Here is a 113735-nt window from a genome sequence, read left to right on the forward strand (position 1 = left end):
AATGTCGCTGCAATTTCGGCATCGGTCATGGCAAGTCGAATGTCATGCATGGTGTCTCCTTCAAAGGACAATAAGCGTTGGCGCCGCGCGGTTCATCGCGAATTCAGCGGCGCAAGCAGATCGCCGACCGTGCGCAGATTTCCGACCGTTTCCATATTGAACGCCGATCGTCCCAGCGCCTGCTCGATATCGAGCACCAGCATGATGAACGCAAGTGAATCGATGCCGAGATCGGTCAGGAGGTCATCTGGTTTCAGGGTGCCGGCAGGACGCTGCGCGGCACGCGCGACGATGTCAAGAACGCTCTGCTGCTCGGTGTCGATGTCGATGGTGATGGTCATGTTGAATCTCCTTTTCCATTTGCTGTTGTGATTTGCTGCTGTCGTTTGTGCAAGCGCCGGCGGCCAGGCTGACGCGGGACGGCTCTCCCAGGATCTGGGCGGCGTTATCGTAAAAAATCCATCCGAGTTCTTCATCGGTCAGAATGCCGCGCGCGGCGCAATCGATGAAGGCGTCCACCCATTGCTTCTGGCCGCCTTGAATGCGATGGATAGGCCAGTCGGTGCCGAAGAGGAGCTTGCGGAGCAAGCCGTTGCGCTTGTGCTCCAGCAGGATCGAGTCCAGGCCGCCGCGCCGCCAGTCGGGCTGAAAACCCGACAGATCCATGTACACATTGGGCCGGAACGCAGCCAGCATGCCCGCTTCCTGGCGCCAGACCACGCCCGCATGTCCGAGGATGAAATTCACCTTCGGGAAACGGAATGCGGCATCCTCGATATCGCCCGGACGGGTGTAACGGAAGGAAAGGGAGGGCGAAGTCGGGCCGATGTGCGACAGCACCGGAACGCGGTACTTTTCGCATAGCCCGTAGTAGGGATACAGCTCCTCGGCATCGGGCGAATAGCCGCAGGGCGGATAGATTTTCAGGCCGCGGAAACCCCAGTCGCGCAGCGCCTGTTCCACCAGTTCCTGCCCGGCCGGGCCCCGGCGCGGATCGATGCCGGCGAACACAATGAAGCGCCCCGGATGCCTTTGCATCAGCTCGCGATGGATCGCATAGACCTTGTGCAGCAGATCGGGCTGATCCAGGTAGGCGAATGCGAAGTCGACGATCAGCAGCACAGTCCTGGCGATGCCGGCGCGATCCATTTCCGCGATCAGCTTGTCGCAGTGCGGGTCCTGGTTCAGTCGCCGGAACATCGCAGTGAGCGCATCCCGCTGCGATGGCGGCGCACCTGGCGGAAGCAGGCGTTCCAGGTTATCCACCCAGCCATCGAAGAAGCGCACCGGCAGGACTTCCTCCATCGCCGCATGCGCATGGCTGTCGATGATCAGCATGCCGTGGCCTCCCGGACACTTGTGTTTGCGGCGTTGACGGCCCCGGCAGCACCGGCAGCATCGGCATTCGCGGCAAGCGCGAGCAGGTCGCGGTGCGATGCCTTGCCGGACGGCGTGCGCGGCACGCGGTCAACGAAGAAAATGCGGTCGGGCATGTGGCGCGGCGTCAGCTGCGCGAGCACGGCGGCCTCGATCCGCGAGCGCTCCATCGGCCGCTGGTCGGCGGTGACGATGAAGGTGCAGGCGATATCCGGCTGGCCCGGCCGGCACTGCACGATGCTGGCGCAGTCGACCACGCCGGGGGCATCGAACAGGCAGCGGTCGAGATCGTCCAGGTAGATTTTTTCGCCGCCGCGTATCACCATGTTCTTCTTGCGTCCCGTCACGTAGATGTAGCCGTCGGCGTCGAGATGGCCGATATCGCCGCTGAGAAACCAGCCATCGCCGTGAAAGCTGCCGGCGAAGCGGCCTTCATGGTCACGGAAATAGCTGTTGCGGATGACGGACGGACCGCGCATTGCCAGCTCGCCGGTTACGCCGGGCGCAAGCTGCCCGCCATGCTCATCCAGCACGCACACCTCGATCCCGGCGGGGAAACCGACCGCGCCGGCGCGCACCGCCGCGCGCGGCGAAATCGCTGCGAAACAGGTGGTCTCGGTCAAGCCATAGCAGGGCACGATGGGGTGGCCGAACAGTTCGGCATAGGCAACGCGCGTGCTTTCCTTGAGCGGTGCCGCTCCAGCCACCGCGAACCGCAGGCTGGGCACATCGCGCCAGGCGCGCAGCGCGCAGCAGGCTTCGAGCACGACGGGCGCCGCGCTGTAGGACTGGACGCCGTGGCGCTGGAATGCCTCCACGATGGGCTTGAGCCTTTGCAGGTCGAAGGAATCGACCAGCACGGCGCGCCCGCCAAGCAGCAAGGCGGGAAGCAGGTCGCTGATCAGGGTGAAGGTATGGAAGCGTGGCAGCAGGCTGCCGGCCACCCATCCCGGCTCATAGCCGATCGCATTGATCGCATGGCGGACGTTGGCCGCGATTGCCTGCCAGCCTAGCCGTACTCCTTTCGGCTCGCCCGTCGTCCCCGAGGTGTAGATCAGCAGGCCGGCCTGTTCGTCCGCGCCGCCGCCGACCTCGGCGAGCGCCGCCGCCACGGTGCCGGCGTCGGCCATGCCGGATTGGTTGAATACCGCGCTCCAGCGCAAGCAGGCCGTTTCCTTGATGGCATCCGGCTCCAGGCCGTCGGGCAGGGCGGCATCATCATCGATGATCAGCAAGGCCGGGCGCGCATGGCGCAGCTGGCCTTCCAGCATGCTTGCCGACAAGGCCGGATTCACTGGATGTATGGTCACGCCGTTGGACAGCCCGGCAAGGATGGCAACCGCCTGGTGCAGCGGACGCTGCGACCACAGGGTGACGCAGGCATCGGGCGCAAGATGATGGCGCGCCAGCGCCGCGCGCAGGTCGAGCGCTCTCGATATCAGTTCACGGTAGGAGAGCTGCCGTTCCGGCAGGCCGTGCCGCGCTTCGATGAGGGCCATCTTTTCCGCCTGGGCGTGGCGGCACAGGATGCGGAACAGTTCGGACAGCGGCCTGTTTGCTTCGCCCTGTGCTGCGGTTGCATCAGATGCACCTGAAGTACCGGATGTACCTGACGCCCCTGACGCCGCCGGAGCGGGCGCCGAACACAACGCCGTAAAGTATTCTCGGAACCACTCCTTGCCGAAGGCCGTGACGGGTACCGCGCGCCCGGTCCGCAACTGATGGTCCGCGAATGCCTGGCAGGCGGCCCGCACGTATTCCGAGTAGCGCAATGCCAGGAACAGCTCTTCGTCGGTGTACGCATGTCCGTTCTGGCGGAACAGGCGCAGGTCGACCAGGCCCGGATAGACCCGGCCGTTCATCAGAATGGGTTCCGGACAGCGTATGGTGTTGCGCACTTGCGCATGCACATGTCCGGCGTGATGCTGGTCGGACCAGATTGCCGTATCCGGCATGCGCGGCGGCAGGTAGAAATGCCTGTCCGGCGGCACGCTGGCACGCGGGCAATGCCCCGGGGTGTAGTGCCAGCTGTTGAACTGCATCCGTCCCGAACACGCGTACAGCATCTTGATCAGCATGTCCGGCTTGTGGCGCAGGCGCGCCAGCAGCGCCTTGCTCGGGAACACCGCGCAGTAGTGCTCGGCGGGCGACCAGTTGCAGATCTCCTCATAGGACTGCGCGGCGAATGCCTGCTGCCAGCGAAGCGTGTCGCGGAAACCGCGTGTCAGTCCGACATCGCTGCCGGTAGCATCGATCGCGCAGTCAACGATCACCTGCAGCAGCTTTTCAAACGCATGCATGCCCGGCTCGTCGCAGGCGAAATCCTTTTCCGCCATGCGCGCGACGCAGGCGGCGAACAACCGCTCCGGATTGGCATGGATGTCCGCATCGATACCCCAGGCCGCGGAAAGGTGCCTCCTCAGGTTTTCGGGCATCAGTCTGACATCGGCGCGCAATGCCTTGCGTTCTATCAGCCGTTCCTCTTTGTAGAAAGTGAGGCCATTGACCCATCGGTAGGTCAGCAGTTCGCCGGCGGTATCGCCGCGGTAGCGGGCCAGCAGTCGTGCCTTGCCGGCGATGGACAGCGTCTCTTCGACGGCGAGCCAGGGCGCCCGTTCGCGGTAGTCGCGCAGACGCTGTTCGAAATACGCGTCGAGGGTAGCCGGGCTCAGCTGGCGTGCGTTGAATTCCTCGCCTCGGCAGCCGGCGGCGCGCAGCCAGTAGAGACAGAACACGAGAATGCGTTCCTCCTCGGTCCAGTCTGCCAGGCGCATGCGCGCGGCGCGATGGAAGAAACTCTCCGGCAGGCTAGCGCCATTGCGTGCCTGCAGGTTGTTGTACTTGCCGAAGTTGGTGATGGTCTTGTCGCCGATGTAGAGCAGCACCGGATCGGTGTGGTCCACGGCTTCATGCACTTCATGCAGGCAGGCGCGCAAGGCCTCGTCATCGCATTGCGCGAAGAAGGACTCCATTTCCGCGTCCTTGCCATGCAGGACATGCCGCAGTTCAGCCGCGCGCGCGGCAACAGCCGCGTCCAATGCGGGCGCGACGTATACGAACCCGATCAGGCGGCATTCCGGATCGTCGGGTGCGGCATCGCTCAGCCAGAGGCGTCCATGGCTCCATATACCGAGTGCGTACGCTTTACCCTTCTCGTTCCCGCCGGGCTCTCCAACCGTATGCAGGGGCAGATCGGGTGCGATTTCCAGCAGCGCGGCCTGATGCGGCATGAGCGATTCCAGTCCGTGCTGAAGATCCACGCGGCCGCCAAGCGTCACGATGTCGCCGATAGCTTCCTGCAGGCTGGTGCCATGCCGGAGCCGATCGACGATGTCGTCGAGAATGAACTGAAATCCCGCTTTGGGCAGGTCTTGCCCTAGTGTGGAATGCATGGCTCTTCCTTTCGAGTCTACTCGTTGATTGCTTTAACACCAGGCTGTTCGGCGCCGTGGACGCGATCCCGCTTCCGGCAAATCGTCGCGGAGTAATAGGTGCTGCCATGGCCTATTAACAGGAAGTGCGTGCCCGCTGCCGGCGCTTTCTTCTCGCAATAATCATGCAGATTGATGAAGCCGTCGGCACTCCATACATGCCCGTAGCGCAAGATGTTATCGATGTAGAAATCCGTCTTCGTGAAGCCGTACAGGCGTAGCAGGCCGGCCATCATCACGACGTTCAAGTTGTTGAGCAGGACGCAGTTGATCTGCTCCCACGCCAAGCCGGCATGCGCGATGGCGCGCTTGATGACGCGTAGGCTTGCGGCCGTGCTCGTTGCGATTTCCTGCTGCATCGTGATATTGTCGCCCTCGGGAAAGGAGACAATCTGGTCCATCGCCAGCAGATCGAAATCGGCAGTGTCGATGTCGCTGGTGACGACGAAGCTCACGGCGCCGTCTCCGAAGACATTGTCCGGCGTTTGCCCGGGCGCCGCCCCCGACAGTCTTCGGCTGTCGTTGCGCAGTAGATTGGTTTCAACCACGAGAACATTGCGGTAACCGTCGACGATCACCATGTTGCGCGCGATCCTGAGAGCGCTTGTCACATTGGCGCATCCGGCCAAGGTCACGCCGACGACGGGAATATTGTTCATGCCCAGTCCCTCGAGGATGACGGAAGTCAGCTGTTCGGGGTATGCGGTCCATTCGCGCAGTTCGGAGAATCCAATGACGACGGCGTCGATATCGCCGGCCTGCATGCCGCATTTGCGAAGCGTCGCCTGCGCGGACAGCACGGCTTGCTCCGGCAATGAAATATTGGACCGGGAAAAATTACAGAAGTACGCAGCTTTGAAGCGTTCAAGCAAAGCGGCGTCGTTTGCCATGCAGGATAGTTCCTCGATCGGCACACTGTCCCCCACGTAATAGGCGATGCCCCGCAGGCCGATTGCAGGGCCGGTCAGGGAAATTGTGCTGCTCTCTTTGTCCTGCATTGTTTCTCCGTCTCTTATTGAAAAGCATGAAGGGCGCTGAAGTGCGGCTTTCATGCGGAGGGAATATCGGATCCGGCATTCCCTCCTCCAATCAGTTAATGATTGTTATATCGGATCGGGCTTTCCCAATCGCGCGACAGCCTTTTGTCAGGCGAATATGCATTCGCCCAACTTACTGTTTAAAGATCCGTCGCGTGGCGGAAAAGCTGAATGCCGCTTCCTGATCTCAGTAAATCAGGCGTTGCTTAAATAGGGACATTCTGATTCTGGCTCGACTGAATCTGGTTCAACAGTTCCATGAATTGTTGAAGCAAATCGGGCGGCATATTCTTCATCTGTTCCGGATCCGGCATACCTTTTTCTCCACCTTTCTCGCCACCGGCCTTCTTGCTGCAACCGCCTTTTTCTCCCTCGGGCGGCGGGGTGTAGTTGCTGCCCGATTTGTTGTTGACTGATGGTGTACCCATAATTTGCTCCTCTAATTAAATATTCAGTTGAATGTTGCACAACAATGTGCTTCTATGGGTGGAGCAAGAGGGAGAGGGAGTTCCCGCTTACTGTTAATTCGACAAAACTATTTCAATGCCTTCTTATAGGCCGGCCAGCATGCACTGCCTTCGTGCTCGCTTTATTGAGAGTGGGTTCCGACAAGGGCGAAACCGCGCCGGACGTATGTTAAAGCGACCGATCGCATAATCGAGGAGCTCTGGTCGATCGTTGGGGAATTAATGGACGGTTCGCTCCAGGTGAGCCTGAGCGATATATCTGCCATAGCGGCTATGGCCGGTCAGTTCGGCAAATCGCAGCATCCGTTGAGTTTCTAGCCCTCAGGTATACGGGCTGGAGCATCAATAATGCCAATGGCGTATCTGAAAACACCTGGGCCGGGAGCTTCGTGATTAACCATGAAAGGTCGCGCGTTTGCGGGAATTCACCGATGCCGCTACCAGCCTATCGGCCTGACCCGAGGTCGCAGATCGGAAGGATGCCTGTTGTGCGGGACGTCGGTTGTTGCATTCCCGCCGGCTTATTAAGGGCGCGCTAAATCTTTGAGAAGTAGCGGCTGGCTACGATGACTCAATGCTTTATTTTCAGACAAAGACCATCGAGGTTCATCATGACGAATGCAAGCACCGGAAATACCGGCAGCACGCCGCAGGAATCGAAGAAGCCGGTGACCGAGGCCGACGTCAAATCTGTCGACGGCCAGTCGGGACGCAGCAATCAGAGCAGCCAGAGCAGCCAGAGCAGCCATGATGCCAAGAGCCATACCAAGGTCGGCAGCGATCAGGGCACGGGCGGCGGCAAGAAGCAAGAGCGCCATCATTAACTGCTACCAATGATGGCATGCCGGAACAGGCAGGCATGCATCGAGAGTCGTTTAGACTCCTCCAGCACTATTCCTAAGGAAAATAAGTTCATTTCTCAATGGACCATCGGGAAGCTTTTTTATCTCCTCGTCGAACGGATCATTAACGCCGCCTTTGCTATCCGGCGGGGCCGCCGACTTGCCGCAGCCTCCGTTTTCGTCGTCGTTGTTTACCTTGCGATAGGCGTCAGCTCCTGAAGCGGCAACTGGTGGGATACCCATAACATGCTCCTTTAAATTAATGGCTAGTTAAATGCTGCACAACGATGTGCTTATATGTGTAGCGCAGCGGGCAAGCCGGTTCCTGCTTATTTTCATTGCGATGAAAGTTTTTGAATGTCGTTCCGAACGCAGATCGGGATGCCGAAGGATGTGGATCCGTACGGCAGCGACTGCCGCTCTCCATCGCATGTTTGATTTGTCGGCCTATGCTACATCCGGGTGCCAACGCGATCCGGACGACAGGAGGCCATCATGCGCGAGAGGGACAATACCGAACTGGCCAAGCAGGCTTATGAAAGATTTCGCAGCGGCGACATTCCAGACCTGATTGTTTCGCTGCAAGATCAGAGGGGCGCCGGTTCGGGCATTTGCCTGCAGCTTTTTTGCATGCACGCTGAATCTTTGACAAGAAGCGGCTGTCTACGATGACTCGAAGCTTTATTTTCAGACACAAACCATCGAGGTTCATCATGACGAATGCAAGCACCGGAAATACCAGCAACACGCCGCAGGAATCGAAGAAGTCGGTGACCGAGGCCGACGTCAAGTCCGTCGACGGCCAGTCGGGACGCAGCAATCAGAGCAACCAGACCAGCCATGATGCCAAGAGCCATACCAAGGCCGGCAGCGATGAGGGCGCGGGCGGCGGCAAGAAGCAGGAACGCCATCACTGATAGCATCGAGTGAGCCGATTGCGGCCTGCGATTCGTGCAATTTGGCTTGCACGAATTTCAAGCATGAAAAAAAGGCACCGCGCGTCGGTGCCTTTTTAATGGTCTTTCCTATTTGTCGAGCTGGCGCAGCAGCGCTTCCGTGACATCGACTATCGACTTTGATCCGAAGTCCGGGTCATCGCCGGATTTCGGCAACTCCGCTGCCGGCTTGCCAGTCAGCTTCTCCATCAGCCGCGTGAAAGCACTCGCTGCAGTGCCGGTGCCGCCGGAATTCATTCTGCGATCTTGCATGACATCACCTTGCCCAGTCCCAAAGAATTCTTAGTTTCCGCTTTCCAGAAATGGTTCTCAGATGCAATAAATTATTTTGTATCGGCAGAGGCTGCAAGACTGGCCTGCGTTGCAAAATTATTCAGCATGCTCCGGACCGCGACCTTATGGATTGGATGGCAATTGCGTTAAAAGTTGCATGCCCCGTCGGTTTTCTGTCGGCCACCTTGCGATGCAACGTGGCGATTTCGATCATGAGGAACGAGGTCAGGACTGACGGGCGGCAAGCAAGGTTTTCATCGTCGATTTACGCTATGATCGACAATCTTGTTCAATTGATAGGAAGCGATAGGAAATGCCCATGGCAAGATTCAGATCGAAGACGGGGCGGCAGTGGCTGCTGTCTGCATTGTTTGCCGGCGCGGCGGCCTTGAGCGGGGTCCTGCCCGCCGATGCGCTTGCTGCGCCTCCTGCCAAGCAGACGACGCAAGTGCCTGGCTATTACCGGATCAATATCGGCGACATCGAAGTCACCGCCCTCTACGACGGCTATGTCGCACTCGATACCAAGCTGCTCAAAGGCGCCAGCGCCAATGATATCCAGAGCCTGCTTGCCCGCATGTTCGTCGCCTCGGGCAATGGCGTGCAGACGGCGGTCAATGCTTTCCTGATCAACACCGGCAAGAATCTCATCCTGGTCGATACCGGTGCGGCTCGATGCTTCGGCCCGACGCTCGGCGTCATTCCAGACAATCTGCGCGCGGCCGGTTACGACAAGGCGCAAGTCGACACCGTTCTGCTCACCCATCTGCACGGCGACCATGCCTGTGGCCTGCTGGCCGCCGAAGGCAGGCCAGCCTTTCCCAATGCCACGATCTATGCGGCCGAGGATGAAGCCGCGTTCTGGCTGGGCAAGGACAACGCAGCCAAGGCGCCGAAGGAAGTGCAGCCTTTCTTCAAGATGGCGCAGGATGCGATAGAACCCTATGTCGCCGCCGGCAAGTTCAAGCAATTCAATCCTGGCGACACCATCCTGCCGGGCGTGGTCTCGGTCCCGGCGCAGGGACACACTCCCGGGCACGCCGGCTACATGTTCGGCCCCGGAGAAGGCGAAGACCAGTTGCTGGTCTGGGGCGACATCGTGCACAGCCATGCGGTGCAGTTCGTCCGGCCGGAAGTCGCGATCGAATTCGACGTCGACAGCAAGAAGGCGATTGCGACCCGCAAGTCTCTGCTCGCCCAGGCCGCGAAGAAGAAGCTCTGGGTCGCAGGCGCGCACCTGCCTTTCCCCGGCATCGGCCATGTGCGTTCCGAAAGGAAGGGCTACTCGTGGGTGCCGGTCGAATATTCGCCTTTGCAGCAGAAGTGATGCAAAAGCAGTAATTCCTTAACTTCAACCGTGCGGGTGGCTGCCCCCGCACGTTTTTATTGCCTCCATTCCTCCTCATCTTTATTCCCCCCGGCTTTCCCATGAACTTGGGAGATACAAGCTTCGACCGCTCGCGTAAGCTATCGCGCTTTTGACGGCAGCCAGCTTGCTGCATATCATCATGCAGCGACGCGCAGGCATGCCGCGCGCCGTAAAGCAATTTCAATTCAAATACCAAGCACCAGGGAGAACACATGTCCGCATCCATCCGTACCGTCCTTGCCGCCTGCATCGCCGCGGGCGCGTTCACCGCGCACGCGCAGAACCGCGCGCCGGCCGCGCAATACTGGGTCGACCTGTCCACCACCAGCATGTCGATTCCCGGCATGCCCGAGGAAGCAAGCGTGGGCGGCACGGGCGTCGGCCTGCTCGGCGGCCTGATGGGCGGCAATCCGGGTGCCGCGGCCATGGGCGCCATGGGTGGCATGGGTGGCCGCGGCAAGTCCCTCGATGCCGAACTCCACGTGCGTGCCAAGCCGGCGGGCGTCGAAGGCACGCATGCCATTCCTGCCGCCATGAACATGGGGCCGTCGCTGCTGCTGACGCCTTACCGTCCGCAGCCGGCAAGCCACGGCGGCACCCACGCCGAGCGCAACGACACGCCGGAAAGGCCGAAAGGCCGCATCCTGATGTACTGGGGGTGCGGCGACAGCATCGCTGCGGGACAGCCGCGCATTCTCGATTTCGCCAAGCAGAACGCCAGCGAGTATGCTCAATTCTTCTCAAGCCATGCCGGCGCCAGCAAGGGCGTGCAGAATCGTGCCGGCAATGCGCTGTGGCCGAACGAGCGAGACAGCAAGCGCGTACCCGACAATGCCTCGCTGCAGGGCGAGCATGCGGTGAGCGGAGAGGGAGTGCCGCCCAGCCTGAAATTCAGCGTGAGCCCGGAATACGATTTCCTGCCGCGCGCCAGCATGACGGCCAAGGGACAGCCCAGGGATGGCGTGCAGCTCGGCTGGCCGGCCATGCAGCATGCCAAAGCCTACTTCCTGCACGCCCAGGGCGCAGCTCGCGGGCCCGACGGGGCGCAGGACATGATCATCTGGAGTTCCAGCGCGAAGCCGGAAAACGGCTGGGCATTGATGAGCTACCAGTCGCCGGCGCAGGTGGCGAAGCTGCTGCAGCAAAAGATCGTACTGCAGCCGAATGTCACGAACTGCACCATACCCAAGGGCATCTTCGACAAGGCCGAAGGCGCGATGGTCAACATGATCGCTTACGGCCCGGAACTGAATGTGTCGCATCCGCCGCGGCCGGCCAAGGCGCCCGCCGACTGGCAGCCGGAATGGACAGCGCGCGTACGCATCAAGTCCACCGGCATGACCATGCTCGGCATGGCTGAAGGTGCCAACAATGCCGACAGTGCCAACAATGCCGCCGGTGCTCATGGTACTGATGGCGCCGGCGGAGCCGTCACCGAAGCGCAGGATTCCCCGCTGTCCCTGCCGCTGCCCGGCGTCCCCAACCCGGTGAAGGTGCTCAAGGGCCTGTTCGGCGGTTGATTCCTAATTGCTTGGGCCGGTCTTGATCTGGTGCGGGCATGCGCCAGCTCAAGCCGGCGCGATGATCTGCCGCGTCCGTGGTCCAACGCGGAACTTCCTCTCTTTCCATTACGCATGCCCGCACCATATCCTGCCCGCTCCGTTCCGCTTTCGCGCGCCGCGCTCGTCGCACCGCTGCTGATGCTTCTCCATCTGCTTGCCGCCGATGCGCGCGCGCAGGCGCAACTCCAGGCACAACCCAAATGGGAAGTCGGCCTGGGCCTCGGCGTATTGAGCGTGCCGGATTATCGGGGCGCAGATACCCGCTCCAGCTACCTGCTGCCCGCGCCGTACTTCATCTATCGCGGCGATATCTTGCAGGCCGACCGCAACGGCATGCGGGCGGCGCTGTTCGAGAGCGACCGGGTGGAAGTCAATCTGAGCCTGAATGCCAGCCTGCCGGGACGCAGCGACAACAGCCCCTTGCGCGAAGGTATGGAAAAGCTGCGGCCCATCGTCGAAGCCGGACCGACGGTCGATCTGCGCCTGTGGAGCAGCGGGCGCCGGCAGGCCCGTCTCGACCTGCGCCTGCCGGTGCGCGCCGCATTCACCGTGGAGTCGTCGCCGCGCCAAGCCGGCTGGCTGTTCTCTCCCAACCTGTTGCTGCGGGTCGGCGATCCGGCCGGCCTGCGGGGATGGAAGCTTGGCCTGCAGACCGGCCCGGTCTACGGCTCGCGCGAATACAACGGGTATTTCTACGGCGTCGGAGCGGCGGACGCGAGGCCGGATCGTCCGGCCTACGCTGCACCCGGCGGCTATGCCGGGATGCAGGCCTCGGCCACGCTGTCGAAGCGCTTTTCCCGTTACTGGGTGGGGGCGTTCCTGCGCTACGACCATCTGGGCGGCGCGGCCTTCGCCAGCAGTCCGCTGGTGCGGCAGCGCAGCGCCGTCACCGGCGGCGTGGCGGTGTCTTGGATATTCGGCCAGTCAGCCACGATGGTGCGGAGCGACGAGTAGCCCGAATTCGCGTGGACAGGTTTCACTCCTCGGGCGAATCGCCGCCGATGTAGCGCGGATCGGGCGCCACATAGGCCATGACGCTGCGTTCCAGCATGCCGGGCGGCGCCACGCGCTTGAGGTCGAACGCGGAAATACTGGTGGCGCCGGTGAAGCTCCAGGCGAAGGATTTGCCGCCGACGTCGAACCTGACGATTTCTCCGCCGATCACATTGACCCAGCGCGTCGCGGGAGTGATGGCGATCGCATACTGCGCGGCCTCGGGCGGCGCCGGATCGCCGAGCAGCTTGACGGGGGTTTCGAGCGCCGACGCGACAGGCGATGCAAGAGAGAGTGCCAGGCCGCCGATGGCTGCCAGCAGGGAAGGTTTTTTCATGTCTAACTCCGGTGGGCGGTAGACGCAGTAAAGCAGCGGATCGTCATGTGCGGGCATGCTCGTGCGGTTGGTCGACCTGGCCGCGCCATGCGCCGGTTTCCTGGCCGCGCGCTTCGATGAATTGCTTGAAGCGCCCAAGATTGTCATCCAGCCTGCGCGACAGCAGGCCGAGCGTGCTGGCGACGCTTTCGGCAATGCCTTGCGGCGCATAGTCCATCTGCACGGTGACCTGGCTGCGGCCGCCGCCGAGGTCCTGGAAGAGCACGATGCCGGCATTCGGTGCGCCCGATGTGCTGCGCCAGGCGATGCGCTGGTCGGGCAGCTGCTCGGTAATCTCTGCATCCCACTCCTTGGTTCTGCCGCCGATGTCGGCGCGCCAGTGCAGGCGGGTCGCGTCCAGCTGCCTCACCTCCGTGATGCCGTCCATGAATTCCGGAAACTGCTCGAACTGCGTCCACTGGTTGTAAGCGGTGCTGACGGGTACGTTGACCTGCACCGATTTTTCCACGATCGACATGTTTGCCTCCTGGCGATGCCTGCCGGATGCGGGCCTGCTCCGGCATGGTGCTCTGTATCCTGACCGTATTTGGACACCGCCCGCGGCGGCAAAGATTCCGCGCTGTTCAGCGTTCATGCGCCCGCTTGAGTTCCTGCAAGGGATAGCGGGTGCCACGCCAGTCGATGCCGTTGCGCGCCAGTGCCAGCAGGCTGCCGCGCCACCAGATCAGCAGTTCCACCAGGCTGACGATCGGGGCGTACAGCAGGCAGCGATAGGACCAGCGGCGGGCATGGAGCAGATCGACATACAGCAGCATGCCGGCCACCACGGTGGCAATGTTGAGCCAGCGCGCAGCTCCTTCGGTAACGAACATGCCTATCCAGGGCCATACGCGCAAGATGAGAATCAGCAGGCTGACGGCGCAGAGTTGGACCAGCTGGTAATCGAACGCCGAGAAAATGTTCTTTTCCATGCCGCGCATCATGTCGCGCGTCGTCGGATACCACTCGATGGATACCATGTCGCTGCCGAACAGCGCATGCTGTCGATGGCCGTGTGCCTTGATGCGCTTGCCCAGCATCATGTCGTCGAGCACCGCCAGCGGCATCGCCGCATGGCCGCCGATGTCGAAATAGGCATGGCGCCGCACCAGGTTGAAGCCGCCGACGCCGACGTAGCGGCCGGGCGAGTCAGCCACTTTCCAGGGCTTGAAGCGCGACATGAAGGCGGTGGCGAAACTCAGGATCATCACCTGCAGCAAGGGCGGATGCGCGACGACGTCGAAGAACAGCGTGAGGTGATCGACCCGCCTGTCCTCGCAGTAGGCGACCGCGCGCCGCAGGGCGCTCGGCGTGAACACCGCGTCGGCATCGGTGAACAGCAGATAGTCGCCGCCGGCCGTCTGGGCGCCGCGCTGCAGCGCATGGTTCTTGCCGAGCCAGCCGGCCGGCAGCGACTCCAGGTGCAGCACCTTCAGCCGCCCGTCTTCGGCTGCGATGCGGTCGAGCACGGCGCCGGTCGCATCGGTGGAGCGGTCATCGATGGCAATGATTTCAAGCCGGGGATAGTCGATGCCGAGCAGTGAGCGCATCGCCGGCTCTATGGTGCCGGCTTCATTGAGCGCCGACACGATCACCGATACGGCCGGCAGTGCATCGCCGGCCGCCGGCGGCATGTCCCGGAGCTGGGCGATCCTGCGCCAGCCGAGCGCCACTTCCAGGCAGATGCCGCCGACAATGATGAAGCTGGCCAGTGCTAGCCAGAAAGCGGCGTCGTTGCTCAGGACCAAGGACGACCCCGGTTGGCGCTGGACAGTTGCATTGCCGGCACTGTCTGCATTGCCCGCATTGCCCGGTAAATGCTCAGCGCGCGCTGCCGCCGGACGGCGTGCCGGAAGCGGGGGCGGCGCCCGAACTCGAGCCCGCCGACGAGCCCGCATTGGCGCCAGCCGAACCGCCGGCGCCGCCGCTGCTGGAGCTGCCTCCCGTTGCATTGCCGGGGCCGCCGCTGGCGGGGCCGCTCGGCTGGGTGCCGGGAATATTGCCCGAGGCCGCTGTTTCACGGCCGGTCTGGGTCTCGCCGGGGTTGGACTTGACCGATGCCTGCATGCTTGCCAGTTCCTGCCGTACTTGCTGCTGAGCGGCGGTGGAACTCAGGTTGGGCCACTCGTTGTCGGTGAATCCCTTCGCATTCTCGACCACCTTGCGGTCGATATTGAGCAGCAGGTCCAGGTCGGGCCGGCTGGGATAAGTGAAGGCGGCAAAAGGCACGGCCACCAGCTTGTCGCCGGGGCTCCAGGACTTGTCCACTTCCATTACCAGGTAGGATCCGGCATTGCCGAGATTAAGCACCAGGTCCTCGATCTCCCCGGCGTCATGTGCAGCGCGGTCGTTGATATCCTTGCCGATCAGGTACTTGGCCGACATCAGCCTGGCGCCCGCCGCGGTGTGGCGCACCGTTTCTTCCTTGAAGAAATAGCTGTCCACCTCGCTGCGATAGCTGTCGCGGCTGAAGTTGGCCTCCTTCTTTTCATCGTAGCTCGGCGCCTTCTTCAACTGGTCGGCGGTGGCATTGAGGATCACGCCATCCTTGTCGCCGCCGACCTTGAAATTGGCGGCCGGCACCGCGACCATCCTTTCGCCGACACCAAGCGTGCCGCCGGCGGACAATACGACGTAGGCGGCGCGTTCATTATCGATGTCCACCATCACATCGTCGATCTTGCCGAGCTTGTCGCCCTGTGCATTTTTTACATCCATGCCGATCAGCTTGCTGGCGCGCATGTCGTACGATGTGCTCTGGCCGGTCGACGAGCGGGCCGCCGGCGCGTTGGCCTTGTCCTGCGCCAGCGCCGGCGCGGACAGGGCCATGCCGAACGATGCCATCACCGCAACCGCGATCAGTTTTCTTCCGCTTTTGATGTTCGTGATTTTCATTATTCAGACTCCTCAAGAAACTCGGACATGAACGCCTGGGCGTCCCTTTTCCTTTCTCGAGCAAAATCCGAGCCCAGAGCGGATAAATCCTTGTGGAAGAGCGTTGAATAAGGCGGAGGAAAATTTTTCAGGAAGCTTGCGTGCCATCGGTTTCGGCGTCGCGTTCAGCCAGTTCCTGCCAGCATGACAGGCAGCCGGAACCGCTTTCGGCGGCCAGACATTCCGCTTCATCCAGGGCAATGCCGCCACCATGGGCAAGGACGCGCACCTTGCCGAGCAGATCCGCCTGGCTGACCGCTTGCGCCAGGGGAGACGCCGGTGCAGCGTCCGCGCCTGCGGCCGGTGCCAGCGCGCCTACCACTTGCGGCGGAAATGCCCACTCCTTGCCGACACGCACGGCCAGGCGCCGTGCATTGTCTGCAAACACCGCGCAAAATTTTCCCGACTGGAGGTTTTCCTGGCCGTCGGACACCTGATCCATCGCCCGCAATGCAGCCATCATTCCGACATTCTGCAGCAGCCCGGCCAGGAACACCTCGAAGGCATCGGCGCCGAGCCGGCCGGCCACGCAGCGGCAGGCCAGCGCGGAATGGGAAGACAGTTCCGCCAGCCGCGGGGCGACGGTGCGGGTGAAATGACCCGATTGCAGTCCCAGCACGGGTTTGAAGGCGACGCTGGCCACCAGCAGGCGCAAGCCGTTCTGGCCGAGCAGCGCAAGCGCCTGCTCGATGCTGGTGATCGCCGTGCGGCGGCGGTAATGGGAAGTGTTGGCCTGGCGCAGTACCGCCGCCAGCAATACCGGGTCCTGCGCGATCTGCCCGGACAGCCGGGCGTTCGAAACATCCTTGTCGCGCAGGCTTTGCAGCAGCATCGGGATCACCGCCGGCATGCGCGGCACCAGGTCGGATACCGCCTGTTCGGTCGTGCCCGCAATGCGTTCCAGCGCCCGCGCCAGGCGCACCTCGGCGTCGTTGGGCCGCAGGCCGGCGCCGGCATCGACGCCGAGCAGCCAGGGATGAAACAGGCCGTCGATATCGGAGGCGGAGCGCGCCAGCATGGTGGTGGCGGTGTCCAGCGTCGCCGGCGGCGAGACATCTTCCGGTCCCGGGACGGGCGTGGATTCGCGGCCCAGCAAGCGATTCAACCAGTTTTTCATCGGGACGGCATCGGTAACGGAAATCGCCCCCGAAGGAAGGGGCCTGCGCAATAAGCTTGGAAAAGCTCGGGAAAGTATACCCTGCATCATCTTGAATTGGCCTCGACGGCAGGCGCATGGCATGTTTAAATCGGAGAAGTATTGCTGAAAAACAATCCAGAACAACAATTCATCAACCGAGCCCTCCTGATTCCATGTACGCCTGGCTTCGCCGCTTATTCGCCGATTCCGGCACGTCCGCGCATACTGTCCGCCCGGCGGGTGCGCCTGCGAACTCGCCGCAACCCGAAGTGCTGCGCCAGTCCAGCTTCGCCGCCGACAGCGTCACGGCGCTGCAGCGCGACCAGGTGGATTTCATCTTTGCAAGCTGGCTGTTCGAGGCGGAACACCATCCCGACATCTTCACCAACGGCAACGAGGACGCGATCCTCGCGGCCCTGGACGGCGTGGTCAAGTCCGAGCAGGCCGGGGCCCATCTTGTCAGGCGCATGCCGGGGGTGATTCCCCAGCTGCTGCAAAGCCTGCGCAACGGCGATTTCGCCGGACCGGAGCTGGCCCGCAAGATTTCCCAGGACCTTGTGCTGGTGGCGGAAGTCCTGCGTCTTGCCAACAGCGCCGCCTTCAGCCCCGGCAAGCCGATCACCAGCATCGACCACGCGATTCTCATCCTGGGTCAGAACGGCCTGCGCCAGCTGATCACGGGGGTCGCCTTCAAGCCCATCATCAACCTCAATTCCGGCAGTTTCACCAGGATGGTGGCGCCTCGCCTGTGGATGCAGTCGGAACGCTGTGCGATGGCCAACCGCCTGCTGGCGGACGGCGAGAAGGCCGATCCGCTGGAAGTGTTTCTGGCCGGACTGGTGCAGAACGTCGGGCTGACCGTGTCGCTGCGGGTCATCGACCAGATGTCCGACGGCCGCCAGCCGGTGGGCTCGCCTACCTTCTGCAACGCGCTCGCGGGTTTCGGCCGCACGCTGGCCGTCAATATCGGCAGCGAGTGGCATTTTCCCGATACCGTGATGACGGCCATCCGCGAGCAGGGCGAAGCCTTGCGTCCGGCAGCCATGTCGCCCGTGGGCAGGGTGCTGTGGATGGGCGATTACCTGAGCAAGATCGATATTCTCCTGCGCCATGACAGGCTTGATGCCTCCGACCCGCATGTCGCCGACGGCTTGTCCGACCAGGAAAAGGAGTGCCTGCAGCAATTGATGGAAATCGAGGATCGCGACTGGCCTGGCCTGTCAGGCTCAAGCAAGTAAAAAATCGCGATTTGTCCACGCCTTGAGCGTCTGCAAGGGCTTGCAAACGACAAATTGTGACTTACATCTATTTCACCGGTGAACTACTGCCGGTGCAACCGCACTAAGTTTGTTATAACAACATCATTGCCGAGCAAACAAGTGAAAGAAGCCGCCATGCCCGAACAGGAATCCGCCAAGCCAGATGTCAGCCAGGCAACCGAAACCGCCGGCGCCCAACCCGACAACACGCCCCCGCAGCCAGAACCGCGGCATACCTTGACCGATGAAGCGGCCGAGGCCGATACGCCGCTTGCCATGAAAGCCGCCGCCATGATCGGCAATAACAAGGGCAAGCTCGCCATCGGCGCCGCCGCCATGCTGGGCATGGCGGTGTTTTACAAATGGCGAGACAGCAAGCTGGCAAAGGAAGATCCGGAGGAATACGCCCGCCTGCGCCGGATCAAGGCCGGCCTGGAAAGTGGCGTCGATGCCGGCGGGGACACGGAAGCGGAGCCGGAAAAGAAGGATTAACATTCGGGTTTCCGCATTCCGAGGCCAATGCCATGACCACCCAATTGAAGATCGATTTCGTTTCCGATGTGTCCTGTCCCTGGTGCGCGATCGGCTTGAAGTCGCTTGAGCAGGCGCTCGAGCGCCTTGCCGCCGACAGCAATAGTGGCAGTGACGGCGACGGAGAAATCCGGGCCGAACTGCATTTCCAGCCGTTCGAACTCAATCCGCAGATGGCCCCGGAAGGCCAGGACATCGGCGAGCACCTTGCCGAGAAGTACGGCGCCACGCCCGAACAAACCGAGCGCACCCGCGAAGCCATCCGGGCGCGCGGCGAAGCGGTGGGTTTCGAGTTCCGCATGGACAAGCGCGACCGCATCTACAATACCTTCGACGCGCACCGGCTGCTGCACTGGGCCGAACTCGAAGGACCGGCGCAGCAGGCGGCGCTCAAGCATGCGCTGTTCCGCGCGTATTTCACCGATGGCGAAAATCCGGGTTCGCATGACGTGCTGCTGCGCGCGGCAGGGGAAGCCGGCCTCGATACGGCGCGAGCACGGGAAATCCTGTCCTCCGACGAATTCGCGGAAGACACGCGCCGCCGGGAACGCTTCTACCTCGACCAGGGCATCCATTCGGTGCCGGCGGTGATCATCAACGACCGCTACCTGGTGCAGGGAGGGCAGCCGGCGGAAGTGTTCGAGGATGCGCTGCGCAAGGTGGCGCAGGCATCGCGGGAAGCCAGGGCGCCGCAGGCCTGAGCGGCCTGCCGTTTGCTGCCGTTCGAATCCATCAAGGAGTCGCCATGAACCGTGAAGAACCGCGTCCCGACCCGATGCCGATCCAGCCGAGGACCGATGTGCCGCAGCAGGATCCGCTGGTCAATCCCGGGTATCAGCCGGTGCCGCAGGAGTTGCCGGCGGATGAAGACGGCAAGACTCCTTCGCCGCCTCCATCGCCATAAGAACTCCAGGTCTTCAGGTCTTGAGCCGGTAACCGGTCCTGAATATCCACCAGATGCCTGCCAGGCACAGCAGCATGAACACCAGCGTCATGCCGAGGCTGATGCCCACGCTGACGTCCGACACGCCGTAGAAGCTCCAGCGGAAGCCGCTGACCAGGTAGACCACCGGGTTGAACAGCGTGACCTTCTGCCAGAAGGGCGGCAGCATGCTGATCGAGTAGAAGCTGCCGCCGAGGAAGGTCAGCGGCGTGACGATCATGATCGGCACGATCTGAAGCTTTTCCCAGCCGTCGGCCCAGACGCCGATGATGAAGCCGAACAGGCAAAAGGTGATCGAGGTCAGGATCAGGAAGGCCAGCATCCACCACGGATGCACGATCGTATAGTCGACGAACAGCCATGACGTGAACATGATGATCAGCCCGAGGATCACCGACTTGCTCGCTGCCGCGCCGACATAGCCGATTACGATCTCGAAGGCCGAGATCGGCGCCGACAGCACTTCATAGATGGTGCCGGCCCACTTGGGCATGTAGATGCCGAACGAGGCATTGGAAATGCTCTCGGTCAGCACCGACAGCATGATCAGACCGGGCACGATATAGGCGCCGTAGCTGACGCCGTCGATCTGCGCCATGCGGGGGCCGATGGCCGAGCCGAACACGATGAAGTAGAGCGAGGTCGAGATCACCGGCGATGCGATGCTCTGCAGGATGGTGCGCCAGGTGCGCGCCATTTCGAAAATGTAAATTGCCTTGATTGCGTAGAAGTTCATGCGCGCCCCCTTACCAGGCTGACGAAGATTTCCTCCAGCGAGCTCTCGCTGGTCTGCAGGTCGCGGAAGTGGATGCCGTGCTCGTCGAGCCGCTTGAGCAGCTCCGGGATGCCGATGCGGTCGTCCTGGGCGTCGAAGGTATAGGTCAGCTGCGTGCCGTCCTGCGAGAGTTCGAGCTGATACTCCTGCAGGCCGTCGGGCACGCCCGCCAGCGGATGCTGCAGGTGCAGCGTCAGCTGCTTCTTGCCGAGCTTCTTCATCAGCACGTCCTTGTCTTCCACCAGCAGGATCTCGCCCTTGCTGATGACGCCGATGCGGTCGGCCATCTCCTCGGCTTCCTCGATGTAGTGCGTGGTCAGGATGATGGTCACGCCGTTCTCGCGCAGCCTGCGCACCATCTGCCACATGTCGCGCCGCAGTTCCACGTCGACGCCGGCGGTGGGCTCGTCGAGGAACAGGATCTTCGGCTCGTGGCTGAGCGCCTTGGCGATCATCACGCGCCGCTTCATGCCGCCGGACAGCGCCATGATCTTCGCATCGCGCTTGTCCCACAGCGACAGGTCCTTCAGGATCTTTTCGAGATAGGCCTTGTTGGGCGGCTTGCCGAACAGGCCGCGGCTGAACTTCACCGTATCCCAGACGCTTTCGAAGGCATCGGTCGACAGCTCCTGCGGCACCAGCCCGATCTTGGCACGCGCCGCCCGGTAATCGCGGGCGATATCGTGGCCGTCCGCCAGCACGCTGCCGGTGCTGGCATTGACGATGCCGCAGATGATGCTGATCAGCGTGGTCTTGCCCGCGCCGTTGGGGCCGAGCAGCGCGAAGATTTCGCCGCGCCGTATATCGAGATGGATGCCTTTGAGCGCCTGGAAGCCGGAGGCATAGGTCTTGGTAACTCCATTGACGGAAATGACTGCTTGCACGAGGTCTCCTCAGCAGTCGCAACAGGGAAGGAATGGGGATGCAATACGGGCAACTGGCGGCATGGGTGTTTTTCTCCTTATCGCAATGAATAGACGACATGGTAAGACATTGCGCGAAAACGCGAGCAAAGCCTCGCGCGCCTAGGCGGTGCCACCATTGAAGCAATGACAGCGCAACTTGAAACCATGGCATGCAGCAAGGACAAGTCTGTTGTCCTTGCTGCCACAAGACGAACGGTAAAAGTTGTTTCCATTCATTTTTTGCGTTGACTGCCGGAACCTTTTCTGCACAGCAATCTCAGAGACACGTGCCTTGCGTCAACATGATGTGAGGAAAGTTTTTCTGGGATGGGGAAGTGTTGAAGACCACAGCAACAACTTGCGGAGCGTTGACATCAATGCTGATGTCGGTGTGTGCTGCAATAGTACTAAGCGCCTGCGGCGGCGCGCCTGCCGATGAGGACCTGCTGCGCGCGGCGGGCGGAGCAGCACTGCCGAATGCGGCATCGAGCAAATTTCATGCAACGTCGAGTGAATTCAATCCGGCGGTCTGGGATCATCACACCTGGGACGAATGCGATTGCGGACGCAATGCCGCGCCGATCGGCAATGTGCCCTGGACGCAGATGAAACCTTGAGCCGGATGGTGGAAACGGCCTTACTCTTTACTGCAATGCATCCAATCCACGCGGTGCACGCGGTGCACGCGGTACATCAGCGTGCCGGCAGCAGCGCAGTGCGTTCGGTGCGCGCTCTCCTCAGCATCGCCTCGGCTTCGGCCACATCTTCCTTCAGCCGCTGCTGCCTGGCCTGATAGTCCTCATTCAGGCGCGAACCTCCCGTGGCATTGCCGGTGCGCTCGCCCGGCAGCGGTTCTATTCCCGCCTGCTGGCGCTTCCTGGCATCTTCCAGGAGCATCTCGGCCTTGAGCACGTCGGATTCCGCGTCCTGCAGTGTTCTGCGCCGGTCGGCGGCGGCGATTGAAGGCACCTTGGTTACCGGAGTGGGTTCGACGCGCGGCGGCAAGGCCGGGCGCTTGCCCGATTCGGACTTCCAGGTATTGGCCGCAGGATCGGGCGCAAGAGTCTCGTCCAGCTTCGCTCCCTTGATGAGCTTGTCGGAGTAAACGATTTTTCCGTCGGGCATGACCTGTCGGTACACCTTCTCCGCCGGCTTGCCGAGCTTGGCGGGCGCGGTTACGGTCAGTTCCTTCTCGGCATGGGCAAGCAAGGAATGCCCTGCGAGCAGCAGGGCCATCGGGAGATAACGCAGGAGAGAGGATTGTGTCATGGCGGCATGCCTCCTATGCTCGATAAGGTAGCAAAGCCTGCCGGCGGGCGCGATGAGAATCAGCAAATTGTGAGGCGATAGATGCTGCGGGGAGAAGTGCGTTGCTACCTGCGGTTTCAGCCGGGTCCACCTGCCGCAGTCGCGGCACGATGGTTCTGCTGCAGGGATCGATCGGCGGCATGGCGGGCAAACACATGCTCATGATGCCGCGCTGTTCGTCAGCCGGCGAGACAGCGCGTTCGCCGCAATCGCTGAACTTTCCCCCGGCGGGCACATCGCAGCAATAGTTTCAGAGACCGCTCCTGTGGCGCTTCCACATAGAGGCCGACGCTCCGACTTTCCAGGATCCACCGCATGAAGCCCATACCCAAGGACAAGGCGCTCGACAGCACGCTGGCGCTGCTGCGCGAAGCCTACAACTTCATTCCCAACCGCTGCGGCCGCCTGCGCACCGACATGTTCGAAACGCGACTGGTGGGGCAGAAGGTGATCTGCGTTTCCGGCGAAGAGGGCGCTGGCATGTTCTATCAGCCCGATCGCTTCACCCGCCGGCATGCGATTCCGCCGACCGCATTGCTGCTGCTGCAGGATCTCGGCAGCGTGCAGTTGCTCGACGGCGAGGCGCATCGGCTGCGCAAGCAGATGTTCATGTCCATCATGCGACCGGAGCGCATCGCGGAATTGACGCAACGGTTCGCCGGGCAATGGCACCAGCGCCTCCGGCAATGGGAAAGCGCGGAGCAGGTGGTGCTGCATCATGAAGTCGAGCGATTGCTGTGCGGCGCGGTATGCGAATGGGCCGGGCTGCCATTGACCGAAGCGGCGTTGCAACAGCGCACCCGGGAATTTTCCGCGATGATCGACGGCGCCGGCGCGGTGGGGCCGCGCAACTGGCGGGGGATGCGGCTGCGCTCGCGCACCGAAAACTGGATCCGCAGCGTCGTCACGATGATTCGGGCAGGACACATGCAGGTTCCCGACAATAGCGCTGCGCAAATCATCGCGCTGCATCGCGATGCCGATGGAAAACTTCTTGATACCGACGTGGCGGCAGTCGAACTGATCAACATCCTGCGGCCCACGGTCGCGGTCGCCCGCTATATCACCTTTGCCGCGCTGGCACTGCATCGCTATCCCGACGTACGGCAGCGCCTGCTTGCCGAAGATGCAGATGAGAACGACTACCTCGGCTGCTTCGTGCAGGAGGTACGGCGCTTCTATCCTTTCTTCCCCGCAGTAGGTGGCCGCGTACGCGAAGAATTTACATGGCGCGGTCTCAACTTTGCAAAAGGCTCCTGGGTATTGCTGGACATCTATGGCACCAATCACGATCCTCGCATCTGGAAAGACCCGCAAACCTTCAATCCGGAACACTTTCGCGAATGGAACGGCAGTCCGAACAACTTCATACCGCAAGGCGGCGGCGACTTCGATCTCGGCCATCGCTGCGCCGGCGAATGGCTGACGATCGAACTGGTGAAAACCGCTACCCGCCTGCTGCTGTCTTCCATGACCTACGAAGTGCCGCGCCAGGACTTGCGCATCGACATGTCGCGTATGCCCGCAATACCGGAAAGCCGCTTCGTGATCAGCAAGGTCAGGCATGTGTTCCGCACCGCGCCGCCCGTCATGGAACTCGAACATGGTGAGCGCAGCAGGTTCGACGGATAGAACCTGCGATGGCATGCTCCTTGCAGCCCTTCATCGTTTCAATACGAACCATGACGGAGCCAACATGAAGATCATTACCTCGATAAGCCTGGCGGCGCTGCTTGCGGCCGCCGGTATCGCACAGGCGCAGACGCCGACCAACAGCACATCGGGCATCAGTTCCCGCACCATGGGTTCGGGCAGTTCGGTGGAGCCAAACTCCCGCAGCGGAGACGGCAGCAGCGGTTCGACCGGCATGTCGACATCGGGCGGAAGCGGCACGACCGCATCCGGCACCACCCGTTCCGGCGCTGCATCGCCCGGCAGCAGCGCCGACTGTCCGCCGACCAGTGCGTCCGCCAGTGGCGGCAAGGCAAGCGCATCGGCCTCCACCCAGACCGGCAGCGCAGGCATCAATTGCGGCACCGCGCAAGCGTCGGGAAGCTCCGGCAGCACGTCGAGTACGTCCGGCAACAGTGTCACCGGTCCGGGCATGCCCAGTGCAAATCCGACCTCGGGCGGCGTCGGCACCATGGGGAGCGGCTCCTCCGGATCGCCGAGCGGCCCGGGCATCGCAGGTCCCACCAACGGCATCGGCCGCTGAGCCGTCCGCACGCAGTCAGGGCCGGCCTCCGCCGGCCTTTTTCATTGTTCGTACCTTTTTCGTTCCGCGTATTCGCCCCTCGTTTTCTGGTCGCGCTTCGCAACTTGTCCCGCCGTCTGCGCTCTCATATCTCCCATGCCGCTGATGCGCTCCATCCGCGGCGCGCTGCCTATCCATGCGCCATCGGCGCATGGCGAAACAGGAGATTCAAGATGGCAACGGTTCAGCAATCGATAAAGATCAGGGTTCCGGTTCACACCGCTTATCGCCAGCTAAGCAAGCACAAGCCCGAGGACCGATGAACAGGCGCTTTGCCTTAATCACGGCCCGGCTCCGGCAGTCTTGAGGAGCAGGCCGTCAACCAGGAGAAAATGATGCAGATGATTTCCGATGTCATGACGCGCGACGTGCGCTTCGTCGCACCGCATGAAAGCCTGCAGCGCGCGGCGCAGCTGATGGATGAACTCAATGTCGGAGCCTTGCCGGTGTGCGAGGGCGGGCGGCTGGTCGGCATGGTGACGGACCGCGACATCACCGTGCGCGCTACGGCGGCCGGGCGCACGCCGGCCGAAGCCCATGTCGACGAGGTCATGAGCACCGATGTGCGCTGGTGCTTCGAGGATGAGCCCATCGATAGCGTGATGCAGAAAATGGCTGATACGCAGATCCGCCGCGTGCCGGTGGTGTCCCATGATGAGCAGCACAAGCTGGTGGGCATCGTTGCCCTCGGCGACCTGATCACCAAGTCGGGCGACGCGGCGCGCAAGCAGAGCGTGGAAGACACTGCCGCCCGCATATCGACGCCGTCCGAGCCGGACCGCTCCAACCCGGCGCAGACGCATCATCATCGTCGCGCCACCGGAGGCAAGCCCTCGGCGGGGTCGAGCACCGGCACCGCCACCGGTTTCGCCGGCACCGATGCCCTGCTTGCCGAAGGGCGCGACAGGGCGGAGCCGGGCCCTCTCATTGACCCGTCCGGTCCGTGGAATTCCACGCCGTCGAGCGCCGCCGGCACGGCAGGCAGCATCGACAATACCGGCAGCACCGGCGCGCCGGGCGGCACCGATGCGGCGGGTGCGGTGGGCGCATCGGGCGGTACCGCCGGCACCGCCGGTTCGCCGGGCACGGGCATCGGCGCCAAACCATAGCCGTTGCCGAAACCAGGCAACTAAACAACCACGCAACCACACGCGAGGACGGCGCGGGAGCCGAAGCATGGTCCGCGCGCGCCAAGCTTCAGATCCTTCAGATCCTCAAGTTGTCTTCATCAAGGAGAAGCGCATGAACAAGGATGCCAATGCATTTCGCCGCGGCGAATTTCCCACCGATGCGCCGATCGAGGCGCTCAGGACCGACCATCGTTTTGTGAAGGAACTCTTCGAACGCTATTTCGCCACGCGCGACGAAGGCGAGAAGAAGGAGACCGGCCGCCATGTGCTGCTACTGCTCGAGATGCACACCTCGCTGGAAGAAGGCGTGTTCTATCCCCGCGTGCGCGATGCCGATCCGAGGCTGGTCGACCACTGCGAGGAAGAGCATGAAGAGGCACGTCAGCTGATCGACAGGCTCAAGCCGATGGATGAAAGCGATCCCCAGGCGGAGCAGCTGTTTCGCCAGCTCGCCGACATGATCATGCTGCATGTGGAAGAGGAAGAGACCACGCTGTTCCCGAAAGTGGAGCAGGCTGGGCTGGACCTAAGCGCGATCGGCATGGAAATGCAGGCGCTGCAGATGCGCATGATCGCGGACCGCATGCAGAAGCCGGTCGCACCAGGCCTGCGTCAGTAGGGTCGTTGCGGAAGGAGCGCGGCGCGGTGGCATGAGGGCGTAAAGGCGGGGCCGGGGTGATTCCTGCCGCGCCGCCCTCATTCGATGGTGACGCGTCCGCCCGTCACCATGCAGGCATTCAACCTTCCGGCCTGCGACTGCCTTCGATCTGCATTTCCGCGGTGCTGAGATAGCCCTCCACCGGATTGACGCCGCGCATTGCGGGCGCGCCTCGTCCGCTCTGGGCGAGGCGGGAATCGATCTTCTGCAGCAAGTCCTCGGGAATGGATTCCGCGCAGGCCCTGACGATGTCATACAGCGGCGAGGCGCCCGGGTCTGTTCCCAGCTGCACTTCATTGGCGAATATTTCGAACCGGTCGCGGGCAAGCTCCATCAGGCTGGCGCGCATGCGCTGCGACGATGGGTTGTTTTCGGCCGCTTCGGCCAGGCTCGCATGATCGATCACCGGGATCGGATTGCCGCCGTTGCCGCCCTGTGCCAGCTTGAATGGGTCGAAGCCGGCGCGCAGCATGTCGGCAAGAAAGCGCTCATGGAATTCGCTGTGCCGCATGCCGTCCAGCGCCAGCGACTGGAATGAAGGGCCGCCGCCTTCGTTGTAGGCTTCCGCGCCGCGCTGGGCGAGCGATTGCAGCGCGCGCCAGTCGAAAGACGCCGGATTTCCTTCCCATTGTTCCTGCAGATCGGTGAATTCGCCGACCAGGCGATTGATTTCATGCGGGTCGTGATGAGTCATGATGCGTCCTCCAAAGCGAATTGGTCGCGCTTCACGGAAAATCGTTCAGCAAAACATGGCCTGCGACCCAAGTTTCGTCGCATCGACTGTTCCCAACGGTATTTCCGACATGCCGCGGCAATGCATCGAGGAAAACCGGAACCGCCCGGTTTGCCGCGCCACTCATGAATTGACGGCAGCGCACCGGCTGGGCAGGGCCGTTTCGGATTGTTATAAGAGCGAAAAGAAAATGGGAGATCAAATGGGACTCAAGCTGTACGGAAGCTTCTACGAAGAGCGCATGCGCATGCGCAACGAAGCATCGGACCCGGCGCTTAAAGCGCATTATCAGGCGGAACTGGATGTGATCAAGGCCATGAACGCAGCTCTCGATATTCAGGATTCCCCGCAGCGCGGCGGCGGCATCATCGATCCGCCTGCCGCGAAGACGAACCTGCAGCGCCCGGCCGCCAGTCCGGCTTCTTCCCCGCCGGCGACAAGCGCGGCCGCGCCGGATTCATCGGTTTCCGGCCGGGACAACGACAGCAACAAGAAGGTGCAGACCCTGATGCCGATGTTCGAAAAGCTGTCCCGGGAAACCGGCGTGCCCGCCAACACCCTTGCCGCCGTGATGGTGCAGGAGTCGCGCGGCTATAGCATCGATGCCATGAAGAATGCCGGCGGCCTGATGCAGCTGGGCCCGAATGAATTCAAGTACCTGCAGGACAAACACCCGGATCAGCTCGGCGGCATGACCCACCTGTCCACCGAAGGTCAGGTCACCGCAGCGGCCCTGTACCTGAAGGAATTGAAGGGCGGCGGAGACTGGGACGATGCACTGTTCAAGTACAACCATGGACCGAATGCCGGCAACAACCCGCAGCTTGGAGATCCCAACTACATGAACAGCATCCACGACCTGCTCCGAAAGATCGAACGCGGCGAATCGTTGCCGTCATGATCCCGTACCGCCCGTGCCGCCCGGGAGGATCTGGTCTCTTCAGCCGTGCATTTTCCAGTTCGACACGGGGGGCGCCGCTCCTCATGCTGGAATGCAACAACCTGCAGCGCCTAGTGCTTTGCTTGAGCAAACATAAGCACAGCTGCACACCGGCTTTGAATCCCGCCGAGAAATGACGTAACGTAAAGGGGCGCCTGCGGACCTGTGTTCGTATGGCTTCCATTCGTTCGCATTGGAGAGCCGGATGAAAAAAGTAATCGGATCGCTGCTCGGCATCATCGTTCTCGGGGCCGTTGCAATCGCCTTCTACCTGTGGCTGCAAGGACCAACCTACCGGCCGGCGCCTTCGGCTCCCGCCGATGCGCCGCCGCCTCCGGCCGCCTCGGCCGAACCGGAAATCCTGTATCCCGTTCCCGAGGCTCCGCCTGCCGCGTTGCCCGCGCTTGACAAGAGCGATCCGGTCATTCTCGGTGCGCTCTCGGATCTGCTCGGCAGGGCAGCGGTCAAGCGCCTGCTGCAGCCGGAGGAAATCGTGCGGCGCATCGTCGTCACGGTGGACAACCTGCCGCGCAAGGTCGTATCGGGACAGCTGATGCCGACCACGCCGGTTTCCGGCAAGCTGCGTACCGAGGGCAAGGGCAAGGAACTGACACTGGCTTCCGCCAACTACGAACGCTATACGCCATTCGTGCGCGTGCTCGACACGGTCGATGCCAAGGACCTGTCCGCGCTCTACATGCGCTTCTATCCGCTGTTTCAGAGCGCCTACCGCGATCTCGGCTATCCCAAGGGTTATTTCAACGACCGCCTCGTGGCAGTGATAGACCACATCCTCGATGCCCCGGAAGTCGAAGGCCCGATCGAACTGGTGCAGCCGCATGTGTTCTACAAGTTCGCCGACCCGGAACTGGAATCGCTGTCGGCCGGCCACAAGCTGATGCTGCGCATGGGCGATGCCAATGCGGCGAAGGTCAAGAACAAGCTGCGGGCGATTCGCAAGGAACTGGTGAAGGGGAGTGCGGAGGCGAAGGGAAGGTGAGCAATCGGGCGCGCCGCCGAGCGCTGCGTTACCTGCGTTCGTTTCACGGATCTGAACTCACTAGCAAAGTCGTGCATTGCACCTACGTGCATCCGCGTTGACTGACTACATCAGTACGCATGCCATGTGTACCTCCGTGCACATTGGTGAAAATCTGACACGTTGGAAGTGTTAGGAAAATAATTAGTGCCGCCCGCAGAAAATGTTAATAAAATAATATTTTTTAAAGCTTCTACTGGTTTCTCAGCGTGGCGACGAAAATTGTTCAAATAACGGCGGCTGCCATCGCCATCAGCGCAATACTCCTGACTGGATGGATCTTCTATTTGTTTGGTGAAGAAGATTATTACCCTGAGCCAGGAACGCTTGCGTTCTACCTGAAGCTATCTTCAACTATTCGAAGCTTGCCGCTTTCCGATGCCATTTCCAGGCCGGTGTATCACGGTAGCATCGGGGATGGGCCTAAACCTCCACAGTCTTCAGTGTGCTATGCCGCACAAAGCAGCAAGGAGACTTGGATCGTATCGAATATCCGCACCTATCTCCAAAAGGATGGATATGCGTTGGACCCCTCGGATACGGGTTCGAACATCGCTTCACTTTCGGAGCAAAAACCTCTTCATTACATGGCCTATACAAACCGGGCAGGACACTCCGTTCATCTGGTGATTAATAATTCGCGTAAGCCCCTAGAGGTGGATGTCTGCCTGACTCATTACGAATAAAAAGGAAATTACATGTCCAGTCGTGAGGATATCCGCAACGGAAGACTGATCTATACCTGCAATTGTGGTTGGCTGGATCTTGGTCATTTGAGATCATCCTTCCGGCCGCATGCCAGTGCAAGGTATCTATGGCAAGACATTCTTCATGAACGGGGGCTAAGTATCACAGGTCATCAAGGCAAGCACTTCATCGGCTACAAGCAATCGATGGGCCGCGCCGGTCTTGACGTAGAACACTTCCGGACTTATTGGATCAAGAAAGGCTTGTCCATCAGCGAGAGGCAATCTGTTGCTCTATCCATTTTCATGGAAGTGTCATTAGGTTTTGAAAGTGTGCAGGAAAAGTACTCCATGTTCACCAACAGTGGGTATAGCGAGGAGGATCTCGTTTCCAACTTGGTCGGATTCTACGTAGAAGTGATGGGAATAAAATGGGCGACGACGTGTAAGCCTGTATCGATCGAAGCGTCGCAAAGCATTTGGGATAAAGAGGGTCCGATCGGGGCGCGCAAGAATAGAAGCTTTAAACCAAATTTCCATCGTTGCGACGAGTGCAGCAGCAAACATGGAATCGCTAATCCAATGTTCCCGGCAATACTCAACTCAATTCAACCCGCAATAAAGGGGAAGCATTTTGACGATGCCGATAAAAAAATGCCTCTGCCTCGGCATTTGCACTCTGTACTTTACCGGTAGTAGCAAGCATTAGAAACGTTGTTTGATAGGGTTCGAAACAGAAGGTTTTTCAATGGAAAGGGCACCTTGAGGAGCCCGTTCTAAGCTGCCCTGCCTACTACCTTAACTATTCCGGTAGCGCGCGATTATCCCGATTCAGCCAGGCGTCACTTCCCCCAGCTATCCTTCAGCGTCACCACCCGGTTGAACACCGGCTTGCCGGGCTGCGAATCCACGCGGTCGGCGACGAAGTAGCCGTGCCGTTCGAACTGGAACTTATCGTCCGGCAGCGCGGCGCGCATGCCGTGCTCGAGGTAGGCAGTGATCACTTCCTTGGCGTTCGGATTGAGCGCCGCCTTGAAGTCCTTGCCGCCGGCATCCGGATGCGGATCGGAGAACAGCCGGTCGTAGAGCCGCACTTCCGCTTCCAGCGCATGGGTGGCGCTGACCCAGTGGATGTTGCCCTTGACCTTGTAGTTGTTGGCGCCGTCGGTGCCGCTCTTGGAGTCAGGGAAGTAATTGCAGTGCACCGCGATCACCTTGCCGTCGGCATCCTTGTCGCAGGCCGTGCATTCGACCACGTAGCCGTAGCGCAGGCGCACCTTGTTGCCGGGGAACAGGCGGAAGTAGCCCTTGCTCGGCACTTCCATGAAATCGTCTTCCTCGATCCACAACTCCTTGGTGATCGGGAAATTGCGCTGGCCGCGTTCCGGGTGGTGCGGATGCACCGGCGCGCTGCATTCGTCGACCAGGTTGTCGGGGAAATTGTCGATGATGAGCTTGAGCGGCTTGAGCACGGCGGTGGCGCGCGGTGCCTTGGCATCGAGGTCGTCGCGCAGCGCGCCTTCGAGCGTGCTCATGTCGATCCAGCTGTCGGCCTTGGCCACGCCGACGCGTTCGCAGAACAGCTGGATGGATTCCGGCGTATAGCCGCGCCGGCGCAGGCCGACGATGGTGGGCATGCGCGGATCGTCCCAGCCGTCGACGATGTTCTCGTCGATCAGCTGGCGCAGCTTGCGCTTGCTGGTGATCGCATAGGTCAGGTTCAGGCGCGCGAACTCGGTCTGCTCCGGCAGCGGGCGCTTGAAGAAACCGCCTTCGGCCGCACGCTCCAGCACCCAGTCGTAAAACGGGCGGTGGTCCTGGAATTCCAGCGTGCAGAAGGAATGGCTGACGCTCTCGATCGCGTCTTCCAGCGGATGCGCGAAGTCGTACATCGGATAGATGCACCACTTGTCGCCGGTACGGTGATGATGCGCATGGCGGATGCGGTAGATCGCCGGGTCGCGCAGGTTCATGTTGGGCGACGCCATATCGATCCTGGCGCGCAGGATATGCTCGCCATCCTTGAACTCGCCCGCCTTCATGCGGCGGAACAGGTCTAGCGATTCCTGCGCGGGACGGTCGCGGAACGGCGAATTCTTGCCCGGTTCGCCGAAATTGCCGCGATTCTTCGCCATGTCTTCCGCGCTCTGGCTGTCCACATAGGCATGGCCGGCGCTGATCAGGTATTCGGCGATTTCATAAAACTTGTCGAAATAGTCGCTGGCGAAATACAAATGCTCGCCGGTTTCATCCTTCCAGTCGAATCCCAGCCATTTCACGCTGTCAAGAATGGTATCGACGTATTCCTGCTCTTCCTTGGTGGGATTGGTATCGTCGAAGCGCATGTGGCAGCGGCCGCCGAAATCGCGCGCCAGGCCGAAGTCGACGCAGATCGCCTTGGCATGGCCGATGTGCAGGTAGCCGTTCGGCTCGGGCGGAAAACGGGTGACGACGGCCGGCAAGGGGCGGCCGAGCGCGTCGGTGCGCTGCTGGTATTTGCCGGAAGCAAGGTCGGATTCGATCAGGCCGCGCAGGAAATTGGAGGCGCTTGCGTTGTCGGCGTTGGCATTGGCTTTGGGATCGTTGCTCATGAATTCTTGGCTTTGCTTGAATTGAAAGACTGGCAGCATTTTACCGTACGGGGGAGGGAGGCGGCCGGCGGCGCTGCGACCCCGCCACCTTCCCGTCTAGCTACCCCCTGGGCGCGAACATGATGATGCCCATGCCGGCCAGCGACACCAGCACGCCGGCGACATCCCAGGCGGAAGGGCGGATGCCGTCAACCGCCCACAGCCAGGCCAGCGCAACAGTGATGTAGACGCCGCCATAGGCGGCATACACCCGGCCCGCCGCATTCGGATGCAGGGTCAGCAGCCAGGCGAAGAGCGCCAAACTTAATGCCGCCGGCGCCAGCAGCCAGGCCGTCGCGCCTTTCTTTAGCCAGAGATAGGGCAGGTAGCAGCCGATGATTTCGGCCAGCGCGGTAAGGATGAAGAGGGCTAGGGTCTTGGCGGCAAGCATGGTCTTTTCGGGATTGCGGTGATTGCCAGGATTTCCGGTATCGCAAACCGCGACCCGCCGTAGCGGGAAGGGCCGCTCGGCGCTTTCGGATAGGCAGGCGGCGGAAACGAGGTTACATTGCGAGCGCATGATAACCCGGGAGCCTCCATGAAACTGAAACGCGAAGATTTGCAGGCGGCGGCCGACGCCGGATTGCTCGAACCGGTGCAGATCGACGGCCTGCTGGATTTCCTCGGCCGGCGCCTGGCCCTGGCGCCGCATCCTTCGGTCGCCCGTTTCTCGGGCACGCATGTGCTGTACTACTTCGGCGGCATGCTGGCCATCGGCGCCGCCACGGTATTTGCGACCCTGGCGTTGGAAGCGGCCGGCATGAAGGCTTTGCTGCTGGTCTCGTTGCTGTACGCGGCGGCGGCTGTCGCCGTGGCCGCATGGATGGAAAAGCGTGGGCATGCCATTCCCGCCGGGATCTTCGCCGTGCTCGCCGTCGCCCTGGCGCCGCTGGCTACCTTCGCCCTGCAGCATGTGCTCGGATTCTGGGCCGACGGCATTAACGCGCAGCATTACCGCGACTATCACCGCTACATCGACTGGCGCTGGCTGGTGATGGAACTGGCGACGCTGGCGGCCGGCGCGGCCATGCTGGCGCGTTTCCGCACGCCCTTCCTGATGATGCCGATCGCCGTCACCTTGTGGTACATGGGCATGGATCTGGGGCCGGCCCTGATTACGCAGGCGGGCGAGAGCGGGGGCTGGTTCAGCGGCCGCGCCTGGGAGCTGCGCAAGATGATTTCCCTGGTCTTCGGCATGGCGATGCTGCTGCTGGCCTTCCTCATCGATCTGCGCACCCGCCACGGCAGGGACTATGCCTACTGGCTGTACCTGTTCGGCCTCATGACCTTCTGGGGCGCGCTGTCGCTGATGGGTTCCGGGCAACTTGCCGGCAAGCTGGTCTACCTGGGCATCAATGTCGTCCTGGTGTTCACCGGCGCGCTGCTGGGACGCCGCATGTTCGCGGTATTCGGCGGCATCGGCATCGCACTGGTGCTGGGCGACCTGTCATGGAACATGTTCAAGAACAGCATCGCCTTCGTGCTGGCGCTGAGCCTGCTGGGCTTTGCGCTGATCGGCCTGGGACTCTGGTGGAGCAGGCATGAGGCCGCACTCGCCGCCAGGCTGCGCGCAAGATTGCCGGCGCAGGTGCGCGAACTGCTTGAAACAGGAAGGACCTGATCCGGCCGGCTCCTTCCCGGAACCCGCAGAGCTGCGGAAGGCCTTGAAACACCAGGCCAAAGCGCGGAATTAAGGCGTTTTATGCCTTCAAATCCTGCATATCAAGTTCTCGTAATTGACATTGCTTAAAGGACATGGCGTTTGGCCTGCGTGCCTTGATGTATATCTATTTCCTCGCATTTGAAAGTGGTTTTAATACACCACGTAAGCCAAGCGCCAGACGCCGGACAACTTCCGCACATCATCACGCACAGCTCCACCGCTGGACTGCAATGTCCAGCTCCGCAGAAGCACCGGCATCCATGCAATGTGCCGGCAGCGCAGGCGCTTTCTTCGTCATCGGGGTATGCATATCCCAGCGGCAGCGAGATGCCGCTGGAATGTTCGACCCTGCGTTATCCGGTGCAAGACATTCAAGGAGCGAGCATGAATATTCGACGCGAGGACCTGGAAGCCGCCGCCGCGGTGGGCATTTTGCAGTATCGGGAAGTGGATTCGCTGCTGGTGTTTCTGCTGCAGCGCGATGTCAGGCTCAGGCGCATGGAACTGAACGGCCAGGCCCGGCCCCGCAGCGGACGCATCCGCAGCGCGTTCGGCTGGCTGGTCATGCTGGCGGGACTGGCGGCGGCGGTCTTGCTGGCATTCCAGATCACCGGGCAGGCGGTGCAGTCGCTGGGCATCGGCGTGCTGTTCTTCCTGGCGCTGATCTATGGCGCCGGCACCTTCGCCCTGACCACTTTCACCAAGGGGGAGGTGCTGGGCAACCGGGCCCGCATGACCCTGGCCCTGCTGTACGGGGCGGTGCCGCTGGCGGTGTTTGCGCTGCAGCGCGCGGCATAGCCGCATAGCCGATCGCCCGGCAATCACATTTGCCGGAACAGGTGCGCATACACGCGGCTGACCGGCAGCATCGCATCCCTTCCGCGCAGCCTGAGCGACAGCTTGCCGCTTTCGTCCCGCACGGCGGCCTGGATGCATTGCACATTGACCACCGTACCGCGATGGACCTGCCAGAACTGGCTGCCGTCCAGCTGCGGCAGCAATTCCTTGAGGCTGGTCCGTATCAATGACTCGCCGTCGCCGGTCACCACGTTGACATACTTGTCGGTGGCTTCGAAATAGTGCACCTCGGCCACCGGAATCAGCCTGATCTGGTTGCCGACCGCGGCGCGGATGATGGACAGTCTTTCGCCCGGCTGCGACTGTGCCGGCACCAGCGTACGCAGCTGCCCGACGATGCGCTCGAGGGCCGCATCGCGTTCCGCATGCTGCCGCAGCCGCGCCCTGAGGCGCTCGATGGTCTTGCCTAGGCGGGCATCGCTGACCGGCTTGAGCACATAGTCCGCGGCAGCCTGCTCGAAGGCCTGCAGCGCGTATTCGTCATAGGCCGTCACGAACACGACCAGCGGAAACGGCGACTGTTCCGGCCAGTCCTCGGCCAGTTCCTGGGCCGCCTCGATGCCGGTCTTGCCGGGCATCTTGATGTCCAGGAACAGCACGTCCGGGCGCTGCGCCAGCGTTTCCTGCACCGCGCTCACGCCGTTGTCGACCACGCCGCAGACCTGCATTTCCGGCCACAGCCGCTGCAGCGTCTGCTGCAGGGTGAAGGCCAGGATGGGCTCGTCCTCGGCGATCAGTGCGCGCAATCTGTTCATGTCGGAATCCTTATTTCAGCCACCGCGCCCTCCGGCGCATTGGGTAGCAGTTGGAACGATGCCCGCTCGCCGTACAGCGCGCGCAGCCGGTCGCGGATGTTGGCCAGGCCGACGTGGGTGCTGTGCATGTCGGCCGGCTTGGTTTCCGGATCGAGCCCGAGCCCGGTGTCGGCGATGCGCAGGCACAGCATGCCGCCATCGCGCACGGCCGTCACCTCGACATGGCCGCCGCCGAGCTTGGGTTCGACGCCGTGCTTGATGGCGTTTTCCACCAGCGGCTGCATCAGCATCGGCGGCAATTCCTGCGCGCGAAGCTCTTCCGGCAGGTGCAGCCGGTAGTTCAGGCGCGCGCCCATGCGCACCTGCATCAGGCTGAGGTAGGCATCCATCAGCGAGAATTCATGCGCCAGCGTGGTCTTCTCCGAACGGGATGAGGCCAGGGTCGCGCGCAGATACTGGATCAGCTGGTCCAGCATGTGCTGCGCGCGCTGGGCATCGACGGTGATCAGGCCCTGCAGGTTGGCGAGCGTGTTGAACAGCATGTGCGGCTCGATCTGCGCCTGCAGCATCTGCAGCTGCGCCTGGATTGCCTGCTTCTCGATGGCGGCGGCACGCGCCTTCTCGGCCTCGGCTTGCGCCGTCAGGTATTCCATCTTGCCCCGGCTCCAGAAAAACCAGGTGATCGCAATACAGGTCAGCAGGAACAGGGTCATGAAGCCGACCATGTTGTTGGAGCGCACCGCGGCAATCTGTTCGCGCGGGATGCTGACAATCCAGCTCGCCAATGTGTTGCCGAAGTAGTGTGCCGAGGGCAGCGCCACCAGGAACAGCATGAAGAAGGGCACGCGCTGCGGCTTGCCGGTGCCCCACAACAGCAGGCGGCCGCCGTCGACGATGGTTACCATCAGCAGCCCGATGCACATCGACACCACGAAGCTGATGTAGAACGACGTGTTGGCGCGCATCACGTAGGTAATGGCCAGCGCAATCGCGGTATTGAAGATACAGCAAATACCGAGATCCGCGACGAAGCGCCGCAGCCGCGGATAGGATTCGGAAGGCGTGGTCTGGATCGGGTTGACTGGATTCATTCGAGGCGGCGGCGATGCTTGTTCATTTCATGTTCGATCAGGCGTTCCTTCCACGCGGCTCCCGGTGCATGCAGGAAGACGCCAAGGCCATGGAATAGTAACCCGATTCCCCAACCGAACAGCGGCCAGACCGCCCAGACCTTGTGCGGCGAGGCCATGAGATTAATCAGGGCCAGGCCGATATTGACCACCACGTAGACCGCCAGATGAATGCCGAAACCGAGCTTGCGCTCGACCTGGCGGCGGGCGTCGCGATACGAGGGTGAAGCTTCCATGATGTTCTCCTGTTTGATGGTGTTCAGACCAGGCCGACGCTGTGCCAGACCAGGTAACCCAGGCGGCGGTTGGGCAGCAGGGTGAAGACGCCGGCGATCACAAGGCCGATATAGGTGTAGCGCATGCCGCGCCGGTGGGACTGGATGCGGCCGCGGGCGACGGCGAACAGGGAGCCGCCCAGGCCGGCCAGCGTCAGCACCGACAGCAGGTGAATCATGGAAAAATGGCCGCGGGTCTGGATGGCGAAGGATCCCAGCGCGGTCACCAGCATCAGCGCGACCCAGGTGCGGCCGAGGATGCGGTGCAGGGTCGTTCCCTTTTTCAGCGCCAATGCGATGCCGCCGGCCACCACGGCGCCGCTTGCCGCAAGGACATGAATGAGGATGACCGGAGTGAATTCCATGATGCGCTCCCGAGAATGCCGTTAGATGCGGTCATTGTCGGGAAGGCGCGGCAGGCGGGAAAGCGGATTGCGACGAACTGCGGTTTTGCGGCGTAAACCGGCGTGCTCCGGGAGTGAGCTGAAGTGAAGTTGATTGAACCTTGGCGAAGCGCAGGCTCAGAAGCCGACGGCCTGGCCGTCGCGCCGGGTATCGCTGGCGGCGACATAGCCGTCGGCCGTCTTCCAGATGAACTGGCCGGCGCCGAAATCATGGATGCTGCTGGTCCGGGTATTGACCTGATGCCCGCGCGCCGCCAGCTCCGCCACGACACCGGGCGGCATGCCGCGTTCGATGTCGAGTTCCAGGCCGGTGTTGACGCGCCAGCGCGGCGCATCGCTGGCCGCCTGCGGCTGTTGCCCATGCGACAACATGCGCGTCAGGATCTGCACATGGCCCTGCGGCTGCATGTTCGCGCCCATCACGCCGAAGCTCATCTGCGGCTGGCCGTCCCGGGTGAGGAAGCCGGGGATGATGGTGTGGAAAGGGCGCTTGCCAGGCGCCACGCAGTTCGGGTGGGCCGGGTCGGTCGAGAAGCCGCAGCCGCGGTTGTGCATGCTGATGCCGGTGCCCGGCACCACCACGCCGGAACCGAAGCCGAGGAAATTGGACTGGATGAAGCTGATCATCATGCCGCTTTCATCGGCCGCGGTGAGATATACCGTGCCGCCGCGCGGCGGCGTGCCGTGCGCCGCATTGCCTGCGCGCTTCATGTCGATCAGCTTGGCGCGCTCGGCCAGGTAGCCGTCGTCCAGCAGGTGCGCGGCAGTGACCTCGGTCATGTGCTTGACGTCGGCCACCCAGCGGTAGGTATCGGCGAAGGCCAGCTTGACGGCTTCTATCATCAGGTGGTGGAAGTCGGCCGAGTCCAGCGCATAGCGGCGCGGGTCGGACTGCGTGTGCTGTTCGATGATGCCCAGCGCGAGCAGCGCGGTGATGCCTTGGCCGTTCGGCGGGATTTCGTGCACGGTATGGCCGCCGAAATTCCGTGAGATCGGCGCCACCCATTCCGGGCGGAACGAGGCCAGGTCGTCGGCGGTGAGCACCGCGCCGTTCTGCTTGGCATGCCGCGCCATCGCTTCCGCCAGTTCACCGCGATAGAACGCCTCGCCGTGGGTTTCGGCGATGCGCAGCAGCGTGCGCGCGGCATCGGCGAAAACGAAGTTCTCGCCAACGCGGGGCGCGCGACCGTGCGGCATGAAGGCCTGCGCGTAGCCGGGCTGGTCCTTGAGCCTGGGAACGGCCTTTTCCCATTTGCTTTGCACCACCGGCGCGACCATGTGGCCGCGCTCGGCGATATCGATCGCCGGGTCGAACAGTTCCGCGAAGGGCAGCTTGCCAAAGCGTTCCGACAGTTCCACCCAGCCGGCTACCATGCCCGGCACGGTCACCGTATCCCAGCCCAGCGCGGGAATCCTGCCATCGTGCTTCTGCCTGAAATAGTCGGGCGTCCAGGCCCGCGGCGCCGGACCGGAGGCATTCAGGCCGTGCAGCTGCGCGCCGTCCCACAGGATGGCGAAGGCATCGCCGCCCAGGCCGCAGCCGACCGGCTCGACCACGGTCAGCACCGCGGCGGCGGCGATCGCCGCATCGATGGCATTGCCGCCGCGCAGCAGCATGCGCAAGCCCGCCTGCGCGGCCAGCGGATGGGAGGTGGAAACGACATTGCGCGCCATCAGCGGGCTGCGCGTGGTCGGATACGGATTGTTCCAGTCGAAGTCGTCCATGGCTGCTCTTGTGTTGTTTTGGCTGCGAAAATTCAAGGATGAAACCGGGTCAGATGGTTCCCTTGCCGCGCAATTCACCGATCTGCTGCTCGCTGTAGCCCAGCATGTCGCGCAGTACCTGCTCGGTATGCTGGCCCAGCGTCGGCGGCGGCGCATCGCAGCGCGGCGGCGTGGCCGACATTTTCATCGGGCTGCCGACCAGCCTGACCGTGCCGCCGCTGGGATGCGGCAGGTCGACGCGCAGGCCGCGCGCTTGCACCTGCGGATTGTCGAAAACTTCATCGAGGTCGTTGATCGGCCCGCAAGGCACGCCGGCGGCTTCCAGCGCATCGATCCATTCCTGCTTGGTCTTGGTCTTCACCATCTCCGCCAGCAGGGGCACCAGCGTGTCGCGGTGGCGCACCCGCATGGGATTGGCGGCGAAGCGCTCGTCCTGGTGCAGGTCGGGCCGTCCGCCGGCCTCGACGAAGCGGCGGTACTGGCCGTCGTTGCCTACGGCGACGATGATGTAGCCATCCGAGGTGGCGAAGGTCTGGTAGGGCACGATGTTGGGATGCGCATTGCCCCAGCGCTTCGGCGCCTGTCCGCTGGCCAGGTAATTGGTATTCATGTTGGCCAGCATGGCGACCTGCACATCCAGCAGCGCCATGTCGATGTACTGGCCTTCGCCGGTGCGGTCGCGGTGGGTCAGCGCCGCCATGACCGCGATGGTCGCGTACATGCCGGTCATCAGGTCCGAGATCGCCACGCCCGCCTTCTGCGGCCCGCCGCCCGGCTGGTCGTCGCGTTCGCCGGTGATCGACATGAAGCCGCCCATGCCCTGGATGATGAAGTCGTAGCCGGCGCGCTGCGCATAGGGGCCGTCCTGGCCGAAGCCGGTGACCGAGCAATAGATGAGGTCCGGCTTCTCGCGCTTGAGCGATTCATAATCGAGCCCGTATTTCTTCAGCTGCCCGACCTTGTAGTTCTCCAGCACCACGTCGGACTGGCGCGCCAGTTCGCGGATGATCTGCTGCCCCTCGGCCGAGGCGATGTCCAGCGTGACCGAGCGCTTGTTGCGGTTGGCGGCGAGATAGTAGGCCGCTTCGCTGGTGTCCCGGCCTTCGGCGTCGCGCAGGTAGGGCGGTCCCCAATGGCGGGTATCGTCGCCGGCGCCCGGGCGCTCGATCTTGATGACATCGGCGCCGAGATCGGCAAGGTTCTGCGCGCACCACGGTCCGGCGAGAACGCGGGTGAGGTCGAGAACGCGGAGATGGGAAAGCGCTTGTTTGGCGGGCGTGGTTGGCGTGGCAGGCATGTTCTGATGATTGATGGTGAGCGTGGATGGAACATCGGGACTTCGCTTCGCCGTCGCGTCTCCATTGCGTACAGTGAAGCCTTGCCGATTCTAACCCCATGTCCGGGCCCATGCAGGAATCCGCGCCGAACGGCGGATTCCTGCATGGAATACGCTCAGTTGCGGCCGCTGCGCGTGACCGGCGGCAGGCCGTCATTCATCTGCGGCCTGAACATCTGGTACTGGTCGCGGCCGGACCGCTTGGCTTCCACCAGCGCGATATCGGCCTTGCGCATTAGCGTGTCGAGGTCGGTGCCGTCGAACGGATACAGCGCAATGCCGACACTGGCGGAAATCTGCACCTTGTGCCCGCCGACCGAGAATGCACCGCGCATGGTGTCCACCAGCTGCGAGGCGATGTCGTCGGCGATCTTCATGTCGCTCAGGTTGAGCGCCAGCAGCAGGAATTCATCGCCGCCCAGGCGGGCGATGATGTCGTTCTTGCGCACCACGTTGCGCAGGCGCATCGCCGCCGCCTTCAGGAGTTCGTCGCCGACATCCTTGCCCAGGTTGTCGTTGACTTCCTTGAAGCCGTCGAGATCGATGAAGAAGGCGGCCAGCGTATTGGCGCGGGCGGTCAGCTTCGGGAAGATGTCGGCGGCCTGGTCGAGCAGGGAGTCGCGGTTGGGCAGGCCGGTGAGGCGGTCGTGGCGGGCGAAGTGCTTGGCCTGCGCTTCCGCGCGGACGCGCTCGACTTCCCTGAGAATGAGGGACACCACGCCGGCGACGCTTTCGGCGAATTCGGATTCGTCGCGCCGCCACGGCCGCGCCTCGGCGAAATGCGACAGCATCAGCACGCCCACGAACTTGTCGTTGTGCTTGACCGGCATTGCGATCACCGCCTTGATCGAATTCGCGTGGAAATACTCGCAATACAGCGCGGCGCGCGGATCCTGGTCGACGTCGGCGATAACGAGCTGATGCTCGCTGCGCAGCACGTGGCGCAGCAGCGGATGCAGGCTGTCGCCGGCCTGATCGACCTTTTCCTCGATGAAGTTCTGCTTCGTTTCGTCGTAGGACAGCATGCACAGCGTGCGCGGGGCTTCGTCATGCACGTCCCAGTAGGCGCAGCGGTGCGTGCCCAGGGCCTTCGCGGCCGACTTCAGGATCACCTTGAGCGCGGACGAGAAGTTGGCATGCGGCTGCTGCGCGATCTGCAGCAGCCGCGTCAGGTAGTGCAGCTGCCGCTTCTTCTCCGCCGCGATGTCCTGCTGCCGCTGGGTTTCCTCGGTGACATCGCGCAGGTTGAGCAGCAGGCCGCCAATGTCTTCATCGGCCAGCAGATTGCGCACCTCGCCGGCGACATGACGCCAGCCGCCGGCCCCCGAACGTATCCGGAAAGCCAGGTGTTCGGTGCGGCCGCTTTCGGTGGCCTCGGCCAGCGCCTGCTGGAAATGCGGCCGGTCTTCCTCGTGCAGCAGCTCCGCCAGCGGCCTGTCCTGCGCGCCGACGAGATTGTCGTAGGCCTTGTTGGCATAACTGATGCCGCCGTCGGGGTCGCACACCATCACCAGGTCGGGCAGATGTTCGGTGATGGCGCGAAGCCGGCTGGGCGAATCAGGGGCGTCGACCTCGCGTTTCGACATTAGCGGCTGCAGCACCCAGATCACGCAGCCTGCATCGGTCAATGTGTCAACCCGGTTGGCGATCAGCAGGAAATCATGGGCCGTGCCATTTTTGTTGCGCAGCCGTATGTGGCTGCCGTCGCTCGCGGCAGGCTGCACCGCATCGCCATCTTGCCTGAGGAAAAGCGATTCCAGCGGCTGGCCCGCGAGTTCGTCCTCCTCGTATCCAAGCTGCGAAGCGAGTGTCGGATTGACATGCAGGACGATACCGTCGCGCAGGAAGAGCAGGCCGGTATCTGCACCGCCCAACAGGTCGGAGAAGGCATGCCACTCTGCCGGAATGATGAAAGTGGATGTATCGAAAGGCGTGGAGAAGGTACTGTCAGCTGACATGGCAATTCGATGTAAGGGGCTGGCCGCATGTTGACATACTGCATCGCGGTACGGCTTCGCCGGGGATTAACGATTGGCATTAGACTACGACTCGTTCGATAATATTCCGAGACATAGATCAAGCCATGTGGTTTTATCCGAAAATCATTGCCCATCGCGGCGGCGGCACTCTTGCCCCCGAGAATACTCTTGCCGCATTGCGATGCGGAATGTCCCATGGCTTCCATGCGGTCGAATTCGACGTGATGCTGTCGGCCGACGACGTTCCGGTGCTGATGCACGATCCGCATTTCGGCCGCACCGTGCGCGGGGAAGGGCAGGTTGCACAAACCAGCGCCGCTGATCTCATCAGACTCGACGCCGGCTCCTGGTTCGATGCCGGGTTCGGCGGCGAGCCGGTGCCGACGTATGAACAGGCGGTGTATTTCTGCAGGTCCAACGGCATCTGGATGAACGTTGAAATCAAGCCGGCACCCGGCAATGAGGCGAAAACCGGCTGGATTGTCGGTGAAATCACGCGGCGGCTATTCGCCAGCGAAATCGCCGCAGCCGCACAGGGCGGGACGCCGCGCCACGCCGCTGGCTTGCCGCTGTTTTCATCGTTTTCCCTCGAGGCGCTCGCCGAGGCAGCGCGTGCCGCTCCCGAAATACCGCGCGGCTTGTTGCTGGATTCGCTGAACGCCGTTGCGCCGGGCTGGCATGAGCAGGCAAAGGCGCTTGAAGCGGTGGCTATCCATACCAACCACAGGAAGTTGTCGCGCGGGCAAGCCGCCGCCGTGAAGCAGGCTGGGTACGGCCTGTTTTGCTATACCGTCAATGATCCGGCACGCGCGCGGGAACTTCTTGGCTGGGGCGTCGACGCATTTTGTACCGACCGCATCGACCTGATCGGCCCCGATTTCGCTGCGTGAAACCGAGGCGGGCGCGCTGGTTCGCGGCCCGGTTCCGCCGATGCGGCCACGCCGCTTCCCGCTGTGCTTATCACGTATAATCAAGCGTTTATAAGTACACCCGCGCTTCTCCGCTTACCCCTTTTCGTCACTGAACATGAAATCGTCTGAAATCCGCGAAAAATTCCTGAAGTATTTCGAATCCAAGGGCCACACCATCGTTGCGTCCAGCCCGGTAGTTCCCGGCGACGACCCGACGCTGCTGTTCACCAACGCCGGCATGAACCAGTTCAAGGACGTGTTCCTCGGCTTCGACAAGCGGCCCTACACGCGGGCGACGACTTCCCAGAAGTGCATTCGCGCCGGCGGCAAGCACAATGACCTCGAGAACGTCGGCTACACCGCGCGCCATCACACCTTCTTCGAGATGCTGGGCAACTTCAGCTTCGGCGACTATTTCAAGCACGACGCGATCCAGTACGCATGGGAACTGCTGACCGAAGTCTTCAAGCTGCCCAAGGAAAAGCTGTGGGTGACGGTCTATGCGGAGGACGACGAAGCCTACGACATCTGGAACAAGACGGTCGGCGTGCCGGCCGAGCGCATCGTGCGCATCGGCGACAACAAGGGCGCGCGTTATGCATCCGACAACTTCTGGATGATGGGCGACACCGGTCCCTGCGGCCCCTGCACCGAGATCTTCTACGACCACGGCCCCGATGTGGCCGGCGGCCCCCCGGGCTCGCCCGACGAGGACGGCGACCGCTACATCGAAATCTGGAACAACGTGTTCATGCAGTACAACCGCGACGAAGCGGGCGTGATGCACAAGCTGCCCAAGCCCAGCGTCGATACCGGCATGGGCCTCGAGCGCATCACCGCGGTATTGCAGCATGTGCATGGCAATTATGAAATCGACACCTTCGTCACGCTGCTCGCGGCGGCCAAGAAAGCCGTCGACGCCGCAGGCGGCGGCGACTGCGACAAGGATTCGCCTTCGCTGAAAGTGATCGCAGACCACATCCGCGCCTGCACCTTCACCGTCGTCGACGGCGTGATCCCGAGCAATGCCGGACGCGGCTACGTGCTGCGCCGCATCGCCCGCCGCGCGATCCGTCACGGCTACAAGCTGGGCGCGCGCAAGCCGTTCTTCCATACATTGGTTTCGGCGCTCGTGAAGGAAATGGGCGAAGCCTATCCGGAACTGCGCCAGAACGAACAGCGCGCCACCGAAGTGCTGAAGCAGGAAGAGGATGCCTTCTTCCGCACCATCGCCAACGGCATGGAAATCCTGGAGCGCGCGCTGGGCACCGGCGCGCAGCAGATCGACGGCGACACCGCCTTCAAGCTGCACGACACCTACGGCTTCCCGGTCGACCTGACCGCCGACGTCTGCCGCGAGCGCGGCGTGACGGTGGACGAGGCGCGCTTCAATGCCCTGCTCGACGAGCAGCGCCAGCGCGCCCGCGAGGCCGGCAAGTTCAAGATGGCGCAGGGCCTCGAATACAGCGGCAGCCCGACCACCTTCCACGGCTACGAAAAGCTGATTCATGACACCGCGACGGTCGCGGCAATCTATGTCGACGGCACCGCGGTCAACGAAGCCAACTCGGGCGATGATGCGGTGGTCGTGCTTGACCATACGCCTTTCTACGCCGAGAGCGGCGGCCAGGTCGGCGATACCGGTGAACTGCGCAACGGCGCGTCCCGCTTCCTGGTCGAGGACACCATCAAGGTGCAGGCCGACGTGTTCGGTCACCACGGCCGCATCGTCGAAGGCGTGATGCGGGTGGGCGATGTGGTCAACGCCAAGGTCGACGCCGAGAAGCGTGCCCGCACCGTGCGCAACCACAGCGCCACCCATTTGATGCACAAGGCGCTGCGCGAAGTACTCGGCGGCCACGTGCAGCAGAAGGGCTCGCTCGTCAATGCAGAGCGCACCCGCTTCGACTTCGCGCACAACGGCCCGCTGACGCAAGAGCAGATCCGCAAGGTGGAAGCCATCGTCAACGCCGAGATCCTTGCCAACCATCCGACGCAGGCGCGTGTGATGCCGATCGATGAAGCGCAGAAGTCCGGCGCGATGATGCTGTTCGGCGAAAAATACGGCGACGAGGTGCGCGTGCTCGACATCGGCTCCAGCCGCGAACTTTGCGGCGGCACGCATGTGCAGCGCACCGGCGACATCGGCTTGTTCAAGGTGGTCGCCGAAGGCGGCGTTGCCGCCGGCGTGCGCCGTATCGAGGCGGTTACCGGCGAGAATGCGCTGGCTTACCTGCAGTCGCTGGAATCGACGGTCAACCAGGTGGCCGGCACGCTGAAGGCGACGCCATCCGAGATTTCCAGCCGCATCGGCAGCGTGCTCGACCAGGTGCGCAGCCTGGAGAAGGAGCTCGCTTCGCTCAAGGGCAAGCTGGCGTCCAGCCAGGGCGACGAACTGGTCGGCAAGGCGGTCGACATCAACGGCATCAAGGTGCTCGCGGCGACGCTGAACGGCGCCGATGTGCCCGCGCTGCGCGAAACCATGGACAAGCTCAAGGACAAGCTCAAGACCGCCGCCATCGTGCTGGCCGCCGTCAATGACGGCAAGGTCAGCCTGATCGCCGGCGTCACCCAGGATGCGACCTCCAAGGTCAAGGCGGGCGAGCTGGTCAACTTCGTCGCCCAGCAGGTCGGTGGCAAGGGCGGCGGCCGTGCCGACATGGCGCAGGCCGGCGGCACCGACCCCAGCGGCCTGGCAAAGGCGCTCGACGGTGTCGGCGCCTGGGTGCGCGAACGCGCCTGACGCGGTCAGCGCGAAGGAGAACGTCTTGGATTACCGGTATTGTCCCATGTGCGCCGTCCCGCTGGTCCAGCGGGCGGATGCGGGCGAGGGCGGCAAGCTGAGGCTGGCCTGCCCGGACGGACACTGGACGCACTGGGATAATCCATTGCCGGTCGTCGCCGCTCTGGTCGAGGTCGAGGGCCGCATCCTGCTCGCGCGGAATGCAGCTTGGCCGGAAAAGACGTTCGCGCTGATTACCGGTTTCATGGAGCGGGGCGAAACGCCGGAACAGGGCGTCGCGCGCGAACTCAAGGAAGAGACCAATCTCGACGCCGACGAAATCAACCTCATCGGCGTCTATGAATTCATTCGCAAGAACGAGCTCATCATTGCCTATCATGTGAAGGCGTCCGGGGAGATCCGGCTGTCGGAGGAGCTGGTCGAGTACCGGCTGGTCGCACCTGAAAAACTGCGTCCCTGGCGGGCCGGCACCGGCTATGCGATGGCGGACTGGATGCGGGCGCGCAATATCCCCGTTGAGTTCCTGGACTGGCCCACCTCGTCATCCTCTTGACGTCTCTTGGCACTTCCTGACCCTTGGCTTTTGCGTCTTTGAACCAATATTGATACTGCATGGAGGTAAATGCGTCCTGCAAGTGCAATATCTGCTCGCCGGGGGCGCAGTTTTGCACCAATATTTCTCATCGGCTTGTTGCGTCGCACAATCCCTCCCATATTTGCGGTAGAATTTTCTGCAACTTCCCCATCTATCGTTTCTTAGGGACTCGAACATGGAATTTCACAAGGACCTCGACGCCCGGGGTTTGAATTGCCCTTTGCCGATCCTCAAGGCGAAAAAGGCATTGGCCGAAATGAGCAGCGGCGAAATACTCCGCGTCATGGCGACCGACCCGGGCTCGGTGCGCGACTTCCAGGCCTTCGCCCGGCAAACCGGCAACGATCTGGTCGGGCACAGCGAAAACAATAAGGAATTCACCTTTTTCATGAAGCGCAAATAAGAATGATCGGGCGCACAAACGCACCACGCCTCCTGCGCTAATCTTCCTTCCGCGGTGTCCGCCGCGGAACGGCTTCCAGCCAGCGTTACCTACGGCTGCCGCATCATTGTTCTACTGCATGAAACGGGCTTGTCTTGGATTTTTCATTCAATTTAGTGCATACTCTCTACCAATTAAAAGAACGGTCGTGCTAAATTTCTGCATCAGTACAGATCTCTTTATAATCACGGTTCGGTTTACGTAAACGTCAATTGTTTCTTTACAAAGGCAAAGCTATGAAAGTTTTGGTTCCAGTCAAGCGCGTGGTGGACTACAACGTCAAGGTGCGCGTGAAGTCTGACGGTTCTGGCGTCGATATCGCCAACGTCAAGATGTCGATGAATCCCTTTGACGAGATTGCCGTCGAAGAAGCCACCCGCCTCAAGGAAGGCGGCAAGGTAACCGAAATCGTGGCTGTCTCCTGCGGCGTGACGCAGTGCCAGGAAACCCTGCGCACCGCCATGGCCATCGGCGCCGACCGCGGCGTGCTGGTCGAGACCGCGGACGAGCTGCAGCCGCTGGCCGTGGCCAAGCTCCTGAAGGCGCTGGCCGACAAGGAACAGCCCCAGCTGATCATCCTCGGCAAGCAGGCCATCGACGACGATTGCAACCAGACCGGCCAGATGCTCGCAGCGCTGCTGGGCTGGCCGCAAGCCACCTTCGCCTCCAAGGTCAGCATCGAGGACGGCAAGGCGACGGTGACCCGCGAAGTCGACGGCGGCCTGGAGACCGTGGCCCTGCAGCTGCCGGCTATCGTCACCACCGACCTGCGCCTGAACGAGCCGCGCTACGTGACGCTGCCCAACATCATGAAGGCCAAGAAAAAGCCGCTGGAAACCGTCAAGCCGGCAGACCTGGGCGTTGACGTGACACCGCGACTGAAGACCCTGAAAGTGTCCGAGCCGCCCAAGCGCTCCGCTGGCATTGTCGTCAAGAGCGTCGAGGAGCTGGTCTCCAAGCTCAGGAACGAAGCCAAGGTCATCTAACCCTCTCAGATACGGAATTCCATCATGACTGCACTCGTCATTGCTGAACACGATAACGCTTCCCTCAAGGGCAGCACCCTCAATAGCGTCACCGCGGCCGCTGCCTGCGGCGGCGACGTCCATGTCCTGGTCGCCGGCGCCAACTGCGGCGCTGCCGCCGAAGCCGCATCGAAGATTGCCGGCGTCACCAAGGTGCTGGTCGCCGATGCGCCGCATTTCGCCGACGGCCTGGCCGAAAACGTGGCCGAGCAGGCGCTGGCCATTGCTTCTTCCTACTCCCACATCCTGGCGCCGGCGACCGCCTACGGCAAGAACATCCTGCCGCGCGTGGCCGCCAAGCTCGACGTCAGCCAGATTTCGGAAATCACCAAGGTAGTGTCGCCCGACACCTTCGAGCGCCCGATCTATGCCGGCAATGCGATTGCCACCGTGCAGTCGACCGATCCGGTCAAAGTCATCACCGTGCGCGGCACCGGCTTCGATGCCGCTGCCACCGGCGGCAATGCCGCTGTGGAAACGGTCAGCGCCGTGGCCGACTCGGGCAAATCGGCATTCGTGTCGCGCGAAGTGGCCAAGTCCGACCGCCCGGAACTGACCGCCGCCAAGGTGATCGTCTCCGGCGGCCGCGGCATGGGCTCCGGCGACAACTTCAAGATCCTCGAGCCCCTGGCCGACAAGCTGGGCGCGGCGATGGGCGCCTCGCGCGCTGCGGTCGATGCCGGCTTCGTGCCGAACGACTGGCAGGTCGGACAGACCGGCAAGATCGTGGCACCGCAACTGTATATCGCGGTGGGTATCTCGGGCGCGATCCAGCATCTGGCGGGCATGAAGGATTCGAAGACCATCGTGGCGATCAACAAGGATGCGGAAGCGCCGATCTTCTCGGTGGCCGATTACGGCATCGTCGGCGACCTGTTCGAACTCGTACCGCAACTGGTCAACGAGCTGGGCTGAACCGAATCATTGATTGACGGAATGGGCGCACGACGCCCATCGCAAGAAAAGTGAATGTACCGGGCAGGATTGCCGGGTTTGTCGCGAAGCCGGTCCCTCCGACGACTTCGCCATACGGCCCGCAATCCTGCTTTTTCATGGAGACTGAAAAATGAGCTATGTCGCCCCGCTGAAGGATATGCAGTTCGTCATCAAGGAACTCGCAGGGCTTGCCCAGCTGAATGCCTTGCCCGGCTGCGAGGATGCCAGTCCGGAAACCGTCGAAGCGGTACTGGAAGAAAACGCGAAATTCTGCAGCGAGGTAATCGCGCCGCTGAACGTAGCGGGCGACAAGGAGCCAAGTTTCTGGCAGGACGGCAAGGTCACCACCACCAAGGGCTTCAAGGAAGCCTTCAAGGCCTTCGGCGAAGCGGGCTGGCAGGGAGTGCAGCATCCGGTTGAATTCGGCGGACAGGGCTTGCCCAAGTTGGTGGCCACGCCCTGCATTGAAATGCTGAATTCCGCCAACCTGTCGTTTGCGCTTTGCCCCCTGCTGACCGATGGCGCCATCGAGGCGCTGATGACGGCCGGCACCGAAGAGCAGAAAAAGATCTACCTCGAAAACCTGGTGTCGGGAAAATGGACAGGCACCATGAACCTGACCGAACCGCAGGCCGGCTCGGACCTGGCGCTGGTGCGTACCCGCGCCGTGCCACAGGGCGACGGCACTTACAAGCTGTTCGGCACCAAGATATTCATCACCTTCGGCGAGCACGACATGGCCGAAAACATTGTGCACCTCGTGCTGGCGCGCACGCCGGACGCGCCGGAGGGGGTCAAGGGCATTTCGCTGTTCATCGTGCCGAAATACCTGGTCAATGCCGACGGTTCGCCGGGCGAGCGCAATGACGTGCATTGCGTCTCCATCGAGCACAAGCTCGGCATCAAGGCCAGCCCGACAGCCGTGTTGCAGTTCGGCGATCATGGCGGTGCCGTGGGTACGCTGGTCGGTGAAGAAAACCGCGGTCTCGAGTACATGTTCATCATGATGAATGCCGCTCGCTTCGCGGTCGGCATGCAGGGAATCGCGGTGGCAGAACGCGCCTATCAGAAGGCTGTTCAGTACGCCCGCGACCGTGTGCAGTCACGCGATCTCGCCGGCTCCAGCGGCCCCGTGGCGATCATTCATCATCCGGACGTGCGGCGCATGCTGATGTCGATGCGCGCGCAGACCGAAGCGGCGCGCGCGCTCGCCTATGTGACCGCCGCCGCCCATGACGTTGCGCATCACCACCCGGACGATGCGGCGCGCAAGGCGAACCAGGCGTTCTATGAGTTCATGGTGCCGATCGTCAAGGGATGGTCGACGGAAATGTCGATCGATGTCGCTTCCAGCGGCGTGCAGGTACATGGCGGCATGGGCTTCATCGAAGAGACCGGCGCGGCGCAGTACTACCGCGATGCGCGCATCCTGCCGATCTACGAAGGCACGACGGCAATCCAGGCCAACGACCTCGTCGGCCGCAAGACTGTGCGCGATGGCGGCGCGACCGCCAGGAGCATACTTGCGCTGGCGCGCCGCACGGAGGAAGAGCTGGCCGCGCATGCGGGCGGCGATCTTGCCGCGATCCGGAAGCAGCTGTCGGCCGCAGTGGGCGCGCTGGACGAAGTGGTCAGCCATGTCGTGGGCAACATGAAGACCGATATCAAGGGCGTGTTCGCCGGCAGCGTGCCGTACCTGAAAATGGCCGGCATCGTGCTCGGCGGCTGGCAGATGGCGCGCGCCGCGCTGATCGCAGCGGAAAAGCTCAAAACGGGCGAAGGCGATACCCGCTTCTATGAAGCCAAGATCGTCACCGCGCGCTTCTATGCCGACCATATCCTGCCTCAGTCGCTGGCATATCGCACCGCCATCGTTGATGGCGCGCAAGGCGTGCTGGCGCTTGCGGAAGAGCAGTTCTGATCAAGCAAGGAAAATTGATCTTTCGCTAGAAGGCAGCCGTCGGCTGCCTTTATTTTTATTGGAGCGCGAACTCCGGAAGCATTTGGAAATCTTCGCTATATCGGGTATTCAATTCCGCGAATCTGGTTTCTGGTCCGGAGGTGGTCATGAAACGGCTGCTGGCTATGGCAACCCTGCTGCTTGGATTGTCGGGTCCCTGGGGGACTCCCGCACTGGCGCTCGACGCCATCACGACAGCGGACGCGATCGCGATCCACGCGGCCGTGCAATCCCAGCTCGAAGCACTGGCCAATGACGATGCCAACGGCGCATTCAGCCAGGCCACCCTGCAGAAGCGCAAGCTGTTCGGAAGCCCCGACAATTTCCTGCGCCTCATCAAGGAAGAATACACGCCCATCTACCGCTCGCTGGGCGTCATCTATTCCGCCCCGGAAGTCATCCGTGGAGAAGCCGTGCAGATCGTGCGCGTCACCGACGGCAGCAGCAGGGTATGGGTCGCCGTATTCTGGATGCAGCAGGAAGAAGACAGCAGCTGGAAGATTGACGGCTGCCAGCTGCTCGAAACGACAAGCGTTTCCATCTGACGCCGTGCCGCCGGGTATGCGCCGCTAGCAGAAATGGCGGGTAGGCAATCGATCGGCGAGCATCAGGCGCCCGTATTTTGTGCGCCATGCGGGCGGCAACTCCATCAGCCGTAAGCCCCGCCTGTGAACAGCAGGTCGAAGGTCCGCGCAAGTGCCGCGATCACCGCGGTCGCGCCGCCGCCGAAAGTCAGTACCAGCAGGATGATGAGCAGCCAGCCCGAATTCGATTTTCTGCCCGAACCCCGGTTGTGCTGCTCATCCCATTTCTCGTCCGGGGTCAATCCGAGCATCAGCGCCTCAATGAATCCTGCAAAAACCGAAAATGGGAAAAGCACCACATGGAGCCATGCCCAGCGGTCGGTCCTGCCGTAGAGATAAAAGCGATGCGCGCCGATACCGCCCAACAGCGCGGCGAGCAAAGTGGCGAAGGTCTTGTTCTTGTGGGGCGTCATAGGGGGAACTGGATTTGCTTAGAAGTAATTTTCAGGCGCCGAACCGGCTTTAACCGCAAGCGGCGCCGTATGGGAAATCAATGCCAGCGCTTTTGCGCCGGTAGTGTGCACGAGAGAAATAAGGAAAGCAATGTTGGTCGCCACTCTTTCAACTTGCCCCACCACTTGAAAACGGGCTATAATTCTCGGCTTTTTCCGCCCTAGAATAATTTTTGGAAGCAGATTATGGTCGTTATCCGTTTGTCCCGTGCCGGCGCCAAGAAGCGCCCTTTCTTCAACATCGTCGCAACTGATTCGCGCAATCGCCGCGATGGCCGTTTCATCGAGCGCCTCGGTTTTTACAACCCGGTGGCTTCCGGCAAGGATGAGTCCTTCCGCATCACCCAGGACCGCCTGGCTTACTGGCAAGGCGTCGGCGCCCAGTTGTCCCCGACAGTGGCCCGTCTGGTCAAGGCTGCTGGCAGCAAAGCAGCCGCTTAATTGTCGGTAAAGTCTGTTTCGGGGATGGTTGTCCCTGATGACCTGGTGCTGGTTGGCCATATCACGGGCGCATACGGCATCCATGGCTGGGTAAGGATCAAGCCTTACTCGCTGGACGCGGATGCCTTGCTGCACGCGAAGACATGGTGGCTGGACAAGCCGGCTCTGCGCGATGTCGATATGCTCCAAGCCAAGATACATGGCGAGGATGTCGTTGCCATGCTGATGGGCGTGGCCGATCGCAATGCCGCCGAGGCTCTGAAGGGAGCCACCGTACAGGTCCGGCGCAGCCATTTTCCTCCATTGGAGGACGATGAGTTTTACTGGATCGATCTGATCGGGCTCGCGGTCGAGAACCTGGAAGGTGAGGTGCTCGGTACCGTGGCCGGTCTGATGGACAACGGCGCGCATCCGATACTTCAGGTCGCGGGGCCGGCGCCGGTGGCCGAAAACCAGAAGCCGAAAGAATGGCTGATTCCATTTGTCGACCAGTTCGTCAAGTCGGTGGATCAGGCAGGAAGAAAAGTTGTTGTCGATTGGGGCGTTGATTTCTAGCGGCTCCGCGACTGATTGGAAAACCGGCATGTCAAGGGTGACTCAAGATGCAGTTTGATGCCGTCACGCTCTTTCCCGACATGTTCGGCGCGATCACGCAGTCCGGCATCACGCGGCGCGCGTTCGAGCAGAAGCGATGCACACTGTCGTTATGGAATCCTCGCGATTTCACGAACGATAACTACCGTACGATCGATGACCGGCCTTACGGCGGCGGTCCGGGGATGGTCATGCTGGCCAAGCCCTTGGAAGCTGCCATCGCGGCGGCAAAGTCGCGCCAGGCGGAGCTGGGATTGCCGGTGCCGCGCGTGGTCTACATGTCGCCGCAAGGTCAGCCTCTCACGCATCGGCGCGTGATGCAGTTCACTGCCGAGAGCGGCGTCATCCTGTTGTGCGGGCGTTATGAAGCGGTTGATCAGCGTTTGCTCGACCGTTGCGTGGACGAGGAAATCAGCCTCGGCGATTTTGTCCTGTCTGGCGGAGAGTTGCCGGCCATGGCACTGATGGACGCCGTGATCCGCCAGATTCCCGGGGTGCTCAACGATGACGTGTCGGCAGTGGAAGACAGTTTCGTCAACGGCTTGCTGGATTGTCCGCATTACACTCGTCCCGAAATCTATGACGGCGTGCCGGTGCCTGCGGTGCTGATGGGCGGACATCATGCCGAGATAGTGAAGTGGCGGCGCGAGCAATCGCTGCTGGTCACGGCCAGGAAACGGCCCGATCTGATCGTCAGGGCGCGCGAAGACGGTTTGCTGTCCCGCGCCGATGAAAAGTTTTTAAGCAGTTTGCCTCACAAGGTTTGATTTGCAGTATCGAGCGGATGAAGATTGTCCGCGTGTTTAACCCCATCCTCTACCGGGCATTCAATGCAGTGCAAGCGCCGGCATGATGGCTACAGGAGCTAAAAATGGATCTGATCCAAAAACTCGAGCAGGAAGAAATCGCCCGTCTGGGCAAGAACATCCCCGAATTCGCGCCGGGCGATACAGTTGTTGTAAACGTCAACGTGGTTGAAGGCACCCGCAAGCGTGCCCAGGCTTACGAAGGCGTCGTGATTTCGCGTCGCAACCGCGGCCTCAATTCCAACTTCATCGTTCGCAAGATCTCTTCCGGCGAAGGCGTGGAGCGTACATTCCAGCTGTACTCCCCGCTGATCGCTTCGATCGAAGTCAAGCGTCGCGGTGATGTGCGCCGTGCGAAGCTGTACTATCTCCGCGATCGTTCCGGCAAGTCCGCACGTATCAAGGAAAAGTTGCCGAATCGCCGTGTAGCGGTACAGGCAGCAGAATAAGCTGCAGGTTCGCAGGCAAAAGGGCACCGCAAGGTGCCTTTTTCTTTTGTCAGGTCTTGCGCCGTATCCGTCACCGTCGTCGCCGGGAGTACCGCACCCCGGTATTCACGTTAGAATTCCCGAAGTGCTTGGCACAACTCCGTCAGGGAGCCATGCCATGCCGCGGGCTCGGCCCGCGGAGCCGATATTCGTTTCAACCCGCATGATGGCATCCGGTGCCAATGCTCATTGGTACTGGTGACACTGGTGATCTTGTTAAGCGACCCATCCAAGGATGTCAGCCTTGTCGAAACTACTCTTTGATCCGGAGGTGCTTCCGGTCGATTCCATCGCAGGCGAGCCTGCAGTGGATCCTGAGCGCCTTACCATTACGGCATTGCGCGAACGCTTTGCGCGTCCGCCCGAATGGATACGCGAAGAATTCAGCGAACGGCGCATGCGCAAGCTGACCGGAGAGCCCGTGCTGGCGTCCGTGCTGATGCCGCTTATCGCACGCGATGAAGGAATCACCATGCTGCTGACCCAGCGTACCGCGCATTTGAACGACCATGCCGGGCAGGTCAGTCTACCGGGCGGGCGCGTGGACGCCGCTGATACATCGGCAATCGAAACGGCATTGCGCGAAACCGAGGAGGAAGTCGGCTTGCATCGCAGGCACATCGAAGTCCTGGGGACACTGCCGGACTATTTTACCGGGACCGGGTTCGAGGTCACACCGGTGGTGGCCCTGGTGCAACCGCCTTTCGAGCTTCGCGCCGATCCTTTCGAGGTCGCTGAAATATTCGAAGTCCCGCTGGCCTTTCTGATGAACGGCATGAATCATCAGCTGCGCAGCTACGACTATCCCGACGGCGGAGGGCGCCGAAGCTTCTACACCATGCCCTATGACCGGTTCTTCATCTGGGGCGCCACGGCCGGCATGTTGCGCAATCTGTTCCATTTTCTGCGCGCCTGAAAAGCATAAGGATAATGCGGGTTTGATTATGATCTTGCACTGCGTTATCGTAGCGGCTGTATGAATATCAAGCCAGGCCAATGACCTTTCTTTCCATTCTCTTTGCATTGTTGCTTGAGCAGCTCAAGCCGCTGCGCGCCGATAATCCCATGTATGCGGCGGTGAAGCAGCTTGCCGCCCGTATGGAAGCCACGTTCAACGCGGGCCAGGAAGCGCATGGCCGCATGGCCTGGGTCGTCGCGATGCTGCTGATGCTGGTGCCTTGCATGGCCGTGTACTGGGTCTGCCTGAAGATCAGCCCGTTTCTGGCGCTGCTCTGGAACATCCTGATTGTCTACCTGACCCTGGGATTCCGGCATTACAGCCACTATTTCACATCGATACAAATGGCGCTCGGCAGCGGCGACGAGGCGGGCGCGCGCAGCCTGCTGGCGGAATGGACGAGACAGGACACGACGGCAATGAATGTCAGCGACATTTCGCGCATCGCCGTCGAGCAGGCATTGATCACCACGCATCGCAACGTGTTCGGCGTGTTCTTCTGGTTCGCGATGCCGATCGGTCCTGCCGGTGCCATTCTCTATCGCGTCTCGGAATACCTTGCGCGCGCGTGGAATGAGCCGGAGCACCTGAAGAACGAGGCATTCGGGCGATTCGCCACAAGAGCTTTCTATTGGATAGACTGGGTCCCGGCGCGGCTGACCGCAATTGCCTTCGCCATCGTCGGCAACTTCGAGGATGCCATTTATGCGTGGCGAAATTTCGCGCATCGCTGGAAGGACGAAGCCATCGGCATCATTCTTTCCGCCGGCGGCGGCGCGATGGGCTTGCGCCTGGGCACCGCGACGGAAAATGCGGCGAGCCTGCCCGTGGCGGATGCCGCGACGGTGGACTCGATCAGCGTCGAGCCCGAAGTGCCGCCCGGGGAAGAAGCCAATGTGCGTGCGCTGCAGAGCACCGTCGGACTCGTCTGGCGCGCATTACTGCTCTGGATGCTGTTGCTTCTACTGCTTTCCATTGCGGTCTGGCTAGGGTGAAAACGCTCTAATACGGCTTGTTCATCCATTCTGCGTCGCAGCCTGACGGCAAGCGAACCCGCACGCTTCTTTAGTGTCTATGGCGTACCTTGCCTGTTGCGGTGCGCCACTGCTCCCATGCTGTTTCAGGTCTGGATTTACATCTCGCGACATCGGCCCTCCGCCAGGCCGACATGCCGAAAGGCAGCGGATGGGCGGATTTCTCCGCTTGCACGAACTTTGCCGCAGGCCGTGCCGGTCGGCAAGAAACGCCGTTCGTGCCCAAGGAGTGCCGCGCTCAACGCTTTCAGGCCAGTGGCGCCGGACCACTCACCAATTATCTTTTCATAATGCGGGATGTTGTTTCGCTCCAACTCTTCTATAAGATATAATATGCAAGAATATTGAAAGGCTGCTGCTGCATACTGGCGGCAGAAACATCGGGCGGGCTGCACGTCTATCCTCGCGCAGCCGATACCGGAACAGCAATGTCAGGAAGGCAAGCCGCACACATGGCCGAGTTCACAAAACCCACGACTGCCGCACGCGAGTTCTTTATCCAGGGCCTGACAAGCGATGGCCGGCAGTTCCGGCCCAGTGACTGGGCAGAGCGCCTGTGCGGCGTGATGTCATGCTTTCGCCCGGAGGGAAGCGGCGGGCGCAACGCCCACATCGGGTACTCCCCCTATGTACGGCCGACGGTGCTTGGCGGCGTGAAGTCGGTGGTGGTCAATGAAGCCTTGCGCGAAATCGAACCGCTCGCCTTTCACTTTGTTGTCAATTTCGCCAAGGATAACGATCTGCAGATCCTAGACGCTTGCCTAGTGCCGGACCAGAAAGCCAAATAAGCGCCACCCTTGCAGCCGCCGGCCAAGGATGGTGTTCGCAGGTCTAGCCCGATTTCTCCCTTATCGCTGCGGCTTTTTGCCGTATCCGCCACGCAGTGTGCATCGCACCTGCCCCATGCTCAGCTAGAGCTTTCCTTCAGGAAAGGAATGGGCTAACCTTAAGGCCATCAAGGTTTCACAGCCCTCGGCGGCTCAGCAATCTCATCAATTTCAGTGGAGAAGGAATGCCCCGAAGCCGCCAGCCTTTTTCGCCTTTTGCAGCCGCAGTGCTGGCGCTGCTTGCAGGACTGATTGCCACCTTTGTCCTGTTTGCCGGTATCAGGCGGCTTGAGCATGACAAGATCGAACTCGAATTCCAGCAGCGGGCCAATATACGCATTCTGACGATACAGCAGCAGCTGGATCAGACCATTCATACGCTTAGAGTCCTCAATCAGGCATTCGTCAGTTTCCAGGACGTCAGCCGCGAGCAGTTCCGCAACTTTTCCCAGCCCTTGCTGCAACGGCATTCCTATATCCAGGCTCTCAATTTTCATCGTGTCGTCGATGCCGAAGGACGCGACGCTTACGAACTCGAGATGCGGCGTGTCTATCCCGATTATGTGATGCGCCAGATGAAAGACGGCCGGCTGGTGCCGGCGGAGGCCGCACGTCAGCATCTGATCGTCGATTATGTCGAACCGCTCAGGGGCAACGAAGCCGCGCTGGGACTGGATGTGGCGCCTAACACACACTTGGCGGAAGCGGTGCGCTGGGCGACTGACAGCGGACAGCCGACCTCCACCGCCTTGCTCACGCTTGCGCAGGGCGGCGGGCGCCAGACCGGCTTCCTTGTCGTAATGCCGCTTTACCGCCACGGGATGCCAACCGATACCGTCGATGAGCGCAGGGCCGCTTTCATCGGGGATACGGCCGCCGTGTTCAAGGCCGAGGTGCTGGTCGAGAAAATTCTTTCGGAAAGCGGGATGCTGAACGATCCGTCGCTCAGTATCAGCGTCTATGCCAGCTCCGATATCGATGACCGCAACCTGGCTTTCCGCAGCGGCTCGCGCCCTCTGTCACGCGACGAACTCGCCGCGCAGTCGAAATCGCCGATTCCGCACTGGCTGTTCCGCGATCAGCCGGAACCGGTCATGCATGATTTCGATCTTGCCGGACGGCCCTGGAAGATTGCCATTTCGCGCCAGCCTGAATCGTTCATGGCGCGCCATGCAGGCTCCGTCGCCACCCTGGCGGGAGGAGTTCTAATGAGCCTGCTGATCGTCGGCTTTTTTCACGCTATGTCCATGCGATCGCGGCGCGTGCATAGCCTGGTCGAACAGCGCACCGCGGAACTGCGCCTGGCCAATGACAGGCTGGTCGAGGATATCGCAGCGCGCAAGCGCGCTGAGGATGCCCTGCAGTTGCGCCAGAGAGCGATCGAGGCCAGCGCGAACGCCATCATCATCACCAGCGCCGCGGCGCCGAACTATCCGATCGAGTACGTCAATCCCGCCTTCGAGCGCATCACCGGATATTCCCTGGAGGACGTCATCAACCGCAGCTGCAGCCTGCTCTGGGCGGACGACCGCGCGCAGCCGGAAATCCAGGAAATCATCGCCTCGGTGCGCGAGCTCCGGGAAACGCGCGTCACCCTGCGGACCTACGGCAAGGATGGTCGCATGTTCTGGAGCGACGCTTTCCTTGCGCCGGTGCGCGATGAAACCGGCGTTGTTAATCATTACGTCGTCGCGATCAACGACATCACCGCCACCAAGCGCTACCAGGCCGAATTGGAATTCCAGGCCAACCGCGACACGCTGACCGGACTCGCCAACCGCAACCTGCTGCATGACCGGCTGCGCCAGGCAAGCGCATATGCGACTCGTTACGGGCATCCGGTATGGCTGCTGTTCATGAATCTCGATCGCTTCAAGTTCGTCAACGATACCCTGGGACATCGGGCAGGCGACGAGCTTCTCAAAGTTGTCGCCGACCGCCTGCGCGGTGCGGTGCGCGAGACCGATACGATCGCGCGCATGAGCGCCGATGAATTCGTGCTCATCCTGCCGGAACGCACGGAAGAGCATCTTTCGCCGGTCCTCGTCCAGCGCATCATGGATGCCGTGGCGCAGCCCATCGTCATCGAGGGCTATGAATTCGTCATGGGTTCCAGCATCGGCATCGCCGTCTGTCCATCCGACGGCATGGATGCGGATACGCTGATCAAGCATGCCGGTATCGCGATGTACCGCGCCAAGGAAACGGGCCGGAACAATTTCCAATTCTTTACGCCGGCCATGAACGATCATGCGATGGAGCGCCTGCGCATTGAAAACAATTTGCGCAGCGCGCTCGAACGCGAGGAGTTCTTCCTGCACTACCAGCCGCAGGTCGATCTGGCGACCGGACGGGTGCTCGGCATGGAAGTGCTGATACGCTGGCAGCATCCGGTGCTCGGCATGGTGCCGCCGGACCGCTTCATCGAGCTCGCCGAGGAAATCGGCTTGATCGTCCCGATCGGCGCATGGGTCTTGCGCACCGCCTGCCGCCAGTGCGTCGCATGGCAGCGCGCCGGCCTCGGTCAGTTGCGCGTCGCGGTCAATCTGTCGCCACTCCAGTTCTACCAGGAAGACCTGGTGCATACCGTCAAGGGGGTGCTAGCCGAATCAGGATTGGCGCCGCATCTGCTCGAGCTAGAGCTGACCGAAAGCATGATGATGAACGACATCGAGCATGCGGTCTGCATTCTGCGCGACCTCAAATCAATCGGCGTCCACTTGTCGATCGACGATTTCGGCACGGGATATTCCAGCCTGTCGTACCTGAAGCGCTTCCCCATCGATCTGCTCAAGATCGACCAGTCCTTCGTGCGGGACATCACCATCGACCCCGACGACGAAGCGATCGTGCTGTCCATCATCTCTCTCGCGCACAGCCTGCGCCTGAAGGTCATCGCCGAAGGCGTCGAGACCGAGGCGCAACTCGCCTACCTGAAGCGCCATGGCTGCGATTACATGCAGGGCTACTATTTCAGCCGTCCCCTGCCGGCGCAGGCATTCGAGCAGCTGCTGCGGCAGCGGCGTTCACTCTCGCAAGACACCTCCCATCTTCTCCCGCTGGTGTAGCATGGCTTGCCCGGCTTGCCCGGCTTGCCCGGCGTGACCGCGCCATCACGGCGTCGTCAGCGCGTGTCACTGCCCGGGAACGCACATCTGCAAGCGGAATCGAATCGCTGAATCATCGAGCCGCTACAACAACGAAGCAATACAGCAACGGAGAAAAGGCATGGCCAACACTCGGACAGAACGCGATACCTTTGGTCCCATCGATGTGCCGGCAGACCGGCTCTGGGGTGCCCAGACGCAGCGGTCGCTGCATCATTTCCATATCTCCACCGAACGCATGCCGGCCAGCCTGGTGCTCGCGCTTGCCCACGTCAAGCGAGCCTGCGCGGCCGTCAACCGCGACCTGGGACTGCTTGACGGCAAGAAGGCGGAGGCCATCATCGCCGCAGCCGATGAAGTGATCGCCGGCCGGCATGAGGGGGAATTTCCGCTGTCGGTCTGGCAGACCGGTTCCGGCACGCAAAGCAACATGAACATGAATGAAGTGCTGGCCAACCGCGCATCGGAACTGCTGGGCGGACAGCGCGGAGAAGGCCGGCTGGTGCATCCCAACGACGACGTCAACATGGGCCAGTCGTCGAACGACATCTTTCCCACAGCCATGCATGTCGCGGCGGCCACCAGCACCGCGGAATCGCTGCTGCCGGCGATCGATGCCCTGCGCGGCACGCTGGCGCGCAAGGCCGAGGCCTTCGACGGCATCGTCAAGATCGGACGCACGCACCTGCAGGATGCAACACCATTGACGCTGGGACAGGAGTTCTCCGGCTATGTGGCCCAGCTCGAGCATGCGCATGCGATCGTCTCGGCGTCACTGCCGGCACTGCTGGAACTGGCCGCCGGCGGCACCGCGGTCGGCACCGGCCTGAACACGCACCGCGAATTCGGCGCGCGGGTTGCCGCCGAACTGGAAAACGCGCTTGGCCTGCCGTTCCGGACCGCGCCGAACAAGTTCGCCGCATTGGCCAGCCATGATGCGCTGGTGGCCGCGCACGGTGCATTGAAGACGCTGGCGGCGGCACTGATGAAGATCGCCAACGACGTGCGCTGGCTGGCCTCCGGGCCGCGCTCGGGACTGGGCGAACTCACCATTCCGGAGAACGAGCCGGGCAGCTCCATCATGCCCGGCAAGGTCAATCCCACGCAGTGCGAAGCGATGACCATGCTATGCAGCCAGGTGTTCGGCAATGACGTGGCGCTCAATATCGGCGGCGCCATGGGCAACTTCGAACTGAATGTCTTCAAGCCGCTGATTGCGCATAACTTCCTGCAGAGCGTACGCCTGCTGGCGGACGGCATGCACAGCTTCGACGAGCATTGCGCGCGCGGCATCGAAGCCAATCATGCACGCATCGGCGAACTGATGGAGCGCTCGTTGATGCTGGTGACGGCATTGGCACCGCATATCGGCTATGACAAGGCTGCGCAGATTGCCAAGCGCGCGCATCATGACGGCACCACCCTCAAGCAGGCGGCGCTGGCGCTGGGGCATGTCAGCGAGGAGGACTTTGACCGTTGGGTCAGGCCGGAAGCGATGGTGGCGCCGCGCTGACGTCGGTCGGCGGCGCCCGGTCAGTCATCAGCCGTGCGCCGATTCCATGATCTGTTCGCGCAGCCAGATGTTCGCCGGATCGGCATCGACGTTCGCATGCCAGTACAGGAATACGTCAAAGGCCGGCACGTCGAGCGGGAAGGGCAGAATCTGGTTGCCGAACTGCTGATTGGCAACATGCGCATAGCGTCCCGGCATGGTCAGCAGCATATCGGTCTGGCTCACCACCCGGCAGGCGGCGAAATAATGCTGGCAGCGCAGCCTGATCCGCCTTTCCACGCCGAACCGGCTGAGTTCGAAATCCTCCAGCCCCGGCCCGCGCCGGCGTGAACTGGCCAGGATGTGGTCCTGTTTCAAGTAGGTCTCGAGATCCAGTCCGCCGTCGATGTCGGGATGGCCGCTGCGCGCCACCACGACCGTGGCATCCTGATAGATGCGGGTGTGCATGATGTCGCTCGACAGCGGCAGCAGCACGTCGATGGCTGCATCAAGCGAACCGGCGGCAAGTTCGGTCTCCAGTTCGCGCCGTTCCACATGACTGGCGGCAAGATCCACTTCCGGGGCATGTTCGCGGATGCGCAGCATCAGTGGCGGAAGGATGGTGGATTCCAGCACATCACGCAATGCGAGGTTGAAGCGCTTCTGCGTGCTGGCCGGATCGAATGCATGCACGCCATTGAGCGTCACTTCGAGATTGCGCAGCGAGCGGCGGATCGGATCGATGATGCTGCGCGCCAGCGGCGTCGACACCATCGCATGCCCCTGCCGCACGAACAGCGGATCGCCGAACATCTGCCGCAAGCGGTTGAGCGCATGACTGATCGCCGGTTGCGTCAGGTTCAGCTTCTGGCTGGCACGCGTGACGCTGCCTTCGGTATAGATGGCTTCGAATACCGTAAAGAGATTGAGGTCGACCCGTGATATATGCATGAAATTTATCCAAACAGATAATAACTATTCATTTGATCGATTCTAACCCCGGGGATATGCTTCCTACAACTCGCCGCACTGCGGCAAACCGGAAAGTCTTCAATGGGACAGATTTACCTCGTTCGCCACGGACAAGCGTCGTTCGGCAGCGCCAACTATGACCAGTTGTCGGAACTGGGCCAGGAACAGGCCCGCTTGCTCGGAGAATGGTTCGCCGGCACCCACCAGCAGTTCCACCGGGTCGTCTGCGGCGGCATGAAGCGCCACCGCCAGACCGCCGATGCCTGCATCGCGGCGCTGCCAAAGCTTTCCCGCATCGACCTGGATTGGGAAACCGATCCCGACTTCAATGAGTACGATCACCATGAAGTGTTAGTCAAGCACCGCCCGGAATTCGACGACCCGGGGGAAGTAAAACGTTTCCTTGCTTCCAGTCCAAATGCGAAATATGCATTCCAGGATATCTTCCAGGCAGCCATGTCGCGCTGGATGAGCGGTCATTACGACGGCGAATACCGTGAGCCCTGGCCAGCCTTCCAGCGCCGCTGCGTCGGCGCGCTGCGCAAAGTCATGGCCGGTGCGGAAAAGTCGCAGAGCATCCTCGTCTTCACCTCCGGCGGCACCATTTCCACCATCTGCCAGCACATCCTCAACCTGCAGAACAAGCAGGTGGCGGAACTGAACTGGTCGCTCGTCAATTGCGCGGTGACCAAGTTGCTGTTCCAGGGCGACCGCGTCACACTCAGCACGCTGAACAGCTATGCCCACCTTGAATGGCTGGGCAAGCCCCATACCGTTACTTATCGATAGGAAGAGCATGAGCAACGCAAACCTGTTTGACCTCTCCGGCAAAGTCGCGCTGGTGACCGGCGCCAGCCGCGGCATCGGCGAATCCGTCGCCACCACGCTGGCCGCCTACGGCGCGCACGTGATCGTTTCGAGCCGCAAGCAGGATGCCTGCGAGACGGTGGCAAGCAAAATCCGCGAAGCGGGCGGCTCGGCCGAGGCGATGGCTTGCCATATCGGCGAAATGGCCCAGATCGAAGCCGTGTTCGCCGCCATCGAACAGAAGCATGGGCGTCTCGACGTGCTGGTCAACAATGCCGCGACCAATCCCTATTTCGGACCGATCGTCGATACCGACCTGTCGTCATTCCAGAAGACGCTCGACGTCAACATCCGCGGCTACTTCTACAGCTCGGCGCATGGCGCCAAGCTGATGGCGAAGAATGGCGGCGGCAGCATCGTCAATGTCGCCTCTGTCAATGGCGTCATTCCCGGCGACATGCAAGGCATCTACTCCATCACCAAGGCCGCGGTAATTTCGATGACGCAGGCCTTCGCCAAGGAGTGCGCGAAATCCGGCGTGCGCGTCAACGCGCTGCTGCCCGGCGCCACCGACACCAAGTTCGCGGCGGCGCTGGTGCAGAACCAGGAAGTGCTGAACCGGCTGATGCCGCATGTGCCGATGCGCCGCGTCGCGCATCCCGATGAAATGGCGGGCGCGGTGCTGTACCTGGCATCGAACGCATCAAGCTATACCACCGGTACCGCAATCAATGTCGATGGCGGTTACCTGATCGGATAAGAGTCAGGCAACCGGCAACCGGCAACCGGCAACCGGCAAGAAGCAATGTAAACGAGAGCAGGTGGAGACAAGGCAGCACCATAAAAAACGGCGGCGGGGCGGATTGCTTCCGTCCTGCCAAGCCGATTCGCCACGGCTGCCATCAAGCGTGTAATTCCCGCAATGTCCCGCAGCGGTGCGCCCGGCCGCGCCGCGGGCCTTCGCACGTCCGGTGAAAGGAGACGGTCATGATTCAACATGCAATGCAGCCCGCCAATCCGGCCTACGCCGAGGTCCTGCAGAAGATGGTGCTCGCCATGCCAATGGCGCGCGAACTGGGCCTGCAGTTCAGGCGCATCGAAGCCGGCGAAGTGGATATTTTCATTCCCTACCGCGAGGCATGGAGCTTTCGTCCCGGGCAGATGCAGGCCACCGCGATCTTCGCCGCCGCCGACTTTGCCGCCGTCGCGGCGGCGGGCACCCTGCTGCCGGAAGGCTGGATCAATGCCAGCATCGACTGCACGCTGAAGATCGTCGGCCCCGCCAATGGCGACGCGCTGCTTGCGCGCGGTCGCGTCGTCGATGCGGGCCGGTTGCTTAGCGTCTGCGCAGCCGACGTATTCGCCTTACGTGACGGCAAGGAATCGCTGTGCGCGACGGCGCTGGCCACCGCCCGCAATATCGAAGAAAAAACCAGGTAGCACAACCTGCGCATTCAATCCGAGCATCTTTTTGATGGAGTAGAACGATGGATTTCCAGTACAGCCCCAAGGTCAAGGAATTGCAGAAGCGTCTGATTGCCTTTATGGATGAACACATCTATCCGAACGAGGACCGCTATTACGCCGAGGTCGAATCCAATCGCGCCAAGGGCAATCCCTGGGTGCCGACCGTCGTTATTGAGGAACTCAAGGACAAGGCCCGCGCGCAGGGCCTGTGGAACCTGTTCCTGCCCGAGTCGCATCGCGGCGCGGGATTGACCAACCTTGAATATGCGCCCCTGTGCGAGATCATGGGCCGCGCGTTATGGTCGGCCGAAGTCTTCAACTGCTCGGCTCCCGACACCGGCAACATGGAAACGCTGGAGCGCTATGCCAGCGAAGAACTGAAGGCGCAATGGCTGCAGCCGCTGCTCGACGGCAGCATCCGCTCCTGCTTCGCGATGACCGAGCCGGCGGTGGCGTCCTCCGACGCGACCAACATCGAATCGTCCATCGTGCGCGAAGGCGACGAGTATGTGATCAACGGCCGCAAGTGGTGGTCGTCCGGCGCCAACGATCCGCGCTGCAAGGTCTTCATCTTCATGGGCAAGACCGATCCGTCCAATCCGAACCGTCATCTGCAGCAATCGATGATCGTGGTGCCGCGCAATACGCCCGGCGTGAACGTGTTGCGCCATCTGCCGGTGTTCGGCTACGACGATGCGCCGCACGGCCATGCGGAGATTGCGTTTGAAAACGTCAGGGTTCCGGCATCGAACATCCTGCTGGGAGAGGGCAGGGGGTTCGAGATCGCGCAAGGCCGTCTCGGCCCGGGACGCATTCACCACTGCATGCGCCTGATCGGACTGGCCGAGCGCGCGCTGGAGGACATGTGCAAGCGTACGCTCAAGCGCGTCGCCTTCGGCAAGCCGGTGGCGGAGCAGACAGTGACGCTGGAACGCATCGCCAATGCGCGCATCATGATCGACCAGTCGCGCTTCCTGGTCCTCAATGCCGCTCACATGATGGACACGGTCGGCAACAAGGTCGCGGCGAAGGAGATTGCAATGATCAAGGTGGCTGCGCCCAACATGGCTTGCCAGGTGATCGACTGGGCCATCCAGGCGCACGGCGGCGGCGGCGTGACCAGCGACTTCAAGCTGGCCTACTCGTATGCGCAAGCGCGCACGCTGCGGCTGGCGGATGGGCCGGACGAGGTGCACCGCAACCAGATCGGCAAGCTGGAACTCAAGCGCTATCAATAACCATCGTAAGCATCGCAAGGAGAAGAGATGAGTGCAATCGCATTTGATGGCAAGGCAGTACTGGTTACCGGGGCGGCGAGCGGCATCGGCCGCGCGGCGGCGCTGTCGTTCGCCAGGGAAGGGGCGCGTGTTGCCGTGTCCGACGTCGATGCGGCGGGCGGCGAGGAAACGGCCGCGACGATCAGGCAGGCCGGTGGCGAGGCTGTTTTCATCAGGGCCGATGTATCGAAGTCGCTGGACGTGCAGGCACTGGTCGCCGGCGTGGTCGAACGGTACGGCAGGCTCGACTGCGCCTTCAACAATGCCGGTATCGAGATAGAACACCGGCCGCTGGCCGAGGCCGATGAAGCGACGTTCGACCGCATCATGAACGTCAACGTCAAGGGCGTCTGGCTATGCATGAAATACGAGATCACCCAGATGCTCGCGCAGGGTGGCGGCGTCATTGTGAATACGGCCTCGGTCGCCGGACTGGTGGGCGCACCGACCCAGCCCATCTATGCGGCGAGCAAGCATGCGGTAGTCGGCATGACCAGGACGGCGGCGGCGGAATATGGCCGTGCCGGCATTCGCATCAATGCGGTTTGTCCCGGCATCATTCGCACGCCGATGATGGACCGCGCAATCGAGCGCGAACCGCGCCGCGCGAAGGCGATGGAGAAGGTGCATCCGATAGGGCGCCTGGGCGAGGCGCAGGAAATCGCCAACGCCGCATTGTGGCTCTGTTCCGATAGCGCATCATTCGTCACGGGACATCAGCTTGCGGTGGATGGAGGACTGACGGCCATTTGAGGGAAGTGCCGACGGGAAGGGATGGAAAGCAGAAAAGCAGGTGTGGAAGCAAATGGTGCGGAATACCGTTTCCGATATTCCGCACCACTGGATCAGCGCCGGGGTGCAAGCCGTGTGATCCACTCACTCCTGATCCGCTCTAGCTGGATCGGGGAGCGACTTGTAGAGACTAGTGCTGCCTTGCGTTAGCGAGGCGTGCCGCGACGCAGCAGGTTGACGATGGCCAGCAGGATCACAGCACCCAGGAACGAGACAAGCAGCGAAGAGATGCTGAAGTCATTCTGGTTGATGGTTCCTGTTCCGAACAGCGGAGCGAGCAGCCAACCGCCAAGCAGTGCACCTACGATACCGACGATGACGTTCAGGAGCATGCCTTGGCTGGCATCTGTACGCATCACGATGCTGGCGAGCCAGCCGAGAATACCACCTACGATAATCCAGATAATAAAATTCATTTTTACCTCCTATGTATGTTGATAGACTGGCTACAAGAATAGACTGGCTGCATGTGAAATGGTTCATGCCGCGGAGCGGCCACTGATCTAGCTCATGCTACTGTGCGAAGACATCGAAGCATCGTGTTTTTCGCTTGATCCCGCCGAGCTGTTTCGATCATTTGCACCTTCAAGCGCATTCCGAACACAGAAAGCATCTCGCATGCAAACCACCGCCGGATGATGAATGCATTGAAGGCGTGCCGCGTGATTGTTAATGCATGCATCGTTCATTGTCATCTGCCTCCGGCAAGCTCCGACTCCGAATGCTCAATTGATACCGCGGCCGGGAGAACCTGTTCCGTTCCGCCTGTACCGCCTCTCATTCTCGGTCGGAAGCGGCGAGAATCCTTCGTCGTCTTCCACCAGGACCGTGACTCCCGGCTGAATGGTCTTCAGATAGCTGGCATATGCATAGGCATCCTCCTTTTCATCAAATGACGCGATAGGCTGTTCGCCACCTTTCTCGGATATGTCCCAGGTGTCATTCAAGCCTGGCGAGATGCAGATGACGGTCGTTTCAAGCGTGTCTGTTTCCACGTCTGTTTCTCCTTGCTGCGCGGTGATGTCGCCACATGCCGATGCAGTGTGGCCAGTGTCGCGAAAGGGGAAGGCATCGCAGGCGCTGGTTCCGCTCCGCTTGCCTTCGCTGATGAACACTGGTTGATTCATGATGATGACGTCGCCGTTCGCATTGCATATTCCGTACCGCGCGTCATGCTCATTGAGCGCGCATTCATCGAAGTCGCGTAAGGACGCTGTGCGACACAATGCATGCTTCGCATGACGTGCGAGTGAAATTCAGTAGCTCTTGATGAATAAGGCACGCGGTTCGTCGACGCGCCCTCTGCCGGTATGCCTGCAACCAGTGCCTGCGTGCCGGCATGTGTTCTGTGTGACCGTATCCCAATTCATAACAATCTCCTTGTCATTGATAGTGGGAAAGCCCATCGGGCCATTTGTGTCTGCAGTGCCTGTGCAAGTCCTGTGCCTAGAGCAAGCCAGTCGCGGGCCATCGGAACGATGGCGAAGGAAGATGCAATGCATGCCGTGCGGCGCCGGGGTGCTCGCTACGACGAAGGGCGGCATGTTTCCCTGTGTTGAAAGGGCATTGCGCCATGGGACGGGCCTCCTGTACGGTTCATCGCATGCTCGGGACTGCCGGCAGGGGCAGGGAGGGCATGAGAACATGGATGGCTTGGGAAAGACTCTAGCCCATTTGGCAATTTGCTCGTGTAAATGTTCCAAGCATTGTTGAAAACAATACAGGCAGAACTTGCTGGACTTTCCCGTTGTCCATGTTGTTGAAGCGTATGCCCCGGCAGGGACTCATGCCTGGGGAACTCGCTTGCAATACCTCTTGAATGGTTGCCTGGGCAGGCTAATCGACGCTTATTTGCGCTGCCGCAGTTCAAGAAAAAAATGGAGACAATTTCTGGTGTGGTAGGAAACTTAATCAGTGTCAAGTTGTCATTTGTTACACCCGAGTACGATCGGTTACAACGTCACCACAGGAGCACATCATCATGACTGAACACGCGTTGGCAGGACAGGAAAGCTACGATCCGAATCGCCTTCTGGATACTCTGCTTGAAAAAATGAATCTCAAGAACGATGCGGCGCTCTCGCGCATGCTTGAAGTCGCGCCGCCGGTCATCAGCAAGATTCGCCACCGCCGTCTGCCGATCGGCGCATCGCTGCTGATCCGCATGCATGAAACCACCGGCATGAGCATCCGCGAGCTGCGCGATCTGATGGGCGATCGCCGTACCAAGTATCGCCTGAGCGATGCCCAGGGCAAGCCGAAACCGGCACCGGATGCCGCGCCCGCCCAGCCCCAGCAGAACCAGGCCAGCATGCATTAACCCGGTCCAGCTTTGCATCTGCACGGTGGCGCATGTCGCAGGCTGATGCAAAGTGCGGCAGCAGCCTCATGTGGGATTCGGCTCCGCTGTGATTGTTGGTTATTGCTGGACTTATCGCCTCGCTCGCGGCGACGTGTACGCGCCGGTCCCAGGACCGGCGTCATCGTTTCATCTCCTCTAAGATTTCCATCCGATACGGTCCACATGAATCCGGGCCGAGTCTTGCACCTCCGGAAATAATTGACCCAGATCAATGTTTTTGCGAGTGCCGCTCTCTATGCTGCGATACGTCTTCCGCTTGTCCCGGAAACGCTCATCAGCCATAGAGGGACGTTCCAATGCTACCCAGCCTGACCATCAAATCGCGCCTCATCTTCGTCGTCGCTTTCTTGTCCCTCATGTGCATCGCCGGAGGCGTGATCGGCTTGGGCAGCCTGTCGCTGGCCAATGCCGGCCTGGAAGACAATTATCGGCATCGGCTGCTGCCGGTCAGCCAGCTCGACCAGCTTGTCCGGCTGATGGAAAAGAACCGGATCGAACTGGCGGATGCCCTGGATGGCGAGCCGGCCGAAACAGGACGGCGGCTCGATGCGATCGGCAAGCGCATCGGCGAAATCGATGCGGCATGGAAGACGCTGTCGCTCGGCGTGAAGGAGCGACAGACGCCCGAAGAAGCGGCGCTGATGGAAGGATTCGAAGCTGCCCGCAAGCGATTCCTGGAACAGGGCCTGAACCCGGCCATCACCGCGCTGCGCGCCAGCGATGCCGCCACCGCGTCTCGCATCGTGCATGGCGGACTGGAAGGATTTGCCGCACCGGTCGACGAGGCGGTGTCGGCGCTCATGCGGCATCACCTGGAAGCAGCGCGGCTGGATTATGAACGCAATCAGCGCATTCACTACTGGGTCAAGATCTCGTGTGCGGCCGGCATCTTGCTTGCTGTACTGCTCGGCACCGTGATTTGCATCTGGCTGGTGCATGCCATTGCAAGGCCGCTTGCTTCCGCAGTCGATGTCGCGCGGCGGGTGGCCGCGGGCGATCTCAGCAATGACATCACCGTCAACACCAGCGACGAGACCGGTCAGCTGCTGCTGGCGCTGAAAGACATGAATGCCAGCCTCGTCGGCATCGTCCGCGAAGTCCGGAGCGGCACGGAAACCATTGCCACCGCATCGGGCCAGATTGCCACCGGCAACCAGGATCTGTCGGCGCGTACCGAGAGCCAGGCCAGCTCGCTGGAAGAGACCGCGTCGTCGATGGAGGAGCTGACCGCGACGGTGAAGCAGAATGCGGACAGCGCCGAGCAGGCCAACCGCCTGGCACTGTCGGCATCCGAAGTGGCGGTGAGAGGCGGCACGGTGGTGATGCAGGTGGTCGAAACCATGGGTTCCATCAATACCTCCGCACGGCGCATCGTCGACATCATCGGCGTCATCGACAGCATCGCGTTCCAGACCAATATTCTTGCGCTCAATGCCGCCGTGGAAGCCGCGCGGGCTGGCGAACAGGGCAGGGGCTTCGCCGTGGTGGCCACCGAAGTGAGGCAGCTTGCCCAGCGTTCGGCCGCCGCCGCCAAGGAAATCAAGACGCTGATCGACGATTCGGTGGAAAAAGTGGATGCAGGCGCGCGGCTGGTCGATGAAGCCGGCGCCACCATGCAGGAAATCGTGCAGAGCGTGCGCCGCGTCACCGACATCATGGGCGAGATTTCGGTGGCGAGCAAGGAACAGACCGACGGCATCCAGCAGGTCAACCAGGCTGTCAATCAGATGGACGAAGTAACGCAGCAGAATGCCGCCCTGGTCGAGGAAGCGGCGGCAGCAGCGGCGTCGCTGCAGGATCAGGCCGTCAGCCTGACCCGGGTGGTCGGCATCTTCAAGCTGGCAGGCGACCATGAGCAGGAGCACTCCCAGGGCCGGTTCCTTGGCCTTGAATCCAGCCTGCCGCAGGCCGCCATCGTCATGCCGACATCAGCACCGGTACGCGTGTCGCTTCCAGCACCGCGCGCGTGACCGCGCCCAGCATCAGTTCGCGGAACCGCATGTGGCCGTAAGCGCCCATCAGCAGCAGGTCGGAACCGCGGGTGTCGGCAAGGCCGATCAGCGCCTCGCCTACGGCGCCCTCCGGCTGCCGCTGCAAGACTTCCGCATGTATTCCATGGCGTGCCAGGTATTGCGCGAGGTCGCGGCCCGGCGACATTGACTGGCTGCGCGCATCGAAGCTGACGACCTCTACATGCTGGGCGCGCCGCAGCAGGGGAAGCGCGGAGGCAACGGCGCGAGCCGCTTCCATGCCGGCATCCCAGGCGATCAGCACGCGCGTGCCGATATTGTCGAAGCGGCCGGTATGCGGCACCACCAATACCGGCCGGGCCGAATTCAGTACCACGAACTGGGCGAAATCCGGCATGACGACCGGTGATCGCTCCTCCGGGTCGTTTTGTCCGATCACCACCAGGTCGGCATAGCGTGATTGCAGGCAAATGCCGCCGCCGGCCTCATCGTCGACCAGCCGCTTCTCGTACGAGGACAGCCCCAGCTTCTGCACGCTGGATTCGAAATCCTCAAGACCCTGCCGAGCGCGGTGACGCAGGAAATCAAGATGGGTACGCAGGTTGGGGTCGAGTTCGGCCAGCATGCGGGCCTGCACCAGGTAACGCGATGCACCGGTGGTCGCGGTGCCGATCAGGTGTGCCTGTTCCGTCATGGCGACTGCGGCGGCAATCTTGATGCGCTCACCAGCCGAGGCGGATTCATCGACATGCACCAGGATGGTTTTGTAAGACATGGCTTCATCGTTTGCCGTGGCACGAACGGCAACGCGGCTTGCTCTCGATGCCGCCACCTTAGCGTCAAACCATCGGGGCGTAGCATGCCGAATCGGTGCGGTTTGAGACGCATCAAGGCCTCGTCGATGGCCGCGCCCGGAACGGCGCAAAAGCCGGCTTGATTTCAGGAGCACCCACCATAGAATGAGAAGTATTGCGCCGCCAATGGAGTTCCCATGCGCTTGTCCAAGCTTTGCAGCCTTCGCATTCAGCACGCCTTTCGCCATTGCCTTGCACACAGGCAATCCAAGCCTTCCCAGCCTGACGGCGCTGCCGGCCGCGGAATGAGCCGCCGGTGACCGTCGCCTATTTCCGCTTCTATGCCGAGCTGAATAATTTTCTTGCGCCCTGGCAGCGCCAGCAGTGTTTCAGCCACGTCTGTTCGCGCGATGCGAGCGTCAAGCACATGATCGAGGCGCTCGGGGTTCCCCATACCGAGGTCGAGCTCATCCTGGTGGATGGCGTGTCGGTGGATTTCTCGCACAGGCTGCAGGATGGCGAACGGGTGAGTGTCTATCCGTCGTTTCACGACATCGATGTGACGCCTTTAACAAGGCTGCGCCCGGCGCCGCAGGGCGTCGACAGGTTCATCGCGGATGCGCACCTGGGCCAACTGGCGCGCAACCTGCGCATGCTCGGTTTCGATGTGCTCTACCGCAACGATTACAGTGATGCCGAAGTGGCGCGCATAGCCGCCAGCGAAGACAGGATCGTGCTCACGCGTGACCGCGACTTGCTGATACGAAAGGAAATCGTGCGCGGCTGTTACCTGCACTCGGTGGCTTGCGATTTGCAGATGGCCGAAGTGCTGAGCCGTTTCCGGCTGGCGGCCGCGGTCAATGCCTTCAGCCGCTGCCTCAACTGCAACGGCCTGCTGCAAAGCGTACCGAAGTCCGATGTGCAGGAACGCGTTCCCGACCACAGTCGAAAGGCATATGACCGCTTCTATGAGTGCCAGGGCTGCGCGCAGGTCTACTGGGAAGGTTCGCACGTCGCCAGGATGCGCCAGCGCGTGGCCCGGATGCTCGGCGAGGAAAGCGTCGCCGGGCAGGAAGACGGATCCGTGCGCAAATAAATGCGGCACCCCCCCGCGGGCAAGAGTTGCATGAAGGAAGAGCATCCTGCATTTTTCTGCTATAACGCGGCATCGGCAATCCATATCCTCCCGCGCATGAACAAACTCTACTCCACCGCCTGCGAACGCAACCGCGATCCCATCCTCCAGATATTGCGCGGCGTGCTTGCCAATGCCGGCCGCGTGCTGGAAATCGGCAGCGGCACTGGTCAGCATGCGGTCTACTTCGGTGCCGCGTTGCCGCACCTGAGCTGGCAGACCAGCGACCTTCCGCAGAACCATCCGAGCATACAGGCGTGGATTGCCGAGGCCGGCCTGTCCAACGTACTGCCGCCGATCGCGCTCGATACCGCCGCCGGCCCCTGGCCGCAGCAATCCTTCGACGCGGTATTCACCGCCAATACCTGCCACATCATGGCGTGGGATGAGGTGGTGGCAATGTTTGCCGGCATCGCGCGCGTGCTGCGGCCCGGCGGGGCCGTCTGCATCTACGGGCCCTTCAACTACGGCGGACGCTTCACCAGCGACAGCAATGCCCGGTTCGATGCCTCGCTGAGGGAACGTGCCGCGCACATGGGCCTGCGCGACTTCGAGGCGATGGATGCACTGGCGCGCGGACATGGCCTGGAATTGGCGGCCGACCATGCGATGCCGGCCAACAACCGCCTGCTCGTCTGGATCAAAACCGCCTGATGCTTCAGTGAATGTGCAGGTTCGCCTGCACGCGCAGCAGGTCGGTGAAATGTTCGGCCGATACCGGCTCGCTGAAGAAGAAGCCCTGCACGCTGTCGCAATCGTTGTCGCGCAGGAAGTCGAACTGCTGCTGGGTTTCCGCGCCTTCCGCGATCACGCTGCATTCGAGGCTGTGCGCGAGGTTGATGATGGCCTTGGTGATTGCCGCATCGCTGCGGCTGAAAGGCACGCCCTGCACGAAAGACTGGTCTATCTTCACGGCACGGATCGGGAACTGCTTCAGATAGGCCAATGACGAATAGCCGGCGCCGAAGTCGTCGATGGCCACGCTGACGCCGATGTCGCGCAGCGCGTTGAGCACCGCGATGGCCTTGTCCGGGTCTGCCATGACGGCGCTTTCCGCTATTTCGAGTTCGAGGTAGCGGGCCTCCAGCATGGTTTCGGCAAGGATATTGGTGATGTTGTCGATCAGCTTGTCGTCGCCGAGCTGGCGTGCCGACAGATTGACCGCCACTTTCATCCGTGCCGGATTGATCCTCTGCCATTCGCGGTTCTGCCGGCATGCGTTGCGGATCGCCCAGTAGCCGATGGAATGGATCAGGCCCACTTCTTCGGCCAAGCGGATGAAGCGCTGCGGGGGCACCGCGCCGAACACCGGGTGATTCCAGCGCAGCAGCGCCTCCATGCCGCTGATGCGGTTGCTCATCACATCCATCTTCGGCTGGTAGAGGATGAAAAGCTCGTTGTTCTCGATGGCCCGGCTGAGCGCGGTTTCCATCGCGATCCTTTCTTCCGCATGCCGGTTCATCTCAGGCGAGTAATAGCGATAGTTGTTGCGTCCCACCTGCTTGGCCTGGTACATCGCGGTGTCGGCGTGCTTGAGCAGCGTCTCCACGTCGGTGCCGTCGCTGGGATAGCTGCTGATGCCGATGCTGGTGCTCATGACCAGCGTCTCGTTGCCGATAACGAGCGGAGGGCGAAAAGCGGAGAGAATCTTTTCCGCGATCACATTGCCGCGATGCGGCTCGTCGACATTCTCCACCAGCACGACGAACTCATCGCCGCCGAGCCGCGCCACGGTATCGGATTCACGCAGGATGTTCTCCAGGCGCCTGGCCGCCTCCTTGAGCACGAGGTCGCCGGCGGCGTGTCCTAGCGTATCGTTGATCAGCTTGAAGCGATCGAGGTCGAGAAACAGGACCTCGACCGATCTTCCGGGCCGTTCCGCGATCGACAGCGCATGCTCCAGGCGCTGGTACAGCAGGATGCGGTTAGGCAGGCCGGTCAGCGAATCGTAATGCGCAAGGTATGCCATCTGCTGCGCGGTGCGCTTGCGCTCGGTGATGTCGCGGGCGATGAATAGCGACGCCGGCCTTCCGCGATACATGAACACCGAGGAATTGAGCTCCAGGTCCACAGCCACGCCGTCGAGTCGCCTGATGCCGAGCTCGGCCGGCCCCACGGCCTCGCCCTCCTGGACATGCTCGATGCGCTGCCGCACGGCGTCGTGGAACTGCGGCAGCAGGAATTCATACAGCGAACGGCCGATGATCTGGCTGGCATGCGACGCGCCGAAGAGGCAAACGGCCGCCTGGTTGGCCAGTACGAAACGGCCGTCCTGCTGCGCGAGGATGGCGTCGGGCGAGAGTTCGACGACAGTGCGGTAGCGTTCCTCCGCTTCCCGAAGGGAAACCTCGGCCTCCTTGATGTGGGTGATGTCCTGCACCGTGCCGAACATCTTTACCGCCCGGCCGTTCTCGTCCTTCTGCAACTGCCCGCGCCCGGCGACATTGCGCACGCTGCCGCCGGGCGGAATGATCCGGTATTCGAGGTAAAACGGCTGGCCGGTGTCGCGGCATGCCGCGATCGCACGGCCCATGGCTTCGCGGTCATCCGGGTGAATGAGCTGCCGGACGTTGTCGAGCGTTGAGGGAAACAGGTTCTTGCTGACCTTATACAACCGGTACAGTTCGTCCGACCAGGTAAATTCATTCGTTTCGAGATTCCAGTTCCAGCTGCCGATCTGGGCCAGCGACTGCGCTTCCGACAACTCGCTTTCGCTTTGCGCCAGCTCTCTCTCCACGTGCTTGCGCGCCTCGATGTCTTCCATCAGCGCATCGGTACGCTCGCGCACCCGCTGTTCCAGGCTATCGCGCTCGGCGCGCAAGGCTTTCTCGACCGCGGCATGCCGATAGACCAGGCTGGACAGCGCCAGGCCAGTGGTGCCGATCACGCAGATATAGACCATCAGCAGCATGAGCGAAGTCGCCACATCGGGGTTGACAAAGGGACTGAGGCCATCCGCGGTATGCCAGGCGGCGGCGGCGCAGATGATGGCGGTCGTCCAGTTGACGCTGGCGAAATTGAACCGGAACGCCGCCCACAGCAAAAAGGGAATCGGCAGGTAGACGATCGGCTTGAACGGCAACAGGCCGGCGAATGCGATCTGGGTCGCGGTCAGCAGCAGGGCCAGGAACAGGCCGGCTTCCAGCAGTTTCAAGCGGGGCCAGGACTGGCCGCGGGCGAAGTTGAGCGACATCAGCAAAGGCACGCCGACGATCATGCCGGTTGCGTTCCCCATCAGCCAGGTCAGCCAGGTAAGGGCAGCCTGGTCCGGCGCGCCGGACTGCTCAGGATAAGCGATGCTCATCGCCGCCGTCCCGAATGTCGCGCCGATGACGGAACACAGCACTGCGATGCCGACAAAGCGAAAGATCGGTCCCTGATGGATGAATCCCCGGCGAGACGGATAAAAGCGATCGATCAGATACACGACCGTGCAAGCTTCCAGCGTGGCGCCGATGCCGATCGCCAGCGACGAAATCAGCGGAATGCCGGACGACAGTACGGTGCTGAGGATGGCGCCGATCAGGACGCCCGGGGCGATCCGGTAACCCAGCCGCAGAATCGCGCAGACTGCCAGCGCCGCCGGCGGCCACAGGGGGCTGACCATGCCCGGAAGCATGCCGAAGCTGAAGGAAAGAAGGCAGCTCAGGTAATACAGCAGGGTGAATGCGACAAACGCGGAGAGGCAGGGCATCCCGGCCGTCCATCGGCCCGGCGAGGGATTTTGGCTCGCATGACTTTTCAGAAATCTGAACAAGTTCATCTGAGGCCTTCGCAGTTGAAGCGATGAGGAAGTCGAGCGCGTCGTTGCACAACCAGCCTGTTCAATATGCCATTTCTTTTTACTTATTCTGTTGAATTGGCGCAAACGGCAAGAGAACCGTCCTGCAAGCTATGACGCCGTTCGAGACTATTGGTTTCTGGGCTTCGAAACCACATCGATTTCCATGTTGACCTACGCATCGACTTCCCATTCCGGCGAATGCCGGCAGCACGTGCGCAAGCGGCTTTCATGCAACATCGCGGAAGATCATGCGTCACGTTCCTTGATGCATAAAATGCAATTAATTTGAGATTTGTCAAACTCTTGAGATATAGTTTCGTAACAGAAACACAGGGCTGAAATCCGGCGAAAACCTGGCAAAAGTCCGGCGGAAGTAGGGCGATGGTCGCACGGTCGCACGATAACGACGCCGGATTCTTTCGCAGACGCTTGCCGGCTTTACATCACCAGACTTTTCCTGACAAGCGCACTATGACATCTCCCACACTTCGCCTCATCGCCGGCGCGGCATTGACCACCCTTGCGCTGGCCTGTCACTCGGCGGAGGACGATGCCATAGGACGCTTCGAAATCAATCGCTTCGAGGTGGCCGGCAATACGCTGCTGGCCAAGGTGCAGATTGATCGCGTCCTGGCGCCCTATACCGGAAAAAGCCGCAGCTTCGGCGACGTCCAGCAGGCGCTCGAGGCGCTGGAAGCGGCATATCACGGGATCGGTTATCACGTCGTTCAGGTCGCCTTGCCGGAACAGGAACTCAACCAGGGTGTGGTGAAGCTGCAGGTGATAGAAACCAGGCTGGGGAAAATTCGCGTCGAGGGCAGCTTGCACCACGATGAAGCAAATATCCGGCGCAGCGTGCCCGAGTTGCGTGAAGGCGTCCCCCCCGATCTCGGGCGGATATCGTCCAGCCTCAAGCTAGCCAATGAAAACCCCAGCAAGAAAACCACGCTGCAGCTGCAAAGCGGCGAGCGCGACGATGAAATCGATGCGCTGCTCAAGGTCAGCGATGAAAAGCCATGGCGCGTCGCCGCCATGATCGACAACAGCGGCAACAGGACCACGGGCCAGACGCAGCTGACCACGCAGCTGCAGTATGCCAACGTCGCCAACGCCGACCATGTGCTCAGCCTGCAATACACCACCACGGTACAGAAGCCGAGCCAGGTCAGCGTGTACGGCGTCGGCTACCACATTCCCTTTTACTCGCTCGGCGATTCGATGGACCTGTTCGCCAGCTATTCCGATGTCGACTCCGGGTCGGTGCTGGCCGGCATCGTCAACCTGCAGGTCAGCGGCCGGGGCACGATACTCGGCGCCCGCTACAACCAGAACCTGCGCCGCGCGGGCGATTATGAATCCCGCCTGAGCTACGGTCTCGACCACCGGGAGTACCGCAACAACGTGCTGGTTCAGGGCACGCAGCTCGGCAACGATGTGACCGTCCATCCGCTCAGCGTCACCTACGGCGGCACCTGGACGCTGGCGCAATCCGAATTCAATTTCAACGTCACCGGGATGCGCAACCTGCCCGGCGGGGAGCGCGGTACGCAGGCCGACTTCGATCGGGTGCGGGCAGGCGCGCGTGCGGCCTACACCATCCTGCGCTACAACGCCAACTATGTGCGCGCATTGCCGGGCGACTGGCAGCTGCGGCTCGGCTTCACTGGCCAGCAGACCGGCGATGCCCTGGTGCCCGGCGAGCAGTTCGGCGCGGGCGGCGCGACCACGGTGCGCGGCTTCAACGAACGCGACCTGTCCAACGACCGCGGCCAGCTGATCAATGCCGAGCTGTACACCGCTAACCTGTGCACCGGAATGACGGCGATCGCGGCGCAATGCCGGGCGCTGGCCTTCTACGATGCCGCCCAGGTCCGCCGCAACGATGCTCTGCCCGGCGAGCAGGACAATGCATCGATTGCCAGCGTCGGACTCGGCATGCGCATGGCCGTGGGCAAAAGCATGACCATGCAGCTCGACTACGGACGTGTGGTCAACGCAGGCGTGACGCAGGCCAGGGGCGATAGCCGGGTGCATGTCCGGATCGGCCTGACATACTGAAGAATGAAGGAAGCTGAGGAACACATGAGAAGCCAAGCCAGAACCAGCGGCGGGAAGGATGCGATCGCTTTCCGCGGCATGAAGCGCCGCCTCCTGCCCATGCTGATCGCGGGCTGCTGCCTGCCTTCACTCTCGACGGGCAATCCGCTAGGCGCGCAAGTCGTCAACGGACAGGCAGTCTTCAGCCAGCAGGGCAACCTGCTGTCGATCACCAATACGCCCGGCGCCATCATCAACTGGCAGAGCTTCTCGATCAATCCCGGCGAAATCACCCGCTTCATCCAGCAGAACCCGAACAGCAGCGTCCTCAACCGCATCGTCGGCCAGGACCCGTCGCAGATCCTCGGCGCCCTGCAATCGAACGGCCGGGTTTTTCTCGTCAATCCCAACGGCATCCTGTTCGGCAAGGATGCGCGCATCGACGTCAACGGCCTGATCGCCTCCACGCTGGCAATCAGCAACGAAGATTTCATCAATGGACGGATGAACTTCAAGGCTGGCGACCGTGCGGCCGGCTTGAAGAACCAGGGCGCCATCACGACACCGGCGGGCGGCAAGGTCTACCTGATTGCGCCGAACGTGGAAAACAGCGGCATCATCAACTCGCCCAATGGCGAGGTACTGCTCGCCGCCGGCCATACTGTGCAGCTGGTGGATTCGCTCGATCCGAACATGCAGGTCGTGCTGAGCGCGCCGGAACACGAGGCGCTCAACCTGGGGCAGGTGATTGCCCAGGCCGGCAGGACGGGCATGATGGGTGCGCTGGTGAAGCAGCGCGGCATCGTCAATGCGGACAGCGCAGTGATCGGCGAGAACGGCAAGGTGGTGTTCAAGGCAAGCCGGGATGCCTTGCTGGAAGCTGGAAGCCGCACCAGCGCGCGCGGCGCGGGCAAGGGCGGTGAAATCCAGGTGCTGGGCGAACGAGTCGCCATCAATGGCGACGCGCAAGTCAATGCCGATGGCAGTCAGGGCGGAGGCAGCGTGCTCGTCGGTGGTGATTACCTCGGTAAAAATCCGTCCATCATGAACTCCAGGCACAGCTTCGTCGGCGAGGATGCCGTCATCAGCGCCAGTGCCACGGATGCCGGAGACGGCGGCAAGGTCATCGTCTGGTCCGACGGCGCGACCGGCGTCTATGGCAGCATCGCGGCCGAGGGCGGTCCGCAGTCCGGCAACGGCGGCTTTGTCGAAACCTCGGGCGCAAAGCTGAGCGTAGCGGGCGCGCGCATTTCCACGTCGGCCCCGAAGGGAAATGCCGGTAGCTGGCTGCTGGATCCCACCGACTTGAACGTAGTCAGCACCCTGACCTCCGCCGGCAGCACGGACACGGCGGATTTCGATGCATCATCGAACAATGATGCCGGCGAAGTCCAGGTGTCGGCGATCAACTCGGCTACCGGAAGTGTCACGCTTACCGCCACCAACAACATTACGGTGAGCAGCGCGATTTCTCGTGCGAGCACCAATCAGGCACTGACGCTGCAAGCCGGCAACAACATTGCAATCAACAACAGCATTGATACCAACGGCGGAAGCCTTGACCTGCGGGCCGGTGGCGGTATCACGCAAAATTCTGCAAGCGTAATCACTGCGAATCAGCTCACGGCAACGGCGACGGCGGGCAGTATTGCGATGGCCGGGTCCAACGCGGTCGGCAGTTTCACCGGATCTGCGGCTACGTCGCTCGACTTCAAGAATGGCGCGACTGATCTTGCGGTGCAGGGGCTCGCCGCAGGCGCTAATGCAGCGGCGAACGTTAAGTCAGGCTCAAGACTGACAGTTAATGGCATGAGTCCATGGTCGGGAAGTGGTAGCAGGACGCTGGCGGCACAGGGAGACTTGGTATTCAACGCCAGCCTTGCCGCCGCGGGCAATACCGGAAGCACATTCAAGCTGCTTGCCGTCGGCAATGTAAACATCAATTCGGTTATTAATTCCGGGAGTGCTCACACGACGATCATCGGCGGCTGGGATGGAGTGGATGCAAGCCCGCAAATCAGCTCCAGCACTGCAAGCAGCATCAACTTCGGATCGGGCTCCGCACTGCGCAGCTCCGCCACGGCCATCTACAAGGCGGGCTCGGGCGGCATTGCGACGACCGGTGCCGGCGGGGGCGCTTTTGGGGAATTCATCGCGAGCCCCTACGTTGCCCTGTATTCGAAGGGCGGCATTTCCGTCGGCAAGCTGGATGGCTTCCTGATGGCGAAAGCCGGTGGCGATATTTCAATTGCCGACTCGGGCGCATTCACTCTCGCAAATGATACGGCCTACGATCCGCTGGTTTCGGCCGGCGTATCCACCAGCAGCGGCAATATCACGATCAAGGCAGCCGGCGGCGCGCTCAGCAGCATTGATGCCCCCGTTTCCGCAACTGGAACCGTAACGATCAACTCCGACAAGCTCAAAGTCAATGCGGCTGTAAGCGGAACGAAAGTTGTGCTGGCGCCGGTCACCTCGAACACTACGATCGAAGTCGCCACGACCAATACGGTAAAAGAAGACCCGGGCATGCGATTGACCGTAGCCGAACTGAACAGGGTCAATGCCGGCATCCTCGCTATCGGCGACACATCCAGCGGCGCCCTTGCAATCCAGGGACAATTGTTGGGCGGGACGGGTGGGGCGCTTCAACATGTCACCGCAGGCCTGAGCCTGTATTCCGGCGGAGCAGTCACGCAAACCCCCGGCAGCACGATCGATGGCGGATTCAAGGTGCAGGCGACAGGCAGCAGCGTCACGCTGACCGAAAATAACTCGACGGGTGTCATAGCCGGTGCTGCCAGCAGCGGCGACTTCAAATACCGCTCGATCAACGGGATATCTGCGCAAACCATTGACGGTGTTGCCGGCATTTCCGCGCCCAGTGGAAAAACCGTTCAACTGGTCTCCACCCATGCAACGGCTGGCATCGGACAGAGCAGCCGCATCATCGGTGGCTTGCTCGAGCTCGAAACACCCGGGCCGGTCATGCTGAGCAATTCCGCAAACAGCGTTGAAAAGGTGAGCGCCGCGCTGAATCCTAACGGTACCGGAACCGGCTCCTTTTCGTTGACAAACGGATTCTCCGACGGTTGGGAGGTATCAGGTATCACGACCAAGAACCAGGCGATTACCCTGCAGTCCTATCAAGGCAGGGCAAGCATTGCCGGAAACGTGGATGCCGGAACCGGAACGGTGAACGTGACCTCACCCAATCTGCATATCGGCGGAAGTTCCAGCATCACGGGCAGCAACGTCACGCTGACCGCCAGCGACGGCGATGGGAAGATTACCCAGCTGGCCGGCAGCACGGTGACCGGCACTACCGGCCTGCATCTTTCAGCGGATGACCTTGAGATTGCCGGCACGCTGGTCGGTGGTTCAGGTGGGTCGACGCAAGTGAGCTTCTCCACAAGGACATCGGACCGCACAATGGAAATTGCAGGTGCCGCATCGACGCCTGGCGCCTTGAGCATCACGCAATCCATTCTCGCCAAAGTCAATCCCACAGGCTTTAATGCCGGATCGATCGTATTCCGCAGCGAGGGCGGCGCCGTGAATTTCAAGGGGAACTACACCAGTCCCGGCAGCGGCGGCGCATATACCAATATCTATGCGGGTTCGATAGGACAGGATGGCGGCACCTCGATCAGCGGTGGACTGCATGCTGCCGCGAGCGTCGGGTCCATCGATTTGCAGGAGGCAAACGCAATTACCAACCTGGGCTCGCTGATTTCGTCGGGTTCGGCGGGTTACGTGAAGATCAAGACCGGTGTGCCGAACCTGAGCATTTTCGGCGCCATTTCTGCCGGCAGCAGCGGACTGGAAATTACCAATACCGCCGGCGGCATTTCAGTAGGCAGTGCTCAAATTGCCAGCGCCGGCAGCGCCTTGCTTCACTCCAAGGGTAACCTGGTCATCTCGGGTTCAAGCGCGGATGCGTTCGTAAAAGCCGTTTCGGGAGTTCATCTTAACGTAGAAGGCGACCTGGATTTCTACCAGTCGGCCAGCAACAAATCTTATGTCGCATCGCTGTCGTCCGCGCCGGTCAATCTGACATTCGGTAACGCGACCGGCAAGATCAACTACAACTCGGTCAAGGCCACCACGACCACATCGGGCAACAATGGTTTCTTCTCGAGCGGCGTGCCCGGGTCGGGTGGAAACCCGGCCGTGCTGGGTACGACATTGGTCATTACAGGCGGCAATGCAGGAACGCTAACAACCGTTCCAACGACTACCGCTCCGCCCGCGACACCAACGCCGCCTTCAGCGCCGGTACCTAGCCTTGACGCGTGCATTGCGAATCCGGCCCAGACAGGATGCGCATCCGTTCTGCCGACATTCAGCCAATGCACCAGCGCTCCTGCCACCGCGGGATGTTCCGTCGTGCTGCCGACGCTGGACCAATGTTCAAGCTCTCCGGCACTGGCAGGCTGCAGCGCGGTGCTCCCGACGCTGAGCCAATGTACCAGCACGCCATCGGCCGCAGGCTGCTCCGTTGTGTTGCCGACACTCGCCGCGTGTACAGTCGCACCGTCCACGGCAGGTTGCGGCGTGGTACTTCCGACGCTGAGCCAATGTGCGAGCACACCATCGGCTGCCGGCTGCTCCGCCGTGCTGCCTACACTTGCCGCCTGCATCACCACACCGGCGGCAGCGGGCTGCAGCGTGGTGTTGCCGACACTGAGCCAATGCATCAGCACGCCTGGCGCCACCGGTTGCTCGGTCGTGCTGCCTGCACTTGCCACCTGTACAACCACACCGACGGCAACAGGCTGCAGCGTAGTACTGCCGACCCTGAACCAATGCATCGGCACGCCGGCCGCTGCCGGTTGCTCTGCCGTCCTGCCCACGCTCACCGCCTGTACGAGCGTGCCAGCGACTGCCGGTTGCAACGTGGTACTGCCAACCCTTAGCCAATGCACCAGCACGCCGGGTGCCGCCGGCTGTAACGTGGTACTGCCCACACTTGCCGTTTGCACAACCGCGCCGACAACGGCAGGCTGCACCGCCGTGCTGCCGACGCTGGCGCAGTGCGTCGCCACGCCATCGCTTTCCGGCTGTTCGGTGGTGGTGCCGATCGCCAGCAAGTGCACGGTCGATCCGGCCGCCGTGGGTTGCTCGACAGTGCTGCCGAGCGTTACTCCTCAGGCACGTCCGATCGTGAGCGAAACGATCGCTTCCACATCGAGCACGATCCTGTCCATGATTTCGTTCACCGGGGAATCCTCGACCGTGACGCGACAGGCGCAGTCAGAGAAGACTTCCATCTCCGGCACCGGCAGCGGCGGCGGCAATACTGACGAAGCAAAGAGCAGCAGGAAAACCGCATCCGGTGCGCAAGACAATGGAGTACTGAAAAATGAACCTGCCAAGAAGCTCTACTGCAACTAAGACAGCCACAATTGCCAGGGCGCTGGTGTTCCTTGGCACGCTGTCGGGGACGGCCCTGGCGCTCGCGGCCCAGGCCGCCGGCACGGTGGTCAACCTGAGCGGACCGCTGCTCGCCAAGAAAGCCGATGGTACGGTAAAGGTGCTGTCGGTGAAATCGGCGGTGGAGGAGGGCGACACGCTGATCGCCGAGAAAGATACCTATGCGCGCATCAGGTTCGCCGACAACAGCGAGATTACGCTGCGCCCCGGCACGCAACTGAAGATAGACAGCTTCAGCTTCGATGAAGACAAGCCTGAAAAGGATAGCGCGGCCTTCAACCTCGTCAAGGGCGGATTGCGCGCGGTGACGGGCACGCTCGGCAAGCGCAGCAAGGAACGCTTCGGCATGAATACGCCGACCGCCACCATCGGCATTCGCGGCACCATCTTCATTGCCGAATATGTACCGCCGCAGCCCGGGCAGCCGGAGGTCGCGTCGTATGCATTCGCCAGCATGGCGGCCCTAGATCGGCCGTATGCCGATGGGCACACAGTGACGGATGCGCCGTGGGCCGTTGCACCGCTGGAAATGCTGCCGCCGCTGCAGCTGGCGCAGGCAGGCGGCCCGGCGCCTGGCATCGCCGGCGGAAGGCCGCCCGGTTTGTATGTGCAGGTGCTCGACGGGATGATCAACCTGAGCAACCAGGGCGGTTCGCAGAACTTCCTGAGCGGGCAATTCGGCTATTCGGCAAATCGGACGATGCCGCCGATCATCCTGCCGAACAATCCCGGCATGCAGTTCACGCCGCCGCCGGTATTCAATTCGAGCATCGCGCCGCAGGCCAGCGGCAATGCAGCTTCCGGCAACGGCGGCGAGGTCGATTGCGAAGTGCGCTGAGCGGACTGGCCGGCACAAGGCAGCAATGCCGCGGCAGGACCGCGGCATTGTTTTTCAGGGGGTAGCGCGAGGCACGCCTTGCAAGCCCCGCATGCGTTGCCCGCGGCCTATTTGATGCACACCGCCCGTACCTGCTTGATGTCGGTGATGCCCGACAGGATTTTCTCGATGCCATCCATCTTGAGCGTCAGCATGCCGTCTTCCAGCGCGGCTGCCAGCATCAGCGCGACCCGGCTGTGCTCCTGGATCAGGCGCTTCAGCTTGTCGGTGCCAAGCATCAGTTCATGCAGGCCGACCCGGCCCTTGTAACCGCCGCTGCACTGGTCGCAGCCGACCGCGCGATAAAGCCGGAACTTGCCGCTGCCATCGGCATAGTGTTTCGTCCAGTGCTGCAGCACCGCCTGCTGGCCCGCCTGCGGATCCTTGAAGGCCTCGGTATTGCGCAGCTCTTCGCAGTATTCGGCGAGCAGCAGCCGCAGTTCCTCGGCGTTCGGCTCATAGGCCTGCTTGCAGTGCGAGCACAGGCGCTTGGCCAGGCGCTGGGCCAGCACGCCGAGCAGGGCGTCGGCGAAGTTGAACGGGTCCATGCCCATGTCGAGCAGCCGCACGATGGATTCCGGCGCGCTGTTGGTGTGCAGCGTGGCGAATACCAGGTGGCCGGTGAGCGAGGCTTCGATGCCCATGGCTACGGTTTCCTTGTCGCGCATTTCACCAACCATGATCACGTCCGGGTCGGCGCGCAGGAAGGCCCGCATCGCCGTGGCGAAATCGAGGCCGCTCTTGCGGTTGACCTGTACCTGGCGCAAGCCCTTCTGGGTGATCTCGACCGGGTCTTCCGCGGTCCAGATCTTGGTTTCGGGAGTGTTGAGGTGATTGAGCACCGAATGCAGCGTGGTGGTCTTGCCCGAGCCGGTCGGGCCGCAGACGAAAAACAGCCCGTAGGGCTTGCTGATGGCGCTGCGCAGCCGGTCGAGGTTGTGCGGCAGCACGCCCAGCTTGTCGAGCGGGATGGGTTCGCCCGCCGCCAGGATGCGCATCACGATGTCCTCGACGCCCCCCGCGGAGGGAATGGTGGCGACGCGCAGCTCGATGTCGAGCGGGCTGAACTTCTTGAACTTGATCTTGCCGTCCTGCGGCTTGCGGCGCTCCGAGATGTCGAGATCGCACATGATCTTGATGCGCGCGGCGAGGGCATTGCGGTAGCTGGCGGGAATCTCGATGTAGGGCTCCAGCGTGCCATCCTTGCGGAAGCGGATAAGCGTCTTTTCCTTGCCGGGGCGCGGCTCGATGTGAATGTCGGACGCGCCCTGGCGGTAGGCGTCGACGATGACCTTGTTGACCAGCTTGACCAGCTCGTTCTCGGCCGCCGCCGAGAGTTCTGCTTCCGACAGCTCCGGGGTGTCATCGTCGTCGGCATCCAGCCCGGACAGCAGGTCCCCGACGGAGGCAAGGTCGCCTTCGCCGCCGAAGAACAGGTCGATGGTCTGCCTGAATTCGATATTGGTGGTCACGCGATAAACCAGACGCGCCTTGGGAAACACGTTGTTGACGATGCGCGCGTTGCGCACGTGTTCGGGATCGGTGGCCAGGATGACCATGCCTTCCGGTCCGTCCTCGATCGGTATCCACTGGTTCTGCTCGACGAATTCCCGCTTCAGATGTTTCAGCAGGTCCACCGGCTTGACCCGGTCGGCCCGGAACCCCTCGTAAGGGACGCCGAAGAATTTCGACAAGGACTGGCCGATGGCGGCGGGCTTCACCTGGAAATCCCTGATCAGGACGTCTTCGACATTGTCGCTCTTGCGGCGCGCCGAACGCGTCGCCAGTTCTAGCTCGCCCGCGGCGAGCACCGCTTCTGCCACCAGCGCGCCGTACTTGGACCGGATCACCGGAGCCGGCTTGAGGCGTTGGGTATAGGCGATGGCCAGCGTCTTGCACAATTCCCTGAGGCCTTCTTCGGCTACCTGGGAAAAAGCGGCGCCGCTGCGGTTGTTGATCAGCTGGACGGCGCCGAGCAGATGATTGCCCTTCTGGTCGATCAGTGGCGCCACCAGCATCTGCCGAGTGCGGTATCCGGTCTGCTGGTCGACGCCGCGCTGGAAATGCAGGTCCGGCGAGAGCGCCTTCAGTTCGGCATCGTCGTAGACGTCGCGCAGGTTGATCACGCGCCGCGACATCGCCGCATAGCCGGCGATGCTTTGCGAGGAAATCGGCAGCTGGAAATCGCGGAAGGAGTTGAGCCCGGTCTTCACCTTGGATACGATGCAGCTCTTGTCTTCGCTCAGCACGTACAGCGTGAGCCGGTCGCTGTCGAACAGGTCGCAGATGTCCTGCGACAGGTCCAGCATGATCTCATCGAGATTGTTCGTTGCGTGAATCTTGTTGGTGACGGCCTGCAGCTTCTTGAAGAAGTTGAGCCGGACATTCATCTCGTCCGGTGCGTCTGTTTTGGGTGTGCCGAGAACCGCGCTCATGTGGTCCTGCTTTTCAGTTGTATTTCAAAATTGACAAACTCCGCCACCGGACCGAAGACTTGCGTTCCTTGCAACATGTCCGGTTCGAACGGGCCGTCGTGCAAGACGTCATCATAAAGGATGACGTTGCTGAAATGTATCACCCACGCAAGCAGATTTTCCGCGCGCCGGCATATGGTGACTAAAAAGCCGCAATCAAGCTGTTTCAGTCTACAATCGTTCGAAAAAGCAAAGGGGGGCGGCAGTTCCGGGTGACGGCGGCAAGACGTCGCGCGCCGGTGCGCCGGCCGGAACCGCGGATGTGCCGCATAAAATCATTTCGCCCGGGCGTGCCGGGCATTGCGCGATGAAGCTTCAAGTACTCGGATGTGCGGGCGGCATCGGTGGTCGCGAGCGATTGACCACCAGCCTGCTCGTCGATGACACCATTCTGCTGGATGCGGGCACCGGCCTGACCAGCCTCGACGTCGAGAAGCTGGCCCGCATCGACCATGTGTTCATCACGCACAGCCATCTCGATCATGTCGCCGGGCTCGCGCTGCTGGTGGACGCGGTGCAGGGGCGCAGGTCCACGCCCGTGACCGTCCATGCGACTGAAAGAATCGTCAGCTCGCTGCAGCGCCACCTGTTCAACTGGGTGCTGTGGCCAGATTTCGCCATGATCCCCGACAAGGCCAGTCCTTCCATGCAATGGAGCGTCATCGAGCACGGCGCCACCGTGCAGATCAACGGATGCAGCCTGACCTCGCACGCGGTCAACCATACCGTCGGTTCCGCTGCCTACCTGGTCCAGAACGAACGCTCGGGTTTTCTGTTCACCGGCGACATGGCGTCCACCCCGGCATTGTGGGAAGCGATGCGGGAAGAGACGCGCCTGTCCAAGATCATCGTCGACTGTTCGTTCTCCGATGCCGACATGGAGCTGGCGGCACGTTCGATGCACTTCTGTCCTAGCTCGCTGATAGAAGACATCCATGCAGTCCCGGATGCGGTCGAGTTCCTGATCTATCATCTCAAGCCCGGCCAGGAAGACCTGATCATGCAGCAGCTGGAAACCAACGGACGCGGACGCGCATTCAGGGCGCTCAAGTGCGGGGACGTATTCGAATTCTGACCATCTGACTATCTGACCGTTCTCCGGCTGTTTCGCGCAGCACGCCTGGAACGGTCCGCGCAAACGGAAGACAGCCATGCCGCCGGCGCACGATGCCCCGCGCACCGGAAACGGCAGGCAGCTTGACAGGAAAATAGAGCGGCAGCATGCAGACCATGACCGACCAGAGCTACGCGGAAATCGCCAAGAGGCTAGAAAAGCTGACTGAACTCAGCCTTGAGCTGAGCACCAACCGCGATATCGCGTCGCTGCAGGACCGCATCCTGAAAGCCGCCAAGAGCATGACGCATTCCGACGGCGGTACGCTCTATCGCACCAGTCCGGACGGACGCAGCCTGAGCTTCCACATCTCGATCAACGATTCGCTCGGCATGTACCAGGGCGGCGTCAGCGGGCACAGGATCGATATTCCCGACATGCCTCTTTACCACGCCGATGGCAGCCGGAATCTCGGCTCCGTCGCCGCCTACGCCGCCAACACCGGCACATCGGTCAATATCGCGGATGTCTACAGTGCCGAGGGCTTCAACTTCTCCGGCATGCGCGAGTTCGACGCGCAGTACAAATACCACTCCCAGTCCTTCCTGACCGTGCCGATGCGCAATCACGAGGATGAACTGATCGGCGTGCTGCAACTGGTCAACGCCAAGGACCTCAAGACCGGCAATCCCAAGCCGTTCAGCGATACCGACCAGCGCTTCATCGAGGCCCTGGCTTCCCAGGCGGCGATTGCGATCACCAATTCGCAACTGATCGCGCGCCTGGAAGACCTGTTCGAATCCTTCGTCAAGCTGATCAACATCGGCATCGATGAAAAATCGCCGCATACCGGCCGGCACTGCGAAAACGTGCCCGAGCTGACGATGTTGCTGGCGCAGGCCGCGCACGACACCAGGACAGGCCCGCTGGCAAGCTTTGAAATGACCGAACGGGACCGGCGCCAGCTCTGGATCGCCGGCCTGCTGCATGACTGCGGCAAGATCACCACGCCGGTGCATGTGGTGGAAAAGGCGACCAAGCTGGAAACCATCTTCGATCGCATCCACCTGGTCGATGCCCGCTTCGAGGTGCTCAAGCGCGACGCCGAGATCCGTGCGCTCAAGGAAAAGCTCGCGCTCGGCGGCGATACCCGCCACCATGAGGAAATCAACCGCCGCCTGTCCACCGAACTGGCGCGCATCGATGACGACAGGGCCTTTCTGCGCCGCGCCAACATCGGCAGCGAAAGCATGTCGGCCGACGATCAGAAGCGTGTGATCGACATTGCGCGGCACTATCGATGGATCGGGCCCGACGGCATGGAATGCGATCTGCTCGACGATGAAGAAGTCGGCAATCTCAACATACGCGCCGGCACGCTCAATCCGCAGGAGCGCGAGATCATCAACAATCACATCTCGGTTACCATCCGCATGCTGGAGTCGCTGCCCTGGCCCAAGCATCTGCAGAACGTGCCCGAGTACGCCGGCGGCCACCACGAGCGCATGGATGGGCAGGGTTATCCGCGCGGCCTGCGCGGCGACCAGATGTCGGTGCAGGCACGCATGATGGCCATCGCCGATATCTTCGAGGCGCTGACCGCCAAGGACCGTCCCTACAAGAAGGGCAAGAGCCTGTCGGAGTCGCTGCGCATCCTGGGCGGCTTCCGCCAGCGCAATCACATCGATCCCGACCTGTTCGACGTCTTCATCCGCCAGAAGGTCTATCTCGAATATGCCAGGCGCTTCATGGATCCGGCCCAGATCGACCATGTCGACGAAAGCAAGATACCGGGCTATACGCCCTAGCCGGCGGGGGAACACATCATGCGGCGCCTCCTGCACAAGTATGGCCTGCGCTGGCTGGCGGGCCTGGTGTTCACCCTGGCGGCGGCGGCCACCGCGCTGCATGTCCTGCCCGCCACGCTGGTCGACCGCATCGACGTATTCGCCTACGACATGCGCATGCGGCTGGAAAAGGCCGAACTCGATCCTCGCATCGTCATCATCGACATCGACGAGCGCAGTCTCGCGGAAGTCGGACGCTGGCCCTGGAGCCGGGATACGGTCGCCAGGCTGATCGATCGTCTCGGCGAGCACTACCATGCGCGCACCATTGCCTTCGACGTGATCTTTTCGGAAGCCGATACCAGTTCCGGCTATGCGACGCTGGAAGCGCTGGCGAGGAAGGAATTGCGCGATGTCGACGGCTTTGGCGAACGCATCCGCGCGCTCAAGCCGCGCTTCGACTACGACGCGCGCATGGCCGAGTCGCTGCGGGACCGGCCGACCATTCTTGGCTACTACCTCTCCAATGAAGCGACCGCGGTGAGCAAGGGACAGCTTCCGCCGCCGGCATTCAGCATCAGCCATCTGAAGGGGCGGGATATAGAATCCCCGGTGTACCGCGCCTACAGCGGCAACCTGGATGCCCTGCAGGGCGCGGCCAGGGCAGGCGGATTCATGAATCCCACGCCGGATTCCGACGGCGCGATCCGCCGGCTGCCGCTGCTGGCCCGCGTCGGCGACAATTATTATGAATCGCTGGCGCTGGCCACCGCGCGCGTCGGCCTTGGCGCGAGCGTGGTGCGGCCGGTGTTCTTTTCCAGCGACGACATGCTGTTTTCTACCGAGCTCAGCCGCGAGTACGGCGCGCTCAAGGCCATCCGCATGAACAGCAAGCCGCAGACCACCGTGGTGCCGCTCGAGCGCAACCTGACCGCACTGGTCAATTTCCGCGGGCCCGGCGGGCCGCAGGGCGGGCGTTTTCGCTACGTGTCGGCCGTCGACGTGCTCACCGGCGCAGCGCCGATGGAGCATCTCGCCGATGCGATCATGCTGGTCGGCACCACCTCGGCAGGGCTGAAGGATCTGCGGGCGACGCCGGTCAATATCGATTATCCCGGGGTGGAACTGCATGCCAACATCATCGCCTCCATCCTCGACGCCGACTTCAAGCAGCAGCCCGACTTCAGCATCGCCATCGAACTGTTCCAGATCGCCGCCATCGGCCTCGCGCTCGGCCTGCTGCTGCCCGTGCTGACGCCGGCGTGGGCGATCCTGATGTCGCTGCTTGCCGCCGCCGTTCTCATCGGCTGGAATGTCGCGATGTACCATGTCCTGGACTGGGTCGTGCCGCTGGCGGCCGCCATGCTGCTGATCGGCGCGCTGTCGGTCTTCAATCTCGCCTGGGGCTACCTGTTCGAATACCGCAAGGGCAGGGCCATGGTGAACCTGTTCGGCGAATACGTCGCGCCGGAGCTGGTCGCGGAAATGGCGGCCAATCCGCAGAGCTACAGCATGGAAGGCGAGAGCCGCGAACTCACGGTGCTGTTCTGCGACGTGCGCGGCTTCACCACCATCTCCGAAGGGCTGGATCCAAATGCGCTGCGGGAATACATCAATCTCTACCTGACCGCCATGTCGGAAGACATTCGCGGCAACCGGGGCACGCTCGACAAGTACATCGGCGATGCGGTGATGGCTTTCTGGGGCGCGCCGGTGCATCTGCCCGACCATGCATCGCGCGCCGTGGCCACGGCCTTGAAGATGCAGCAGACCGCGCGGCAACTGAACGCCGGCTTCATCGCGCGCAACTGGCCGCCGCTGAAGATCGGCATCGGCCTCAACACCGGCGAGATGCGCGTCGGCGACATGGGTTCCAGGATTCGCCGCGCCTATACGGTCATGGGCGACGCGGTGAACCTGTCGTCCAGGCTGGAGGGCATTACCAAGGTGTACGGCGCGGGGGTGGCAGTCGGCCCGGCAACGCGCGACGCCGCACCGGAGTTTGCCTACAGGGAACTGGACCGGGTGCGGGTCAAGGGCAAGAACCAGCCCGTGCCGATCTTCGAGCCTCTCTGCCATCAGGACCAGCTCGACGAGGAGGCCGGTGAGGAACTCGCCCAATGGCATGCCGCACTGGAACTGGTGCGCGGGCAACACTGGGACGATGCCGAAGCCGCATTGCGGGCCTTGCTGAAGCGGCATCCCGATGACGGGCTCTATCGTCTGTATATCGAGCGGGTCGCCTATTACCGGGCCCATCCGCCCAGGGACGACTGGGACGGCGTGACTACCTTCGAATCGAAATAGTCCGGCAACGTGTTCATCGATACAAGTTGTTGCAATCCTTACGCACCGACACTGGCATCGGCGCACCGGCTGGCGTCTAATGGGCGCATTCCTCATCCGTTCCCGACTTCGTTGCGCGGAAAAACAGAATTCAGAAAGTGAGAAAGCCAGCCATGAAAAACAACGCATCCAGAATTCTTGCTCCTCTTCTTGCCGGCACCGCCCTTGCGCTCGCCGGCTGCGCCAGCCCCAACTATCCGCTTCCGGCTTCCTCTTCGTCCTATCCGTATCCGGCATCGCCGGCCCCGTCTCCATCCCCTTATCCCTACCCTTATCCGGCCCAGACAAGCACCCAGCCGGGCTATGGCTATCAGTACGGCATGGTTGATTCGATCCAGATGGTGCAGGGCGCCGCGCAGAACAATGGCATCGGTGTCGGAACCGTGGTCGGCGGCGTGGTCGGCGGGCTGCTCGGCAACCAGGTCGGCGGCGGCAGCGGCAGGAAAGCGGCAACGGTGGCCGGCGTGATCGGCGGCGCCGTGGTGGGCAACCAGATGGAACGCAACAACCAGGCGCGTAATGCCTACCAGGTCGGCGTGCGCCTCGACAACGGCAGCTACCGCACCGTCGTCCAGGAAAACGTCAGCGACCTGCAGGTTGGCAGCCGGGTACGTATCGACAATGACCGGGTCTACCGGCAATAGGACTTGCGCATGCGGTCATGCCCGCGGGAAGTTGCCGACGGTTGCGGTGGGGCGCCGCCCGGTGGCATGACGGCAGGCATCGACCACGCCGCCGGCCGCATTGGCATAGGTATATTCGCTCGCCATCGCAGTGCTGTTGCATGAAAGCCTTGCCCATTCATCCTGGTGCGTCAGCAGGCGTGCCGCGTTTGCGCTCCAGGATTCGACGTCGAGCGCTTGGACATAGCCGTTGTGCTCGTGCAGGACAAGCTCCCCCGCCACGCCGGCCTCCGGCGTCACCAGTACCGGCAGCCCTGCGGCACAGGCTTCGTTGGCGACCACGCCCCAAGGGTCCCAGCTGGTTGGAAACAGGAACAGCCTGGCTGCCTGGTAGATGCGCGGCAGATCGTCATGCGACATGAAGCCGTGGAAGCTGGCCGTCACCAGGTCGGCATGGCGTGCCGCAAGCTCGCGCAGTTCATCTTCCTGCGGACCTGCGCCCACGAACATGATGCTCGTTCTGCGCCCGAGCTTGCGCGCCGTGGCCAGCGCCACATCAAATGCAAATAGCGGATTCTTCACCGCCTCGATGCGCCCGCAGAACAGGAAATCCACATCGCGCCTCGTCTCCGGCGATGGCGAAAACAAGTCATTGTCCACGCACAGGCAGGAACGGAAGCAGGCATCGTCTGCAACGCCGTAGCCGTGATGCAGCCGGGTGCCGCCCTTGCTGGCGGCGATGAATGCGGAGGAGCGCGCATAGACCATGCGGCGCACGGCCTTGTGCCAGCGGCCCAGTCCTTTTTCGGAGCGGTCGGTGCCGTCGGTCATCGCGACATGCGGAATGCCGCGCGCCACCGCAAAGGCAAATGCGTACAGATGCGTGGGATTGAAGCCGCCGGTGATGATCACGTTCGGCGAGAACCTGTGCAACGCCGCGACCACGCCCGGGTTGTTATGGATGTAGCGGCCCTTGATGGTGATGATGCGCTCCCGCAGGAACTCATGGCCGAAGTTCAGCTCCGGCGTCTCCCAGTGGCGGTTCGGTTCGCGCCGTGTGCAGAACAGCGCCTGCAGCGACACGCCCGGCATCCTGTCGAGCGCCTCGAAGAATGGGATACGATAGGGCGGCAATTCATTTGAAACCAGGGAGATACGCAGCATCATTAATGACCGTTATTGGTTCAGCGTTGAGCAGATGAAGAGGCGCGATGCACTATCCGTGAAGTCTGTGATTGCATTTCAGATGGTGCGTTCATTGCAATCCGAACAGATTCGGGGAAATCGGCACGTTGGATGCGGTGCATCAAATTTGCTTCAGGCACGTCGAGCAAGCTTGATCCAGGCTGGTGCATTCGTCCGGCGCAGCGTGCGTCCGAGCCGGCATGGCGCCCGGTGTGACTCGTCAATATGACTCGCCCAATGTGACTGAGAGGAGTGTGGAGATGTCTGTCGGAAAAACCTACGTGCATGCCGGCCGCCGGCGTGCCATCGTCCGTCTGAACGCATTGGGGCTGGGAGCCGCTATCGGACCGGGACTCGGCACCGCGCTCCTGGCGGGCAAGGCGGCTGCGCAGTCGCCCGGCGCAGCTTCGTGCCGCCTGATTCCCACGGCGACCGCCGGGCCGTTTCCGCTGCTCGCCTTCCTCGGCACCAAGGCCGCCGTGCGCAGGGACATTCGCGAATCGAGGCCCGGCGTTCCGCTGACCCTCAATATGCGGCTCCAAAACATCGACGCGGGCTGCGCGCCGATCCGCAATGCCGCCGTCTATATCTGGCATTGCGACAGGGATGGCGGCTACTCAGGATACAACGGCCGCGAGAACGGAGACCACCGCGGCGGCACCTTCCTGCGCGGAATACAGATGAGCGACGAACGCGGGCAGGTCAGCTTCATCACCATCTTCCCCGGTTGGTACCCGGGCCGCATCACGCACATTCATTTCCAGGTCTATCTGCGCGACGCCAGGGGAGGGCGGGCTGCGGCCACCAGCCAGCTGGCCTTTCCCGACGAGGTCGTGCGCAGCGTGTATGCGACGTCTGCCTATCCGCGCGGGCAGAACGGCACCGTGCGCGATATCGCGGACGACGGCCTGTTCAGCGACAACGGCCGCTACCAGACGGCCTCGGTGACCGGCAGCATCACCAGCGGCCTGGTGGCCAGCCTGGATGTCGGCATCAGCGCCGGTGGCTAGGGCACCTTCCTGTCGCGGCGAGGTCATTCTGCCGTAAGGAAAGCATGCTCGAAAAAACCGAGGTGCTCGCCGCACCGGCCCGCAATTCGCCCTAATTTGCTTCCAACCGTAAATTTCGGCGCAAACCCGCAACCAGACGCCATTTCTTTTGTTAGAATCAGGGCCTTTTCTGAAAGGAACATGATGAACAAAACTGAACTGGTTGACGCAATTGCAGCGGAATGCGACCTGTCGAAAACAGCCGCTCAGCGCGCTCTGGACTCGGTCATCAACAATATCGTGAAGGCGGTTGCCGAAGGCAAGACCGTGCAACTGGTCGGCTTCGGCAGCTTCGGCAGCGGCACCCGCGCCGAGCGCACCGGCCGCAATCCCCGCACCGGCGAAGAGATCAAGATCGCTTCCGCCAAGACGGTCAAGTTCTCCGCAGGCAAAGCATTCAAGGACGCCGTCAACGGCTGATGCCGGACTGGAGTCGGCGGCGAAGATCAACTCGTCTTCGCCGTTTCATCCTTCTTCCATTTTCTTACCCGGGCGCCCGCCCTGGCGGCCTTCAACGGCTATCAACGGTCCCCGATTGCTGCGCTGCAAATCCCGCCAGCAGCGCCATCACTTCCCTTATGTCAGCAGGCTTGACCAGATGATGGTCGAAGCCGGCCGCTCGCGATTTCTCCTGGTCCTTCAACTGCCCATAGCCGGTCAGCGCCACCAGCAAGGGCCTTGGCGTTCCCGCCTGCGCGCGCAGCCGGCGCGCAAGCTCGTATCCATCCATGTCGGGCAGGCCGATATCGAGCAGGAAAACCTGCGGCGCGTCCTGGCTCATCATAGCCAGCGCATCCTCGGCCACATGGCCGACCGCGACCTGATGCCCTTCGGTTTCCAGCAGCAGCGCCAGGCTTTCCGCCGCATCGACATTGTCGTCAACCACCATCACGCGCAGCCCATGGCGCGCCGCGGCTGACACCTCGGGCTCCTCCGGTGGCCGAGCTTCCGTCATCACACCCGGCGGACACGGCAGGCGGATGATGAACTCGCTGCCCTTGGCGGGTCCTTCGCTGCGGGCGGCTACGCTGCCGCCATGCAGATCGACCAGGCTGCGCACCAGCGCCAGGCCAAGGCCCAATCCCCCCTGCGACCGGTCGGGCGAACGTTCCGCCTGCGTGAACAGGTCGAAAATATGGGGGATCAGTTTCGGTTCGATGCCGACGCCATTGTCACGCACCGAGACCATATACATGCCGTTGTCCTGCTCAAGGCGCAATGCGATGACTCCGCCTTCGGGCGTGTACTTCGCGGCATTGTTGAGCAGGTTGGCGAACACCTGCACCAGGCGGGTATGATCGCCGAGGATAGGCAGCGGATGGTCCGGAACCTCCAGCCTGAGCCTGTGGCTGCGCGCGTCGATCAGCGCGCCGACTTGTTCGACGGCGCCGGCGACGATGTCGTGCAGGTCGGCCATGCCGCTGTCGAGCTTGATCAGCCCGCGCGTCACCCTTGATACATCCAGCAGATCGTCCACCAGCCCCGTCATGTGTTCCACCTGGCGCGCGATGATGTCGCTGGCCTGCCTGACCTTGGGCTGGTCGGTGCTGATGATTCTCAGTATCTGCGCCGCATTGCTGATCGGTGCCAGCGGATTGCGCAACTCATGGGCGAGCATGGCGAGGAATTCATCCTTGCGCCGGTCCGCGGCGCGCAATGCTTCATCCGCGAGCTTGCGCTCGGTCACGTCATAGCCTTCGACGAAGATACCCGACACGTTGCCGGCAGCATCCCTGACCGGCTGGTAGATGAAATCGACATAGCGTTCGACGGCTTCCCGCCCCGGAGCCAGCGCGAGCGTGACCGGAGCCTGCTGCGCGAAGAATGGCTCGCCGGTGGCATACACGCGGTCGAGCTGGCCGAAGAAGGGCTGGGTTTCGAGGTCGGGCAGGGCTTCGCGCACCGGCTTGCCGATGATCTGCTGCCGGCCGATGAAGCGCAGGAAGGCGGCGTTGGCCAGTTCGAACACATGCTGCGGGCCGCGCAGCACGGCCATGAAGCCGGGTGCCTGCTCGAACAGCGTGCGCAGGCGGTCGCTTTCCGCCGCCAGCTGCGCGCTCAGCGCTTCCTCGGCCTGCCGCCGCCGCTCTTCCGCCCGCGCCCGTTCAATGGTGGCCCATGTGCGCTCGGCCACTTGCTCGGCCAGTGCCTCGTCTTCCCTGGTCCAGTGGCGAGTCTGCGGCTCGTGCAGATAAAGGATGGCTTTCATGCGCCCGGCCTTGATCAGCGGAATCACCAGCAGGGACACCACGCCGATGCTCGCATAGCCTTGCGCATACGGCGCCGAACGCGGATCCGAGGCCATGTCGTCGAGGCGCAGCGTGTGGCCGGCCTTCAGCTCGGCGATGATGTCCGGTCCAAAACTCTCGAGCGGGCGGCTTTTGCCAGCCAGGCTTGCCACGCTGCCGTCGGTCCAGTCGCGCGCCACCAGCACGTGCTGTCCGGCCGCATCGATTTCGCCGTAGCCGACACGTGCCACTTCGAGATGCCGTCCGAGCGCTCCAGCCGATGCCTCGATGATTTCCAGCGGATCGTCCATGCCGCGCAGCAGGTCGGCAAGGTGCAGTTCGAAGGCCTGGCGGCGCTCCGCCAGTATCTGGCCCGTAGTCTCGGTGCAGGCGCAGAACATGCCGGCCACCCGGCCGTTTTCATCGCGCGCCGGCGAATAGGAAAAGGTGAACCAGGTCTGTTCCTCGTGTCCCTTGCGCTGCATGAGCAAGGGAAGATTTTCGTGGAAGCTGGCCTCGCCCGCCAGTGCGTGATCGATCAGCGGACTGATGACCGGCCAGATTTCTTCCCAGATATCGTGAAAGCGCCCGCCGAGTGCCTGCGGGTGCTTGGCGCCGAGCACTTCGATGTAGGCGTCGTTGTACAGGAATCCGAGATCCGGCCCCCAGGCGACGAACATCGGGAACTGGGAATCGAGCATTAGGCCTGCTACCGTTCGCAGTGCAGCCGACCATTGATGCGGCGGACCGAGCGGGGAATTGCTCCAGTCATGTTCACGCATGAGCGTACGCATCATGCCTTTGCCCGCGAGGAAATCGAAATTGGCAAGGGGCTGCTTGGTCATTGACGGATCATGCTTGCTTGCAAGAAAAAGTTTGTCACCATTGGAATCGACAGGAGGCGATGGGTTTGATTCCGTCATTGTCCTTCAAATTTTCTTGCCGCACAGACTAAGGCCGTTTCATCCCGGTACTTCGCCTGAAGTCGGCTCGGCCCTTGAGTCTGTGCATTACGCCTTGTACCCTGGCATCAGGGCAGCAGGACCGATAATTCCTGCGCTCCCCGCAGCAGGACAGGCAGGAATTCCTCGTTCATCTTCCTGGCGCTCACGCGCGTGGCCTGTGCGCCGATGTTCAAGGCCGCGATTACGCTGCCCGAGGCGCCGCGCACCGGCACGGCGATCGAGCGCAGGCCGATCTCCAGCTCTTCTTCCACCAGTGCATAACCGGCGCCTTGCACCCTGGACAGGATATCGCGCAGCCGCGCTTCCGAAACCACGGTCTTGTCGGTGAAGGCTTTCAGCTCGACCTGGCCGAAGTAGGCTGCCAGCGCCTCGTCGTCCAGGTGGGCCAGCAGCACCCTTCCAAGGGAGGTGCAATAGGCGGGCAGGCGACTGCCGGTATTGAGCGCCACCGACATGATGCGAGAAGTGGCCGAGCGAGAGACATACAGCACCTCCCGTTCATCGAGCACCGCAAGCGAGCAGGATTCGTTGAGCGCGCGGCTGATGGCATTAAGCGTCGGCTGTGCCGATACCGTCAGCGGCGTCGATGACAGATAGGAATAGCCGAGCGTCAGGATCTTCGGCTTGAGGGAAAAATTGTTGGCTTCTGAATCGACGTAGCCCAGCTGCTTCAGCGTGAACAGGCAGCGCCGCACGGCCGCCCGCGGAATGCCGGTACGGTGGCTGATCTGCGCGATCGTCAGGCTGCGCCGCTGGTCGCTGAACGCGCGGATGACCGCGAGGCCCCGCGCCAGCGAAGTCATGAAACTGGGGTCGGTGAGCGCGTCGATCTCTTCCGCGATGGTTAGCGTCCTTTTTTCTTCCCCCGGTTGGCCTGCATTGTCCTTGCTGCCCTGGTTTTTCGTGCCGCTTGCGCGCGTCTTGACTTCGGTCTGCATCGCTTTTCCCATGATGTTGCCGTGTCGCTTTATCCAGCATGCCTGCCGCATTGCGTCACGGGTTGTGTTCGGCCACCGAACACATTCGAACTGCCTGCCTTGACTCGCTGGAAACGCGGTGGCTAAACTGCAAATGTGTTCTATAAACAGACATTAGTTCGTTTAACGAACATAGTCAATCGCACAAGCAACCGAACAAGCAGCCGGGCGGCTTTCCCGGCCAATCTGCGAAGGCAACCGCTTTTCAGGAATCCAACGTGATCAATAAAATCTCCGAATCCCTGCAGTCCGCGGTCAGCGACATCCATGACGGCGCGACCGTCATGATCGGCGGCTTCGGCAATGCCGGCATGCCATCTGCCCTGATCGATGCGCTGCTGGAACAAGGCGCGCGCGGCCTTACCATCGTCAACAACAATGCCGGCAACGGCGACACCGGCCTGGCCGCGCTGATCAAGGCAAAGCGGGTGCGCAAGATCATCTGCTCGTTCCCGCGCCAGGTCGATTCCCATCATTTCGACGCGCTCTACCGCGCTGGCGAGATCGAACTGGAACTGACGCCCCAAGGCAACCTCGCCGAACGCATCCGCGCCGCCGGCGCCGGCATCGGCGGCTTCTTCTCGCCGACCGGCTACGGCACGCTGCTGGCCGAAGGCAAGGAAACCCGTCTCATCGACGGCCGCAACTATGTGTTCGAAACGCCGATCCATGCCGACTTCGCCTTGATCAAGGCATTGCGCGGCGACCGCTGGGGCAACCTGGTCTATCGCAAGACGGCGCGCAACTTCGGCCCGGTGATGGCGATGGCGGCCAAGTGCACCATTGCCCAGGTGGTGGAATTAGTGGAACTTGGCGAACTCGATCCGGAAGCGATCGTGACCCCGGGCATTTTCGTTCAACGCGTGGTACTGGAAGGAAAACAGGCATGAAGCGAATGACGCGAGACCAGATCGCCGCGCGCGTGGCGAAGGACATTCCGGAAGGGGCGTATGTCAATCTCGGCATCGGCCTGCCCACCATGGTGGCCAACCACTTGCCGAAGGAGCGCGAGATCTTCCTGCACAGCGAAAACGGCCTGCTCGGCATGGGTCCGGCGCCGGCGCCCGGCGAAGAGGATGAAGACCTGATCAATGCGGGCAAGCAGCCGGTGACGCTGCTGACCGGCGGCGCCTATTTTCATCATGCCGATTCGTTCGCGATGATGCGCGGCGGCCATCTCGACATCTGCGTGCTCGGCGCGTTCCAGGTATCGGCCACCGGCGACCTTGCCAACTGGCATACCGGCGCGCCCGACGCGATTCCCGCGGTTGGCGGCGCAATGGACCTGGCGGTCGGCGCCAAGCAGGTGTTCGTGATGATGGAACACCAGACCAAGGCGGGCGAAAGCAAGATCGTCGCGCAATGCAGCTATCCGCTCACCGGCATCGGCTGCGTCAACCGCATCTACACGGATCTTGCGGTGATCGATGTCACGCCGGAAGGACTGGCGGTGCGCGAGATGATCGCCGACATCAGCTTCGACGAACTGCAGCGCATCACCGGTGTGCCGCTGAAGCACCTGCCACTGTAATTCATTCATTGACGGAGACATTCATGACCCAAGCCTTTATCTGTGACGCGATCCGCACCCCGATCGGACGCTATGCCGGCGCGCTCAAGGACGTGCGCGCCGACGACCTCGGCGCGGTACCGATGCGCGCGCTGATGGAGCGCAACAAGAATGTCGACTGGACCGCCGTCGACGACGTGATCTACGGCTGCGCCAACCAGGCCGGCGAAGACAACCGCAATGTCGCCCGCATGTCGCTGCTGCTGGCGGGCTTGCCGCAGGATGTGCCCGGCGCCACCATCAACCGCCTGTGCGGCTCCGGCATGGATGCGCTCGGCACCGCCGCGCGGTCCATCAAGGCCGGCGAAACCAGCCTGATGATCGCCGGCGGCGTCGAATCGATGACGCGCGCGCCCTTCGTGATGGGCAAGGGCGACAGCGCCTTTTCCCGCAATGCCGCGATCTACGACACCACCATCGGCTGGCGCTTCGTCAACAAGCTGATGAAGGAAATGTACGGCGTGGACTCCATGCCGGAGACCGCCGAGAACGTGGCGGTCGATTACAAGATCAGCCGAGAAGACCAGGATGCGTTCGCCGTGGCCAGCCAGAACAAGGCCGCCGCCGCGCAGAAGAACGGCACCCTGGCCCAGGAGATCACGCCGGTCACGATCGCCCAGAAGAAGGGCGATCCCATCGTGGTCGAGCATGACGAACATCCGCGCGCGACCAGCATCGAAGCGCTGGCCAAGCTCAAGGGCGTGGTGCGGCCCGACGGCAGCGTCACCGCCGGCAACGCCTCCGGCGTCAACGACGGCGCCTGCGCGCTGCTGCTGGCCAACGAAGAGTCGGCCAGGCGCTTCGGCCTGACGCCGCGCGCCCGCATCGTCGGCATGGCGACCGCCGGCGTGCCGCCGCGCATCATGGGCATCGGCCCCGCGCCAGCCTCGCAGAAGCTGCTCAAGCAGCTCGGCATGACGATAGACCAGATGGATGTGATCGAGCTCAATGAAGCCTTCGCGTCGCAGGGCCTGGCGGTATTGCGCCAGCTTGGCGTGGCCGACAACGACCCGCGCGTCAATCCCAACGGCGGCGCCATCGCCCTCGGCCATCCGCTCGGCATGAGCGGCGCGCGCCTGGCGACCACCGCGATGTACCAGCTGCACCGCACCGGCGGCCGCTATGCGCTGTGCACCATGTGCATCGGCGTCGGCCAGGGCATCGCGATGGTAATCGAGCGCGTTTGAGCAGGGTTGAGCGTATGCTGCCGTTATCGACACCACGCCATTGACCATTGCCATCATGACTTTTTTGCCGCTTGCCAGCCTCACCGGTTCGATGTTTTCCACCGCTGCCATGCAGCAGGTATTCAGCGCGCAAGCCTGCGTGCAGGGCATGCTGGATTTCGAGGCGGCGCTGGCGCGGGCCGAAGCGCTTGCCGGCGTGATTCCCGCCTCCGCAGCGGAGCCGATCCGGAAAGCCTGCGTCAGCGAGCGCATCGATCTGCAGGCGCTGTCTGCGGCTGCAGCCGCGGCGGGCAATCTTGCCATTCCGCTGGTCAAGCAGCTGACCGCCGTGGCGGCCGGGGATGACAAGGAAGCGTCCAAGTATGTGCATTGGGGCGCGACCAGCCAGGATGCGATCGACACCGGCATGGTGTTGCAGCTGCGCCGGGCGCTGGACCTGATCGACGCCGACCTGGATGCGCTGGCCGACGGATTGGCGGAACTGGTGCAGCACCATGCGGACACGGTCATGATCGGTCGCACCTGGATGCAGCATGCCTTGCCGGTTACCTTCGGCCTGAAAGCGGCCGGCTGGCTCGATGCGGTGCTGCGCCACCAGGAACGCCTGCAGGCATTGCGTCCCCGTGTGCTCGCACTGCAGTTCGGCGGTGCGGCCGGCACGCTGGCCAGCCTCGGCGACAAGGGCATGGAAGTCGCGCAGGCGCTGGCCGAAGAATTGCAGCTGCAGCTGCCCGATACGCCATGGCATGCGAGTCGCGACCGCATGGCGGAGGTCGGTGCCGTACTGGGCATGCTGACCGGTACGCTCGGCAAGATGGCGCGCGACCTGTCGCTGCAGATGCAGACCGAAGTGGCCGAGCTCAGCGAGCCGGCGGGAGAAGGGCGGGGTGGTTCCTCGACCATGCCGCACAAGCGCAATCCGGTCGGCTGCGCGGCGGTGCTGGCCTGCGCGGCGCGGGTGCCGGCGCTGGTGTCCACCATGCTTTCGGGCATGGTGCAGGAACATGAACGCGCGCTCGGCGGATGGCAGGCCGAGTGGGATACGCTGCCGGAAATCGCACAGCTGGCCGCAGCCGCACTGCAGCAGATGCGGCAGGTCGTCGCAGGATTGAATGTCGACGCCGGCCGCATGCGCGCCAACCTCGACACCACCCGGGGCCTGATCATGGCCGAGGCGGTGATGCTGGCGCTGGGCGCAAAGCTGGGCCGCCTGCAGGCACATCACCTGGTGGAGGACGCCTGCCGGCGCGCGGTGGCTTCCGGGAAGCATCTGCGCGAGGTACTGGAGCAGGATGCCACCATCAGCGCCAAACTGGATGCCGAACAAATCGACAAGCTGCTCGATCCCGCCAACTATCTCGGCCAGGCCGAGGCGTTCGGCGAGCGGGTATTGCACACCTGGCGCCATCGACGCGCCCGCAGTTAAGAGTCAAGGAGAACAGACCAGATGCCGACTATCGATTGCAACGGAACCCGTCTTCATTACCAGGTGGACGGCGTGGAGGGGGCACCATGGCTGGTGCTGTCGAACTCGCTGGGCACCACGCTGGAAATGTGGCGGCCGCAGATGGAAGAACTCGCAAAACGCTTCCGGGTGCTGCGCTACGACACGCGCGGGCACGGCGAGTCGGGCGCGCCGGCCGGGCCCTACTCGGTTGCCCAGCTCGGCAACGACGTGATCGCGCTGCTCGATGCGCTGAAGATCGAACGCGCGCATTTCTGCGGGCTGTCCATGGGCGGCATGACCGGCATGTGGCTGGGCGTGCATGCGCCGCGGCGCATCGACCGCCTGGTCCTGTGCAATACCTCGGCCCTGATCGGTCCGGCCGACGTTTGGAATGCGCGCATCGCCAAGGTCGATGCCGAGGGCATGGCTTCCATCGTGCCGGCGGTGATCGACCGCTGGTTCACGCCGGCCTACCAGCAGCGAGCGCCGCAGGAGGTGGCCGTGGTGCGCGACATGCTGGCCAATACGCCCGCGTCGGGCTATACCGCCAATTGCGCGGCGGTGCGCGACATGGACCAGCGCGCCGACGTGGCGAAGATCCAGGCGCCGACGCTGGTGATCGCCGGCGCGCATGACTTGGCGACGCCGGCCAAAGATGGCAAGGCTGTCGCCGACAGCATTCCCGGCGCGCGCTACGTGGAGTTCGATGCGGCGCATCTGTCGAACTGGGAGCAGGCGGGCAACTTCACTCGCACGCTGGTCGATTTTCTAACCGGCAAGGGAGCCTGACATGGATGAACGCGAACGCCACGCCAAGGGCATGGAAGTGCGCCGGGCAGTGCTGGGCAACGCCCATGTCGACCGCGCCCAGGCCAACATCAATACATTGAACGGCGAGTTCCAGGACCTCATCACCCGCTATGCCTGGGGCGAAATCTGGACCCGTCCCGGACTGCCGCGCCATACGCGCAGCCTGCTGACCATCATGGCCATGGTGGCGCTGAACCGCGAGGAGGAACTGAAGCTGCACCTGCGCGCCGCCGCCAACAACGGCGTCACGCGCGACGAGATCAAGGAAGTGCTGCTGCAGGCGGCAATCTATTGCGGCGTGCCGGCGGCGAATTCGGCGTTTCACATGGCGCAGGAAGTGTTTCGGCAGATGGATGAGGCGGGGCAGGGGGAAGTTGGCGTCCAGAGGTAATTGAAGAGATTGGTTGGATACGTATGTAAAAGGTTTCAAACCACGTAGTTGGATCGTTCCCTCCCCTTGTAGGGGAGGGACAGGGTGGGAATGGGTTTCATGCCGCAGTTGAACCCATCCCCACCCCAACCCTCCCCTTGAAGGGGAGGGAGCATAAAAGCACTAATAAGCTTCCAATAAACATAACGGAGACAACCATGCAGCATCCCACGCGTCAAAGGCGGCAGCCATGATAGGCAATTTCATCGGCGTGCTCTTCGACGGCATTGCCTACGGCAGCCTGCTGTTCCTCATCAGCGTCGGCCTGTCGGTCACGATGGGCCTGATGAATTTCGTCAACCTTGCGCACGGCGCCTTCGCCATGCTCGGCGGTTATGTCAGCGTCACGCTGATGATGCGCATGGGCGTGCCCTTCCTGCTGTCGCTGCCGGTCGCCTTCCTCGCCAGCGCCGCCGTCGGCTTCGTGCTCGAACGCACGCTTTACCGACGCCTCTACAAGGCCAGCCATCTCGACCAGGTGCTGTTTTCCATCGGCCTGACCTTCATGGCGGTAGCCGCCGCGACGTATGTGTTCGGACCGCAGCAGCAGCCGGTGGCCCTGCCGGAATTCCTGCGCGGGCAGGTGTCGGTGCTGGGGCTGGACCTGGGCGCCTACCGGCTGTTCATGATTGCGGTGGTCATCGCCATCACGCTGGCGCTCGGCTTCCTGATCGAGCGCACCCGCTTCGGCGCGCAGATCCGCGCTTCCGTCGACAACCAGATCGCGTCCGCCGGCCTCGGCATCAACGTCAACCGGGTGTTCAGCCTGACGTTCGCGCTCGGCTCCGGCCTGGCCGGCCTCGGCGGCGGACTGGGCATCGATGTTCTCGGCCTCGATCCGACCTTTCCGATCAAGTACATGGTGTACTTCCTGCTGGTGGTCGCCGTGGGCGGCGCAGGCACCATCAAGGGACCGCTGCTGGCGGCGCTGATCCTCGGCGTGTTCGACGTGGCCGGCAAGTACTACGTGCCGGCAATCGGCGCCTTCGTGATCTATGCGCTGATGGTCGTGCTGCTGCTCCTGTTTCCAACCGGCCTGCTCGGGAGGCGTTCATGAAATCCGCAACCGTATCCACTCCGGCACCGGGCGCGCCCGGCGCGCCGGCGGCAGTCCAGCCGGTTCGCCATCCGTTGCCCAATGACCGCTGGAAGCCGCTGGAAATCGTGTTCTGGCTGCTGCCTGTCGTCTCCTACTTCCTCTTTCCCGAATACCTGGTGCTGGCCAGCCAGATCATGATCGTCGGCCTGTTCGCGGTGTCGCTCGACCTGATCCTCGGCTATGCCGGCATCGTCTCGCTCGGCCATGCGGCCTTCTTCGGCCTCGGCGCCTATACCGCCGGGCTGCTGTCGGTGCACGGCTGGAGCGAGCCTATCAGCGGCCTGCTGATTGCCGCCGCGGTCGCCGGACTGGGCGGCTTCCTGGCCAGCTTCCTGGTGGTGCGCGGGCAGGACCTGACGCGGCTGATGGTCACGCTGGGCGTCGGCCTGATGCTGTTCGAGGCGGCCAACAAGGCAGCATTCATCACCGGCGGGGTCGACGGCCTGTCGGGCGTGGCGATGAACAAGCTGCTCGGCGTGTTCGAATTCGACCTGTACGGCAAGACCGCGTTCTGGTACAGCTTCGCGGTGCTGTTCATCGTGTTCGCCATATTGCGCCGCCTGGTCAGTTCGCCGTTCGGCCTTTCGCTCAAGGGCATCCGCGAAGGCGCGCGCCGCATGCCGGCCATCGGCGCCGATGTCAACCGGCGACTGGTCGTGGTGTTCACCATCGGCGCCACCGTCGCCGGCATCGCCGGCGGACTGCTGGCTCAGACCACGCAGTTCGTGGGCCTGGATTCGCTGAGCTTCGCCCGTTCGGCCGAACTCATGATCATGCTGGTGCTGGGCGGCACCGGCCGCCTGTACGGCGCATTGATCGGCGCGCTGGTGTTCATGCTGGCGCAGGACTACATCGCCGGGCTCAATCCCGCGTACTGGCAATTCTGGATAGGCCTGCTGCTGATCGTGATCGTACTGTTCGCGCGCGGCGGCATTCTTGGCGGCGGCGAACGGCTGCTCAACCTGGTCAGGGGCAGCAAGGGAGGAGTGCGATGAATACCACACTGCGTACCGAAGGCCTGTCCAAGCAATGGGGCGCGTTCAAGGCCAACAGCGACATCAGCCTGAGTTTCGCGCCCGGCGCGCGGCACGCGCTGATCGGACCCAACGGCGCCGGCAAGACCACCTTCATCAACCTGCTCACCGGCAGTCTCGCGCCGACTTCAGGCCGCGTATTCTTCGGCGATGCCGACATCACCGCCTTGCCGCAGCACCAGCGGGTCAAGCGCGGCATGACCCGCACCTTCCAGATCAATACCCTGTTCGCCGGATTGACGGTACTGGAATCGGTGATGCTGGCCATCTGCGAGCGCGAAGGCAAGCATTTCGTCTGGACCAGAACGGTCGCGCAGCAGCATGCCGAGATTGAGGAAGCGATGGCGCTGCTGGCCATGCTCAAGCTGGAACGCGACGCCTCTACCGTGACGCGCAGTCTGCCTTACGGCAAGCAGCGCCTGGTCGAGATCGCGCTGGCACTGGCAACCAAGCCGACAGTGCTGCTGCTGGACGAGCCTGCGGCCGGCATACCGCAGGCGGAAAGCAAGGAATTGTTCGACGTGATCGCGAAGCTGCCGCGCGAAGTGACGATCCTGTTCATCGAGCATGACATGGGGCTGGTGTTCCGCTTCGCCGAGCGCATCACGGTGATGGTGGGCGGCAAGGTGCTCACCGAGGGTACGCCGGAAGAGATCGCGGCCGATCCGCGCGTCAAGGAAGTGTATCTGGGGGAAGCCGAACATGCCTGAATTGCTTGCACTTGACAATGTGACCGCCGGCTATGGCGAATCGGTTGTGCTCGAAGGCATCTCGCTGTCCATGCAGGAGGGCGACAGCCTGGCGCTGCTGGGCCGCAACGGCGTCGGCAAGACCAGCCTGCTGGTGACCCTGATGGGGCTGACGCGACTGCATGGCGGCGGCATCCGCTGGCGCGGCAGGGACATCACGCGCATGTCCACGCATGAACGCGCGCATGCCGGCCTGGGCTGGGTGCCGCAGGAGCGCTACATGTTCCCCTCGCTGACGGTGGAAGAGCACCTGACGGTGGTGGCGCGTCCGGGCGAATGGGATGTAAGGAAAGTCTATGAACTCTTTCCGCGCCTGCAGGAGCGCCGTGCCAACATGGGCAACCAGCTGTCGGGCGGCGAGCAGCAGATGCTGGCGATCGCGCGGGCGCTGATGGTCAATCCCAGCCTGCTGCTGCTGGACGAGCCGATGGAAGGGCTGGCGCCCATCATCGTGCAGGAACTGACGCGGGTGATACGCGCGCTGGTGGTGGAGCGCGGCATGTCGGTGATCGTGGTGGAGCAGCATGCGCGGCTGGCGCTGTCGCTGACCAAGAAGGCGATCGTGCTCGACCGGGGCAGGGTGGTGCATGAATCCGACAGCGACAGCCTGATGCAGGATCCCGACACGCTCAACCGCCTGATCGCGGTGGCGTAGCGCCGCCCTGTGCGGTCCCGCTGCGGTCCATCGGCCGTGCCGGGCGGCAGCGTCTGCAAGCAAACGGGATGTGTTGGACAATACGCGCATGACGATTTCCCATGAATCCGGTTCCGGCCGCACTGTCGCCAAGGCGGCCTCCCTCCCGCTGCTCGCACTGACCATCTTTCTGGTCGCCATCAATCTCCGACCAGCACTATCCGGCGTCGCGCCGCTGCTCGCAGCGATCCGCGCCTCGACCGGCTTGTCGGCGGCCGGCGCAGGCGGACTGACGACCCTGCCCGTGCTCTGCTTCGGCATCATCGCGCCGCTCGGTCCGCTGCTGGCCCGCCGCTATTCGGCCGAACGCACCATCCTGTTTTCCTTGCTGCTGCTGGCCGTGGGCATCGTGCTGCGCGCATTCTTCGGCCTGCCCGGCCTGTTCGCCGGTACCTTCATCGCAGGTGCGAGCATCGGCGTCGCGATGGTGCTCTTGCCCAGCATCATCAAGCGCGATTTCGCCCACAACATCAGTTTCATTACCGGTCTCTATACGATGGCGCTGTGCCTTGGAGCGGCCGTCGCGGCGGGCGCCGCCGTTCCCCTGCAGCAGGTCGCCGGCGGCGACTGGCGCATTTCGCTTGCCTTCTGGTCGGTGCCGGCACTGCTTGGCGCGCTGGCATGGCGCGCCCAAGGCATGCATGGCGCGTCGGGTCCGCAGCAAAATCGCTACCGCGTCAGCGGACTGAGCAGGAGCAGGGTGGCCTGGTATGTCGCCATTTTCATGGGACTGCAATCGGTGCTCGCCTATTGCGTATTCGGCTGGCTGCCCACGATCCTGATCGATCGCGGCTTTACCGCGCTGAGCGCGGGCGCGGTGCTGTCGACGTCGATTGCCGCACAGCTCGTCACCGCGCTGGCCGGTCCTTGGCTAGCCACCCGCGGCCGCGACCAGCGCATGATTGTGGTGGTCATGATGGCCCTGACGCTGGTCGGTCTGATGGCCTGCATGTATGGGCCGCCGGGACAGGTGTGGCTGTGGGCGGTCGTACTCGGCCTGGGCCAGGGCGGCAGCTTCAGCGTCGCCACCATGCTGGTGGTGCTGCGCTCGCCCAATGCCCATGTGGTGGCGGCGCTGTCCGGCATGGCCCAACTGGTCGGCTACCTGCTGGCGGCAACCGGCCCGTTCATCGCGGGCTTGCTCAGGGATGCCACTGACGGATGGAATGTCGCCGCCGGCTTCTTCGTGATCGTCGGCATTGCCGCCACGATTGCGGGCATGGGTGCCGGGCAGAAGCTGTATGTGAATGCGACAGTACAGGAAGCCGGATGAAGGAGGCGGGCGATGAACGACGTTCGGATGCTAGAATCTGCGGCATCCTTTACCACCTCGCGCCATGCCCCCCGTGCCCCTATCCAGCCTGATACCGCTCGACTCCCAGAGCTATCTGAATATCTCGCATGATCCCGTGCGCGGCTGGCTCTACAACGACTGGATCGGCTACCAGACGGTCGGCTCGGTACAGGAAGGATGCGAGCGCATCCTCGACCTGATGATCGAGCACCGGGCCTTCAAGGTGCTCAACGACAATACCCGCGTGCTCGGCATCTGGTCCGGCGCCGCCTCCTGGGTGGCGACCGACTGGTTCCCTCGCATGCGCGGCGCCGGCATGCAGCGCTTCGCCTGGATATACAGCGCGAGCCGGTTTTCCCAGATTTCCACCGACACCACCCTGTCGCTGCTGGACACCGGCGCCAGCGTCAAGGTGTTCTACGAAACCAGCGAAGCCTTCGAATGGCTTGATCAATCGGACCAGCGCGAAGCCCTGATGACGGCCTGGATCGAGCAGAACCGGCGCGAGGGCACGCCGCCGCAAGTCATTTCCGCGGTGCTGAGCCATCACTGGACACCCGCGCGGGCATGGCGCGAACATCTCGGAATTTCCCAGGCGCAGATGGCCGCACGCCTTGGCATATCCCAGCTCGAATACGCGGCGCGCGAGACGGTGCTGCACCTCAATGCCGGTCACCGGGAACAGATCGCCGCCGTCCTCGGGGTGCGCAGCGAATTGCTGGAAGTCTGAACCCGCGAGCGGTATTCGACGCTGGCGCCGCTCTCACCAAATGAAAAAGGCCCCGGCGGCTTGTGCCCCAGGGCCTTTTTCTCTTTCCAGCTGCCGAATTGCGCCATGCGTTCATGGCGCAATGCAGTATTACTTGCCGGTGTCCTTCATGTCGACAAACTTGTCGAACTCCACGTTGTAGACTTCGCCGTTCACCTTCTCCACCTTGCGGATGTAGACCGTCTGCACCACGTCGCGGGTAGCCGGGTCGATCATGATCGGGCCGCGCGGGCTGTTGATTTTCATGCCCTTGAGCGCCGCCATGGCCTTGTCGCCGTCGATCTTGCCGTTGAGCTTCTTCGACACTTCATAGATGGCATGGATGCCGTCATACGCGGCCACCGCCATGAAGTTCGGACGGCCGCTGCCCGGATTGGCGTCGGCGTAATGCTTGCGGAAGGTCTTGTTCTCCGGCGAATCGTGGGCCGCCGAATAATGGAAGCTGGTGATGACGCCCAGCACCGCATCGCCCATGGCCGGCAGCACGTGGTCGTCGGTCAGGTCGCCGGTGGCGATGACCTTGATGCCGGCTTCCGCCAGTCCGCGCTCGCGGTAGCCTTTCATGAAGGCGATGCCTTGCTCGCCGGCCGGCACGAAAATGAATACCGCCTCCGGCTTGGCATCCTTGATGCGCTGGATATACGGGGCGAACTCGGGATTGCGAAGCGGCACGCGGATCGATTCGACGATCTGTCCTCCGCCGCCGACGAAGTTGGTCTTGAAGGCGGTTTCCGCATCGATGCCCGGACCGTAATCGGCCACCAGCGTGACCACCCGCTTCACATTGTTCTTGACGGCCCAGGTCGCCATCGGCCCCGATACCTGCGGCAGCGTCATCGATACGCGGGCGATGTAGTTCGACTTGGTCGTGATGATGGAGGTTGCCGCATTCATGATGATCATCGGCTTCTTCGCCTGTTCGGCGATCGGCGCCACCGCGAGCGCTTCCGGAGTCAGGCCGAAGCCGGCAAGGAAGTCCACCTTGTCACGCACCACGAGCTCCTGCGCCAGGCGCTTGGCCACTTCCGGCACCGGACCGGTGGTGTCCTTGATGATGATCTCGACCTTCTTGCCCGCGACCTTGTCGCCATGCTGCTTCATGTAAGCCTTGATGCCACTTTCCATCTGCTTGCCATAGTCGGCGAAGGGGCCGGAGAAGGGCGCCACCAGGCCAACCTTGATGGTTTCCTGTGCCAAGGCTGCAGCGCTGCTCAGTCCCAGGGTGCCGATGGCGGCGATCGATGCCAGTATCTTGCTGATCTTCATGCTTGTCTCCTGTCTTTTGGCCTGGAGGTCTAAGCCTCCACGGCTGTTGATTTTTGCAAATGATGATTGGCTTGTCAGCGGCAACGTACGACGCTGCTGAAAATGATCATAACTGAATCATTGTGCGCTTAGCACAGACCTGTTCGCTGAACGCACGGTTTCGATTGGGCCTTGCATGAACCTTTGTTTCGCGTTGAATGTGCGTTGAACATGCTATTCCACCTTCTCGTAAGGCAGGCCGACATAATTCTCGGCAATCGTCGTGAGCCCGGCCCGCGATCCGGTGTAGTACTCGAGGTCGGCCAGCTGAATGCGCTGGCCGAAGGGGTCGTCCCCCAGCTTGTGCAGCACCGATGTCATCCACCAGGAAAATCGCTCGGCCTTCCAGATGCGGCGCAGGCAGAGATCGGAGTACTTTTCCAGCAGGTCGGTCCGTCCTTCCTGATAAGTCTTGCGCAGCACGTGATACAGCGTATAGACATCGCTGGCCGCAAGGTTCAAGCCCTTGGCGCCGGTCGGCGGCACGATATGCGCCGCATCGCCGACCAGGAACATGCGACCGAACTTCATCGGTTCCGCGACGAAGCTGCGCAACGGCGCAATGCTCTTCTCGATCGAAGGTCCGGTCACCAACGACGCTGCGACGTCTTCGGGCAGACGTGACTTGAGCTCATTCCAGAAGCGCTCGTCCGACCAGTCTTCAACCTTGTCGTCCAGCGAGCACTGCACATAGTAGCGGCTGAGCGTGTCGGAACGCATGCTGCACAGTGCAAACCCGCGCTCGTGGTTGGCGTAGATCAGTTCATGCGAGACCGGCGGCGTGCGCGACAGGATGCCGAGCCAGCCGAAGGGATAAACCCGTTCGAAGGTCTTGAGCTTGTCCGCCGGCGCGGACTTGCGCGATACGCCATGGAAGCCGTCG

The 113735-nt window shown here is 62.2% G+C and carries 106 protein-coding genes (2 of these 106 cut by a window edge); 67 read left to right on the top strand and 39 right to left on the bottom strand.

Going from position 1 to position 113735, the window contains the following annotated elements:
* The 6 genes from RY831_RS05095 to RY831_RS05120 form a co-directional block, all read right to left on the bottom strand.
* Nucleotides 1-50, bottom strand: the start of a protein-coding gene (locus tag RY831_RS05095) for a GNAT family N-acetyltransferase (protein ID WP_326505243.1). It extends 376 nt beyond the left edge of the window; only the first 50 of its 426 coding nucleotides appear in the window; its start codon is at nucleotides 48-50; its stop codon lies beyond the left edge, outside the window.
* 42 nt (nucleotides 51-92) lie between these two features.
* Complete coding sequence (locus RY831_RS05100; RefSeq protein ID WP_326505244.1) at nucleotides 93-341, bottom strand: acyl carrier protein; 249 nt, start codon at nucleotides 339-341, stop codon at nucleotides 93-95.
* Nucleotides 295-1338 (bottom strand): amidohydrolase family protein, encoded by a 1044-nt coding sequence (locus RY831_RS05105; protein ID WP_326505245.1) that lies wholly within the window; start codon nucleotides 1336-1338, stop codon nucleotides 295-297. The genes RY831_RS05100 and RY831_RS05105 overlap by 47 nt, the downstream gene beginning before the upstream one ends.
* On the bottom strand, nucleotides 1332-4769 hold the full coding sequence (locus RY831_RS05110) for a class I adenylate-forming enzyme family protein (protein ID WP_326505246.1): 3438 nt from the start codon (nucleotides 4767-4769) through the stop codon (nucleotides 1332-1334). The genes RY831_RS05105 and RY831_RS05110 overlap by 7 nt, the downstream gene beginning before the upstream one ends.
* Before the next feature lie 17 nt (nucleotides 4770-4786).
* Nucleotides 4787-5806, bottom strand: a complete 1020-nt coding sequence (locus RY831_RS05115; protein ID WP_326505247.1) for a 3-oxoacyl-[acyl-carrier-protein] synthase III C-terminal domain-containing protein — start codon at nucleotides 5804-5806, stop codon at nucleotides 4787-4789.
* Nucleotides 5807-6051: 245 nt separating this feature from the next.
* A complete protein-coding gene (locus RY831_RS05120) occupies nucleotides 6052-6273 on the bottom strand; it encodes a hypothetical protein (RefSeq protein ID WP_326505248.1) in 222 nt (73 codons plus the stop codon).
* 650 nt (nucleotides 6274-6923) lie between these two features.
* Here RY831_RS05120 and RY831_RS05125 point away from each other — a divergent pair.
* Complete coding sequence (locus RY831_RS05125) at nucleotides 6924-7136, top strand: hypothetical protein (RefSeq protein ID WP_326505249.1); 213 nt, start codon at nucleotides 6924-6926, stop codon at nucleotides 7134-7136.
* Nucleotides 7137-7187: 51 nt separating this feature from the next.
* Here RY831_RS05125 and RY831_RS05130 read toward each other — a convergent pair whose 3' ends face one another.
* Nucleotides 7188-7397, bottom strand: a complete 210-nt coding sequence (locus RY831_RS05130; RefSeq protein ID WP_326505250.1) for a hypothetical protein — start codon at nucleotides 7395-7397, stop codon at nucleotides 7188-7190.
* Between the two features lie 252 nt (nucleotides 7398-7649).
* On the opposite strand from RY831_RS05130, the gene RY831_RS05135 reads away from it, so the two are divergent.
* The gene (locus RY831_RS05135; RefSeq protein WP_326505251.1) at nucleotides 7650-7826 is read left to right on the top strand and encodes a hypothetical protein; all 177 of its coding nucleotides are present in this window, start codon (nucleotides 7650-7652) and stop codon (nucleotides 7824-7826) included.
* 41 nt (nucleotides 7827-7867) lie between these two features.
* Nucleotides 7868-8071 (top strand): hypothetical protein, encoded by a 204-nt coding sequence (locus RY831_RS05140; RefSeq protein WP_326505252.1) that lies wholly within the window; start codon nucleotides 7868-7870, stop codon nucleotides 8069-8071.
* 108 nt (nucleotides 8072-8179) lie between these two features.
* Here the strand turns inward: RY831_RS05140 and RY831_RS05145 are convergent, their stop codons facing one another.
* Nucleotides 8180-8362 carry a hypothetical protein gene (locus tag RY831_RS05145; protein WP_326505253.1) on the bottom strand — a complete coding sequence of 61 codons (183 nt, stop codon included), beginning with the start codon at nucleotides 8360-8362 and terminating at the stop codon, nucleotides 8180-8182.
* Nucleotides 8363-8702: 340 nt separating this feature from the next.
* Here RY831_RS05145 and RY831_RS05150 point away from each other — a divergent pair, with 340 nt between their 5' ends.
* From RY831_RS05150 to RY831_RS05160, 3 genes are all read left to right on the top strand, one after another.
* Nucleotides 8703-9710: an MBL fold metallo-hydrolase gene (locus RY831_RS05150; RefSeq protein ID WP_326505254.1), complete on the top strand. Its 1008-nt coding sequence runs from the start codon at nucleotides 8703-8705 to the stop codon at nucleotides 9708-9710.
* Between the two features lie 254 nt (nucleotides 9711-9964).
* The gene (locus RY831_RS05155; RefSeq protein WP_326505255.1) at nucleotides 9965-11272 is read left to right on the top strand and encodes a hypothetical protein; all 1308 of its coding nucleotides are present in this window, start codon (nucleotides 9965-9967) and stop codon (nucleotides 11270-11272) included.
* Between the two features lie 114 nt (nucleotides 11273-11386).
* Nucleotides 11387-12268, top strand: a complete 882-nt coding sequence (locus RY831_RS05160; RefSeq protein WP_326505256.1) for a MipA/OmpV family protein — start codon at nucleotides 11387-11389, stop codon at nucleotides 12266-12268.
* Between the two features lie 22 nt (nucleotides 12269-12290).
* On the opposite strand, the gene RY831_RS05165 is transcribed toward RY831_RS05160, so the two are convergent.
* The 5 genes from RY831_RS05165 to RY831_RS05185 all read right to left on the bottom strand — a co-directional run bounded on the left by RY831_RS05165 (nucleotide 12291) and on the right by RY831_RS05185 (nucleotide 16734).
* Nucleotides 12291-12644, bottom strand: a complete 354-nt coding sequence (locus RY831_RS05165) for a CzcE family metal-binding protein (RefSeq protein WP_326505257.1) — start codon at nucleotides 12642-12644, stop codon at nucleotides 12291-12293.
* Between the two features lie 43 nt (nucleotides 12645-12687).
* The gene (locus RY831_RS05170; RefSeq protein ID WP_326505258.1) at nucleotides 12688-13161 is read right to left on the bottom strand and encodes an SRPBCC family protein; all 474 of its coding nucleotides are present in this window, start codon (nucleotides 13159-13161) and stop codon (nucleotides 12688-12690) included.
* A 106-nt stretch (nucleotides 13162-13267) separates the two neighbouring features.
* Nucleotides 13268-14431, bottom strand: a complete 1164-nt coding sequence (locus RY831_RS05175; protein WP_326505259.1) for a glycosyltransferase family 2 protein — start codon at nucleotides 14429-14431, stop codon at nucleotides 13268-13270.
* A 73-nt stretch (nucleotides 14432-14504) separates the two neighbouring features.
* Nucleotides 14505-15578: a PRC-barrel domain-containing protein gene (locus tag RY831_RS05180; protein WP_326505260.1), complete on the bottom strand. Its 1074-nt coding sequence runs from the start codon at nucleotides 15576-15578 to the stop codon at nucleotides 14505-14507.
* A 127-nt stretch (nucleotides 15579-15705) separates the two neighbouring features.
* Entirely contained in the window at nucleotides 15706-16734 is a 1029-nt protein-coding gene (locus tag RY831_RS05185) for an HDOD domain-containing protein (protein ID WP_326505261.1), read from the bottom strand.
* A 194-nt stretch (nucleotides 16735-16928) separates the two neighbouring features.
* Between RY831_RS05185 and RY831_RS05190 the strand changes: the two genes are divergently transcribed.
* The 4 genes from RY831_RS05190 to RY831_RS05205 all read left to right on the top strand — a co-directional run bounded on the left by RY831_RS05190 (nucleotide 16929) and on the right by RY831_RS05205 (nucleotide 19449).
* Nucleotides 16929-17993, top strand: coding sequence for an HDOD domain-containing protein (locus RY831_RS05190; protein ID WP_326505262.1), 1065 nt, complete (start codon nucleotides 16929-16931; stop codon nucleotides 17991-17993).
* Between the two features lie 156 nt (nucleotides 17994-18149).
* A complete protein-coding gene (locus tag RY831_RS05195; RefSeq protein WP_326505263.1) occupies nucleotides 18150-18506 on the top strand; it encodes a hypothetical protein in 357 nt (118 codons plus the stop codon).
* A gap of 32 nt (nucleotides 18507-18538) precedes the next feature.
* Nucleotides 18539-19246, top strand: coding sequence for a DsbA family oxidoreductase (locus tag RY831_RS05200; RefSeq protein ID WP_326505264.1), 708 nt, complete (start codon nucleotides 18539-18541; stop codon nucleotides 19244-19246).
* A 44-nt stretch (nucleotides 19247-19290) separates the two neighbouring features.
* Nucleotides 19291-19449, top strand: coding sequence for a hypothetical protein (locus tag RY831_RS05205; RefSeq protein ID WP_326505265.1), 159 nt, complete (start codon nucleotides 19291-19293; stop codon nucleotides 19447-19449).
* Between the two features lie 13 nt (nucleotides 19450-19462).
* Here the strand turns inward: RY831_RS05205 and RY831_RS05210 are convergent, their stop codons facing one another.
* Together RY831_RS05210 and RY831_RS05215 are read right to left on the bottom strand one after the other, a co-directional pair.
* Nucleotides 19463-20224 carry an ABC transporter permease gene (locus RY831_RS05210; protein WP_326505266.1) on the bottom strand — a complete coding sequence of 254 codons (762 nt, stop codon included), beginning with the start codon at nucleotides 20222-20224 and terminating at the stop codon, nucleotides 19463-19465.
* The gene (locus RY831_RS05215) at nucleotides 20221-21147 is read right to left on the bottom strand and encodes an ABC transporter ATP-binding protein (protein ID WP_326505267.1); all 927 of its coding nucleotides are present in this window, start codon (nucleotides 21145-21147) and stop codon (nucleotides 20221-20223) included. Before RY831_RS05215 ends, RY831_RS05210 begins: the two co-directional genes overlap by 4 nt.
* 389 nt (nucleotides 21148-21536) lie before the next feature.
* Here RY831_RS05215 and RY831_RS05220 point away from each other — a divergent pair, with 389 nt between their 5' ends.
* A complete protein-coding gene (locus RY831_RS05220) occupies nucleotides 21537-21785 on the top strand; it encodes a hypothetical protein (protein WP_326505268.1) in 249 nt (82 codons plus the stop codon).
* 76 nt (nucleotides 21786-21861) lie between these two features.
* Here the strand turns inward: RY831_RS05220 and RY831_RS05225 are convergent, their stop codons facing one another.
* Nucleotides 21862-22437 carry a hypothetical protein gene (locus tag RY831_RS05225; RefSeq protein WP_326505269.1) on the bottom strand — a complete coding sequence of 192 codons (576 nt, stop codon included), beginning with the start codon at nucleotides 22435-22437 and terminating at the stop codon, nucleotides 21862-21864.
* 354 nt (nucleotides 22438-22791) lie between these two features.
* Between RY831_RS05225 and RY831_RS05230 the strand changes: the two genes are divergently transcribed.
* Nucleotides 22792-24108: a cytochrome P450 gene (locus tag RY831_RS05230; RefSeq protein ID WP_326505270.1), complete on the top strand. Its 1317-nt coding sequence runs from the start codon at nucleotides 22792-22794 to the stop codon at nucleotides 24106-24108.
* A 30-nt stretch (nucleotides 24109-24138) separates the two neighbouring features.
* Here RY831_RS05230 and RY831_RS05235 read toward each other — a convergent pair whose 3' ends face one another.
* Nucleotides 24139-24660, bottom strand: a complete 522-nt coding sequence (locus RY831_RS05235) for a hypothetical protein (protein ID WP_326505271.1) — start codon at nucleotides 24658-24660, stop codon at nucleotides 24139-24141.
* A gap of 402 nt (nucleotides 24661-25062) precedes the next feature.
* On the opposite strand from RY831_RS05235, the gene RY831_RS05240 reads away from it, so the two are divergent.
* Nucleotides 25063-25839 (top strand): CBS domain-containing protein, encoded by a 777-nt coding sequence (locus tag RY831_RS05240; protein ID WP_326505272.1) that lies wholly within the window; start codon nucleotides 25063-25065, stop codon nucleotides 25837-25839.
* Between the two features lie 133 nt (nucleotides 25840-25972).
* Nucleotides 25973-26479, top strand: coding sequence for a hemerythrin domain-containing protein (locus RY831_RS05245; RefSeq protein WP_326505273.1), 507 nt, complete (start codon nucleotides 25973-25975; stop codon nucleotides 26477-26479).
* Nucleotides 26480-26597: 118 nt separating this feature from the next.
* Here RY831_RS05245 and RY831_RS05250 read toward each other — a convergent pair whose 3' ends face one another.
* Entirely contained in the window at nucleotides 26598-27212 is a 615-nt protein-coding gene (locus RY831_RS05250; protein WP_326505274.1) for a hypothetical protein, read from the bottom strand.
* A 241-nt stretch (nucleotides 27213-27453) separates the two neighbouring features.
* Between RY831_RS05250 and RY831_RS05255 the strand changes: the two genes are divergently transcribed.
* The 4 genes from RY831_RS05255 (at nucleotide 27454) to RY831_RS05270 (ending at nucleotide 30612) form a co-directional block, all read left to right on the top strand.
* Entirely contained in the window at nucleotides 27454-28152 is a 699-nt protein-coding gene (locus RY831_RS05255; RefSeq protein WP_326505275.1) for a transglycosylase SLT domain-containing protein, read from the top strand.
* Between the two features lie 244 nt (nucleotides 28153-28396).
* Nucleotides 28397-29191 (top strand): DUF3014 domain-containing protein, encoded by a 795-nt coding sequence (locus RY831_RS05260; protein WP_326505276.1) that lies wholly within the window; start codon nucleotides 28397-28399, stop codon nucleotides 29189-29191.
* 248 nt (nucleotides 29192-29439) lie between these two features.
* Nucleotides 29440-29916 carry a hypothetical protein gene (locus tag RY831_RS05265; protein WP_326505277.1) on the top strand — a complete coding sequence of 159 codons (477 nt, stop codon included), beginning with the start codon at nucleotides 29440-29442 and terminating at the stop codon, nucleotides 29914-29916.
* A 12-nt stretch (nucleotides 29917-29928) separates the two neighbouring features.
* Entirely contained in the window at nucleotides 29929-30612 is a 684-nt protein-coding gene (locus RY831_RS05270) for a hypothetical protein (RefSeq protein ID WP_326505278.1), read from the top strand.
* Nucleotides 30613-30758: 146 nt separating this feature from the next.
* Here the strand turns inward: RY831_RS05270 and RY831_RS05275 are convergent, their stop codons facing one another.
* Nucleotides 30759-32507, bottom strand: a complete 1749-nt coding sequence (locus RY831_RS05275) for a glutamine--tRNA ligase/YqeY domain fusion protein (protein ID WP_326505279.1) — start codon at nucleotides 32505-32507, stop codon at nucleotides 30759-30761.
* Between the two features lie 100 nt (nucleotides 32508-32607).
* Nucleotides 32608-32937, bottom strand: a complete 330-nt coding sequence (locus RY831_RS05280) for a YnfA family protein (protein WP_326505462.1) — start codon at nucleotides 32935-32937, stop codon at nucleotides 32608-32610.
* A gap of 147 nt (nucleotides 32938-33084) precedes the next feature.
* Between RY831_RS05280 and RY831_RS05285 the strand changes: the two genes are divergently transcribed.
* Together RY831_RS05285 and RY831_RS05290 are read left to right on the top strand one after the other, a co-directional pair.
* Nucleotides 33085-34167 (top strand): DUF2157 domain-containing protein, encoded by a 1083-nt coding sequence (locus RY831_RS05285; RefSeq protein WP_326505280.1) that lies wholly within the window; start codon nucleotides 33085-33087, stop codon nucleotides 34165-34167.
* Nucleotides 34168-34593: 426 nt separating this feature from the next.
* Nucleotides 34594-35007 (top strand): hypothetical protein, encoded by a 414-nt coding sequence (locus RY831_RS05290; protein ID WP_326505281.1) that lies wholly within the window; start codon nucleotides 34594-34596, stop codon nucleotides 35005-35007.
* A gap of 23 nt (nucleotides 35008-35030) precedes the next feature.
* Here RY831_RS05290 and RY831_RS05295 read toward each other — a convergent pair whose 3' ends face one another.
* From RY831_RS05295 to RY831_RS05325, 7 genes are all read right to left on the bottom strand, one after another.
* Nucleotides 35031-35822, bottom strand: coding sequence for a LytR/AlgR family response regulator transcription factor (locus RY831_RS05295; RefSeq protein ID WP_326505282.1), 792 nt, complete (start codon nucleotides 35820-35822; stop codon nucleotides 35031-35033).
* Nucleotides 35819-36913: a sensor histidine kinase gene (locus RY831_RS05300; RefSeq protein WP_326505283.1), complete on the bottom strand. Its 1095-nt coding sequence runs from the start codon at nucleotides 36911-36913 to the stop codon at nucleotides 35819-35821. Before RY831_RS05300 ends, RY831_RS05295 begins: the two co-directional genes overlap by 4 nt.
* Nucleotides 36910-37188: a 2TM domain-containing protein gene (locus RY831_RS05305; protein WP_326505284.1), complete on the bottom strand. Its 279-nt coding sequence runs from the start codon at nucleotides 37186-37188 to the stop codon at nucleotides 36910-36912. The genes RY831_RS05300 and RY831_RS05305 overlap by 4 nt, the downstream gene beginning before the upstream one ends.
* Nucleotides 37189-37211: 23 nt before the next feature.
* Nucleotides 37212-37592, bottom strand: coding sequence for a DUF2306 domain-containing protein (locus RY831_RS05310; RefSeq protein WP_326505285.1), 381 nt, complete (start codon nucleotides 37590-37592; stop codon nucleotides 37212-37214).
* A 156-nt stretch (nucleotides 37593-37748) separates the two neighbouring features.
* Nucleotides 37749-39356 (bottom strand): gamma-glutamyltransferase family protein, encoded by a 1608-nt coding sequence (locus RY831_RS05315; protein WP_326505286.1) that lies wholly within the window; start codon nucleotides 39354-39356, stop codon nucleotides 37749-37751.
* 49 nt (nucleotides 39357-39405) lie between these two features.
* Complete coding sequence (locus tag RY831_RS05320) at nucleotides 39406-40653, bottom strand: CaiB/BaiF CoA transferase family protein (protein WP_326505287.1); 1248 nt, start codon at nucleotides 40651-40653, stop codon at nucleotides 39406-39408.
* A gap of 155 nt (nucleotides 40654-40808) precedes the next feature.
* Nucleotides 40809-42650 (bottom strand): sensor domain-containing protein, encoded by a 1842-nt coding sequence (locus tag RY831_RS05325; protein ID WP_326505288.1) that lies wholly within the window; start codon nucleotides 42648-42650, stop codon nucleotides 40809-40811.
* Nucleotides 42651-42775: 125 nt separating this feature from the next.
* Here RY831_RS05325 and ugpQ point away from each other — a divergent pair, with 125 nt between their 5' ends.
* From ugpQ to RY831_RS05365, 8 genes are all read left to right on the top strand, one after another.
* Nucleotides 42776-43561, top strand: coding sequence for a glycerophosphodiester phosphodiesterase (ugpQ, locus tag RY831_RS05330; RefSeq protein WP_326505289.1), 786 nt, complete (start codon nucleotides 42776-42778; stop codon nucleotides 43559-43561).
* A gap of 136 nt (nucleotides 43562-43697) precedes the next feature.
* Nucleotides 43698-46325 carry an alanine--tRNA ligase gene (gene alaS, locus RY831_RS05335; protein WP_326505290.1) on the top strand — a complete coding sequence of 876 codons (2628 nt, stop codon included), beginning with the start codon at nucleotides 43698-43700 and terminating at the stop codon, nucleotides 46323-46325.
* Nucleotides 46326-46371: 46 nt separating this feature from the next.
* Nucleotides 46372-46878 carry an NUDIX domain-containing protein gene (locus tag RY831_RS05340; RefSeq protein ID WP_326505463.1) on the top strand — a complete coding sequence of 169 codons (507 nt, stop codon included), beginning with the start codon at nucleotides 46372-46374 and terminating at the stop codon, nucleotides 46876-46878.
* Between the two features lie 217 nt (nucleotides 46879-47095).
* Nucleotides 47096-47323: a sulfurtransferase TusA family protein gene (locus RY831_RS05345; RefSeq protein ID WP_326505291.1), complete on the top strand. Its 228-nt coding sequence runs from the start codon at nucleotides 47096-47098 to the stop codon at nucleotides 47321-47323.
* Nucleotides 47324-47598: 275 nt separating this feature from the next.
* Nucleotides 47599-48348 carry an electron transfer flavoprotein subunit beta/FixA family protein gene (locus RY831_RS05350; RefSeq protein ID WP_326505292.1) on the top strand — a complete coding sequence of 250 codons (750 nt, stop codon included), beginning with the start codon at nucleotides 47599-47601 and terminating at the stop codon, nucleotides 48346-48348.
* A 24-nt stretch (nucleotides 48349-48372) separates the two neighbouring features.
* Entirely contained in the window at nucleotides 48373-49302 is a 930-nt protein-coding gene (locus RY831_RS05355) for an electron transfer flavoprotein subunit alpha/FixB family protein (protein ID WP_326505293.1), read from the top strand.
* Between the two features lie 151 nt (nucleotides 49303-49453).
* Entirely contained in the window at nucleotides 49454-51244 is a 1791-nt protein-coding gene (locus tag RY831_RS05360; protein WP_326505294.1) for an acyl-CoA dehydrogenase, read from the top strand.
* Nucleotides 51245-51390: 146 nt separating this feature from the next.
* Nucleotides 51391-51828, top strand: a complete 438-nt coding sequence (locus tag RY831_RS05365) for a DUF4864 domain-containing protein (RefSeq protein ID WP_326505295.1) — start codon at nucleotides 51391-51393, stop codon at nucleotides 51826-51828.
* Between the two features lie 104 nt (nucleotides 51829-51932).
* Here the strand turns inward: RY831_RS05365 and RY831_RS05370 are convergent, their stop codons facing one another.
* Entirely contained in the window at nucleotides 51933-52280 is a 348-nt protein-coding gene (locus RY831_RS05370; RefSeq protein ID WP_326505296.1) for an NINE protein, read from the bottom strand.
* Between the two features lie 225 nt (nucleotides 52281-52505).
* Here RY831_RS05370 and rpsP point away from each other — a divergent pair, with 225 nt between their 5' ends.
* The 9 genes from rpsP (at nucleotide 52506) to fumC (ending at nucleotide 62087) form a co-directional block, all read left to right on the top strand.
* Complete coding sequence (rpsP, locus tag RY831_RS05375) at nucleotides 52506-52760, top strand: 30S ribosomal protein S16 (protein WP_326505297.1); 255 nt, start codon at nucleotides 52506-52508, stop codon at nucleotides 52758-52760.
* 24 nt (nucleotides 52761-52784) lie between these two features.
* A complete protein-coding gene (gene rimM / locus RY831_RS05380; protein ID WP_326505298.1) occupies nucleotides 52785-53315 on the top strand; it encodes a ribosome maturation factor RimM in 531 nt (176 codons plus the stop codon).
* Between the two features lie 47 nt (nucleotides 53316-53362).
* On the top strand, nucleotides 53363-54121 hold the full coding sequence (gene trmD, locus RY831_RS05385; RefSeq protein WP_326505299.1) for a tRNA (guanosine(37)-N1)-methyltransferase TrmD: 759 nt from the start codon (nucleotides 53363-53365) through the stop codon (nucleotides 54119-54121).
* Between the two features lie 104 nt (nucleotides 54122-54225).
* Nucleotides 54226-54609 (top strand): 50S ribosomal protein L19, encoded by a 384-nt coding sequence (rplS, locus tag RY831_RS05390; protein ID WP_326505300.1) that lies wholly within the window; start codon nucleotides 54226-54228, stop codon nucleotides 54607-54609.
* Between the two features lie 274 nt (nucleotides 54610-54883).
* Entirely contained in the window at nucleotides 54884-55564 is a 681-nt protein-coding gene (locus tag RY831_RS05395) for a CoA pyrophosphatase (RefSeq protein ID WP_326505301.1), read from the top strand.
* A gap of 80 nt (nucleotides 55565-55644) precedes the next feature.
* Nucleotides 55645-56601, top strand: a complete 957-nt coding sequence (locus RY831_RS05400) for a CobD/CbiB family protein (protein ID WP_326505302.1) — start codon at nucleotides 55645-55647, stop codon at nucleotides 56599-56601.
* Nucleotides 56602-57092: 491 nt separating this feature from the next.
* Nucleotides 57093-57428 carry a DUF3579 domain-containing protein gene (locus RY831_RS05405; RefSeq protein ID WP_326505303.1) on the top strand — a complete coding sequence of 112 codons (336 nt, stop codon included), beginning with the start codon at nucleotides 57093-57095 and terminating at the stop codon, nucleotides 57426-57428.
* 224 nt (nucleotides 57429-57652) lie between these two features.
* Complete coding sequence (locus RY831_RS05410) at nucleotides 57653-60535, top strand: bifunctional diguanylate cyclase/phosphodiesterase (RefSeq protein ID WP_326505304.1); 2883 nt, start codon at nucleotides 57653-57655, stop codon at nucleotides 60533-60535.
* Nucleotides 60536-60695: 160 nt separating this feature from the next.
* Nucleotides 60696-62087: a class II fumarate hydratase gene (fumC, locus tag RY831_RS05415; protein ID WP_326505305.1), complete on the top strand. Its 1392-nt coding sequence runs from the start codon at nucleotides 60696-60698 to the stop codon at nucleotides 62085-62087.
* A gap of 27 nt (nucleotides 62088-62114) precedes the next feature.
* Here the strand turns inward: fumC and RY831_RS05420 are convergent, their stop codons facing one another.
* The gene (locus tag RY831_RS05420) at nucleotides 62115-63017 is read right to left on the bottom strand and encodes a LysR family transcriptional regulator (protein ID WP_326505306.1); all 903 of its coding nucleotides are present in this window, start codon (nucleotides 63015-63017) and stop codon (nucleotides 62115-62117) included.
* A gap of 102 nt (nucleotides 63018-63119) precedes the next feature.
* Between RY831_RS05420 and RY831_RS05425 the strand changes: the two genes are divergently transcribed.
* The 5 genes from RY831_RS05425 to RY831_RS05445 all read left to right on the top strand — a co-directional run bounded on the left by RY831_RS05425 (nucleotide 63120) and on the right by RY831_RS05445 (nucleotide 67342).
* Nucleotides 63120-63827 (top strand): histidine phosphatase family protein, encoded by a 708-nt coding sequence (locus tag RY831_RS05425; protein WP_326505307.1) that lies wholly within the window; start codon nucleotides 63120-63122, stop codon nucleotides 63825-63827.
* A gap of 7 nt (nucleotides 63828-63834) precedes the next feature.
* The gene (locus tag RY831_RS05430) at nucleotides 63835-64605 is read left to right on the top strand and encodes an SDR family oxidoreductase (protein ID WP_326505308.1); all 771 of its coding nucleotides are present in this window, start codon (nucleotides 63835-63837) and stop codon (nucleotides 64603-64605) included.
* Nucleotides 64606-64847: 242 nt separating this feature from the next.
* Nucleotides 64848-65285, top strand: a complete 438-nt coding sequence (locus tag RY831_RS05435) for a PaaI family thioesterase (protein ID WP_326505464.1) — start codon at nucleotides 64848-64850, stop codon at nucleotides 65283-65285.
* Between the two features lie 47 nt (nucleotides 65286-65332).
* The gene (locus RY831_RS05440) at nucleotides 65333-66550 is read left to right on the top strand and encodes an acyl-CoA dehydrogenase family protein (protein WP_326505309.1); all 1218 of its coding nucleotides are present in this window, start codon (nucleotides 65333-65335) and stop codon (nucleotides 66548-66550) included.
* Between the two features lie 27 nt (nucleotides 66551-66577).
* Nucleotides 66578-67342, top strand: a complete 765-nt coding sequence (locus tag RY831_RS05445) for an SDR family oxidoreductase (protein WP_326505310.1) — start codon at nucleotides 66578-66580, stop codon at nucleotides 67340-67342.
* Nucleotides 67343-67527: 185 nt separating this feature from the next.
* On the opposite strand, the gene RY831_RS05450 is transcribed toward RY831_RS05445, so the two are convergent.
* Nucleotides 67528-67797, bottom strand: coding sequence for a GlsB/YeaQ/YmgE family stress response membrane protein (locus RY831_RS05450; RefSeq protein ID WP_194723194.1), 270 nt, complete (start codon nucleotides 67795-67797; stop codon nucleotides 67528-67530).
* A gap of 309 nt (nucleotides 67798-68106) precedes the next feature.
* Entirely contained in the window at nucleotides 68107-68508 is a 402-nt protein-coding gene (locus tag RY831_RS05455; protein WP_326505311.1) for a hypothetical protein, read from the bottom strand.
* 854 nt (nucleotides 68509-69362) lie between these two features.
* Here RY831_RS05455 and RY831_RS05460 point away from each other — a divergent pair.
* Nucleotides 69363-69701, top strand: coding sequence for a hypothetical protein (locus RY831_RS05460; protein WP_326505312.1), 339 nt, complete (start codon nucleotides 69363-69365; stop codon nucleotides 69699-69701).
* 338 nt (nucleotides 69702-70039) lie between these two features.
* Nucleotides 70040-71713, top strand: a complete 1674-nt coding sequence (locus tag RY831_RS05465; protein ID WP_326505313.1) for a methyl-accepting chemotaxis protein — start codon at nucleotides 70040-70042, stop codon at nucleotides 71711-71713.
* Here the strand turns inward: RY831_RS05465 and RY831_RS05470 are convergent.
* Nucleotides 71661-72488, bottom strand: coding sequence for a universal stress protein (locus RY831_RS05470; RefSeq protein ID WP_326505314.1), 828 nt, complete (start codon nucleotides 72486-72488; stop codon nucleotides 71661-71663). The two genes, RY831_RS05465 and RY831_RS05470, sit on opposite strands and share 53 nt — an antisense overlap.
* A gap of 335 nt (nucleotides 72489-72823) precedes the next feature.
* Between RY831_RS05470 and RY831_RS05475 the strand changes: the two genes are divergently transcribed.
* Complete coding sequence (locus RY831_RS05475) at nucleotides 72824-73603, top strand: Mut7-C RNAse domain-containing protein (protein WP_326505315.1); 780 nt, start codon at nucleotides 72824-72826, stop codon at nucleotides 73601-73603.
* Nucleotides 73604-73699: 96 nt separating this feature from the next.
* Complete coding sequence (locus tag RY831_RS05480) at nucleotides 73700-74296, top strand: DUF938 domain-containing protein (RefSeq protein WP_326505316.1); 597 nt, start codon at nucleotides 73700-73702, stop codon at nucleotides 74294-74296.
* Nucleotides 74297-74300: 4 nt separating this feature from the next.
* Here the strand turns inward: RY831_RS05480 and RY831_RS05485 are convergent, their stop codons facing one another.
* Complete coding sequence (locus RY831_RS05485; protein WP_326505317.1) at nucleotides 74301-77336, bottom strand: bifunctional diguanylate cyclase/phosphodiesterase; 3036 nt, start codon at nucleotides 77334-77336, stop codon at nucleotides 74301-74303.
* 561 nt (nucleotides 77337-77897) lie between these two features.
* Between RY831_RS05485 and RY831_RS05490 the strand changes: the two genes are divergently transcribed.
* From RY831_RS05490 to RY831_RS05500, 3 genes are read left to right on the top strand one after another with little or no spacing between them, the layout of a single operon-like run.
* A complete protein-coding gene (locus tag RY831_RS05490) occupies nucleotides 77898-79484 on the top strand; it encodes a ShlB/FhaC/HecB family hemolysin secretion/activation protein (protein WP_326505318.1) in 1587 nt (528 codons plus the stop codon).
* Between the two features lie 24 nt (nucleotides 79485-79508).
* Nucleotides 79509-84860 (top strand): beta strand repeat-containing protein, encoded by a 5352-nt coding sequence (locus tag RY831_RS05495; RefSeq protein ID WP_326505319.1) that lies wholly within the window; start codon nucleotides 79509-79511, stop codon nucleotides 84858-84860.
* On the top strand, nucleotides 84829-85737 hold the full coding sequence (locus RY831_RS05500) for a FecR family protein (RefSeq protein ID WP_326505320.1): 909 nt from the start codon (nucleotides 84829-84831) through the stop codon (nucleotides 85735-85737). Before RY831_RS05495 ends, RY831_RS05500 begins: the two co-directional genes overlap by 32 nt.
* Nucleotides 85738-85844: 107 nt before the next feature.
* Here the strand turns inward: RY831_RS05500 and RY831_RS05505 are convergent, their stop codons facing one another.
* Nucleotides 85845-88211: a GspE/PulE family protein gene (locus tag RY831_RS05505; protein WP_326505321.1), complete on the bottom strand. Its 2367-nt coding sequence runs from the start codon at nucleotides 88209-88211 to the stop codon at nucleotides 85845-85847.
* Between the two features lie 346 nt (nucleotides 88212-88557).
* On the opposite strand from RY831_RS05505, the gene RY831_RS05510 reads away from it, so the two are divergent.
* The 4 genes from RY831_RS05510 (at nucleotide 88558) to RY831_RS05525 (ending at nucleotide 94081) form a co-directional block, all read left to right on the top strand.
* Nucleotides 88558-89325 carry a 3',5'-cyclic-nucleotide phosphodiesterase gene (locus tag RY831_RS05510; protein ID WP_326505322.1) on the top strand — a complete coding sequence of 256 codons (768 nt, stop codon included), beginning with the start codon at nucleotides 88558-88560 and terminating at the stop codon, nucleotides 89323-89325.
* Nucleotides 89326-89480: 155 nt separating this feature from the next.
* Complete coding sequence (locus RY831_RS05515) at nucleotides 89481-91112, top strand: GAF and HD-GYP domain-containing protein (RefSeq protein ID WP_326505465.1); 1632 nt, start codon at nucleotides 89481-89483, stop codon at nucleotides 91110-91112.
* Nucleotides 91113-91130: 18 nt separating this feature from the next.
* Nucleotides 91131-93398 carry a CHASE2 domain-containing protein gene (locus RY831_RS05520; RefSeq protein ID WP_326505323.1) on the top strand — a complete coding sequence of 756 codons (2268 nt, stop codon included), beginning with the start codon at nucleotides 91131-91133 and terminating at the stop codon, nucleotides 93396-93398.
* A 152-nt stretch (nucleotides 93399-93550) separates the two neighbouring features.
* On the top strand, nucleotides 93551-94081 hold the full coding sequence (locus RY831_RS05525) for an outer membrane lipoprotein (RefSeq protein WP_326505324.1): 531 nt from the start codon (nucleotides 93551-93553) through the stop codon (nucleotides 94079-94081).
* 15 nt (nucleotides 94082-94096) lie between these two features.
* Here the strand turns inward: RY831_RS05525 and RY831_RS05530 are convergent, their stop codons facing one another.
* Nucleotides 94097-95227 (bottom strand): glycosyltransferase family 4 protein, encoded by a 1131-nt coding sequence (locus RY831_RS05530; protein ID WP_326505325.1) that lies wholly within the window; start codon nucleotides 95225-95227, stop codon nucleotides 94097-94099.
* Between the two features lie 278 nt (nucleotides 95228-95505).
* Here RY831_RS05530 and RY831_RS05535 point away from each other — a divergent pair, with 278 nt between their 5' ends.
* Together RY831_RS05535 and RY831_RS05540 are read left to right on the top strand one after the other, a co-directional pair.
* Nucleotides 95506-96255: an intradiol ring-cleavage dioxygenase gene (locus RY831_RS05535; RefSeq protein WP_326505326.1), complete on the top strand. Its 750-nt coding sequence runs from the start codon at nucleotides 95506-95508 to the stop codon at nucleotides 96253-96255.
* A 183-nt stretch (nucleotides 96256-96438) separates the two neighbouring features.
* Entirely contained in the window at nucleotides 96439-96714 is a 276-nt protein-coding gene (locus RY831_RS05540) for an HU family DNA-binding protein (RefSeq protein ID WP_151637074.1), read from the top strand.
* Nucleotides 96715-96805: 91 nt separating this feature from the next.
* Here the strand turns inward: RY831_RS05540 and RY831_RS05545 are convergent, their stop codons facing one another.
* Together RY831_RS05545 and RY831_RS05550 are read right to left on the bottom strand one after the other, a co-directional pair.
* The gene (locus RY831_RS05545; RefSeq protein WP_326505327.1) at nucleotides 96806-99367 is read right to left on the bottom strand and encodes an ATP-binding protein; all 2562 of its coding nucleotides are present in this window, start codon (nucleotides 99365-99367) and stop codon (nucleotides 96806-96808) included.
* Between the two features lie 185 nt (nucleotides 99368-99552).
* Nucleotides 99553-100425 (bottom strand): IclR family transcriptional regulator domain-containing protein, encoded by an 873-nt coding sequence (locus RY831_RS05550; RefSeq protein WP_437126227.1) that lies wholly within the window; start codon nucleotides 100423-100425, stop codon nucleotides 99553-99555.
* Between the two features lie 257 nt (nucleotides 100426-100682).
* Between RY831_RS05550 and RY831_RS05555 the strand changes: the two genes are divergently transcribed.
* From RY831_RS05555 to RY831_RS05610, 12 genes are all read left to right on the top strand, one after another.
* The gene (locus tag RY831_RS05555) at nucleotides 100683-101354 is read left to right on the top strand and encodes a 3-oxoacid CoA-transferase subunit A (protein WP_326505329.1); all 672 of its coding nucleotides are present in this window, start codon (nucleotides 100683-100685) and stop codon (nucleotides 101352-101354) included.
* Entirely contained in the window at nucleotides 101351-101995 is a 645-nt protein-coding gene (locus tag RY831_RS05560; protein ID WP_326505330.1) for a CoA transferase subunit B, read from the top strand. The genes RY831_RS05555 and RY831_RS05560 overlap by 4 nt, the downstream gene beginning before the upstream one ends.
* Nucleotides 101996-102018: 23 nt before the next feature.
* A complete protein-coding gene (gene pcaF, locus RY831_RS05565) occupies nucleotides 102019-103221 on the top strand; it encodes a 3-oxoadipyl-CoA thiolase (RefSeq protein WP_326505331.1) in 1203 nt (400 codons plus the stop codon).
* 55 nt (nucleotides 103222-103276) lie between these two features.
* On the top strand, nucleotides 103277-104647 hold the full coding sequence (locus RY831_RS05570) for a 3-carboxy-cis,cis-muconate cycloisomerase (protein ID WP_326505332.1): 1371 nt from the start codon (nucleotides 103277-103279) through the stop codon (nucleotides 104645-104647).
* A gap of 21 nt (nucleotides 104648-104668) precedes the next feature.
* Entirely contained in the window at nucleotides 104669-105457 is a 789-nt protein-coding gene (gene pcaD, locus RY831_RS05575; RefSeq protein WP_326505333.1) for a 3-oxoadipate enol-lactonase, read from the top strand.
* Nucleotide 105458: 1 nt separating this feature from the next.
* Nucleotides 105459-105869, top strand: a complete 411-nt coding sequence (pcaC, locus tag RY831_RS05580) for a 4-carboxymuconolactone decarboxylase (protein ID WP_326505334.1) — start codon at nucleotides 105459-105461, stop codon at nucleotides 105867-105869.
* A gap of 229 nt (nucleotides 105870-106098) precedes the next feature.
* On the top strand, nucleotides 106099-106965 hold the full coding sequence (locus RY831_RS05585) for a branched-chain amino acid ABC transporter permease (protein ID WP_326505335.1): 867 nt from the start codon (nucleotides 106099-106101) through the stop codon (nucleotides 106963-106965).
* A complete protein-coding gene (locus RY831_RS05590; RefSeq protein WP_326505336.1) occupies nucleotides 106962-108002 on the top strand; it encodes a branched-chain amino acid ABC transporter permease in 1041 nt (346 codons plus the stop codon). The genes RY831_RS05585 and RY831_RS05590 overlap by 4 nt, the downstream gene beginning before the upstream one ends.
* Nucleotides 107999-108751: an ABC transporter ATP-binding protein gene (locus RY831_RS05595; RefSeq protein ID WP_326505337.1), complete on the top strand. Its 753-nt coding sequence runs from the start codon at nucleotides 107999-108001 to the stop codon at nucleotides 108749-108751. The genes RY831_RS05590 and RY831_RS05595 overlap by 4 nt, the downstream gene beginning before the upstream one ends.
* Nucleotides 108744-109445: an ABC transporter ATP-binding protein gene (locus RY831_RS05600; RefSeq protein WP_326505338.1), complete on the top strand. Its 702-nt coding sequence runs from the start codon at nucleotides 108744-108746 to the stop codon at nucleotides 109443-109445. The genes RY831_RS05595 and RY831_RS05600 overlap by 8 nt, the downstream gene beginning before the upstream one ends.
* A 70-nt stretch (nucleotides 109446-109515) precedes the next feature.
* Nucleotides 109516-110757: a CynX/NimT family MFS transporter gene (locus RY831_RS05605; protein ID WP_326505339.1), complete on the top strand. Its 1242-nt coding sequence runs from the start codon at nucleotides 109516-109518 to the stop codon at nucleotides 110755-110757.
* Between the two features lie 64 nt (nucleotides 110758-110821).
* Nucleotides 110822-111508, top strand: coding sequence for a helix-turn-helix transcriptional regulator (locus tag RY831_RS05610; protein WP_326505340.1), 687 nt, complete (start codon nucleotides 110822-110824; stop codon nucleotides 111506-111508).
* Between the two features lie 129 nt (nucleotides 111509-111637).
* On the opposite strand, the gene RY831_RS05615 is transcribed toward RY831_RS05610, so the two are convergent.
* Complete coding sequence (locus tag RY831_RS05615) at nucleotides 111638-112813, bottom strand: ABC transporter substrate-binding protein (RefSeq protein WP_326505341.1); 1176 nt, start codon at nucleotides 112811-112813, stop codon at nucleotides 111638-111640.
* Nucleotides 112814-113026: 213 nt separating this feature from the next.
* A protein-coding gene (gene pobA / locus RY831_RS05620) for a 4-hydroxybenzoate 3-monooxygenase (protein WP_326505342.1) crosses the window boundary here: on the bottom strand, nucleotides 113027-113735 show its 3' portion. The gene runs 473 nt beyond the window's last position; only the last 709 of its 1182 coding nucleotides appear in the window; the start codon falls outside the window, past its right edge; the stop codon is at nucleotides 113027-113029.

It is taken from the genome of Noviherbaspirillum album (assembly GCF_035916955.1).
GTDB classification, from domain to species: Bacteria; Pseudomonadota; Gammaproteobacteria; order Burkholderiales; family Burkholderiaceae_D; genus Noviherbaspirillum; species Noviherbaspirillum album.

Bases quoted from the DNA above. Each gene is read 5' to 3' on its own strand.
- RY831_RS05100 (WP_326505244.1), bottom strand. From the start codon at position 341: ATGACCATCACCATCGACATCGACACCGAGCAGCAGAGCGTTCTTGAC.
- RY831_RS05105 (WP_326505245.1), bottom strand. From the start codon at position 1,338: ATGCTGATCATCGACAGCCATGCGCATGCGGCGATGGAGGAAGTCCTG.
- RY831_RS05110 (WP_326505246.1), bottom strand. From the start codon at position 4,769: ATGCATTCCACACTAGGGCAAGACCTGCCCAAAGCGGGATTTCAGTTC.
- RY831_RS05115 (WP_326505247.1), bottom strand. From the start codon at position 5,806: ATGCAGGACAAAGAGAGCAGCACAATTTCCCTGACCGGCCCTGCAATC.
- RY831_RS05120 (WP_326505248.1), bottom strand. From the start codon at position 6,273: ATGGGTACACCATCAGTCAACAACAAATCGGGCAGCAACTACACCCCG.
- RY831_RS05125 (WP_326505249.1), top strand. From the start codon at position 6,924: ATGACGAATGCAAGCACCGGAAATACCGGCAGCACGCCGCAGGAATCG.
- RY831_RS05130 (WP_326505250.1), bottom strand. From the start codon at position 7,397: ATGGGTATCCCACCAGTTGCCGCTTCAGGAGCTGACGCCTATCGCAAG.
- RY831_RS05135 (WP_326505251.1), top strand. From the start codon at position 7,650: ATGCGCGAGAGGGACAATACCGAACTGGCCAAGCAGGCTTATGAAAGA.
- RY831_RS05140 (WP_326505252.1), top strand. From the start codon at position 7,868: ATGACGAATGCAAGCACCGGAAATACCAGCAACACGCCGCAGGAATCG.
- RY831_RS05145 (WP_326505253.1), bottom strand. From the start codon at position 8,362: ATGCAAGATCGCAGAATGAATTCCGGCGGCACCGGCACTGCAGCGAGT.
- RY831_RS05150 (WP_326505254.1), top strand. From the start codon at position 8,703: ATGGCAAGATTCAGATCGAAGACGGGGCGGCAGTGGCTGCTGTCTGCA.
- RY831_RS05155 (WP_326505255.1), top strand. From the start codon at position 9,965: ATGTCCGCATCCATCCGTACCGTCCTTGCCGCCTGCATCGCCGCGGGC.
- RY831_RS05160 (WP_326505256.1), top strand. From the start codon at position 11,387: ATGCCCGCACCATATCCTGCCCGCTCCGTTCCGCTTTCGCGCGCCGCG.
- RY831_RS05165 (WP_326505257.1), bottom strand. From the start codon at position 12,644: ATGAAAAAACCTTCCCTGCTGGCAGCCATCGGCGGCCTGGCACTCTCT.
- RY831_RS05170 (WP_326505258.1), bottom strand. From the start codon at position 13,161: ATGTCGATCGTGGAAAAATCGGTGCAGGTCAACGTACCCGTCAGCACC.
- RY831_RS05180 (WP_326505260.1), bottom strand. From the start codon at position 15,578: ATGAAAATCACGAACATCAAAAGCGGAAGAAAACTGATCGCGGTTGCG.
- RY831_RS05185 (WP_326505261.1), bottom strand. From the start codon at position 16,734: ATGAAAAACTGGTTGAATCGCTTGCTGGGCCGCGAATCCACGCCCGTC.
- RY831_RS05190 (WP_326505262.1), top strand. From the start codon at position 16,929: ATGTACGCCTGGCTTCGCCGCTTATTCGCCGATTCCGGCACGTCCGCG.
- RY831_RS05195 (WP_326505263.1), top strand. From the start codon at position 18,150: ATGCCCGAACAGGAATCCGCCAAGCCAGATGTCAGCCAGGCAACCGAA.
- RY831_RS05200 (WP_326505264.1), top strand. From the start codon at position 18,539: ATGACCACCCAATTGAAGATCGATTTCGTTTCCGATGTGTCCTGTCCC.
- RY831_RS05205 (WP_326505265.1), top strand. From the start codon at position 19,291: ATGAACCGTGAAGAACCGCGTCCCGACCCGATGCCGATCCAGCCGAGG.
- RY831_RS05210 (WP_326505266.1), bottom strand. From the start codon at position 20,224: ATGAACTTCTACGCAATCAAGGCAATTTACATTTTCGAAATGGCGCGC.
- RY831_RS05225 (WP_326505269.1), bottom strand. From the start codon at position 22,437: ATGACACAATCCTCTCTCCTGCGTTATCTCCCGATGGCCCTGCTGCTC.
- RY831_RS05230 (WP_326505270.1), top strand. From the start codon at position 22,792: ATGAAGCCCATACCCAAGGACAAGGCGCTCGACAGCACGCTGGCGCTG.
- RY831_RS05235 (WP_326505271.1), bottom strand. From the start codon at position 24,660: ATGCCCGGGCCGCTCGGCGATCCGGAGGAGCCGCTCCCCATGGTGCCG.
- RY831_RS05240 (WP_326505272.1), top strand. From the start codon at position 25,063: ATGATGCAGATGATTTCCGATGTCATGACGCGCGACGTGCGCTTCGTC.
- RY831_RS05245 (WP_326505273.1), top strand. From the start codon at position 25,973: ATGAACAAGGATGCCAATGCATTTCGCCGCGGCGAATTTCCCACCGAT.
- RY831_RS05250 (WP_326505274.1), bottom strand. From the start codon at position 27,212: ATGACTCATCACGACCCGCATGAAATCAATCGCCTGGTCGGCGAATTC.
- RY831_RS05255 (WP_326505275.1), top strand. From the start codon at position 27,454: ATGGGACTCAAGCTGTACGGAAGCTTCTACGAAGAGCGCATGCGCATG.
- RY831_RS05260 (WP_326505276.1), top strand. From the start codon at position 28,397: ATGAAAAAAGTAATCGGATCGCTGCTCGGCATCATCGTTCTCGGGGCC.
- RY831_RS05270 (WP_326505278.1), top strand. From the start codon at position 29,929: ATGTCCAGTCGTGAGGATATCCGCAACGGAAGACTGATCTATACCTGC.
- RY831_RS05275 (WP_326505279.1), bottom strand. From the start codon at position 32,507: ATGAGCAACGATCCCAAAGCCAATGCCAACGCCGACAACGCAAGCGCC.
- RY831_RS05280 (WP_326505462.1), bottom strand. From the start codon at position 32,937: ATGCTTGCCGCCAAGACCCTAGCCCTCTTCATCCTTACCGCGCTGGCC.
- RY831_RS05285 (WP_326505280.1), top strand. From the start codon at position 33,085: ATGAAACTGAAACGCGAAGATTTGCAGGCGGCGGCCGACGCCGGATTG.
- RY831_RS05290 (WP_326505281.1), top strand. From the start codon at position 34,594: ATGAATATTCGACGCGAGGACCTGGAAGCCGCCGCCGCGGTGGGCATT.
- RY831_RS05295 (WP_326505282.1), bottom strand. From the start codon at position 35,822: ATGAACAGATTGCGCGCACTGATCGCCGAGGACGAGCCCATCCTGGCC.
- RY831_RS05300 (WP_326505283.1), bottom strand. From the start codon at position 36,913: ATGAATCCAGTCAACCCGATCCAGACCACGCCTTCCGAATCCTATCCG.
- RY831_RS05305 (WP_326505284.1), bottom strand. From the start codon at position 37,188: ATGGAAGCTTCACCCTCGTATCGCGACGCCCGCCGCCAGGTCGAGCGC.
- RY831_RS05310 (WP_326505285.1), bottom strand. From the start codon at position 37,592: ATGGAATTCACTCCGGTCATCCTCATTCATGTCCTTGCGGCAAGCGGC.
- RY831_RS05315 (WP_326505286.1), bottom strand. From the start codon at position 39,356: ATGGACGACTTCGACTGGAACAATCCGTATCCGACCACGCGCAGCCCG.
- RY831_RS05320 (WP_326505287.1), bottom strand. From the start codon at position 40,653: ATGCCTGCCACGCCAACCACGCCCGCCAAACAAGCGCTTTCCCATCTC.
- RY831_RS05325 (WP_326505288.1), bottom strand. From the start codon at position 42,650: ATGTCAGCTGACAGTACCTTCTCCACGCCTTTCGATACATCCACTTTC.
- ugpQ (WP_326505289.1), top strand. From the start codon at position 42,776: ATGTGGTTTTATCCGAAAATCATTGCCCATCGCGGCGGCGGCACTCTT.
- alaS (WP_326505290.1), top strand. From the start codon at position 43,698: ATGAAATCGTCTGAAATCCGCGAAAAATTCCTGAAGTATTTCGAATCC.
- RY831_RS05340 (WP_326505463.1), top strand. From the start codon at position 46,372: ATGTGCGCCGTCCCGCTGGTCCAGCGGGCGGATGCGGGCGAGGGCGGC.
- RY831_RS05345 (WP_326505291.1), top strand. From the start codon at position 47,096: ATGGAATTTCACAAGGACCTCGACGCCCGGGGTTTGAATTGCCCTTTG.
- RY831_RS05350 (WP_326505292.1), top strand. From the start codon at position 47,599: ATGAAAGTTTTGGTTCCAGTCAAGCGCGTGGTGGACTACAACGTCAAG.
- RY831_RS05355 (WP_326505293.1), top strand. From the start codon at position 48,373: ATGACTGCACTCGTCATTGCTGAACACGATAACGCTTCCCTCAAGGGC.
- RY831_RS05360 (WP_326505294.1), top strand. From the start codon at position 49,454: ATGAGCTATGTCGCCCCGCTGAAGGATATGCAGTTCGTCATCAAGGAA.
- RY831_RS05365 (WP_326505295.1), top strand. From the start codon at position 51,391: ATGAAACGGCTGCTGGCTATGGCAACCCTGCTGCTTGGATTGTCGGGT.
- RY831_RS05370 (WP_326505296.1), bottom strand. From the start codon at position 52,280: ATGACGCCCCACAAGAACAAGACCTTCGCCACTTTGCTCGCCGCGCTG.
- rpsP (WP_326505297.1), top strand. From the start codon at position 52,506: ATGGTCGTTATCCGTTTGTCCCGTGCCGGCGCCAAGAAGCGCCCTTTC.
- rimM (WP_326505298.1), top strand. From the start codon at position 52,785: ATGGTTGTCCCTGATGACCTGGTGCTGGTTGGCCATATCACGGGCGCA.
- trmD (WP_326505299.1), top strand. From the start codon at position 53,363: ATGCAGTTTGATGCCGTCACGCTCTTTCCCGACATGTTCGGCGCGATC.
- rplS (WP_326505300.1), top strand. From the start codon at position 54,226: ATGGATCTGATCCAAAAACTCGAGCAGGAAGAAATCGCCCGTCTGGGC.
- RY831_RS05395 (WP_326505301.1), top strand. From the start codon at position 54,884: ATGTCAGCCTTGTCGAAACTACTCTTTGATCCGGAGGTGCTTCCGGTC.
- RY831_RS05400 (WP_326505302.1), top strand. From the start codon at position 55,645: ATGACCTTTCTTTCCATTCTCTTTGCATTGTTGCTTGAGCAGCTCAAG.
- RY831_RS05405 (WP_326505303.1), top strand. From the start codon at position 57,093: ATGGCCGAGTTCACAAAACCCACGACTGCCGCACGCGAGTTCTTTATC.
- RY831_RS05410 (WP_326505304.1), top strand. From the start codon at position 57,653: ATGCCCCGAAGCCGCCAGCCTTTTTCGCCTTTTGCAGCCGCAGTGCTG.
- fumC (WP_326505305.1), top strand. From the start codon at position 60,696: ATGGCCAACACTCGGACAGAACGCGATACCTTTGGTCCCATCGATGTG.
- RY831_RS05420 (WP_326505306.1), bottom strand. From the start codon at position 63,017: ATGCATATATCACGGGTCGACCTCAATCTCTTTACGGTATTCGAAGCC.
- RY831_RS05425 (WP_326505307.1), top strand. From the start codon at position 63,120: ATGGGACAGATTTACCTCGTTCGCCACGGACAAGCGTCGTTCGGCAGC.
- RY831_RS05430 (WP_326505308.1), top strand. From the start codon at position 63,835: ATGAGCAACGCAAACCTGTTTGACCTCTCCGGCAAAGTCGCGCTGGTG.
- RY831_RS05435 (WP_326505464.1), top strand. From the start codon at position 64,848: ATGCAGCCCGCCAATCCGGCCTACGCCGAGGTCCTGCAGAAGATGGTG.
- RY831_RS05440 (WP_326505309.1), top strand. From the start codon at position 65,333: ATGGATTTCCAGTACAGCCCCAAGGTCAAGGAATTGCAGAAGCGTCTG.
- RY831_RS05445 (WP_326505310.1), top strand. From the start codon at position 66,578: ATGAGTGCAATCGCATTTGATGGCAAGGCAGTACTGGTTACCGGGGCG.
- RY831_RS05450 (WP_194723194.1), bottom strand. From the start codon at position 67,797: ATGAATTTTATTATCTGGATTATCGTAGGTGGTATTCTCGGCTGGCTC.
- RY831_RS05455 (WP_326505311.1), bottom strand. From the start codon at position 68,508: ATGAATCAACCAGTGTTCATCAGCGAAGGCAAGCGGAGCGGAACCAGC.
- RY831_RS05460 (WP_326505312.1), top strand. From the start codon at position 69,363: ATGACTGAACACGCGTTGGCAGGACAGGAAAGCTACGATCCGAATCGC.
- RY831_RS05465 (WP_326505313.1), top strand. From the start codon at position 70,040: ATGCTACCCAGCCTGACCATCAAATCGCGCCTCATCTTCGTCGTCGCT.
- RY831_RS05470 (WP_326505314.1), bottom strand. From the start codon at position 72,488: ATGTCTTACAAAACCATCCTGGTGCATGTCGATGAATCCGCCTCGGCT.
- RY831_RS05480 (WP_326505316.1), top strand. From the start codon at position 73,700: ATGAACAAACTCTACTCCACCGCCTGCGAACGCAACCGCGATCCCATC.
- RY831_RS05485 (WP_326505317.1), bottom strand. From the start codon at position 77,336: ATGCCCTGCCTCTCCGCGTTTGTCGCATTCACCCTGCTGTATTACCTG.
- RY831_RS05490 (WP_326505318.1), top strand. From the start codon at position 77,898: ATGACATCTCCCACACTTCGCCTCATCGCCGGCGCGGCATTGACCACC.
- RY831_RS05495 (WP_326505319.1), top strand. From the start codon at position 79,509: ATGAGAAGCCAAGCCAGAACCAGCGGCGGGAAGGATGCGATCGCTTTC.
- RY831_RS05500 (WP_326505320.1), top strand. From the start codon at position 84,829: ATGAACCTGCCAAGAAGCTCTACTGCAACTAAGACAGCCACAATTGCC.
- RY831_RS05505 (WP_326505321.1), bottom strand. From the start codon at position 88,211: ATGAGCGCGGTTCTCGGCACACCCAAAACAGACGCACCGGACGAGATG.
- RY831_RS05510 (WP_326505322.1), top strand. From the start codon at position 88,558: ATGAAGCTTCAAGTACTCGGATGTGCGGGCGGCATCGGTGGTCGCGAG.
- RY831_RS05515 (WP_326505465.1), top strand. From the start codon at position 89,481: ATGACCGACCAGAGCTACGCGGAAATCGCCAAGAGGCTAGAAAAGCTG.
- RY831_RS05520 (WP_326505323.1), top strand. From the start codon at position 91,131: ATGCGGCGCCTCCTGCACAAGTATGGCCTGCGCTGGCTGGCGGGCCTG.
- RY831_RS05525 (WP_326505324.1), top strand. From the start codon at position 93,551: ATGAAAAACAACGCATCCAGAATTCTTGCTCCTCTTCTTGCCGGCACC.
- RY831_RS05530 (WP_326505325.1), bottom strand. From the start codon at position 95,227: ATGATGCTGCGTATCTCCCTGGTTTCAAATGAATTGCCGCCCTATCGT.
- RY831_RS05535 (WP_326505326.1), top strand. From the start codon at position 95,506: ATGTCTGTCGGAAAAACCTACGTGCATGCCGGCCGCCGGCGTGCCATC.
- RY831_RS05540 (WP_151637074.1), top strand. From the start codon at position 96,439: ATGAACAAAACTGAACTGGTTGACGCAATTGCAGCGGAATGCGACCTG.
- RY831_RS05545 (WP_326505327.1), bottom strand. From the start codon at position 99,367: ATGACCAAGCAGCCCCTTGCCAATTTCGATTTCCTCGCGGGCAAAGGC.
- RY831_RS05550 (WP_437126227.1), bottom strand. From the start codon at position 100,425: ATGCAGACCGAAGTCAAGACGCGCGCAAGCGGCACGAAAAACCAGGGC.
- RY831_RS05560 (WP_326505330.1), top strand. From the start codon at position 101,351: ATGAAGCGAATGACGCGAGACCAGATCGCCGCGCGCGTGGCGAAGGAC.
- pcaF (WP_326505331.1), top strand. From the start codon at position 102,019: ATGACCCAAGCCTTTATCTGTGACGCGATCCGCACCCCGATCGGACGC.
- RY831_RS05570 (WP_326505332.1), top strand. From the start codon at position 103,277: ATGACTTTTTTGCCGCTTGCCAGCCTCACCGGTTCGATGTTTTCCACC.
- pcaD (WP_326505333.1), top strand. From the start codon at position 104,669: ATGCCGACTATCGATTGCAACGGAACCCGTCTTCATTACCAGGTGGAC.
- pcaC (WP_326505334.1), top strand. From the start codon at position 105,459: ATGGATGAACGCGAACGCCACGCCAAGGGCATGGAAGTGCGCCGGGCA.
- RY831_RS05585 (WP_326505335.1), top strand. From the start codon at position 106,099: ATGATAGGCAATTTCATCGGCGTGCTCTTCGACGGCATTGCCTACGGC.
- RY831_RS05590 (WP_326505336.1), top strand. From the start codon at position 106,962: ATGAAATCCGCAACCGTATCCACTCCGGCACCGGGCGCGCCCGGCGCG.
- RY831_RS05595 (WP_326505337.1), top strand. From the start codon at position 107,999: ATGAATACCACACTGCGTACCGAAGGCCTGTCCAAGCAATGGGGCGCG.
- RY831_RS05600 (WP_326505338.1), top strand. From the start codon at position 108,744: ATGCCTGAATTGCTTGCACTTGACAATGTGACCGCCGGCTATGGCGAA.
- RY831_RS05610 (WP_326505340.1), top strand. From the start codon at position 110,822: ATGCCCCCCGTGCCCCTATCCAGCCTGATACCGCTCGACTCCCAGAGC.
- RY831_RS05615 (WP_326505341.1), bottom strand. From the start codon at position 112,813: ATGAAGATCAGCAAGATACTGGCATCGATCGCCGCCATCGGCACCCTG.